Raw genomic sequence first — 114,575 nt, forward strand, 5'->3', positions numbered from 1 at the left:
GCACCGACCCGGACCGGAAACCGCACGACGTTCGGGACGACCAGGGTCGCAGTACCAGGTTCTGCCCTCGTGCACAGCGCCCTGCGGTTTCCGACCGGCGTCCAGCGCGGGGTTCATCTGGTACGCCACTGTCAGTACAGCTCGGGTCCGAGAGCGTCTCCGCGTTGCTACGGTCGATAACGTGGCGGTCGTGGCCCGGAGCCACGGTGTAGTTCGGGAGCACCTTGCCGGGCCCGACGATCTCCGTGGGCTTGATCTTCCTGCCCTGCTCGACCGTGAGTCCGACAGACTGGCGAAGACCTATGCCGTCCTCCACGTAGAACTAGCCCAAGGTGCCACTGGGCATCTGCATGTCTCCCGCGCCACGAACGTACCAGCCGTGGCCTGCGATGACGGCTTGACCGTCAGGGCGTCCGCCGGGGAGCCGCTCCGCAGCCGAGCCCACGCCCTTGCCGTGCGTGGGAATCTTGTGTCCGCGCAACTCGGGTGCCACAGCGACACGCCGCCACCCTGTCAGGCCGTCCCACGAGGACGATCTGCTGGGTCAGTTCGACGGCTGCTTCGGCGTAGAGGTCGGCGAGTGCGTCGCAGCCTTGCCGGCGGAGCATGTACTCCGCGCGGTAGAGGCGGTAGGCGGGGCGGACGGGGAGGTACTTGTCGACGAAGACGCCGGCGCCGCCGTTCTGGCCGGTGATGGCGTCGTAGGCGTCTCCGAGGAACTGGAAGGGCAGCTTCGGCCCTTGCGCGGAACCCTCGCCGAAGTCCCCCGGAATACGGCCGCACGGGGTCGACGAAGAACACAGGAGCACCCCCCTGACGGCGTACACGCGGCAGTCGTCGATTCATGCCGGGGACCGGTGCTCGGTTCCTTGCGGTGCGGGTTGCTGCCCGGCATCGCGGATGGCGCGGGCGGCGTTGATGAGTCCGATGTGGCTGAAGGCTTGAGGGAAGTTGCCGAGGGCCTCTCCCGTGGCGGGGTCGGTCTCCTCGGCGAGCAGGCCGACATCGTTGGCATGTGCGAGGGCGGTCTGGAACACCTGCCGTGCATGGACGACATGACCGGTCAGGGCGAGAGCGTGGGCGAGCCAGAAGGTGCACAGCAGGAAGGCTCCTTCCGCTTCCTCGATCTCGTCGCCGAGGTAGCGGCGGACCAGGCCGTTGCGGTCGGTGAGGTGGGTGGCGACGGCCAGCACGGTCGACAGGACGCGCGGGTCGTGCGGAGGCAGGAAGCCGACGATGGGCAGCATCAGCGCCGATGCGTCCAGCTCATCACTGCCGAACGCCTGGGCGAAGGCCCCCAATCCGGCGTTCCAGCCGCGCTCTTCGACTGCTTGGCGGATGTTGTCCCGCTCATGCCGCCAGTGGGGTACGCGTTCGTCGGCCTGTAGCGCCGGTGCCATGGCAATGGCACGATCCAGGGCGACCCAGCACATCAGTTTCGAGTGCAGGAAGTGTCTGCTCGGTCCGCGTCTCTCCCAGATGCCCTGGTCGGGCTCGGTCCAGCGACGGGCGGCCGTGTCGGCCGCCTCGACCAGGAAGGCGCGGGTGGGTGGGTCCAGGCGCTCTCCGGCTGGGAGGGTCTCGTGGGCGGCGTCGAGGAGTTCGCCGTAGATGTCGAGCTGGCGTTGGCGCCAGGCGTCGTTCCCGGTGCGCACGGGAGTGCTGTCGCGCCAACCGGCAAGGTGGGGCAGCAGCCGCTCGCTGAGGTCGTGTTCACCGCCGATGCCGTACATGATCTGCAGGTTCACGCCGCGGTGGAGCTGGGTCGCCGCGGCGCGGGCGAGGAAGCCGAAGAACTTGTCCTTCTCCTTCTCGCAGGCGGCGGTGGCAAGTGCTTGGAGGGTGAAGCTCGCGTCGCGGACCCAGGTGTAGCGGTAGTCCCAGTTACGTGTGCCGCCGGGGCGTTCGGGCAGTGAGGTGGTGGCCGCAGCCACGATTGCTCCCGTAGGGGCGAAGGTCAGTCCCCGCAGCACGCGTCCGCTGTGTGCCACCTCGTCCTGCCAGGGGCCGACGTAGCCCCGGTGCTGCCGGGACCACGAGCGCCAGCCCTCGACGGTGTCGTTCAGGCGCCGCCGGACGCGCCCCGCCCGCCAGCGCACCGGCTCGCTTCCCCACGCCGGCCCGACATGCAATGCGAAGCCGAGGCGGTCCGATGCCCGCAGGGTGAACCGGCCGTGCGCGGTGGAACCGCTTACCGTCAGCTCGACGGGGCTTGACAGCCGGAGCACGTGGGCGCCGCCGTACGCTGCGATCCCGCCCCGGACCGGTGTCAGGAGCGGATGGATCAGTCCGAACTCCGGGCGTGGCGCGTAGGCGATGTCGAGGGTCACCTGTCCTTCGGTGCAGGTGACCTGACGCAGCAGAATTCCGGGGGAGGCCTCGCCGAGTGCGTGTCCGCGCTCGCGCCGTCCCAGGGCGAGCGCGTCGCGTACAACTGCCGTGCCTCCAGTTGTCCGGAAGGTCGTCTCCAGGACGAGGGTCTCCTCGACGTAGCGGCGGCTGACGTCGGCGGGTCCGGCGGTACGGATGGACCAGTGGCCGGCGTCCTCGTCGAGGAGCCGGGCGAAGATCGCCGGGCTGTCGAAGCGGGGAAGGCACAGCCAGTCCACCGAGCCCTCCGAGGTGACCAGGGCGGCCGAGCGGCAGTCGGACAGCAGGGCATGGTCACCGATCGGTCGCGCGCTCACCGACCGCAGCCCGTCTGCCCCGGGCTCGGCCAGGACGGTTTGAGCCACCGCCATCGGGGCAGGCCCACATCAGGTGCTGGTCGGTGATCCATCACAGCCTCCCTGCGCAGCGAACTGACCTCACTCAAGCGGCACCATCGGCGGGCCGGACCTCCCGCCGCCGCTGTTGTCATGGCGGAGTGCCACGATCCGGCGAGGCCGCCTGTTCGTCAGTCACCGGAGCCCGACCGATGTCCTCGCAACCGGATCGTCGATCCCCCATCAGTTGGGACGCCCCCGGGCAGTGCACTGAGGGCTCAGTGCAAGGAAGCTCCGGTGATCGCCCTGCCACTCGTCGGTGACGCCGAGGCCGAGTTCTGGCGCGATGCGGCGGAGCGCCGGAGCGCCGAGACGTGCCCAGGGAAACGGCGGACCCCGATGGCCATGGGTGTCTTCCACCCATGCGGTACAGCGCTCTGCAACGTCGATCGGCTCGACCTCGACGAGCAGAACACCCATCGGCGCGATGAGCTGTGTACACCGTCGGAGCAGGGCCCGGGGGTCGCCGCCGATACCGATGTTCCCGTCGGCCAGCAGGAGGGTCTGCCAGGCTCCCTCACCAGGAAGGGCGGCGAACACTGACCGGCACAGTGCCGTCCCACCGAGAGCGATGGTGCGGGCGACCGCCCGCGGGGCAACGTCGATACCGACGGCGAAGATGCCCTGGTGCAGGAGTGCCCTGCACAGCCGGCCCGGTCCGCAGCCGACGTCCAGGACGGGGCCGTCGCAGCGCTCCAGCAGGGTTTCGTCGGCCCTGGTGGGTTGTGCGTACCAGCGGTGCACAGGCAACCAGGTCCACCGTCCGTCCGTCAGCCGTAGGTACACCGGCCCGCCACCGGTACGCAGGGCCAGTGCGTAGGGGTCCTGGCGTGCGGGTCGGTTCTCCTCGGTCGTCACGGAGGGCCGTCGGGGTCGGGCGGTGGGCGTTCCTCGTCGGCGCGGGCGGCCCGCCGGACGCGGCGAAGCCTGATCGCGAAGGCCACTGCGGAGGCGGCGAAGAGCACGCCGGTGATCGCCAGCCATCGGCCGAGGTAGACGTCGTAGGACAACCCGGTGTAACCGGGGTAGGGGACCGCCAGTCGGAAGATGAGGGGGAACCAGACCAGTAGGAGCAGACCGGCCAGGAAGGCGGGGACGCGCAGGTAGTTGATCCACGGCACCGTCGGTCCGGCGGTAGCGCGATGCCGTAGTACGGAGAGCGCCGACAAGTCGGCCAGCGAGTACAGGGGCAGCAGGATCAGGTCGTGGAGGATGGCGGCGCCAACGAACCAGATCGCCACCTCCAGCGGCCGGACGGCGAACAGGCGCACCATGGCGTAGCCGGTGAGCGTGAACGAGGCGATGAGGACGAGAAGGTGCAGGGGGCCGGAGCCGTACCAGCGGACGAATCGTGCCATGGTCACGCCCTGAAGGTGAGCCGGTGGACCCACTTGGTGTTGTTCACGCCGGGGTTGGCCGGGACGATGATGCGGGCCGGGTATCCGTGGTCGAGCGAGAGGTATGCGCCGTTGACGCGGAGGGCGAGCAGCGCTCGGAGGTCGTGGATCTGGTTGCCCCGCAGCACCACTCTGGTGAACGGGCCGGGCGGTTGGATGGATTCGACCAGGACGCTTCCGGCGCCAAACATGCCGGTCATGGCGGCGAGGTCGGCCAGCCGTAGGCCGCTCCAGTGCTGGTCGTCGGTGGACCATCCCTCCACACAGGCGATCGGCAGTGCGGCGGCATGCTGCGGCATGGCCAGGAGCTGCTCGCGGGTGAAGACCAGTGGCGCTCCGCGTCCGTGGACTTCCAGCCGCCAGTCCGGTCCGACGAGCGCGGGAGTGATACCGACGGCCGCCGCCGTCTTGTTGATCTGGAAGCCGGTCGGGCCCCTGCCCGGATCGCGGTTGTGCGGTGCGAGGAGCGCCGTGCCGCGCAGCCGGCCGCCGATGCTCTGTCCGGCGGTCACGGCGAGGAGGAGTAGCGATCCCGCTCCCACCATGCCCACCGCGCCGCGGCGGCTCATCGTCGGCAGGGCGGGTGCGGCTGCCACCAGGCCGTCGGGGTCGGGGGGTTCAGGCAGGGTGTGGGCGAGGTCGGTGCGCAGTTCGGCGCTCAGGCTGCGAGAGCGCAGGGCACGTGTCATCCGGGCGAGTTTGAGGCCCACGTGGACGACGAATGCGGCGATGAACACCCAGGCGCCGTAGAAGTGCAGGCGGTAGAACGAGCCCGGGAAGACGTAGTAGAGCTGGATGTTGAGGATGCCGGTGACGAACTCGAAGATGACCCCGCCGACCAGCATCAGCAAGGACAGCCGCTCCAGGCCATGGGCGACGGAACGCACCGGCAGCCATTCGAACAGCTTCGGGATCACCGACCACAACTTCGCCAGCAGCACCGGCACCAGGACCACACCCAGTGTCACGTGCACGCCCTGGAGCAGCCGGTACAGCCAGTACGGGTGCGTGGGCCAGCTGAACAGATAGAAGCCCAGCACGCCCTTGTCGGGAGTCTTGTCATTGAGGGGGCTCAGCCCGGGGTTGTAGGAGGCGTAGGAGAGCAGTCCGGTGACGAACAGCAGCGGGATGCCGATCAGCAGCACCAGGCCGAACACCGAGGTCAGCCAGGGCCCACGGATCGGACTACGCCAGAACCCGGGACGGAACGGGCCCGGTGGCGGGGGCATCTGGCCGATGCGTCGCGCTGTCGCCCGGGTACGCGCGGTGGCAGCCGCCAGAACAGCCGCCAGAGCAGCCTCCATGTGCTCACGCCACGCCCGCGTGCGCTCTCCGTCCGATCCCCGACGTTGCGGCCCGCCGGACGGTGCCGGCCCCGATGGCCGTCCGCCACTTTCCATCGGTCCTCTCCTCCAGTCGCTGAGCCGCCCGTACGACGGGGCGGTCCGATACCTCGCCCCGTGCCTGACAGACAAGACATTCACAAGCTGACACAGGCCAGGCCGGCTGACCAGGCCTGAGGTGCATGCGGGTGTCTGTCACCAGCCGAACGGTCGAACAACTGCTTCAGGCAGTCCCCCAGTCCCCGTGCCCCGGGTCATGATGGAAAGGTGCGACGCCGCAGCGCACGGCACAGCGCCTCCGACCGGCCCGGCCACGCCACCCTGGCCAGGCAGGCCGGCTGGTTCGCCGTGATCGGCGTCGCCTCCACAGCGGGTCAGGCCCTGCTGTGCTGGGTGCTGCGCCACTGGTCGCCTCCTCTCGTGGCCAATCTCGCCTCGCTCGGCTTCGTCACCGTCCTCAACACCGAGGCGAACCGGCGGCTGACCTTCTGCGGCTCTCCGGTCCGTGCCGTCCAGGCGCACCTTGCGGCAGGCGAATCCACCTCAGCCTCGCCGAAATCAGACGCCTGATCACCCGCCTCAACGACCGCGCTCCCAGCCCGATCGATCACATCCTGCACTGGTCACACTGGCACCGACGACGACAACACCAAGCCCGCGTCAGTCACTACAAACGACGCGGGCACAGCCCATAGAACCGGCCACCCATCAGCACAAACACCGTTGCAGTACCAGGTTCTGGTTCTTCTGGTCGACAGGGGGCGGGCGTTACGGCAGCAGCTTGGCGCCCGCCCAGTCGGCGTGGTCGCTGTTGATGCCGTCGCCCGCGTCGGTGACCTTCAGGACCAGGGACTTCACACCCTTGATGCTGACGTCGATGGACCGGGTCGGGCTCGCCGACGTCATCACCGCCGGGGTCTCGTACAACTTGGTGCCGTCGCCCCAGACTTCGAACCTGACGGTCGAGTTCGCGCTGACCTCGTCATCGACACCCACGTCCGACCGGAACCGCGAGTAGGCGCCATTCAAGGTGTACGTGACGGTGCTGTTGGCGTGCGTGCCGATGCCCTTGGCGTACGCCGTGCCGTTCAGCCTGATCGGGTTCCCGTCGACGCTCCGGTCCTTGCGCAGGGTGCCGAAGTCGCTCCTGGCGTCGCTCCAGGTGAGATCACTCAGATCGACCGTCTGTCCGTTCCCGCTCGCGGCGGTGGTGACGGAGACGGCGGTGCTGGCGCCGGAGGCGTTCTGGGCGGCGTCCACCGCCTTGACGGTGAACGAGTACGGCGTCGAGGCCGACAGCCCCGTGGCGGTGAAGCTCGTGCCCGCGGACGAGCCGACGAGCGTGGTGCCCCGGTAGATCTGGTAGCCGGTCACACCGACGTCGTCGGTCGAGGCCGTCCACTTCAGGTCCACGCTGTTCGAGGTCACGTTGCCCGCCGTCAGGCCGGTCGGCACGCTGGGGGCCGTGGTGTCTCCGACCGTGGTGCCGGCGCTCGCGGTCACGGACGCGCCGGCGGCCACCGGGACGGTCACGTAGGAGACCGTCTGGCCGTAGAGCGACTTGGTCCGCGGCGTCTGCGCAACACCGTTCACGGTGATCGTGGAGGGGGTTCCGTAGAACTGGGCCTCCCAGGTAACGGTGGAGCCGGAGTTGTTGGTCAGCGTGGAGGCTGTCGTACCGGTGTGCTTGAGCTTGAGGTCGTTGTCACCGACCTTGAGGTGGTCGATCTCCACCCACGGCGTCTCGGAGGTCAGCCGGGGGACGGTGGCCACCTTGTTGTGCGGGGCGTCCGGCTGAACGCCCATCATGCCGTCGATGACGCTGCTGACCGCGAGGAATGAGATCTCCGGGTAGCTGTCGCGGCCGGTCATGAGCTTCTTGAGCCAGGCCCAGCCCTCCGCGGACCGGTTGTACTGGTAGTACATCTCCGGCAGGTAGGAGGTCGCCTCGACGTTCAGGTTGTCGTCGTTGGCGGCGATGAAGTCCAGGTAGCTGTTGGTCCTGGCGCCGTGGTCGCCCAGCCCGGTCAGCATCATCAGGAAGCTGGCCTCGTGGCCCCAGCTGCTGTAGCCCGTACCGGCCGCGTCCTTGCCGCGGAAGTACCGGTTGTTCGACGCGTCCCACCACTTCGACTCGAAGTCGTCACGCACCCGCTGGGCCCGGTCGGCCCACTTCAAGCTGTTGGCAGTGTCGCCCTTCGTCTTCAGGATCTCCGAGTAGGCCAGCATCGACTGGTACTGGTAGCCGAGCGCGTCGGCCGCCGAGACCAGGTTCTCGTTCGGGAACTCGAAGTACGTCGCCGTGTACTCTCCGGGCTGCTTCTTCGAGACCGGCTGCTCACTGGACGGGTTCGCGTCGTTCCACACCACCTCGTGGTTGGTCAGGAACAGCCCCATCGTCGAGTCGTAGTACGCGGAGAGGGTCGGATCGTTGATCCAGTCCGAATTGCCCGTCCACTGGTACTGCTTGTACGCCTTGGCCATCACGTTGAACGGTGACGGCAACTCCCGGAACCCGGTGCCGTCGATGTAGTACATGGCGCCGTACGAGCTGTGTGCCCACAACGGCCAGCCGTTCTGGCCCGGATCGTCGGCGTCGTCGGCGAAGGTCCTCAGCATGTTGAAGGTCTCGGTATCCAGGCCGAGCGCGTGCGCGCCGTCGGACTGGTGGGAGATGTCCCGGTTGTAGAAGGACTCCCGGTTCGTGTACGCACCCCAGTAGCCGGGGGTCACCGAGGTGTGGGTGGAGTCCTTGAGGCGCCACCACTCCGGTTCGTGCCCCATCATCGGGTTGCCCGGGTAGAAGGTCATGCCAAGGGCCCGGTTCTTGCCCCAGTTGAAGCCGTCGTTCAGCGTCGTGTTCGGCGAGTTGATGGTCAGTGTGCTGGTCGGTGGACCGACGTGGGCCTGGATCGTGATCCTGTCGACGCGCGGCACCTCACCGGCGGAGGTGGCCGTCAGCTCGATGGCGTCACCGGCCTTGAGCGTGACCTTGCTCGACGTCCGGGTGTCGATATTCACCGGGTCGGTGTAGTCACGGCCGTAGCGCAGGGACGTCGACCAGGAATCCACCTGGGTGGAGTTCACGGAGAGCTTGTACGTCACTCCGTTCGCGGTCTTGCCGTTGTAGCGCGTGATGAGGTCGTACGTCCCGTCGGTGCCGTTGAAGGTCGTCCTGGCGGTGCTCGTCTGTCCCGACGCGCCTCGGGCGTAGGTGACGTTGTCGACCGGCCTGCCGTTCCAGGTGTGGTCCACGGTCTCCGTCGCGAAGTTGGTCAGCGACATGTTCTCGACTTCGAGCACGTAGGGCCCTGCCACGGACCCCGCCGCCGCGGGTGAAACGGGCAGGGCTGTCGCGGTGCCGACCGTTGCCAGTACGGCGGATAATGCACAAGCCAATCGACGCATGCGTGATCGGTCCTTTCGAGTGGGGGTGTTCCTCGTTCCGAGGACGGTCGACCTCAACCGCCCAGCCGTGGGGTGTGGAACGTGCCGGGCGGAGCGCTCCCGGCGGCCGCCAGCGGCTCCATCCGCTGCACGCCATGTTGGAAGAAGTTGACCTGTGTTGCATATTGAGTACTTCACGGCAAAGTGCTGTCAATAGCTGTGACCGGCTTGGCCGTTGCGCTTTCACTCCCGTGCAGACCTGGCCCCCATCCCGATCCCGATCGCGTCGGCCCGGATGATGTCGATTCTCTGCAGGTCAGCGACATGACGTGATCGGGCGGCACCGAGTGGCCGAGGCAGGACGACCCCACCGGGAACGCCTCGCACGCCCCGGGCTCGATCGTCAACTTGCGAAGGCCGCCTGAGGCCCGTTCAGAAAAGTTTCAATGTGATATTGCATGCCGCGACAAGCGTGAGTAGTGTCCTGGTCCGCAAGGCTCATCACCGCACAACCAGGCTGGCGCGTCAGGGCCGGGAGGAGCCAGGTTCCGGGCCGGCGCTGTGCCGAACTGGTCGGTGGGCCGCTGGACGGCCTGTTGCTCGACATCACCGGCTGGACGCAGGAAGAGATCGACAGCAGTGTCACCTCGTGGGTGACGGGCTTGTTGTATCCGCTGCTGCCGATGGGGCAGCTGCACTGACCGCCTATTTCGCGGTGCGGTCGGTCCGCCGAGGACGGAGACCGGCTGAGTCAAGCGCCGGGTCATGAGCGTGATGGCGGCCCAGGTGATCAGGGCCTCGGAGCACGGGACGAGCCGCTCGTAATCCCTCACCAGGCGGCCTGTCGGCTCGGCGGTCTCGGCGCCGTCACGCATCGTCCCGTTCTGGTCCAGGGCGGGATGCCAGAGGCGGTCGGGCATGGCACGGACAGCGCGGCGGACCGGCTCGGTGATCGCGTATCCGACCGAGAAGAAGGTACGGATTCGTCGTTTCGGCACGTCGCGGACGTGGGCGAGGAAGGCTTTCGATGTCGGCCTCGAACACCCACTCCCGCCGCTGGTTCGCCGCGACACGCACTGCCTCGCAGGCGTCGATCGCGGACCGCTTCGGCCGGAATCCGTAACTCGCCTCGGTGAACTGAGCACCGACGTTCAGACACGATCCGGGACTACCCAACGGCTTCGGGCGCTCAGACCAGCGCCCGAAGCACACGGCGCACAACGCGACGTGTTGGGATGAAACAGGAGCAGCAAGGCCAAGACCGGCGTCTGGCCAATGCGGCCCCAGGACCTCGCGCGTGGCCCGCCAGGCTGTCAGGAGCGGCTCGACCAACTCCCACCGGGCATCGGACAGATCCGGCACGGCACCGACATCCTCGTTCGCACCGACAGCGCCGGATCCGCCCGGACCGGGATCTCGTGGCGGTACCTGCCGCACGACTACCCGCACTGGAACACCGTCTACGACGCCCCGCCGCTCGTTCTAGCGCTCGTCGCCGCCCCACTCTTTCCGGCGCAGATATCGGCTGAAACAACCACCAGAAGGCACTAAACGCCCTCTCGGGCCATGTTCTGATCAGATATGTCCGCAGCGGACAAGCAGCGCGGGAAGTCTTGCACCACTGACCATCGGTACCTGATCAGGAATGCCCCTCGAGGGGAACTGCACCCAATGCCGATGACCTGAGCAACCCGGCCTTGTTGCGAGCGCGTGCGGATCTGCCGTGTTCACTGCGGCGGGCCAGGGAGTCGGCGCTGGTTCAACGCTCGGAGAAGCGCACGTGGCGGTTCTGGCCCGCTCCGTGTCCGGCAGCGGCCATGGCGAGGCTGAGGACGGCCAGAACTCCGAGGGGAAGCATCCAACTGCGCGTGGTGTCGCGCAGGATGCCCAGGAGGAGCGGGCCCGCAGCGGCCACGAGGTAGCCGACGGACTGTGCCATGCCTGCCAGCGCGGCGGCCTCGCCTGAGCTTCCCGCGCGTTCGCTCTGGAAGCTCAGCGCGAGGACGAGGCACACACCGCCGCCCAGTCCCAGCAGGGTGCAGGCCGCGACGGCGGGCACGGACGGGAACACCAGCAGGGCGAAGCCGCCTGCCACGACGGCCGAGGCCCCTGCCGCAGTCCAACGCTGGTCGTGGCGGCCACGCGTGAGCAGGGGCAGGACGCTGCCGGCCGCCAGGGCGATCACCTGGTAGGTGAAGAGCATCCAGCCGGCTGCCGTGCTGGTCGTGCCGCGGTTCAGCAGAATGCTGGGCAGCCATGCCACGACGGTGTAGAAGGCCAGGGACTGCAGGCCCATGAACATGCTGATCTGCCAGGCCAGCCGTGACCGCCAGGGAGCGGGGGCGCGGGACGTGCCGGTGGCGGCCTGGGGCTTGTCGTCGCGCAGTCGGGGCAGCCAGGCGAGGAGTGCTGCGATGGTGAGGGCGGTTCCCCAGGCCAGGGCGGTGTGCCAGGAACCCGGCACGGAGTGGGAGAGCGGTGCGGAGATGCCGGAGGAGACGGCTGCCGTGAGGCCCATGACCGTCACGTACAGCGCACTAATGCCCTGGATGCGGTGTGCGGGCACGCTCCGTCTGATCAGAGCGGGCAGCAGGACGTTGCCGAACGCGATGGCAGCGGAGAGAATCACGGTCCCTGCGAACAGGCAGCTCACCGAGGGGAGCGAGCGGATCAGGGTACCGACGGCCAGCGTGCCGAGGGCGGCCACCAGCAGACGGGCGCTGCCGAAACGGTGGGAGGCCCGCGCCACCAGGGGCGACGTCGCGGCGAACGTCAGCAGCGGCAGGGTGCTCAGCAGCCCGCCCCAGCTCGACGTCAGACCGCTCCCCCGCTCTATCGCCGGCAGCAGTGTGCCGACGCCGGTAAGACTGGTGCGCAGGTTCGCCGCTACGAGGCAGATCGCGATGACCAGTCCGAGCGATACGGCGGGCCCGGTACTGCCGAGGGCCGACGCTGCGGGAGAGGATGGAGGGGATAACGGTGTTGGCTTCGGGCTCACGCTCACTGTCCTCCCTCCGAACGCGGTGCCTGGGCCTCGTGGGTACCGGTGAGCCGGACGATCGCCGCCGCTGCGTCGCGGGCGCCGTGCTCGTCCCGGTCCTCGATCGCGTCGACGAGCCGCTTGTGCAGGTCGGCATGTTCGTCGGCGACGGCCGCATCCCAGGTCAGGCCGCCCGAGGGGGAGGTGAGTGCCGTACCGAGGTAGTCGTACACCTCGACCAGGAGGTCGTTCTTGCTCGCCCTCACGACGGCCCGGTGGAACAGCGCGTCGACGCTCCCGGCCAGTGACATGTCCTCACCTGCCGCAGCCGCATCGGCGTCGGCCAGCAATTCCCTCAGCTGGTGCAGCTGGTCGTCGTCACGACGCAGGGCCGCAGCTCCCGAGGCGTACTCCTCAAGGACGGTACGCAGCTCCAGGACGTTCTCCCGCTGCGCGGAATTCGCCCGGCGCACCAGGACCGACTGCAGCTCACTCGACGAGCGGACATAGGTACCGTCCCCGACCCTGGCTTCCAGCAGTCCCAGGTGCACGAGCGCCCCGAGCGCCTCCCGCAGGGTGCTGCGACCGACCCCGAGTTCCTCGATGAGTGCCTGCTCCGGCGGGATGCGCGTTCCTACCGGCCATCCGCCCGTCTCGATGTGCGAGCGGAGGCTGTCCACGAGCTGCGCGGAGAGGCTGGCCGTCCTGCGCGGTGTATTGATCCGTTTCATGGGAGCACCGTATACAAACATCAGACATTTGAATAGCAGAGGTTTTTGGGGGCTCGTCGAAGCCGTCCGCCACGCGGGGGCGCGGCCTCCGCCGCCGGAGACCGCGCCGCGATCACATCGAGGTCGAGATCAAGGTGCCCGCGCAGCAGGCCACCTGACCCACCCGGACAAGGCCAGCGGTGGGGCCCGTTCCAGAATTCTGGAACGGGCCCCACCGTGGTTGGTTCCGTGGTTGGTTCCCGCAGAAGTCCTGGAGTGGGCCCAGGGCACAGGGGGTTGAGGCGGATGTCTGCTGGGGTCTTGTGCGTGTCTCCCCTGGCCAGGGAGACGACGTTCTCCTACCTGCGCCGGGTTGCCGCCTCGTACGGGCTTGAGGAGAAGGCGTTGCTGTCCTGCTGGAAAGGGGTTGGACAACGGCCTCGGCATGAGGGCGGGGCGTTGCGTTGGAATGCGGAGGTGCTGCTGAACGCGGCGGGCCGACGCGTGCTGGTGAGGCTGGGCAGTGCTGAGGAGGGTGCGCTGGGGCAGGCGTTGCCGTCCTGAGGGTGGGAGGACCTCAAGCTCGGTGCGCAGGAGGACGCTGTGGAGCGGGCGTTGTGGCGGGTCGGGGGTGCGGTGATGGGGCCGGTGGCGTTCGGGTGCCGGCTGTGCACGGCACGGCGTACGGGCGAGCCGGTGCGGGGGGTGCGGTATGCGGCGCAGTGGGAGCGGGTGTGTGTGCGGCACGGGCGGTGGGCGTTGGACGCGGATGCTGACCAGCCGCTGGAGTACCTGGATGTGCGGGGGTCCGGAGGTGGGTGCGGCGCAGCGGCGATGGTGGGGCGTGGCGCGGCGTGCGGGCCGGGGCGGATCCGGGTGAGGTGTTCGGGCTGGCGTATGCGGTGGTGGCCCGGTGGTGGCAGGAGGTGTACGGGTGGGAGCGGGAGAAGATCTGGCCGCGGCGCCTGCACTTGGTCGCCGGAGGTGATGCGGGGGTGGACTGGAGCGGTGGCGGGTGGTGGGACGCGACGCGGTGATCTTCCCGGAGGCTGTGGCGGTGGCGGATGCGCTGCTGGACCCGGTCATGGCGGAGCTGGCGTGGGCGGACAGCGGGGGTGAACGGCCACGGCCTCACGGAGCGGACGGGGTGTTGTGTCGCCGCGATGAGAGGGCGCGGTCCCGCGTCAACTGTGGCCCGGGGTCCGGCCTGTCCGTTCGGGCCGCCGTCAGTCCGACAGCAGGTCCGACACGAGTCCCTGTACCCATGCGGGGCCGAGGGGGACGGTGGTGAAGACGGCCCGGTAGTAGAGGGGGGCAAGCAGGGCGTCCGTGGCGCTTTCGAGGGACGGGGGCTCATGGCCGCGAGCGCGGTCGCGTGCGAGGACGGCGTCGAGGGTCTGGCTGCGTTCTGCGCCGCACACGGCGGCGCCCCGTCCTCCGCCGGTGCCGATGGTGGCCCGTACCAGCGCGAGGGTGTCGGGGTCGCCAAGGTCCTTGGCGAGGTCGGACGCGTAGCGCTCCAGGTCGCCGCGGAGGCTTCCGGTGTCGGGCACGACGAGATCACCGGAGAAGCGGCTCGACGCGACGTCGGCGAGCAGATCCCCCACGGATCCCCAACGGCGGTAGACCGTCGTGGCGTGCACACCGGCGCGAGCGGCGATCACGGGGATGGTCAGCTGGTCACCGCCCTCGTCGGCCACCAGTTCCTCGACGGCCCGGTGAACGGCTGCGCGGATGCGGGCGGAGCGACCACCAGGGCGGCTGCCGGCGTGGGGTGAGGGCGATGTCGGATCGGACATGCCGCCACTATTTCATTGATCGATGCTTTTTGATGCAGCGATCACTGCGTTTATGCTACCTTCGACTCACTAACGCAGCGATCGCTGCGCAATGTGTGCGCCTCGTTCGGGGAGTGAGTGCAGCCGTGTCCAATCCAGAGTCGACGCCGCCTGTGATGCGCCCGCTGCGCTTGCGGGATGTCACGTTCGCCAACCGCGTGTGGATGTCCCCCATGGCCCAGTACGCCGCGGGAGCGGACGGGAAACCGACCGACTGGCATCTGGTGCACTACGGGTCTCGCGCGGTCGGCGGGGTGGGACTTGTCATGGTCGAGGCCACCGCCGTGGGGCCGTCGCACCGCACCACTGCGGCGGATCTCGGCCTCTGGAGCGAGGAACAGGCCGCAGCCCATCGGCGTCTGACCTCGTTTCTCTCCGAGCGCGGCACAGTCCCGCAGTCGAGTTGCAGGCCGCGGGCCGCAAGGGGTCCCACCGACTGCCCTGGGTGGGCGCGGGGCAGAACGGCTCGGTGAGCCCCGGCGGACGGCGGCTGGGAGACCATCGGCGCATCCGCGATCCCCTTCGGCGACCTGCGCGCTCCCCCGCGAGGCGACCCGCGCCGACATCGACGAGGTGGTCGCGTCCTTCGCCCGGGCGGCCCGATTCGCCGATCTGGCGGGGTACCAGGCGGTCGAGATCCAGGGCTCGCACGGGTACTTGGTGCACGAGTTTCTCTCTCCGCTGGTCAATCGGCGTACGGACAAGTACGGCGGAAGCGCGCATAACCGGATGCGCATGCCACTGCGCGTGGTCCGGGCCGTCAGGGCGGCGTTCCCGCAGGAGAAGCCCGTCTTCTTCCGGATCACCGCCACGGACTGGATCGCCGGCGGTCTCGCCCTCGACAAGTCCACGGCGTTTGCCAAGGAGCTGGCGGCGGTGGGCATCGACCTCCTCGACGTCTCCTCCGGCCTCGTGGTGCGGGACACGGCCGCCCGACCGCCGGTGCGTCAGGGCGTCCATGTCGCGTTCGCGGACGCCTTGAAGACGGCGTCGGGACTGGCGGTCGCCCCGGCCGGGCAGATCGAGGACCTGTCACTGGCGGGCGGCCTCGTGGCGAGCGGACGGGCTGACGCGGTGATGATCGGGCGCGCGCTCCTCCGCGACCCCTACCTCCCGCTGCGCGGCCTGATCGCCGGCCCGGCCGCCTGGCCGGCCCAGTACCGCCGCGCGCTGTGAGCCGCCGTCGCACTCCGACATTGACCACCCCCAGGGAACACCCGACAGTGACCACCGCGACAGAACCGAAGGAACGATCCGCAATGACGACTGCCTTCCGGACAACCGCCCACCGTGAGATCCGGCGCGGGGACCGTACGACGATCCGGTACACGGCCAGCGGCCCGACAGGAGGGCCCGTACTGGTCCTCCTGCACGGATGGGCCTGCCACCGGGGCGACTTCGACGAGCTGACCCGTCATCTGCCAGCGGAACTCAGGGTGTTGGCGGTGGACCTGGCCGAGCACGGTGAGTCGCGGTCCACACGGGCGGTGTGGACGATGGAAGAGTTCGCGCGCGATGTGCAGACCGTACTGGAGGCCGAGTCGGTCGGCTCGGCCGTGGTGGCCGGACACTCGATGGGCGCGGCAGTCGCCGTCGAAGTCGGGCGCGCGCTGCCGGAGAAGGTCTCGCACGTGGTCGCCCTGGACGGGCTGCACTACCTGTCCCTGTTCCCCGCGCAGGAGGAGACCCGCGCGGAGAAGACACTGAGGGCGTTCCGTGAGGACTTCCCGGCGGCGGTACGGGGCCTGGTGGAGGGAGGCACACCCCCGGGCACCGACCCGGCACTGACCGAGGCGTACACGGCGAAGATGTCGGGCGCACGTCAGCCGGCGGGCCTGCGGTCCATGGAGGGCCTGGTGCACTGGGACATGGACGCGGCGCTGCGCGAGACCCGGCAGCCGATCACCGTGTTCGCGATTCGGTCCCTGACCAGCCAGAAGGCCATCGACAGGTACAACGACCGCTTCGACTTCGACCTCGTCGAGCTCGGCAGCCACCACTTCCCCGTGGAGTCGCCCAAGCGCACCGCCGGACTCCTCGCGAAGATCGTGAACCGATAGCGAGCGGCTCGGATCGATGGTGAGCCACGGCTCACGCTGTGCGGCAAGACGCAGTCCAGCCGGGCCTGGAGATCGGCGAGAAGGCCCATTGCAACGTCGTCGTCCTCAAAGATCAGCAGCCGGTGTCTGCCGGGTCAGGGTTCGGCCGGATCGGGGACGGCTCGGTCGTACGGAAGTCCGCGTGGCCGCTGCACCGTAGGCGTACACCGCTCTTGAGGTCCGGCCGGGCGATCCGGTCCGCCACCGGACGGCGCGGCCCTGGATGCGGCGGGCTACGGCGAGCACGACCGGCGCCGCGAGCCAGCACAGGTACGCGTCGGAGCTCATGGTCAGGAACGAGATGGGGACGGACGCCCCGAACACCGCGGCCAGGCAGATGCTGCGCACCAGGCTCTCGGAGAGCACCCGGGGCGGGACGTCCGTGTGGTGCAGGTGTGCGCGTCGGATCTCCCGGATGATCAGCGCGAACGACGCGGACGCCAGGACCTGCACGATCGCGTACAGGCTGAACCGGGGCGGGAAGGCGCCGTCGGCGGTGATCACCCGGGTCGCGAACGGCATCAGGACCTGCATGAACAGCCATGCCAGGGTGAGCCTGGTCAGGCGGCTGTTCAGCGAGCGGACATGTCGGAAGATCTCGTGGTGGGCGCGCCAGTGGGCGGCGATCACCGCAAAGCTGAGTGCGAAGGCCAGGTACTCCTTGCCGTGGGCCGACACCGAACGCAGCATGGCGCCGGTGGTGTCGCCGGCGGGGACGGGGAGATCCAGCGCCAGCAGGGTGAGTGCGATCGGGATCGCTGCGTCGACGAGCGCGATGAGCCGCCCGGCGGCGAGCGTTCGCGTCTCGTCGGTCTCGTCGGTCTCGTTGTCGGGTTGGTGGCTGGTGCGAGTCGTCATGGTGAGGAACAGCTCCCTGCGGCTCAGGCGGCTCTACCTTCTTGATCGGGTTGATCGAGCCATTCGTAGGGTTGGGTCACCCAGGGGTGCTGGGTGTGGCTATCAGGCGGCTGCCGTCTCGTGGCTGAACTCGCTTCGCCGCCCGGCACCCCACGACGACTCGGCCGCCGATTAGGAAGTGCGAACAAGTCGCTGCGTAGAGCAATGCCGGCGAGGTCGTCCGTGGCACGAGCTGAACGAACACTGACGTCAGGAGCGCGATGAGCCGGATATGGGCGGGGATCGACAGCGGCAAGGGCCACCATCACGGCCTGGCCCTTGACGCCGACGGCAAGACCCTGCTGTCGCGGCGGGTGGCCAACGACGAGCCCGAGTTGCTGAAGCTGATCGGCGACGTCCTGGACCTGGCCGACGGCCGCGAGGTCACCTGGGCCATCGACATGACCGGCGGAGAACCCGCGCTGCTGCTGGCCCTGCTGGTCAGCCACGGCCAGGAGGTCCTCTACATGCCCGGCCGCCTGGTCAACCGGGCCTCCGACGGCTACCGCGGCGAAGGCAAAACCGACGCCCGCGACGCCTACGTCATCGCTGACCAGGCCAGGATGCGCCGCGACCTGCGGCTCATCCGCCCCGGCGACGAAGCCGCCATCGAACTCAAACTGCTGACCGGACGCCGGGCCGATCTGGTCGAGGACCGCACCCGCTCGGTCAACCGCCTGCGCGGCACCCTGCTGAGCATGTTCCCGGCCCTGGAACGGGCTCTGGACGTGACCAACACCGGCCCGCTCAAGCTGCTGACGGGGTACCAGACCCCGGCTGCCATCCGACGGACCGGCGTCACACGGCTGACGAAGTGGCTGGCCAACCGCAAGGTCCGCAACGCGAGAACCCTCGCCGAAACAGCCGTTGAGGTCGCCGAGCGCCAGCACACCGCCATCCCGGGGGAGAAGACCATCGCCAAGCTGGTCCACACCCTGGCCGAGGAGGTGATGGACCTCAACGAGCAGATCGCCGAGATGGACAAGCTCATCGAGGGCCGGTTTCGCGAGCACGAGCTCGCCGACATAGTCCAGAGTGTCCCAGGCATCGGCGCGACCCTCGGTGCCGAGTTTCTCGCCGCCGTCGGTGGCAGCCTGGACGAGTTCGACTCCCCGGACGCTCTGGCAGCCTTCGCCGGCGTCGCTCCCGCACCGCGCGACTCGGGCAAGGTCAGCGGCAACCTCCACCGGCCGGTCGTCTATCACCGAAGGCTCCAACGGGTCTTCTACACCTCCGCGCTCGTGAGCGTTCGTTGCGACCCGAACTCCCGGAAGTTCTACGACCGCAAACGCGCCGAGGGGAAGAAGCACGTCCAAGCCGTGCTCGCCCTCGCCCGTCGGCGCGTCAACGTCATCTGGGCCCTGATCCGTGACCGACGGTGCTACGAGGTCGCACCCCCGGTGACTACAGCCGCTTGACAACAGCATTAGGAAGCGATGTCCGTGGCCGGTCGGGGTGTGGCCGCCAGGCGCCGGGACCGCACGGCCAGGATGATCATGACTGCCGGGATCAGGAGGTCGTTGACGAGGACTCCGCCGGTGTTGCCGGGGGCGTGGTCACCGTTGGCGAACCACTGGTAGAGGTGACCGGCCAGGGCTCCCCAGAGGAACATCCCGCCGCCGAGCCCGATGGTGATGCGCTCCCGCGCGGATGCCGAGGCGGCCCGGAAGCCCATGACGGCCAGCCCGAGGTTGGCGAAGGCGATCTCGAACATGAAGGGCGTCCGGTCGAAGCCGATCGCGTTGGCCATGACGTCCGGGAAGGCGAGGAACGCGACCGTCATCCACAGGCTGCCGCAGCCGAAGGCGCCGATGGCCCACCAGCGCTGCCAGGTTTCCAGCGCCTGCTGGGGCGACTGGGCGTGGCGGGTCCGCACGAAGGCCCCGACGGCCGGCACCAGGATCCAGACCAGCGGGAACGCGGACTGGGCGAGGCAGGAGAGGGTGTCCATGAATTCATTCTTAACCGGTTAATATTAACCTGTCAATGGTCGGGTGCAGTGGTAGCCGTGGATGACGGACTCGCAGACCTGCTGCACCGCGTGGTCATGCTGCTGGGCGAGGCGGCCCGGCGGCGCACCGATGACCCCGACGGCTAGACCCAACGCCGTTCAGTTAGGCGTGGAAGTCGTTCGTCAAGGCTGGTGAACGAGGCAGCGGAGCTGCTGTAGAAGAGGGATGTCACTCCAAGACATCCTCACCACAGGAGCTCCGCTGTTGGAACAGGCTGCCATAACAAGGACCGTCGGGGTAGCGGCCGGGGTGTTCGCACCGGGGCATATCGGTGAGCTGACCCGGATCGTTCCGTTCGAGATGGTCGATGAGGTGCTGGAACAGACCGGTGCGGTGCAGCGCAGGGTCCGGCTGGTGCCGGCGCGGGTCACGGTCTACCTGCTGCTGGCCGCGGCACTCTTCAACGGGCTGGGCTATCAGCAGGTTTTCGACCGGTTATGCGCCGGGCTGGCGAGCCTGGCACCAGTCCGGCCCAGTGGCAGCGCTCTTCGCCAGGCCCGCCAGCGGCTGGGGCCGGCACCGATGAAAGCCCTGTTCGACCTGGTGAGTGGGCCTGCGGCCACGACCGCTGCCGCCGGGCGATGGCGGGGTCTGAGGGTCGTGGCAGTCGACGGCACCCTTCTGCCGGTCCCGGACTGCCCGGCCAACCTTGCGGTGTTCACCCGGCAGCGGCTCGGCAACGGGATCTCGGGCTACCCGCAACTGCGTCTGGCCGCGCTGGTGGCCTGCGGGACCCGGTCGGTGATCGGGGCCGTGTTCGGTCCGGCCACGACCGGCGAACTGGAGTACGCCCGCCGCCTGGCGGTGGACCTGCGGGCTGGGATGCTGCTGCTGGGCGACCGGAACTTCGCCTCCGCCGCATTGCTGAACCAGCTGGCCGCCACCGGCGCCGATCTGCTCGTGCGCTGCAAGACGAACCGGAAGCTGCCACCGTTGGTCCGCTGCCGTGACGGCTCGACACTGACCCGGATCGGTCCACTGACCGTGCGTGTCATCGAGGCCGAGATCAGTATCCGCACCGCCCAGGGCACACGCACGGGCCATTACCGGCTGCTGACCACCCTCACCGACCCTGACACCCACCCGGCCGGTGAACTCGTCCGGCTCTACCACGAACGCTGGGAGATCGAGACCGCCTACGCGGAGCTGAAGTCCACGATGCTGGGCGGACGCGTCCTGCGGGCCCGCACCCCGGACGGCATTGAGCAGGAGGTCTGGTCCCTGCTGACCGCCTACCAGGCACTGCGGACCGCGATGACCGACGCCACCGACAGCATCCCGGGCACCGACCCCGACAGGGCCGGCTTCTTCACCGCCCTCGCCGCCGCCCGGGACCAGCTCGTCCTGGCCGCCGGCATCATCACCGGCACCGACATCGATCTCGTCGGCACCATAGGCCGTCACGTCCTGGCCCACCTCCTGCCCACCCGGCGGGTCCGCACCAAAGACCGCATCGTCAAACGAGCAATCTCCAAATACAACGCACGCGGACCCGCCATTGACCGGACCACCTACAAAGCCACCATCAGCATCAACATGCTCACGAGCAGCCCTTGACGCCCCAGGCCCCGCCCTAACTGAACGGCGTTGCTACTAGTACTCCAGCCGGACTTCTTCATTAGCGCTGGTCAACGGCTTGGGCGTGGAGAGTGTAGTGGGCTGGAAACGGGGGTGGGGCGGTCTTTGCCGGGTCGTCCCACGAACGTGTGGCCGCGCTGCTTGTAATGGCAACGTTCCGGGCAGCCCGCCCGCATGAGTGATACACCAACGGACTTGTGGGAAAACGGACTTGCTGAGCTACTCTTGCGGATCGGAGGATGTTTCGCCCGGGTGGAATCCCGGCGTCGGATGCGGGACTACGTCCGTGGGCTCCTTGGTCCGGTGGGCCGCAAGAACGGCTGGCAGCTCGCTGAATACGTCGGCCACGCCACCCCTGATGGGCTGCAGCACCTGCTCTCCCGGAGCCGCTGGGAGGCCGACGAGGTCCGCGACGACCTGCACGCCTACGTCGCCGAGTACCTCGGTGCGGACAACGGCGTGCTGATCACCGACGACACCGGCTTCGTGAAGAAGGGCACCACCTCCGCCGGGGTCCAGCGCCAGCATTCCGGCACCGCAGGCCGCACCGAGAATTGCCAGATCGGGGTCTTCGCCGCCTACGCCACCTTCCGCGGCCACACTCTGGTCGACCGCGAGCTCTACCTGCCCAAGTCCTGGACCGAGGACCGCGAACGCTGCCGGGCCGCCCGCGTCCCCGACGACCGCGTGTTCGCCACCAAGGGCGAACTGGCGCGGGCCATCATCCTGCGGGCTCTCACCTCGCCCCTGCCCGTCGGCTGGGTCACCGCGGACTCCGCCTACGGCCAGGACTCCCACTTCCGCCGCTTCCTCGAAAACCACCAGCTCTCCTACGTCGTGGCCGTACCCAAGTCCCAGCAGGTCCACGGTCCGCGCATCGACCACCTCATCGGCCAGGCCCCGCCCGAAGCCTGGCAGCGGCTGTCCGCAGGAAGCGGCGCGAAGGGCGAGCGTTTCTACGACTGGGCCGCAGCCCGCCTGCCCGCCGTGTGGGAATTCGACGGCGACGAGCCCACCCGGCAACGCTGGATGCTGGCCCGCCGCAGCATCGCCAAGCCCGACGAACTCGCCTACTACCTTGCCGGCGCACCCCTGGAAGCCACCGTCGCCGACCTCGTACGCATCGCCGGCTGCCTCTGGAAGGTCGAGGAATACTTCCAGAGCGCGAAGAACGAATGCGGCCTGGACCAGTACGAAGTCCGCCGCTACGTGGGCTGGTACCGGCACATCACACTCGCCATGCTCGCGCATGCCTTCCTCGCCGTCCTGGCCGCCCAGGAACGGGAAAAGGGGGCACCGAGCGGGACACACCCGACCTCGTGGGCCTCGCACCGGCCGAGATTCGACGTCTGCTGGCAGTTGGACCCCGCCGCCGTGCTCCGGACCGCGGCCACGCGATGACGTGGTCCCACTGGCGTCACCGCCACCAAGCACGCGCCCGCCGTCGCCATTACAAGCAGCGCGGCCACACGTTCGTGGGACGACCCGGCAAAGACCGCCCCACCCCCGTTCCAGCCCACTACACTCTCCACGCCCAAGCCGTTGACCAGCGCTAATGAAGAAGTCCGGCTGGAGTATTAGAAGGCCCTGTCGTGGCGCTCGCCCGGGATGCCAGGGCCTTCTACCTGCGCAGAACGGCGGTTAAAGATCGTGAGGCCTCTCGGCGGCAGCAGCCATGGAGCGTCACGGAGTCCACGTAAGCTTCCGAAGCTCGATCGCCGGTTACCGAAAGTCATATTCGGTGCGGTACGGCTCCGTCCTGCCCGCGGTAGAGGTCGCGCAGCAGGGAAATCTCGGCGCCGTGATGGACCAGCTCCCTGTTGACGTGCAGGACGATGCCCTCCATGGGAAACCGCTCGGGACCCACCGTGGGCGGATTCTCCAGGTCAGCGTCCGAGAGCTCGCGGACCCCCGCGTTCCATCTCCCATACATCTCATCGAGCTGTTTTAGCGCCTCGTCAGCGGTCCCCGCGTAGGCGAATGTCTGGGAGTCGACGTCCTGGCCGCCGAAGTGCCATCCGACCCGATAGCCCAGGCACGAGACGATGATGTGCGCCAGCCGCCAGGCAATCGTGGTCACCGGTGCCGGCACCGGGTCAGGGGACGCGGAGTCCATCGTCCACTTCCCCGAACCTGCCGACATCGATGCGGCCGACGTGCCACGTGGGCGGATGCTCCAGCAGCCGCGCACCGGCTCCCAGAAGTACTCCTCGTCGGTAAGACCGTCCAGCCGTGGCCGCAGGTTCTTGCGCCAGTACCAGTCCAACTGCTCCGCGAGCCGCTCGCTTCTTGTCATTGCCGCACACTACAGACCCGTCGAACAGAATCATCGTCGCCGTCTGCGGTCATCCTCCACTGTCACAAACCCGCAGGCAGTCATCTCTAACTGGCACAGAAGTCAATTGATCGGCCTTCGCTGGCAATCGATCAACACCCGCTGACACAGGTCATCAGGACCCAGCACGGGGCCTGACCTGCTTGATCTTCTCAGCACCAACTCAGCGGGTAGGAAGTGAAAGCCCGGTTCGCTTCTCAGATGATCACTTGCACGCCATCCGGCTTGGGGAACGGCATCATGTCCCAGCCGGAGGGCCAACCCCGTTCGCGGCGTTCTCCGGCTTCAGCCTCAAGCAGTCGAGGGATGCGCCACTTCCACCACTGGCTCTCTTCCTCCCCCCCCCCGGCCGGGCCACTGGATCGTTGCCGCGCGGAACCGCTCGTCGAGTTCATGCAGTGCTGATTGCTGGATGAACTGGACGCGCGGGGGCAACAGGGGCCAGACGCGCGCCAGCGCACTCCGACACCAGATGTCGTTGTCGAGCTCTGGCGCGCACTTTGAATAGCCCTCTTCCAGCTCTGCCACAACATCACTCCACCGCGTGAGCAATGAGTTGAGCGTGCATGGCTGTCCGCCAGCCCAGCGGCCAGCACCAGCAGATACCGCGGCATGCACTGCCTCGTACTCCTCCTGAGACAGGAGCATCCCGTCGCTGTGCTGGGGCGTTCGATCCATTCGTCGACTATCCCAGGGATGTCAATGTCGTTGAGGCGGGATAGAGGGAATGCCCAGGTCCACGGGGGGAGGCTGCTGCGAGCGGTGGACCTGGGACCGCCCATGAAACGAGGACATGCAGAGATCCTCTGCACCCACCAGACAGAGCACCAGCCGATCACCAACTTGGTGCAGTCAACAGACCAAACTTCGCTGGCATCAGACTGGCAGTCATCAGGCTTCGATGGCAGACGAGCAAGATTCGACGTCAGAGGACATCCGGACCCTGAGAAACGGATGTCCCGTCTTCTGCGATCTGGCTCCGATCTCAGTTGACCTGGTCCGATTCGCTCTTCGTCTCAGGCGGTCTGGTCCGTCGAAGCCGCTTTCGGTGCGGGATGGCGGGCTTCGCCCATGAGTTATGACCTTGCTGTCTGGGGAGGCGAGCGTCCCGCAGGTGACAGTGCTGCGGCCCAGTGCTTCACGGATCTGTACGACAAGTGCATCGATGCGGACGGGGCTGACGTTCCTCCAACCAAGCAAATCGCGGCCTATGTCGCCGCGCTCCTGGAGCGATGGCCCGATCTCACCGAAGTCGACCCACTACCGTCCCGGGCCGGGAACGGCAATGCGCCTTCAGAGGGCGCCAAACACGGCCGGAACAGGCAACCGTAGTAAACACCGCGCCCCTGATCTTGCCCGGAGCCGCGTATCCGCGGGTCGCAGCAGCCCACTCGGCAGGCCGCCCGTGACACGCATGTGACCGGAACTGTGGCCTACGCCATGGCTCGGCGCTCGCGCCGCTGATGAAGTGACCTGATGCGCAAAGTCACTTCACTTCTTCCGGCCCTCGCCGCACTCCTGCTGCTCACGGCGTGCGGATCCGAACAGGCGGGCACCCCCGGCGCAGCCGCCCCCGCGTCCGGGACCGCCGTCACCGCCCCGCCCGTGGACGGCGTCCGGATCACTTCGGTGACCATCCCCTCCGCCACGCCCACCCCCAACTCCGACGGGTTTTCCGTCCACGCCGACCCCCTCCACACTGGTGACTCCGGGATCTCGGCCGCCTACGAAGTCACCAACAACGGCACCGAGGCGCTGACGTACACGATCCTGTTCGACTTCACCACGGACACCGGCGAGGTCATGGGCAACAGCCATGAGACCGTGCGCTCGGTCGGTCCCGGCGCGACCGAGCGCGGCACGGTCCGGCTGGGGGTGCTGGCCCCCGGAGCGTCCCGGGTGACCCGCGTCAAGGTCTCCCGGGTGACCAAGGTGCCCGCCGCCGAGGCGCCGCCCGCGTCCGGCAAGTGTCCGCCCTCCGGCATCCGCCTCACCACCGATGACGGCGACGCCGCGATGGGGCTGCGCGTGGTGGGCTTGCACCTGGAGAACTGCGGGAAGCGCGACTACTCACTTGACGGCTACCCGCTCCTGGAACTGCTGGACAAGGACCTGTCACCCGTCCAAGGCATCCGGATCGTACATGGAAGCGGCGGCATCAGCACCGGTACCGGATTTGACGAGCCGGCCCGCCCGCTGGTCCTGAAGCCGGGCGAGAGCGCCCTTTCGGGCCTCATGTGGCGCAACACCACCGAGTTCGGCGCCGCCGTCAACGTCCCGTACGTCAGGGTGCGGGCCGAACAGGGCGCCGATCCGGTGACCGTGACGCCCCACCTCGATCTCGGCACCACCGGCAGGCTGGCCGTCCGTGCCTGGACGCGCCCGTCGAAGTAGGACCCCCGTCCGGTCTCAGCACCTCCGCTGCGGCCATCAGAGGGGGTTGGTGGGAGCGGCGCCTGATCGTGGACGGGGCCAAGGGGCAGGGGGCGGCCCGGCGTCGGCGAGGCCTTCCAAGTCCTTGATGGCGCGCAGGCGCGAGCCGAAGGCGGCCAGCGGATCGTCAGGATCGAGGCCGGGCTGACGCGCAGGCTTCGGGGCACGACGGCGACTCGACGAATCAGACACGGACGACTCTCCACACTTCAACAGGATCGGACCAACGTTCGTGCGGCGACTTCATGTCACAGCCCGGTTTGACGACAATCTTTCCGGCTTTGGTCTCCCGCAGATCGGCCTCGTTCATTTTTCCGAACGCGAAAAGGTACTTTTGGGCTTTGACCTGCGGGTTCACGTCGTGGACATGTGTGTGATGTGGATGCGAGGGGCAGTACGGAGCCGAAGCGCTCACGACCGAGGGGGCCTTGCGGAGAACGTGGCGGAAAACTCGTAGTGAGTTGGCCTGGTTGTAGCAGCGTGATCGTCGGGATCAGCGGGTCCCGGTGGGATCCGTATCGGGATCGGACTTCTTCTTCCGCTCCCACCGTTGCTGGAGCATGTCCTGGAGGCCCTGCTGGGCCCCGACGAAGTCCAGGGTGCACACGTCCCAGATCAGGAAGCCTCAGTCGGCCGCCATCCCGAACTGTCGGCCGGTCTGCTTGGGCACGGTCCCTTTTCCTGGTCTTCCGCATGTCATCCTCGTGCAGAGAAGACGCGATGCCGCCCCCGGCCGTATCGGGGCCGAAGGTCCCCCTCTTTTCGGGCACTCGCTGCGTCCCGGCTTACCGGGCTGTTTCACCGGACGCATCCGTGTCGGTGCGGTCTCCCGCCGGGAGCTAGGTTCGGGCGGCGAGTTCCTGGGTCAGTTCCATGCAGCGCAACCGGGCCGGGGAGTAGTCGTGGGGCAGCCGGGAGACCGCCTCGAACGCGCTCATGCCTCCGTCCTCGGCATCCGTCTTCGTCTCCGCCGTGTCTTCGGCGTCCTCGGCGTCGAATAGGGCTGATTCCTCCCCGGCGATCCCCGACTCGTCGATCGCCTGCATCAGGGTCTTCTCGAAGGCGTGGCGGCGGGCGGCCGTCTCAGCGACGCGTGGCTCGTCGACGCCGACGGTGTCGTCGAGGGCTTCCTCGGCGGCCTCCACGTGGTCGGATTCGGTGCGCAGAGCGGGGTGGGTGGCCAGTGCGATGAACCGGGATGCCTGCACGGCCGCACCGAACGGGCCGAAGATCCGCTCGGTGACGAGCAGGGTGTCCAGGTCCGCCTGGCGCAGCGAGCCCTCGGGAAGGTTCTTCAGGCGGCCGGTGACCGTCTCGGACAGCAGGCCTATCCGGCTGCCCTCGGTACGCATGCGTTGCACGCGGCCCCGCTGACGGGCCAGTTCCGCCTCCTTCGTGGCGAGAGCCTCCTCCAGCCGGGCCAGGGCCGCCGTGATGTCGCCGTCCGTGGGGCACTCACCGCCGCCGGTCTCGGCCTCGGGCGGGGTGGCGGTGAAGGCGTCGCGGATGTCGTCCAGGGCGATTCCGGCGTCGGCCATCCTGCGGATCCACAGGAGCCGGACCACGTCTTGGAGGCCGTAGCGGCGGCGTCCGTCGCCGCCCCGTTCGGGCTCGGGGATCAGGCCCATGTCGTGGTAGTGCCGGATCGCCCGTGGCGTTGTGCCCGCAAGGGCCGCCACATCACCGATCTTGACCTGACGTGACCCGAAGAAGGACATGGACATCGGCGGGGAACCTTTCACGAACGACACGGGCAACCCCACCGCACCACATCACGCTACGGAAGGTGCAAATCAACCCCACGCAGGGATGCGGGCCGGTTCCCGGGGAAGCGGTGCAGACTGCGTTGAGTCAAAGCTGTCACCGAACAACACATCCCGGAACTCGGCGCCTACTGCCTGGGACCGTTTCCGGCTTCGTCACCAGCGGATCTGCAGGGCGTCGAGAGCGGCGATCTGGTCGGTGGTCAGGCGTCCCGCTGTGCGGCGGGCACGCTGCACGCTGATCCAGGCGTCGAGGCGGCGGCCGTTGACGACGGTCGGTGCGGGTGGGTCGAGGTGGCCGTGGGCGGCATGGTACTGGCGGGCGTCGGCGAGCCGGTTCTGCCACGCGCGTTCGGTCCGTACGTCGGCCATGCCGCGGCCGGGGGTCCAGTCGATGCCGAGCTCGTCCAGGGCCAAGGCCCGTCCGGGGCGAGGGTGCCGCGCCGGTGGGCGGAGCGCTGTCGGGACAGCCATACAGTCAGGTCGATGCCGTCGATGACGGTGCCGGCCGGGGGTCGCAGGTGGCCGTGTTCTCCGTGGTAGCGGCGGGCGGCCTGGAGGGCTTGCTGCCACCGGGAGACGAGGGGATCCCACTCCATGCCGAGTTCGTCGAGTGCCGTGATCTGCTGGGCGGTCAGGTTGCCGTCGCGGCGGGCGCGGCGCTGTCTGGTGAGCCAGTTACTGAGGGCTTTTGCGTCTGTGCCGTCGGACGTCTCGGAGGGGCTCAGGTGGCTGTGGTGTTCGTGGTAGGTACGGGCGGCGGCAAGTCCCGAGGCGAAAGGCCCGGCGGGAGAAGGGTTCTCGCGAGCGCGTTTGATGCGTTGGCTCAGTGAGCTGATGGTGGTGCCCAGTGCGTGGGCCAGTGCCTTCTGCTCGACTCTCGCGTCGACCAGGGCGAGCAGAGCTCCGGCGGGCGGGTTGCCGCGTTGGTGGGGCAGGGCGTGCAGGGCGGCGAGCTCGGCGTCCGTGGGCGGGCGGCCGGTAGAGGCGACGGTCCAGAGCATGCCGAGCTCATCGAGAGCGGCCCGGCGTTCGGGCAGCAGCGTGCGGGTACGTCCGGCGCGGTCCCGGACGGTGCTGGAGTTGAGGGCTCGTTGGTAGGCGATGAAGTCGCCGAGGTTGTAGCCCTCGGGGTCGGTGTGGGTGACGGGGACGCGGAGGTCGCCGTGGCGTTCGCGGTAGCGGTGGCAGGCGGCAAGTCCGTCGGCGAAGCGGGCTTCGCGGAGGTCCCAGATCATGCCGAGTTCATCCAGGGCCTGGACCACGTCGGTGTGGACGTCTCCGTGTGCGTAGCGGCTGCGGCGGATCTTGAGGGTGTTGCCGAGCGGGTAGCCGTCCTCGGTCACGTGGTCGCGGGGAACACGGAGGTGCCCGTGGGCGGCGTGGTAGGCGCGGGCGTGGTGGATGAGCTGCTCGTTGGCCTGGTCGCATGTGTGCCAGACCATGCCGAGCTCGTCGAGTGCGTCGATCCGTTCCTGCGTGAGCCGGCCCTGGGCGTAGGTGCGGCGCAGCACGTTGATCCGGATGCCGAGCGGGTAGCCGTCGTCGGTCCGGTGGGCCTGGGGAACGGCGAGGTGGCCGTGGCGTTCGCGGTAGGTGCGGGCGTGGGTGAGGGCGGTTTCGAAGCGGTGCTGGTCGGTGTCTCAGATCATGCCGAGCCGGTCCAGGGCGGTGATGCGGTCGGCGGACATCCATCCCCTGCGGAGGTGGTGGCGGGCGTTGCGGATCCACTGGCCGAGCCGGTGGCCATTGTCGGTGACGTGGTCGGCGGGGATGTCGAGGTCGTCGTGCTGTTCGCGGTAGGTGGTGGCATGGCCGTATCCCTCCCACCAGGGGGAGGTGACCTGGCGGACCATCAGCAGCCGTACCTGCGCAAGCAGCCGGTCGGCGGTTCCGGCCGGGAGCTCCACGGTGATCTTCGCCGGGAGTGAGGGGTCGTCCGTCGAGTGCAGGTGGGCGCGGCTAGTGTCGAGAGCGATGCCGAGCGGTTCGTCGTGGGCGCGCAGGGCGCGGACGATCTGCCAGAGGGTGGTGTAGGCGCCGGCGTCCAGGTCGCCGATCTCGCCGTCTTCCTCGGGGACGGTGATCGGCACGGTCTCGGTGGATTCGCCGGGGGCGTCGAGGTGGGGGCGCAGGGCGCGGCCGACGGCCCGGACGATGTCGACGCCGCTGGTTTTGGGGTGGGCGAACAGGACGGCGTCGATCGCGGGGATGTCGGTGCCTTCGCCGAGGCAGCGGGCGTTGGAGATGGTCGACCAGGTGCCGGGGTGCGGGTTGCGCAGGCTGCCGAAGATCTTGTCGCGCAGGCCGTGGTCCATTCCCCCGTGGACGTGGGCGGTGTCCGGGACCGGCAGCCGGGGGGCGAGGCGGCGGACGGCTGCGGGCAGGGTACGGGCGAACTCGGCGGCGTCGGCGACCCTGTGGTGGAAGGTCACCGCGCGGCGGACACCGTGGTGCTGGGCGGCCCGGATGAGGGCGGCCTGGGCGACGAGGGTCTGGAGGCTGGGTGCGCCGGGGCCTTCCACGTACTCGCGGTCGGGGTCGGTGAACAGGGCGCGGGCCTCGCTCTCGCGGATCCCGACGACGTAGAGGCGGTAGTCCGTCAGATAGCCCTCGGCGATGCCACGGCCGAAGGGGTAGTCGTAGAGGACGGGTATCGCGCCTGCCTCGCGGGACCATCCCCGCGGGCGCGGGGAGCAGGTGATCACCGTGGACCGGCCGAGTGCCGGCCAGGGACCATCCCCGCGGGCGCGGGGAGCAGGCTGAATCCTCCGCCGGGTGAGTGCACTCAGTGGGACTGTTTCTAAGGACGTTTTTGGGCTCCGGTCGACGGAAGTTTTCTGGCTCCGTGGTTGGGCTGGAGGGGGCGTGAGGCGGTGTGATTCACGCCCCTGTAGCAAGGTGATTTGGCCCCACTTCGATCGAGTGGTTCCGCTGGCCCTGGGGGTGGGGTCTCGCGGTAGTTTGGAAGCCTCGGTCAGCCTGCCGTCAGCGTGCCCCCGACAGGTGCGTGGAGGCTGCCGACCCGGCTCGACTCAGACCGTGGACCGCCCAGTGTCCGCGGTGGCTGGACGAGAACGGGCGTTGGTTCGGCCGGCACTGGGACCGGGCGGCCGGACCCGGAACGGCTGCGGCCGGCCTCCCGTCAGGGAGGTCGGCCGCGGTTGTCGACGAGGGTTAGCTGCGGTGCCGTAACTAATCTTCAGCTTGGCGGGGCATGCGCAGGGACGCGTCCAGAATGGTCATGAGCTGTGCAGCACGGCTCTTGCCCGTCGGCGCCAGAGGGTATCTGCTCAGAACATCGATCAGGACGGGTGTGGCGCGTCGTCGAGCCTCCTCGATCAGCCGGAGCCCGACGGCGAAATCATCGTCCGCATTCAATTCTCCAACGCGCGCGGCGCTTGCAGCGGCTCTGAGGATATGACCCACTTGGGTGGCTTTCGCGATCGGATGGAGGTAGGCCGCAGAGGCGGCATCTCCGGCGGCGCGTGCAGCGAGCCGTGCGGCCTCCGTGGTCGCTTCCTTTGCCGCCCGATGGGCATCCAAGGAGGTGATGCGCTGAAGTTTGGTCCTTCTCGCGCCGTTCACGAACTGCTGTGCGGCGTTGATGGCTGCACGAGGCCGAGGATCGCCGGGGTTGGCGTCCTCGAACACAGGAAGAACTTCCTCAGCGCTCTCCAGAACGTAGTGGGCGACGACACGCAGTTCGTCCATGGTCAGTTCGAAGTCCCCAGATCCGATCGTCACGGACCCGATTCTCCCATCGAGCGATCACCTGCGGCCTCAAACGGAGACTGGTGGGACACAGCCTTGCCGAGGGTCGAGGTAAGAGTCAGCTGCGGCGCCGCCTGCGCTGGGTCTGGGTGAACCGGTAGGACTCGGTGCCGGTCTCGACGATGTGCGCGTTGAACGTGACGCGGTCGACGATCGCGGTGCAGAGCCGGGGGTCGGTGAAGGTCTGCTTTCACCCGGAGAACGGTGCGTTCGACGCGATCGCGATAGCGCGTCGTTCCTCCCGCTCGGTGAAGATCTGGAACAGGAGCTTCGCTCCGGCCTTGTCCAGGTCGAGATACCCGAACTCGTCCAGGCAGAGCAGATCGACGCGCCCGTAGCGGGCGATGGCCCGCGAGAGCTTCTTCTCATCCGCGGCCTCGGCCAGCTCGTTGACCAGGTTGACCGTAGCCGTGTAGCGGACCTTCAGCCCCGCCTCGGCCATGGCGGTGCCGATCCCGATCAGCAGGTGGGACTTCCCTGTGCCGGAGTCACCGATCAGACAGAGCGGCTGCCCTGCCCTGCCCCAGGCCGGGTCCGACAGGGTTCCGACGAGCTCCGGGGTGACGTTGGGGTTCTCCTCGAAGTCGAAGTCCTCCAGCCGCTTGGGACGGGGGAAGTTCGCTTCCCTGACCAGCCGCAACTTGCGCCTCTCCTCGCGCTCGGCGCACTCGGCCTCCAGCAGGTCGGCCAGGAAGTCCTTGTAGCTGGAGCGCTGGCGCATCGCCTCGCCGGCCATGTCCTGGACCCGGCTGCGGATCGTGGGCAGGTGGAGCGTGCGGCAAGCCTCGTCGATCGCAGTGTCGACCGCCTCCTCGGGCCCGGTGTCGCGCCGGGGCACGGGAATCTGGGTGGCGGTGTCGGTCGTGGTCATGCGGTGCCCTTCGGTTGGCATTTCAGCAGCTGGTCGTAGTGCGAGACCGTCGGCAACGGCCTTTTGTCCTCGGGCAGCTGGACCCTGCGGGCGGTCAGGGAGACCACCCCGCTGGGCTCCGCCCGGGGCGGCGGCTCGATCTCCTCGGCACTGTCATCGGCCGGTTCGGGGACCAGCGCGGCAGCCTTGCGGGCCTCGACGGCGACGACGTCCGCGGTGGTGGCGCCCGCCCGGATCGCGGCGGCCATGCCCTGCTGGACCGCGGCCGCGGGCATGCGCCGGTGCAACAGCAGAACCTCGATCAGCGCCCGGGTCCCCGCCGCGTCCCCGTGGGCTGACCGGGCCACCGCCCAGAACGCCTCGTGCACTTCGGTGAACGAGCCGTTCTCCCGCGCGGTGACCAGCGCGGTCGAACCGGCCATCGCCCCCGGTTTGGCCAGCAGGATCTCCAGGTAGTGGTCCAGCTCGTCGCGGAACTCTCCGCGCCTGGTCAGCCGGGGATGACGGGTGGCGATCTCCCGTTTCTCGAACACCAGCAGCTCGTTGCCCCGCAGCAGGACCCGCACGTTCTGGCCGATAAACCGGGCCGGGACCGAGTAGTGGCACTGGCGGACGGTGATCCGGCTGCTGCGGTCGACCTTCGGCGTCAGCGTGATGCCGCACTCGAACTCCTCGAACGGCAGCGGCAGCAGGAGATCGGTCTCGGAGACGAAGTTGAACCCGACGCTGGTCAGCCGCCCGGACAGCAGCCGTTCGTCCTCCTCCGCGTCGATCTCCCGCAGCCGTCCGTTGAGGGCCTCAAGCGAGACGACGTCGGGAACAGGGACCAGATGCGTGCGCCGGAACCGGCCGCCCTCCTGCTCGACCCCGCCCTTCTCGTGGGCGCCCTCCTGGCCCGGGATGCAGTAGAACGCGTCGAACCCGTAGTGCGACCGGAAGGACGTCCACCGCTCCGACTCCACCCGGCTGCGGCCGGTGCAGACCCGGTTGACCGCCGGCTTCAGGTTGTCGTAACGGATGTGCCGGGACGGGACACCGCCCAGGACGTTGAACGCCTCGACATGGCCTTCCATGAACGACTCCTGGGCCTGCGAGGCATAGACCCTTCTCTGTACTTCGCACCCCCAATGTCCGAGTGGAGCTTGGGCTTCAGCTGGCGGGACTGAGTGGTTGAGTCAGCGAGGGCCAGGGGTAGGTAGGATCCTCAGTGATCTTCACCTGTTGCGGGGCGTTTCGGGGAAAGGTCCAGATACGGCCCAGGGTGCTGGTGGCGGTCACCGTGCTTCCATCCAAGGCGACTTCGGCGAACGGATTGGACGAGCAGGAGACCGCGAGCCATTCCAAGGTGTGGTGGTCATCGTCCCGAGTCAGGGCGACCCAGCCGATACTGCCGTGGTCCGATGATTCACCGGCAAGGGCACGGCTTCCGGCGTAGGTGCATGAGGCAAACGTCGTATCGACGTCCATCCAGTCACTGGGGGTCCACGCGGTGGCCCGGAGGACCTCCCACCAAGACCAGTTCTCGGCCCGCATGTCATGGAGCTGATCTGCGGGGGAGAAGCGCATGAGCCTCATCACCGACAGAGATCCGTCGGGGAACATGATGAAGTCTCCGTGGGGCGCCTCCCGGGCACGCCAACGGGCATGGACTAGGTCGGCATTGGGTGTTGCGACGGAGGAATTCACACCCGCCATGATGACATCGAGCAACGGCGCAAGCTGAAGGCCCAGATCATCGCCGATGAGTGATCGCCTATCCGAGCGATGCGACTCCGGCTTCACCATGCCCGGCTTGGGCACGTAGGCGTTCGGCCTGCTGTTTCTTGTCTGCGATGTGCCTCAAGCTCTCCTGCAGGCCGGCGACCTCGCCGAGCCACTGTATCCGCTGGGCCTCGCCGAGACGCTGGCGGGTGTTGGTCTTGATCTCCAGCAGCCGGGGCTCCTGGGTCAGGTCCAGCCGGAGCATGGGGCACCTGACGCCCCGTTGACTGAACGAACTACGGGGATTGTGCAGTTCAGGGGGCAGATGGGGTCTTCGGTCGCTACGGTCACCGGTCGTGATGAACGATGCTCCCGGACGGGACCTGGCGGCACTGGTGGTTCCTCGGTGGGGCCGGCTGATGGAAACCGGCAACCGGTACGAGCCCTATCGGCTCCTCGATCCCGACGGTGTGACCGTGGAGGCGGTCGCCGTCTACTTCCAGGAGTTGTTGGCCGCAGGGAAAGCTCCGTCGACGGTCCGCTCCTATGGGATGGATCTGCTTCGGTGGTGGCGTTTCCTGCAGGCACTGGACATTCCCTGGGACGGTGCGACCCGAGCGGAGGCCAGGGATTTCAGTCGCTGGATTCAGCTGGTGGTCAAGCCGAGACGGGGCAAGACGGCGGCTCGACGTTCGGCCCAGGTCAGTGGCTCCCCGAACCCGGTGACTGGGAAGCCGTCGGCCGGGCCTGGCTACGCGCCGACTACCGTCGCGCACAGCGAGACGGTGTTGCGACGGTTCTACGACATCCACCGCGACGCGGGGTCCGGCCCGCTGCTCAACCCGTTCCCACTCGATCTGTCACGTCGCTCCGGCCGGGCGCACGCGCACCACAACCCGATGGACGGCTGGAAGCCCGAGCGGGTGGGGCGCTACCGGCCCAGCCTTCCGCAGCGGATCCCGCGCTCGATTCCCGACGAGTGGTTCAACGAGCTGTTCGCTGCGCTGCCCTCCCACCGCGACCGGGCCCTGGTCGCGATCTGGATCTCCACCGGAGTACGCGCATCGGAGCTGATCGGCATCCGCCAGCGCGACATCGACCCCGGCCAGCAGTTGATCAGTGTGGTGCGAAAGGGCTCGCGGGCGGTGCAGCAGGTGCCGGCGTCGGCGGACGCGTTCGTGTGGCTGCGCCTCTATCAGCAGGAGGTACACGGCGAGGTGCCACGCGGTCGCACCCAGCCGGTGTGGTGGACACGGCGGCGCCCGTTTCGGCCGCTGACCTATCACGGTGCACACCGAATGTTCGAGCGGGTCAACGCCTCGCTCGGCGCCGATTGGACCCTTCACGATCTACGACACAGTGCGGCCGTCCGCATGGTGCGCGACCCGAAGTTGACGTTGGCTGATGTGCAATGGGTGCTCGGACATGCGCATTTGTCCGCCACGGAGGTGTATCTGACGCCGCGCAAGGACGAAGTCGTGGCGGGGGTGCTGGCCCATCACGAGCGTCAGGCCCGTGAGCGCAGCCAGCCGGTGCCGCCGCCTCCGGCGCCGGGCTACAACCCAGCGTCGCTGGACGTCTTGTTCGGCCGGATGTCATGACCGCGGTTGTCAAACACGTGACGCGCAAGCCGTTGGAGGCCACGAATGCGACGGCGGAGCAGGCGCAGGCGAGGAACAGCTATCTGCGGGCGCGTTTTCCGGCCCGGGCGGAAGAGCTGTGGTGGCCGTACACGGCACAGCCTTTGGAGGAGACGCTGCGGCGGCTGACCGCGCCGCCATTCGACTCGGCGGCCAATGGGACCCGAGCCGGTCGTCGACGCGGGGTGGCCAAGCTGCTGCGCTGGCTGTCGAGCTTGCCGGGAGATACCTGGCAGCAACGGTGGAGGGCCAGCGGCGCGGAGGATCTCCCCGGTGCTGCCTGGGTGGATCTTCCGCTGCGGTGGCTGCGCGAGCGCGGTCACTCGCCGTCACATGACCGCGATGACTTGTCCTCGGGGCTGCTCATGCTGATCTGCGGGGACGTCATCCGACCTGGTCTGCCCTGGATGCTTACCCGCACCCATCGGTATCTCGCCTCCGTCATGGCCAAGGTCCGGGACCCCGACGGGTTCGCGCGCCTGCACCATCTGGCCGAGTCCGGGCCGGCGAGCTCGCGCAAGGACGCCCAGATCGCCGCGACACGCATCGCCACCCTGCTGGCCTGCAAGGGCGGACAGATCCGCGACATCGCGGTCGGCGACTGCGTGGAACTGGTCGACGCCCAGCGCCGGGTGCATGCCCGTGGCGGGCAGAAGAAGGTCGACTTCTATCTGCGGCTGCGCGCCCTGGGCATCTTCCCCGAGGACTCCCCGGCAACGATCCGGGCATTCGGTCTTGCCCTCGGCCAGTTGAGCATCGAAGAGCTGGTGGATCGCTACCGGATCCAGTGCCGGCCGGTTCGCGATCTGATCGTGGACTACCTGAGGGAGCGGCAGCCTGCGCTGGACTTCGCCAGCCTCGACGCGGTCTCGCGCACGCTCGCGGGACTGTTCTGGGCCCGGGTAGAAGCCCTGGCGCCGGGGATTGACTCGCTGCGGCTGCCACCAACCGTGGCCCGCGCCTGGAAGGAGGACTTGAAGGTCAAGAAGCGCACCGTCACCGGCCCCGACGGTAGCAGCATCGAGGTCTCCAGTCCGCGGCTCAATGCCAAGGACGAGCTCATGCGAGTGCGGGCCTTCTACCTCGACATCGCGCAGTGGGCGGCCGAGGAACCAGGCCGCTGGGCGCCATGGGCCGTGCCCTGTCCCATCAGCGACGACGAGATCCGCAAGGCGAAGGAACGCAGACGACGCAAAGCCCGGATGGACCAGCGCACGCGCGAGCGACTACCCGTCCTGCCCGTTCTGACCAGCACCGCCGACCGTCGGCGACGCGCGGCCGCCGACCTGCTCCAGGTGGCGAGGAACACCGAGCCCGGGGCGCTGATCCCCGGCACCGACGGGTCGCTGCGCAGAGCCATCGCCCCCACGGCGGCGGGCCACCTCACCTGGGCCGAAGAGACGGCATCCGGCGGACGGCGACGGAACCTGACCTACGAAGAAGAGGAGGCATTCTGGGCATTCGCCACGATCGAGGTCCTCCGTCTGACCGGCATCCGCAACGAGGAACTCCTGGAGCTGACGCACCACAGCGTCACCCAGTACCGGCTCCCGTCCACCGGCGAAGTCGTACCGCTGCTGCAGATCGCCCCGTCCAAGACCGACACCGAACGACTCCTCTTGGTCAGCCCGGAACTCGCAGACGTCCTCAGCGCCATCATCAGCCGCTTGCGCGGCCCCGACGGGGCGATACCGCTGGTGGCCTCCTACGACGTCCGCGAGAAGGTCTGGAACCCGCCGATGCCGCTGCTGTTCCAGCGCGATGTCGGCTCCGAACACCGCGCATTCACGCCAACCGCGATCCGAAAACTGCTGATCAACGCCCTGTCCACCACCGGCCTGACCAGCGCCGACGGCGAGGCGCTTACCTTCTCGCCCCATGACTTCCGGAGGATCTTCGTCACCGACGCCATCATGAACGGCCTGCCGCCGCACATCGCCCAGGTGATCTGCGGGCACAGAAGCATCGAGACCACGATGGGGTACAAAGCGGTCTACCCTGCCGAGACGATCGAGGCCCACCGAGCGTTCATCGCCTGCCGCCGAGCCTCTCGCCCAGGCGAAGAATACCGAACCCCAACCGCGGAGGAGTGGGACTCCTTCCTGGCCCACTTCGAGAAACGGAAGGTGTCCATCGGCACCTGCGCACGCGCCTTCGGGTCTCCTTGTGTCCATGAACACGCCTGTGTCAGATGCTCACTCCTTCGACCCGACACGGCCCAACGGGCACGGCTCGCCGACATCCGTGACAACCTGATCGCCCGCATCGCCGAGGCCGAGCTCGAAGGCTGGCTCGGCGAGGTGGAGGGCCTGCAGGTCAGCCTCGCCGGCGCCCAGGACAAGCTCGCGCAGCTCGACGCCGAGGTGACCCGCCGATCCAATACGGTCAGCCTCGGCATGCCGGCCCTCGGCCAGATCGCCCTCGGCAGGCGGGAGACGAAAGAGTCCTCTCCAACTGCTGATTAGGCCGCGGCCGGTAGTTCAGAGATCGGTCCCTGGCCTCACTCGGCGCGGCGTCCGACCCGCAGGACGCTCAGATAACGGCGTGATGCTCGATCGCCCATCCGCGTGCGGATGCGCTCGGCGATGGCGTCGAGAAGGGGCTCACGGACGTCGCGGTCGAGCCTCCGGTACAGCGACAACGAGCGAAGGTGATCGGCAAAGCCGTCCCCGTTGAACCACTGAACGGTTGGATACCAGCGCACGATCGTTGGGCCGAACAATCCCCCGGGATCGTCGACCAGGCCCCAACCCTCGTCGGTGGTGCGCACGTCGTCCTCCAGCGGCGGATGACCCCAGCCGGGGTTGCCGGGACAGAACCGCTCGTGCAGATCGGCGGTCTCGGCATACACCTCCGGTTCTCCCGGCCGACGGACAACGACGTGGCCGAGCAGCGCCATCCAACCCCCGGGAGAGAGCACGGCGTGCGCCCGCTGCCAGCCAATCGACGGGTCGACCCAGTGCCAAGACGATGCAGCCACGAGAACATCGAAGCGTCGACCGCGGTCGTCCCAGACTCTGCTGCGCAATTCCGTGCGGGGGTGAAGGTGGGCACGGGATGATCGTCTGTACGGTCGTTGTCCTGTCGTGCGGCCGTGGGGGTGGTGTGGATGTCGATGCGGCCGGAGGGGCTGCCGGAAGTCCCGGAGCAGACCGTGATGGTGGCGCGGGCGGCGTTCCCGCAGGGGAGCCTGGCGATACGGGTGCGAGACCGGCTCGCGGAGGTTTTCGCGGACGAGCCGTTCGCGTCGGCGTTCGGGGTGCGTGGGGCTCCGGGTTTGTCTCCGGGGGTGTTGTGCCTGGTCACGGTGTTGCAGTTCGCCGAGGATCTGACCGATCGGCAGGCCGCGGCGATGGCGGTGCGGGCGATCGACTGGAAGTACGCGCTCGGGGCGGAGCTGACGGACACCGGCTTCGATGCCAGTGTGCTGAGCCGGTTCCGTTCCCGCCTGTCCGACAACGGCATGGAACGGGTGGTCTTCGACCGTCTCCTTGAGTACTGCGTGGAGGAGGGGCTGGTCGCGGCCGGGGGCAGGCAGCGGACCGATTCCACCCATGTGATCAGTGCGGTGCGGGACTTGAACCGCCTCGAGCTGGCCGGGGAGAGTGTGCGGGCGGCGCTGGAGGCCCTGGCTGTCGCGGCGCCGTCGTGGCTGGCCGGGCAGGTCGATGTCGCCGAGTTCGCTCACCGGTACGGGCCGCGGGTGGACGGCTGGCGCATGCCCGCCTCGCAGACGAAACGCGACCGGCTCGCGCAGGTCTTCGGCCAGGACGCGCTGGCGTTGTGCCGGGCGGCCTGGTCACCCGGCACACCCCCATGGATCCGTGAGATCGAGTCCGTACAGATCCTGCGGCAGATCCTCGTCCAGACGTACTACCTGAGCACCGACACCAGGGGACGGGAGGTGATCAAGAAGCGGGCCGCCGACGACGAGGGTGTCCCGCCCGGTCATCGCCGCCTCGCCTCCCCTACGACGCGGACGCACGCTGGGCGGCCAAGGGCGAGGGCCTGTTCTGGATGGGCTACAAGGTCCATCTCACCGAGACCCGCGACACTCCCACCGAAGCCGAAGCCGAAGCCGAAGCCGGTGTCCGGGCGGCACCGAATCTGATCACGGACGTGTGCACCACCGATGCCACCGTGCCCGATGTGAAAGCGACCGCCCCGGTCCAACAGCGCCTGGCCGAGCACGGCATCAGGCCCGCCGAGCACTACCTCGACTCCGGCTATCCATCCGCCGACCTCATCGCCGCCGCGCTGAAACAGGGCACCCGTATGGTCACCCCGGTTCTGCTGGATCATTCCGCCCAGGCCAAGGCCCACGCCGGCTTCGACAAGAGCGCCTTCATCATCGACTGGAGGGCCCGCCAGGTCCGCTGCCCCGCCGGCAAGACCAGCGCGCACTGGAACCCCGTGAAACAGCACGGAACGGACACGATCGTCATCACCTTCGGCGTCCGCACCTGCCGCCCCTGCCCCTTCCGCGACCAATGCACCAGCTCCGCGAAAGGCCGCCGCATGCTCACCCTGCGCCCCAGAGAGCCAGAAGAAGCCCTCACCCAGGCCCGCGCCGAGCAGAAGACCGAGACGTGGAAGGCCAAGTACGCCCTGCGAGCGGGTGTGGAAGGCACTATCAATCAAGCCCTCGACATCACCGGCATACGCCGGGCCCGCTACCGCGGGCTACCGAAAGTCCGCCTCCAACACGCCTTCTCCGCCACCGCACTCAACGTGATCAGACTCGACGCCCACTGGACCGGACACGACCAGCATCACACCCGCAGCAGCCGGCTCGAACGCCTCGCCTACCGACTCACAGCCTGACCCAGGAATTGCGCAGCAGAGTCGTCCCACTCCTCAAAGGTCGACGTCTCGACTTCGACGTTGTGAAAGGAGGCGATCCGCTGGCGAGCGAGTGCGGCCATGTCCGTGCCCGGCTCAACGGCGGTCACTGAGCATCCGAGCGCTGCCAGCGTGCGCGTCGCCTGACCGGTACCGCAGCCCACCTCCAGCACCGACGACCTTTCGTCCATGCCGGTGATGGCGCCAAGGTCCGCGAACAGTTCGTCGGGGTATCCCGGCCGGACCCGGTCGTAGAGTTCCGGCACCTCGTTGAATACTCGGCCGAGATCGTGTCGGTTCGGGCGCATCTGCGGATCATCAGTCACGAACGCACAAGCTACGAGGCTCGTCCACGCAGAGCCACTGGTTTACCGGCGGCCGCTGACCCGCTGCCGCCGGTAGTTCAGAGAAGCAGGCGTTTTCATGCTGGCAGGGTGTCCCATAGGGCCGGTCGCAGGTGCCGAGGGCAACCTTGCGGAGGCTGAAGTGGTCCCGGAAATCCTGCCACTCTGTGTCGCTGGGCTCGCGGTACTCCTCGCTGGGACGGTGGGTCCGGCGCTGGTCGACGAACTGCCGGTAGTGGCGGATGACCTCCTCGGGATAGACCGCGACGTAAGCCTGAGTGGTGTTGAGATCGAGGTGGCCAAGGACCTTTGCGGCAATGTGGATCGGCAGGCTTCCGTTGACCGTCTCCGTCGAGAAGATTCTGCGGAAGTCGTGCGGCGTGAACCTCAGCGGTGTCCCGTCGACGTCGACGATGCCGGACCGCAGCGCATGCTCGGTGAGGAGCTCACGGATCCGGTTGGGGGAGATGACCTGCAGCCGGTGCTGGGAGGGGCACTGGAACAGGTGGGGCATCGGTGGGCCGAAGACCCGCTCGTAGCCGTCGTACCGGGTCAGCAGCGGCACTCGTTCGCCGGTGCCCTTGATGCGGCGAATGATCCGGGCCAGGACCGCGACCAGGTCCGGGTCGGCGGGGGTGACGCGCTCGCGGTCGGTCTTGGACGGGCTGATCTGCAGCAATGGCACCGTCTCGCCGGTCGGTGCCTGGTACTGACGCAGACTCAGGTGGGTGAGCTCCAGCAGTTCCTCGATCCTGGCCCCGGTGCGTCGCAGAACCTCGATGCTCGCCCAGGTCCAGAACGCGTTGTTCTCCTCGCATTCGGCATCGAACCGCGACCCCGGCTCGTCGACCGGGGCGAGGAACAGTGCGGTGGGACGCCAGTGGCTGCCGTCCCGGCCGGTGCGTCGATATTGCGAGCCCTCGACGGTGAACTCCTCACCAGGCTTCGCGGAGCGGGTGGCCTGCAGCAGCAGCGTGGCACGTTGCAGCCGGGCCTCGGCAGCGCGGACGAGCTGCGGCAGGACGGGGACCAGGGTGCGGGTGCGCTGCTGCATTCGCGCCTGCCGGTGCCGAGTTTCCTTGATGTAGCCGCGGATGTCGGCCTCGCTGATCGGGCAGGGCGCCGCCCAGGCCGCCCAGCGGGCCGGGTCCTCCATCGACCACTGCGAGAGGTCCAGGTAGAAAGAGCGGACGGCCAGGAACACAGCGTGGGCGGTGCGGCGCGGTCGCCCGTCGGGCAGGACCCGGACGCGTTGCTTCCATGCCTGGGCCACCTCGTCAGGCAGATTGAGCGAGGAGATCGCGGGGTGGTGGCGTTGCGGGTCGCCCCAGAACAGATCGGCCAGCATCTGGGCGTGGTTGACCAGGGAGCCGTAGTCCAGGACGGCGGATCGCTCGACGATGTAGTGGACGAGCATGTCGCGGACCGCGCGGTGGGCGATCGGATGGCGGTCGATCAGCTCGGCGGGGGTGAGCCGACCGCGGGCCTGGGCCTCGCGCAGGGTCGGTGGCGAGTCCTTCAGACCACCGACGGCGTGAAGGATGTCGTATGCGAGGGGCAGGGCCGTCACTGTGCGGCCGTTGTCCCGACGGGCCCGCGCGTAGTCGGTGAGGTCCTCCAGGTCAAAGGCCAGCAGGTCCTTGCCGGTGACGATGCTCATGCGGGTGAGCACATTCAGGGCTTCGGTCGCGTGCTCGTCGCAGCGCTGGCCGCCGACACGCCACTTGAGTTTGGCGAACAGCGCCGACTGGTTGTGCCGACGGTAGGCGTCGTAGACGCCAGAAGGCGGCTGCCGAAGAGCCAACCGTAGGAGGGCTGGATCACCTGGAGGACGATCAAGGTGCCGAGACCGGCGGTGAACCGCGACCGGGTGCCCGCGCTGAGCCCCTTGTCGGCGTACATGTGAACGCGCATAGCCGCGTACGGATGAACGTACAGAGTTCTTGATGCGCTGAGAGTCGGCCCCCAACATTCTGCTGCCTGTTGTCCAAGGTTGCAGAGAGGGGTGGGCCATGGTCTTGGACCCGCAGCGCTGGCTGGAGCTCCGGCGCTTCCGCGGCCTGGTGGAGTCCGGGGCGATGAGCCTGTCGGAGGTCGCCAAGGAGACCGGGCTGAACTGGCGAACGGTCAGCAAGTACCTGTCTGCTGACTCGTCTGCGCCGCCGCGCCGGACGGCGAGTGGTCAGCCGCGCAGGCGGGTGGTCGACGAGGTTGCTCCGCTGATCGACGCGATGCTGCGGGCCGAGGTCCTGATGAAGGCCACGGTGATTCATGAGCGGTTGGCCACGGAGTACGGGTTCACCGGGAACTACCAGCGGGTCAAGCTCTACGTGCAGGAGGCCCGCCCGCGGATCGCGGAGGAACTGGGGATCACCCACGGGAGTTGGCGGGGATGCACCGCAGGTTCGAGGTGATCCCGGGTGCTCAGGCTCAGGTGGACTGGGGCGATGAGGGAAAGGTCCTCGCTCATCTGGGCATTCCGAAGGTCTACTCCTTCCACATGGTGCTGTCGTACTCGCGTGATCCGTTCTGCTGCTTCACCACCAGCCTGGACCTGCAGACGTTCTTCGACTGCCACCGGCGGGCATTTGCGCACTTCAACGGGGTGCCGATGACGATCGTCTACGACCGGACCAAGACGGTCGTGCGCCGTCACGTCGCCCCGGGTGAGGCGGTTCCGCTGCATCCGGAGGCGGTCGGCTTTGCCGGCCACTACGACTTCGACATCGATGTGCTGGCCGCCTCCCGGACCCAGGGCAAGGGCCGCGTCGAACGCCAGGTGCTGATCGTCCGCGACCACGTTCTCTCCGGCCGGGCCTTCTCCTGCGTCGAGGAGATGGATGCCGCGTTCGCCGCCTGGGTGCCGCAGCGGCGGGCTCAGATCCACAAGACGCACCGCGAGGTGATCGGGCATCGTGCCGCCCGGGACCACGCAGCTCTCAAGCCGCTGCCGCCAACGCCGTTTTTGGTGGCCGAGCGTCATCTGCGGCCGGTCGGCAAGGACTGCCTGGTCGCTTTCGGCGGGAACCTCTACTCGGTCCCGGCCCGTAAGGTCCGACCGCGTCAGCTGGTGGAGATCAGGGCCACGAAGTCACAGGTCATGCTGCACTCCACCGTTGCCGACTCCAGCGGCGAGACGCTGTTGGCCACGCACCCACGGGCCGTCGGACGCGGGGTCCGTGTCGTCGAGGAACAGCACTGGGACGGCTTGCCCACCGGCAAAGGGCGCCGGACCACCACCGGCGACGTCTTGCCCCGGCCGCGTCACGAACGCCCGCTGGGCGAGGAGACCGGACCGCTGCAAGCCCTCCTCAACCGGGCTGCGGCGACCCGCATCGAGGTCGGCCGCCGACCGTTGTCGGTCTATGACGAGCTGACCGGGACCCGTCCATTCACCACCAACCGAGCGACGAAGGAATCGTCTTGAGCGAGCTGACCGGCAACCGCATCCGCACCACGGCGGCCAAGCTCGGCCTGCCCCACCTGGCGGAAACCATCAACGAGTACACGCGGCGGGCGGACGAGGGAAAGATGGGCTACCTCGACTTCCTCGACCTGGTGCTCTCCGAGGAACTCGCCGTCCGTGACGACCGCCGCTTCCGCCAGGGCCTACGGCTCTCTCGGCTGCCGCACCACAAGACGCTGGATGAGTATGACTTCTCGTTCCAGCCCGAGCTCGACCCCCGCAAGGTCAAAGACCTGGCCGCTGTCCTTCGTCGAAGCAAAGGCCAATGCCGCCCTGCTGGGGCCGCCCGGCGTCGGCAAGACCCACATCGCGATCTCATTGGCGGTCGCGGCCTGCCGGGCCGGATACTCGATCTACTTCACCAGCCTCGACGACATGGTCCGCAACCTCAAGGCAGCCGAGGCGGCAGGGCGCCTGACCAGCAAACTGGGCTTCTACCTGCGGCCGAGCGTTCTCGTGGTCGATGAAGTCGGCTACCAGCCCCTCGAACGCGCCGAGGCAAACCTGGTCTTCCAGGTCATCTCCAAGCGCTACGAAAAGGGCTCCATCATCCTGACCTCGAACAAGACCTTCAGCGAATGGGGCCAGGTCTTCGGCGACGAAGTCCTCGCCACCGCGGTCCTCGACCGCCTCCTGCACCACTGCGAAGTCGTCGCCATCAACGGTCCCAGCTACCGGCTGAAGAACCGCCTCAAGGCCATCGAACGCGAGACGGAAGTCGCCTGATCCGGAGCCTCAGACCTGCCCCAGTTCCTCACCCGGCGGGATGAAGGCGTCGGCGCTGTCGGCAGCGTCAACATGCCCGTGAACATCCATCGTGATGGCCGTTGCCCGGCCCTGCGAGGTGATCGGCTCTTGAGCCCGGCGAACAGCAGCTGGTCGACGGTTCCCGCGACGAAGGAGGACAGCATGGCCTTCTTGCGGCCACGCAGCCAGGCGTGCGCGACGAGCTCGGCGGGTGCGGACCGCATCTTGTCCGAGGGGCGCCACCGTCGTTGCTCGGGCGCGTCCACGTCGACGGCAACGATCCGGTGGCCGCTCTCGCGCATCAGCTCGGCGAAGTCCTCGTTCAATGCGGCCTTCGAGTGGGCGAGCAGGACCGAGTACCGGGCGTCCTCGGCTCCGGGCAGCCGCTTGAGCCAGTCCAGGAGGCGGGGGAACATCGCGTTGCCCGTGGCCATGGTCGGCAACGCGAAGAGGACACCGCCCGCACCCGAGCGGGCGGCGAAGATCTCGGCGACCGCGAGAGCGGCCTCGGTCTTCCCCTCCCCCATCGGCGCCTCGATCACCATCAGCCCCGGCTCGTCCATCGTCCGCGCAAGCTCGACGGCGGCTTCCTGCACCGGCCGGACCTTCGCGTCCGGCGGCAGCCCGAAGCGGGAGGCGAACAGTTCCTGAGCGTCGCCCTCGGGGTCGTCCGGGCACCAGGGCGCCGGAAGGTCCAGTCCGTGCCAGGCCGCAGCCACGCGCTCCTCGCTGCTGCGGGCGACGTCCTGCGGGAAGTACGGGAAGGTCGGCGTTGCTGGCGACCCAGTCGGCGACGATCACCAGGGCCGTGAGCAACACCTGCACCGGCTGCGGCAGTTTCACCGACCGCCACTCGTCCAGCCGATCCCGTACTCCGTACTCGTCGGCACACGCGTCGAGCAGCTCGTCCTGCACCCGCCGCCACTCGGCCCGGCTCGGCCCCGGGGTACGCAGCAGCCGGCCGTGCTTGTGCAGCGCAGCGATCTCCCCGGGCTCCGGAGGCACCCCGTGATGCCCTCCCACGACGACCGTGAACTGCCCGGTCTGCTTCACCGCCCAGCCGTGCCGCTCCTGCAGCCACTCCCCCAGCAACGCCTGCCCGGCCAGCCCGTGCGGCGCGATCCTGCGATCCGGTCCCATGGACTGCCGCGAGCGCATCTTCAGCCCCTGCGCATCCATACGGTTCGCGAGCGGTTCGGCCTGGCAGGCGAACGCGGGCGTCGCCTTCCCGATGTCGTGCACCCCCGCCAACCACACGGCAAGCCGCCGCGCATCCAGCTCGCCGCCGGGCAGCGCCGAGGCGATCAGCCCCCGTACGCTCGCGGGCAGCCACCTGTCCCACAACAGGCCGGCAACAGCGGCGCTGTCCTCCATGTGCCGCCACAGCGGCAGCCACCCGTCGGAATCCCTGTCGTACTTCGCCCACACCGTCAGAACCGGCCCGTCGAGCCTGCCACGCAGGCCCGAGCCGGACTTCCCCTCACCCGTCATGCCAGATGAATACAGGCAAATACTGCTGCAGGATGCCTATATGACGAAGATTCAAGAAATCGACTTCCGATCCGTGCACAGCTCCGCGAGAACAGACGGGCAGGCTCTAAGATGGCCGCTTTGAGTTGCCGTGGCCTGACGCTTGCACGAGAGAATCGACAATGTATGCCCGCTTTGCGGGAATCAACGAAAGTGTGGGAAAACCACGTTCCCCGGCAATAAAGCCGCAGGTCGCGGAGCCTGCTCCCTGCACCCGCGGGGATGGTCCCTCACCGGGTTCGCCAAGCGCCTGGTCCGGCTTCTGCTCCCCGCACCCGCGGGGATGGTCCCAGTCGTGGGACCGGGCTGTCAACGGACAGCGGGCCGTGGCTCTGTCGCGATTTCCGTGAGACTCGAGATGTTGATCTTCTCTGCTCGTGATCATTCCGGGTGTCTGTTGACGATCTGTTCGCCGTTCTCTTCCCGCACTTCGCCCACCTCCAGGTCGAGTTGGTCCGGGCGACGGGCCGTATGGTCCGGATTCAGGCACGAGGGCGGCAGCCCTCGGCGGCCTGTCCCGGCTGCGGCACGGTGTCGAAGCGAGTGCACAGCGGCTACGAGCGGAAGATGTCCGACACGGCGATATCGAACCAGCAGACCATCCTTCACCTGCGGGTTCGCCGGTTCTTCTGCGGCAGCTCGGACTGCCCGAAGAAGACGTTCGCCGAGCAGATCCCGGGGCTGACCTTTCGGCACGGCCGGTGCACCACGCTGTTACGTACCATCCGGGAGGTCATCGCACTGGCCCTCGGCGGCCGGGCCGGCGCCCGCCTCGCCGAGCTCCGGGCGATCGGACTCGGCAAGGACGCGATGCTGCGGCTCATCCGGGCACTGCCCGACCCCGAAGTCGGCCCGGTGCGGGTCCTGGGTGTCGACGACTTCGCGCTCAAGAAAGGCCACCACTACGGCACCGTGCTGATCGACATGGAAAACCGCAGGCCAGTGGGCTTGCTTCCCGAACGGTCCGCCGACGCGCTGGCCAGCTGGCTCACCCGCCACCCCGGCGTCGAGGTCATCTGCCGCGACCGGGCCCGCTACTACGCCGAAGGCGCCGACCAGGGCGCCGCCGACGCCGTCCAGGTCGCTGACCGCTTTCACTTGTGGCAGAACCTGGGCGACGCCGCCGCGCGGCTTGTCACCCGGCTCCGCCCGCAATGGACCCCGCCCCCGCCGGAGAAACCCGAGGTCACCGTGCCGGAGAAACCGGAGGGCCTGCGTGCCCAGCGTATCCGCGCGCGTCACGCCGCAGTCCACGCGCTGATGAACAGAGGGATGAGCATCGGCGGCATCGTCGCTGAACTCCGTCTCGACCCCAAGACCGTCCGGAAGAACATGCGCGCGACTACCGCCGACGAGCTGATCGGCTCGAGCCCCACCGGCCGGCAGAGCAGCCTCGACGGCCATGCCGCTTACCTCGCCGCCCGATGGGCTGAAGGCTGCACCAGCACCAGCCGCCTCCACCGCGAACTCGCAGACCGGGGACTCAGCGTCAGCGAACGGACCGTCCGCCGCTTCCTCCTGCGGCTTCAAGAGAACGCCAAACCCACCACTCGCCCGCCCGTCCCGAAGGTCCGGGAGGTGACCGGACTGATCCTCACCCACCCCGACAACCGGCTCGAACCCGACCGCGTCGTCCTCAAAGAACTCCGAGACCGCAGCAGCGACCTGGACGCCGCCTGCTATCTCGTCGCGCGTTTCGCCGAGATCCTCGTCCACCGCCAGGGCCAGGAGAAACTCGAGCGATGGACTCACGATGCCGAGCAGAGTCAGCACCCTGAGCTGCGAGGATTCGCATCCGGGCTCCGCAAGGACTGGGACGCCGTCATGGCCGGCCTCACCCTCCACTGGAACTCCGGTGCTGTCGAGGGCCACGTCAACCGGATCAAGATGCTGAAGCGGCAGATGTTCGGCCGCGCGAAGCACGACCTCCTCCGCAAACGCGTACTCCTCACCCACTGAAGATCAACAAGACGAGATCATGGAAGTCACGACAGAGCCGGCCGTCCGGGTGAGCGGACATCTCAGATCCTTGTGCGCGGACAGTTGACCTCCCTGCCCTGTACGACTATTCGTCCCTCGGATGGAGGTGTGTGAGCGTTGGGGGATATAGCGTCGCGATCATGGGACCGCTGACTGACATCACCACCGACCAGGCGCCGGCTGATCCGGCCGCCACCGACGACATGCTGGCCACCCAGCCCATTGGCTACTGGAGTGGCCTCGCCCACGTAGCCGTCACCCGGCATCTGCGTGACGCTATGGCCAGGATCGACGTCACGCAGCCGCAGTACTGGGTGCTCAACCGGGTAAACGGCGGCCCCGCGGCGCCGAGTCGCGAGGAGGTCGTCATCCAGCTGACGCCCCTCGCGGACGGGCCGCATGAGATCGCTCGTGTCATCGACCAGCTGTTCCACCGCGGCTGGCTCCGGATCGACGCCGGGCAGCGCCTGCAGCTTACCGATGCCGGGGAGGCTGCCAGGGTGCGGCTGCGCGAGCTGGTGACCGAGCTGCGCGCCGTGGTCCACGAGGGCATCAGTGATGAAGAGTACGTGGCCGCGCTCAAGGTGCTGCGCAGGATGGTCGCCAACGTCGAGGAGGCCGGGGAATCCTAGGTTCTGTCTCTTTGGTCAGCCGACGAACCCATCAAGGAGACGCGCTCTGGCCTGGCTGGTTCAGCGGGACGACGCCCTGGCCGGTTGTGGCCTGGGTCAGCCGCAGGCTGGAGCCTTCGGTGAGGACGATGTGGGCGTGGTGCAGGAGCCGGTCGACGGCGGCGGTGGCCAGGGTCTTGGGCATGATCGAGTCGAAGCCTGAGGGGTGCAGGTTCGAGGTGACGATCACGGACCGGCGTTCGTAGGCGGCGTCGATGACGCGGTAGAACGCTTCGGCGGCGGCCTGTCCGGAGGGCAGCATGCCGATGTCGTCGATGATGATGAGGTCGCATCGGGTGATCTTCGCGACGGCCTTGGAGACGGTGTTGTCGACGGTCGCCCGGCCCAGGTGGGCGGTGAGCGATTCGAGGGTGAACCAGGAGACCTTCAGCCCCTCGTCGATGGCCTTGTTCGCCAGGGCCTCGGCGAGATGGCTTTTGCCCGTGCCGGAGGGCCCGGCGACAGCCAGATTTTCCGCGCGGCCGATCCATTCCAGCGTCATCAGGGCCTGCTGGGTCGGGGCCGGGATGGAGGAGTCGGCCTCGCGCCAGGAGTCGAAGGTCTTGCCCGACGGGAGCTGGGCCTGCTGGCGGTGGTTGCGGCGGGTCGCCTCGTCCCGGCCCTTGATCTCTTCCTCCAGCAGGATTCGGACCACTTCGGCAGGGTCCCAGCGTTGAGATCGGGCGGTGGCGAGGACTTCGGGGACCGCCCGGCGCAAGTACGGAAACCGCATCCGCTTCAGGACGGCCTCCAGCTCGATGGGGATCGGCGGCGGTGCCGGCGACGGCGGGACCGGGGACGGGGCCGGAACCACTTCGGGTGGATCAGCAACAGCGGTGGTGTTCATCATCGACTGCCTTTCTGCGGCGGACTGTTCGGGCTTGCCGGTCCCGGGCCGCTTCGCGGCCCGGGACCGGTGGATCAGGAAGGCCGACGGCCGAAGTCGGCCCAGGCGGAAGTGCCTGGCTGGACGGAGTGGGACTCGTCGGCGACGACGAGGTCGGCGGTGCGGGTGCCGTTCCGGCGGTGCTGGACGATGGACATCAGGTCGTCCTCGGCGAACCGTCCCGCGGTCGCCGCGAGACCGAGGCCGAGGTCGACTTCGGCGGCACCGATGAGGGCAGCGAGCTCAACGGCGGCGGCCATCTTCACCCGGATCCGGGTGGTGCCCGCGGCGCCGGCCTCGATCAGCCAGGACTTCGCCCCGGGTCCGAGCGCGAGGAAGGCTGCCTCGGCGTCGTTGGCGGGCTTGGGTTTGGGCTGGCGCGGGGAGCCGTCCATCTCCTGCGGATGGTTGGGATAGTGCGCCAGGTCGATGACGGGCCGTCCGGGCAGGGACAGGGGATGCCGGGCGACTTCCGTCAGCCCGGCCGGGCCCTGCATCCATTCCGGTCGGTGCGCGAGCCGGGACAGGTCCACCACGATGACGAGTTCCTCGCCATCGGCGCGGACCCAGGCTTCCTGGCCGACCAGGCCTGGCGGGGTCGAGTAGCGGACCGAGCCGAAGCGGACGGTCTGGTCCCGCAGCACCTGGCGGGACCCGCCGAGCGCGAGGGTGTGAGGTGCTGCGGGTAGTGGGTGCAGCAGAACCAGGCGCAGCTGGTCGAGCGTGGCGTCGGGGGGCGCAGCAGGGGTGGTGAGCGGTCGGGGAAGGGGTTGGTGCCGGCGGCGTTGCGGGTTCTCAGCTCGGTGAAGGTGCTGGGTGAGGGTGTCGATACGGCGAATTGTGATTCCGTCGCATTCTGCGACGCTCGGGGGTCGGTGATCGATATCGTGCAAATGGTCGGACGCGCCCTGAGAATCAAGCCCGGTCAAGGGAAGATCGCTTCTCTGGTCGTTCCTGTATTCCTCGCACCGGGTGAAACACCGGACGAAATGCTGACCTCGGACGCCTACGGCACCCTCGCGAAGGTCCTCTCAGCGCTGCGGGCACACGACACCGACACCATCGAACACCTCGCGGACCCCCGTATCCGCAGCGGGAGTTGGTACCCGGAGGGTGCCGAGGAAGGCAAGACGGTAGCTGAGCGGGAAGTGTCGGAGGTGAGCGGGGGCCGAGTGTGCCCGCGCGGGAGCTGCTGAAGTTCAGCACACCCCGGGATCCCGCGCTGCTGGCGCAATTCGTGAAGCTGCGGGTCATCGAGCCGGAGAACACGTTCTGGCGACGCGGTATCCAGGCCTGCGTGCGGTACGTGAAGGACACCGGGGCAGGGCAGTTGCGGGTGCCGTACGGCTACATCACCCCGGACGACTGGGTCCCGGCCGGGTTCCCGCTGGGGACGTGGCTCGCCGACCAGCGGAAAAACCACAAGGCCGGGCGTCTGGATGCGGGGCGGGTGGAACAGCTCGACGGGCTGGGCATGGTGTGGTCTCACCAGGACATCGCGTTCGAGGAAGGCCTCACAGCCGCCCGCGCCTGGGCAGCCGCCCACGGTCATCTGCTGCCGCCCACCACCGCGGTATGGGACGGATACCCGATCGGGACCTGGACCAAGAACCAACGCTTCGCCGCCCGGGCAGGGGAACAGAACGCGCAGCGGCGACAGGCCGGCCTCCCCGTTGCTTCCAGCGCGGGCGCGCTGACCGAGGCACGGCGCGCAGCGCTGGACAAGATCGACCCGGGATGGTGCCCTGCATGGGACACCGGGTGGCAGCGGTGCTTCCGCCTCGTTCAGAACCTGCTCCAGAACGGCGGAGCCCTGCCGGTGGCGACCGGGAAGGTGATCGTGCAGGGCGAAGACCTCGGACGCTGGGTGTCGGCGCAGCGGCACGGGTGGGAACAGCTCCTGCCCGCACAGCAATGGCTCCTGGACAACGTCCTCGGAATCGAACCCGCCCAGGAAGCAGAACGGCCGGTGAAGCGGACGCAGGACGACATGTGGGCGGTCAATCTGGCAGCGGCACGGCAGTTCCATGCCCGGGAGGGACATCTACGCGTACCCCGCAAGCACACCGAGCACCTGGAAGGAGCAGCGGAGGGTATTGCGGGGCCGGGAAGCCGTCAGGCAGGTGCTGGAGAGCCCGTGGGGGTCAAGTTCGGCGCCTGGCTCGACAACGTCCGCAAAAGGGCGGCCAAGCTCAGTACGGAACGCCGAGCCGACCTCGACCACCTCGGCATGCGCTGGTAGATCGAGCGCGGCAGTGAACGTGCGAGCTCATTTTCCGTGAAGGGCGTGCTGAGTGTCGGCTGACTCCGGACTGTGCAGGGCATGAGTGCCCGGCCCAAATGCGTTGCCGAGGGAACAAATCTGCTGTCAAGATCGCATGGTGAACATGCCGCAGCACCAGAACGACCTTTCCATACGTTCCATCACCGACGCCGATGTCCCCACCGTGGTCGACACCCTTGCCCGGGCCTTCGCCGACTATCCCTTCACCCGGCACGTGATCGCCGCGGACGGTCACGAGGACCGGATCCGGCGTTACCAGGAGCTGTGCCTGACCCGCATCGGAATGGTGTACGGCCGGGTATGGGTCGCCGACGGGGGCCGCGCTGTGGCTGTCTGGGCCATCCCCGGCCAGAACCCCTCGCCCGCATTCGCCGAGCTCGGCCCGATACTCGGCGAACTCAGCGGTGATCGGGCGGCTGCCTCTGCCTCTGCTGAGCAGGCTGTTGCGCCCTATCGGCCGCAGGAGCCGGGATGGTTCCTGGAGACGGTGGGAACTGCCCCCGAGGCCCAGGGCCAGGGCCTTGGCAGCGCGGTGCTGCTTCCCGGCCTCGAAGAGGCCGAACACGCCGGATACCCGGCGTTCCTGGAAACCTCTGGCGAACGGAACGTGGCTTTCTACGAGCGACTCGGATTCAAGGTCACAGCCGATGTCCAGCTCCCTGACAACGGCCCCCGCACCTGGTGCATGCGCAAGGACCCGCGCTGAAAGTCTGTGGCTATGTTCACGACTCGCGTCAGCAGTTGTTCACCGCTGCGGGAGGCTCCTGCACGGCGGTGATGTCGATGTTCACGGCTTTGAGCAGCAACATGGACCACGCGCCTGGCACTCGGCAACGGTGCCGTCGCTACGGACCACCTGCCCCCCGTAGCCAGCGCTTTTGCCCTGCCCCTTCGGAAGCGGCAGACGGCCGATCTCGCCTACGGCCCCTGAGCTGCTACTCAAAGCCGTGAACATCTGACACGGGTCAGCCACCGCAGCGCCTCCCGAACTGCTGCCAAACGCTGCTCACTGTCGGCTCTGGTCCACTTCTTGTGGTCGCGTACGCAGCGTGAGTGCCGATCTTCGTGTGATGGCGGTTGAGGTCGCCCGAAAATCGCCCGGCCGGAAGGCGGTGTGGTCGACAGTGCTGCACTGTGAACGAAGTACAGCCGCAGCTGGATGAGCTGTTCAAACAGACTCTCGGCTGGGCGACTCTGCTGCCCAATTCGTTCAGGCGGAGAGTCGGTAGTTGAGTCGTTCGAGCTGGCTGTGGCGGGTGCGGTCGAGGGGGCCGGTGGTCCAGTGGGCGTCGAGTCGGATCACGTTGAGCGCGGTGGCGGAGAAGGCGTGTTGGAGGCGGACTTTCGGCAGGCCGCGGTAGCGGGCCCGGCGGATGCCGGTGACGTCGAGGGCCTGGTTGATGGTGCCCTCGACGCCGGCCCGGAGGGCGTATTTGTTCTTCCAGGTGTCGGTCTTCTGCTCGGCGCGGGCTCTGGCGAGGTTTTCGTGGAGTTCCTTGGGCCTCAGGGTGAGCATGCGGCGCCCGATCTGCGAGGTGGTGCACTGCTTCTGGAAGGGGCATTCCCGGCAGGTCAGGACGCTGAAGGTGATCACGATGGCGTCGGTGCCGTGCTGTTTCACCGGGTTCCAGTGGGAGCTCGTCTTGCCGGCGGGGCAGCGGACCTGGCGGGTCTTCCAGTTGACGGTGAAGGCGTTCTTGTCGAAGCCCTCGGCGGCTTTGGCCTGCGCGGAGCGGTCCAGGAGGATCGGAGTGACCATGCGGATGCCCTGCTTCAGGGCCTTGGTGACCAGGTCCGCGGAGGGGTAGCCGGAGTCGAGGTAGTGCTCGGTCGGCTTCACCCCGTGCGCGACGAGCTTGCGCTGGATCGGGGTGGTCGCCTTCACATCGGGCACGGTCGCGTCGGTGGTATGCACATCGGTGATCAGATTCGGCATCACCCCTGCCGCTGCCTCTGCCCCAGCTACGGCGTCGGCGTCGGCGTCGGCGTCGGCGTCGGCGTCGGCGTCGGGGAGAGTGGAGCAGGTTTCCGTGAGGTGGATCTTGTAGCCCATCCAGAACGGGTCATCGCCCTTGGCCGCCCAGCGTGCGTCTGCGTCGTAGGGGGAGGTCAGGCGGAGTTGACCGGGCGGGACGCCGTCGTCGGCGTCCCGCTTCTTGATCACCTGCCGTCCCCGGCTGTCGCTGCGGATGATGCAGGTCTGCACGAGTACCTGCCGCAACAGGTGCACGGCCTCGATCTGACGGATCCATACCGGGGCGTCATCGGCCCAGGCGGCCCGGCACAGGGCGAGGGCGTCCTGGCCGAAGACCTGGGCGAGGCGGTCGCGTTTCGTTTGCGAGGGCGGCATGCGCCGGCCGTCGACCCGCGGCCAGTACCGCTGGGCGAACTCCGTCACGTCGATCTGCCCGGCCAGCCAGAGGGGGGCCGCAACCGCGAGGGCCTCCAGAGCAGCGCGCACGCTCTCGCCGGCCAGCTCCAGGCGGTTCAAGTCCCGCACCGCGCTGATCACATGGGTGGAGTCGGTGCGCTGCTTGCCCCCGGCCGCCACCAGACCGGCGTCCTTGCAGTGCTCAAGGAGCCGGTCGAAGACCACCCGCTCCATGCCGTTGTCCGCGAGCCGGGCCCTGAACTTGCTGAGCACACTGGCATCGAAGCCGGTGTCGGTGAGCTCCGCCCCGAGCGCGTACTTCCAGTCGATGGCCCGCACCGCCATCGCCGCGGCCTGCCGATCGGTGAGGTCCTCGGCGAACTGCAACACCGTCACCAGCGACAACACCCCGGGCGGCAGGCCCGGCGCCCCGCGCACCCCGAACGCCTCGGCGAACGGCTCACCGACGAAGACCTCCGCGAGGTGGTCCCGCACCCGTATCGCCAGGCTCCCCCTGGGGAACGCCGCCCGCGCCACCACCACGGTCTGCTCCGGGATCTCCGGCAGTCCCACCGGCCGCATCGACATCCGTACCGCCTCCACGGCCGCACGACGGAAAAGCGACCTCGCGAACGATCATCGCGGACCCGCCCTCACCCCCGCAGTGAATGGGCAGCAGAGTCCTGGGCGACTCTGCTGCGCAATTCCTGGGTCAGGCTGTGAGTCGGTAGGCGAGGCGTTCGAGCCGGCTGCTGCGGGTGTGATGCTGGTCGTGTCCGGTCCAGTGGGCGTCGAGTCTGATCACGTTGAGTGCGGTGGCGGAGAAGGCGTGTTGGAGGCGGACTTTCGGTAGCCCGCGGTAGCGGGCCCGGCGTATGCCGGTGATGTCGAGGGCTTGATTGATAGTGCCTTCCACACCCGCTCGCAGGGCGTACTTGGCCTTCCACGTCTCGGTCTTCTGCTCGGCGCGGGCCTGGGTGAGGGCTTCTTCTGGCTCTCTGGGGCGCAGGGTGAGCATGCGGCGGCCTTTCGCGGAGCTGGTGCATTGGTCGCGGAAGGGGCAGGGGCGGCAGGTGCGGACGCCGAAGGTGATGACGATCGCGTCCGTTCCGTGCTGTTTCACGGGGTTCCAGTGCGCGCTGGTCTTGCCGGCGGGGCAGCGGACCTGGCGGGCCCTCCAGTCGATGATGAAGGCGCTCTTGTCGAAGCCGGCGTGGGCCTTGGCCTGGGCGGAATGATCCAGCAGAACCGGGGTGACCATACGGGTGCCCTGTTTCAGCGCGGCGGCGATGAGGTCGGCGGATGGATAGCCGGAGTCGAGGTAGTGCTCGGCGGGCCTGATGCCGTGCTCGGCCAGGCGCTGTTGGACCGGGGCGGTCGCTTTCACATCGGGCACGGTGGCATCGGTGGTGCACACGTCCGTGATCAGATTCGGTGCCGCCCGGACACCGGCTTCGGCTTCGGCTTCGGCTTCGGCTTCGGCTTCGGTGGGAGTGTCGCAGGTCTCGGTGAGATGGACCTTGCAGCCCATCCAGAACAGGCCCTCGCCCTTGGCCGCCCAGCGTGCGTCCGCGTCGTAGGGGGAGGCGAGGCGGCGATGACCGGGCGGGACACCCTCGTCGTCGGCGGCCCGCTTCTTGATCACCTCCCGTCCCCTGGTGTCGGTGCTCAGGTAGTACGTCTGGACGAGGATCTGCCGCAGGATCTGTACGGACTCGATCTCACGGATCCATGGGGGTGTGCCGGGTGACCAGGCCGCCCGGCACAACGCCAGCGCGTCCTGGCCGAAGACCTGCGCGAGCCGGTCGCGTTTCGTCTGCGAGGCGGGCATGCGCCAGCCGTCCACCCGCGGCCCGTACCGGTGAGCGAACTCGGCGACATCGACCTGCCCGGCCAGCCACGACGGCGCCGCGACAGCCAGGGCCTCCAGCGCCGCCCGCACACTCTCCCCGGCCAGCTCGAGGCGGTTCAAGTCCCGCACCGCACTGATCACATGGGTGGAATCGGTCCGCTGCCTGCCCCCGGCCGCGACCAGCCCCTCCTCCACGCAGTACTCAAGGAGACGGTCGAAGACCACCCGTTCCATGCCGTTGTCGGACAGGCGGGAACGGAACCGGCTCAGCACACTGGCATCGAAGCCGGTGTCCGTCAGCTCCGCCCCGAGCGCGTACTTCCAGTCGATCGCCCGCACCGCCATCGCCGCGGCCTGCCGATCGGTCAGATCCTCGGCGAACTGCAACACCGTGACCAGGCACAACACCCCCGGAGACAAACCCGGAGCCCCACGCACCCCGAACGCCGACGCGAACGGCTCGTCCGCGAAAACCTCCGCGAGCCGGTCTCGCACCCGTATCGCCAGGCTCCCCTGCGGGAACGCCGCCCGCGCCACCATCACGGTCTGCTCCGGGACTTCCGGCAGCCCCTCCGGCCGCATCGACATCCACACCACCCCCACGGCCGCACGACAGGACAACGACCGTACAGACGATCACCCGTGCCCACCTTCACCCCCGCACGGAATTGCGCAGCAGAGTCCTGGGCCTGCCCAAAGATCCGCGCCCCGGAAGCGGCCGACCGGTGGACCTGGCTCATCCTCGCCGCCTACACCCAACTCCGTCTCGCCCGCCCGTTGGCGGCCGATCTCCGAAGGCCATGGGAGAAACCGAGCGTGAGGCCGGCGCGGGAGCACGCGCCAGGGTGCGCTCGGCGCCGGCCGTGTGTCATCTGAGGAAGTGGGGCGGTTTGCGCGCCCGAGCCCTGTTCAGGGCTGGTTGCGGAGTTTCTTCTTGTCGATCTTGCCAAGGGCGGTGAGGGGCAGCGAATCGGCGAGATGGAGCAGTTTCGGGGCCCAGAGTGCGCCCTTGCGGGCGCGGACGTGGTCCGTCAGATCGGCTGGGGTGGCCTGCTGTCCGGGGCGCAGGACCACGGTGGCGGTGACGGCTTCGCCCCAGTGCGGGTCGGGGGTGCCGTAGACGGCGCTGGCGGCGACGGCCGGGTGTGTGGCGAGGGCGTCCTCGACCTCGCGCGGGTAGACGTTGAATCCGCCGGTGATGATGGTGTCCTTGATCCGGTCGATGATTGTGATCAGGCCGGTGTCGTCCTGGCGGGCGACATCGCCGGTGTGCAGCCAGCCTCCGTCGAGCGCGATTGCGGTCTGTTCGGGCTTGTTCCAGTAGCCGTCCATCACGAGCGGTCCTCGGACGCACAGCTCGCCGGGCTCGCCTGCCGGTACGTGCCGGCCGTGCAGGTCGAGCAGGGCGATCTCCACGCCGGGCATCGGCCGGCCGCAGCTGCCCAGGACGTGCGGGTCGTCGCGGTGCTGGGCCGGGTCCAAGACGGTCAGGGCATTGGGGGCCTCGGCCTGGCCGTAGTGCTGGCTGAGCACGGGGCCGAGGAGCCGGTGTGCCTGGGCGAGCCGGGTGGGGTCGGCGGGTGCGGCGCCGTAGAGGACCCAGTTCAGCCCCGACATGTCGGCTGCGAGGAGGCGGGGGTGGTCGAGCAGGGCGTACAGCATCGTGGGAACGACGAACGTGGCGCTCACGCCGTCGCGTTCGATCGCGTCGATGACGTGGTCCGGGTCGAAGGAGGGGTGGAGCTCGAAGCCGGCGCCGTGGAGCAGGCCGGGGGCGACGAGGAGCCCGGCGGCGTGCGACATGGGGGTGGTGATCAGGAAGTGGGTGTCCGGTGGCCAGGCCCAGGTGGAGCAGGCCCAGGCGTTGGCGAGCAGTGAGCGGTCGTGCAGCATCACGCCCTTGGGTTCACCGGTCGTGCCGCCGGTGTAGAAGAGGTAGAGCGCGGGGCCGCGCGGGTCATTCGGACCAGGGGGTGTGTCTGCGGCGATGCGGTCGAGTTCGGCGAGGGAGATCGCCTTGGTGCCGTCGGGGCGGGAGCGGGCGGCGAAGCGGGTGTCGTCCACGACCAGGCAGTCGGACACACTGTCGCGCAGGACGGTCCGGTCCGTGTCCGCGGTGGCCAGCGGATGCAGGGCGGTGTAGCGCAGTCCGGCCAGGCAGGCAGCGGCCATGACGGTGAACGCCTGCGGGTTCGGGCCGCACAGCAGGGCGAGCCCGTTGCCGGGCATGAGGCCCAGTCGTCCGAACGCGGCCGCGGTGCGTTCGATCCGTTCCGCGGTCTCACTGTAGGTCCAGGTGTGCTTTGTCCCGTCGTCGCCGGTGAAGCGGAAGGCGGTGCGCTCGGGCCGCCGGCGCAGCGCCGACAGGATCAGGTCCGCGTAGCCGGGCGTCATCGGGTCCTCCCCAGGATGGTCACGGCGGCCACCGCCTCCTCGATTCCGTAGAGGCCGCCGCCGTTCTCGGCGATGGCGATGCGCGCGTCGGGGACCTGGCGCTCGCCCGCCCGGCCGCGCAGCTGCGTGACCAGTTCGAAGACCTGCGCCAGTCCGGTGGCGGAAACCGGGTGGCCGCGCGATTCGAGTCCTCCGGACGGGTTCACCGGAACGGTGCCACCGAGCGCGCCGGCGCCCGATGCCGACCACGGGCCGCCGTCGCCGATCGGACAGAATCCCAGGTTCTCCACCTGCTGAATCTCGCCGAAGGCAGTGGCGTCATGGACCTCCGCCACATCGACGTCCTGCGGACCGATGCCGGCCTTCTCGTAGGCAGCGAGCGCGGCCCGGCGGCCGATGTGCCGCCCGGCGTCGTCCGCCGCCCGGTCGGTACCCGACAACAGGACACTACTCAGTACCGCCACGGCCGACTCGTCACGGGTGAAGTCGGCGCGCGTCACGACGACGGCGGCGGCCCCGTCGCTGACCGGTGAGCACATCGGCACCGTCAGCGGCCACGCCACCCGCCGCGCCGCCAGGATCTCCTGCGCGGTGAACGCTCGACGGAAGTGGGCCCGGGGGTTGTGGACGGAGTGGGCGTGGTTCTTCGCCGAGACCGCGGCCAGGTGGGCTTCGGTGGTTCCGAAGCGCTGCATGTGGGCGCGGGCCAGGGAGGCATAGATCTCCGTGAACACCGACCGGTCGCCATCCACGGACAATTCGGGCGGCAGAGGTTCGGTCAGGGCGGCGAGCGCGGCCAGGGTCTCCTCGCGGTGGGCGATGTCCATGGCCCCGTCGAACACCGCCAGCCCCTGGGCGGGATCGGCGCAGACGAGTTTGTCCACGCCGACGGCCAGGGCGACGTCCGACAGGCCCGCCCGTACGTGGGCGATCGCCAGCCACAGGGCCGTGGCGCCGCCCGCGCAGGCGTTCTCCACATTCACTACGGGTACCCCGGCGAACCCGTGCGGGCGCAGGGCGACCTGGCCGGGGATCATGTGCTGGCCGTCGATCGCCTTCTGGCTGACCGTGGCGTGGAAGACTGCGCCGACGTCGGCCGGGGTGAGTCCGGCGTCGCGCAGTGCCTCGTGTGCGGCCTGGCCGACGAGGTCGCCGGCACTGCGGTCGAGGTGGCGGCCGAAGGGGGTGGCGCCGACGCCGAGGATGAGTGCTTCGCGGTTCATGACACCACCCGGTTGCGCAGCACGCCCAGGTCGGAGACTTCGAGTTCCACGGTGTCGCCCGGTTCCAGGTAGCGGCCGTGCTCCAGCCCGCAGCCGGTGGGCACGGTGCCCGAGCACAGGACCTCTCCGGCATGCAGCCGGGTCGACTGGGAGGCGAAGGCGATCATGTCGGCGAAGGTGTGGTGCATGTCGGCGGACGTGCCCCGGCTGACCTCCTCGCCGTTGATGCGGGCGGTCATCGTGAGCCGGTACGGGTCGCCGAGCTCATCGGCGGTGACGATCCACGGGCCCAGGACGTTCGAGTCGGTGAAGTCCTTGCTCTTGCTCAGGCCCAGCCCGGTGGCGATCTCCTCCAGCTGGGTGTCGCGGGCGCTGAAGTCGTTGAAGATCGTGTAGCCGAAGATGTACGACGGAGCGTCCGCTGCGGGGATGTCCGTGCCGTCGCGGCCCAGCACGCAGGCGAATTCCAGCTCGTAGTCCCGCACGGAGGAGTACGCGGGCCAGTGGATGTCGCTGTCGTGGCCGGTCACGGAGAGCCGGTTGGTCACGTAGTACAGAGGGCGTTCGAGCATGATGGCGGGCAGTTCGACCTGGTCGGCCGGGATGCCCTGGATCCGGGAGCGGGCGTTGCGGAAGTGATCCATGAAACTGCCGAAGTCCCGGATCTGTACGGGCCTGGGCAGCGGGGAGAGCCAGCGCAACTCGGATGCGGCGACGACCGCCTCGGGCGGGGCCTGTGCGGCGAGCCGCTCCAGGGTCTGCCGCACGGGTTCGCCGCCGTCGATGATCGTCTGCATGGTGGTCAGCGCTGGGGCGTGCTCGCCGGTCACCAGGCGGTGGGCGCGGTCGAGCAGCAGCAGGCGCTCGCCCTGGTCGAGTACGAGCGCGGTCCGCTCGGCGCGGTCGTGCTCCACGGTTGCGAGTTTCATGGTCGGTTCCTCTCCTCAGCAGGGTGCAGGGGTCGGTCTGCGGGGATCGGGGGTCAGACGAAGGCCACGACGCGGGCGGGGGCGGCGCTCGCGCGGGCGATCTTGATCGGGAAGAATGCCACCCGGAACCCCGACGGGGGCAGTGCGGCGAGGTTCGTCAGCTGCTGGACGATGAAGACCTCCCGCTCGCGGCCGGCCCGGTGGCCATCCCACAGCACGGAGTTGTCGCCGCTGTCGCGGAACTTGCGCGCCATCACGGGGAAGCTCAGGTCCCAGCCCGCGGCGTCGGTGCCCAGGACCTTGGCCCCGAGGTCGGCCAGGAGCAGCGTCGACTCGCGGCTCATGCCCGGGTAGCGGAAGAACTCAGGGTCGGACAGCCCGTAGCGCTCCTGGCCGGTGCGCAGCAGGACCGCTCCGCCGGCCGGGACCGGGGCGCCGTTGTCGGCGAGGGCGGACTCCAGCGCCTCGACTGTGATCGGGGCGTCCGGTTCGCACCGGTCGCGCAGGTCCAGCACGAGCGCCTCGCACCACAGCTCGTCCAGGGCGATGTCGGTGATGGTGCGGGCGGGCCTGCCTTCGCAGGTCGAGCCGTAGTGCAGCGGGGCGTCGACGTGGGTGCCGAGGTGGGAGTTGAAGTCGGTGAGCAGTTCCGCGCCCCAGCCCTCGCCGTCGGGCAGGTCCTCGACGCTGCAGTGCATGGCGGCGGCGAACTGCTCTCGGCCCTCGCCGGTCGGGTGCGCGTAGGCCACGGCCGGCGCGATCACCGGGGCGAGCGGGCGCAGCTGCTCGGGGAGCCGCTCGCGGTCGGCGGGGTCCAGCGTCCTGGTGAGGTCGATCAGTTCCATGACGAAACCTTCCTTAGTTATTGGACGCTCAGCATAGAACTGGACAGATAACATAGGCAAGAGCTCGCCGGCCCCGGCGCCGCCCGGCCGGCGTGACAGAATCGGCCGTGTCAGGCCGCCGCAACGTTGGGAAGGACACCGCGTGGGTGCGACCCGCAAGCAGGAGATCTCCGCCGAGACCCAGCGCCGGCTGGTGGCCGCCGCGTGGGAACTCGCCGCCGAGGGCGGGTCCGCCGCGGCGTCCGTCCAGGCCGTGGCGGAGCGCTCCGGCATCAGCCGGGGCTCCGTGGCCTGGCACTTCGGCTCGAAGGACGGGCTGCTGAAGGCGGTGATCGAGGAAGCGTTCCGATGGGGCACGGACTTCATGCGCGAACGCCTGGCCGTCGCCGGGCCGGACGCCGGAATCGAGGCCCTGATCGAGGCGAACTTCGCCCTGATGTCCCGGCCCGAGGCGCACATCTTCTCGACACTCCTGATCGAGGCGGTGAGCCGCGAGTCGGCCCTGCGCACGACGTACGCCGAGGAGTACGCCAAGATCCGCGGCCTGTACGCCGACCACCTGCGCTCGACCGGTGCGCACGTCACCGACCCGGAGGCCGTCGCGGCGGCGCTGCTCGGCGGCACCCTGGGAATCAACATCCAGCACCGCCTGGACCCGGCCCTGGACCGCCGACGGGCTGTGACCGCGATGACGGGCATCTACACCGACGCGCTGTCCGGAACCAGACCTGACACCCCGTCCGGCACCTGACCCACACCTGCCTCCGGGACGCGCCGGGCGAGGTCGGGGACCAGGCCCGCGCGGCGAGCGCCCGAGGCTCCAGGCGCAACCGCGCGGCGGCATGGGCGTCTCGCCCCCGGATACCGGTACGGCCGGGGCCTCGACCGCCGCCGTGTCAGCCCGGCCCGGCTTCGGCCGGCCCCAGCGGCGACGCCGCCGTAGTGCACACCCCTGGTCGGCCAGGACCTTGCCCGCGGAGCATGGCCGGTGACCACCTGCCAGGGCTGGCAGCACTTCGCCACCACGCCTTCCCCGGTACCCCCGCACGCGCGCGAACGTCCCGAGCATGTTCACGCCCCCTTGTCCACCGAACTTTGGTGGCGCCTGCAGCGGCGACGAAGCTGCAAACAGGGCCGCAAGAGGCAGCTTGACGCGTTCGCGGTGCGCACTTCCAGATCCCAGGCCGCGCGCGGCCGGTGAAACGGACGCAGGACGATAGGTGGGCCCTCAACCTGGCAGCCGCACGGCAGTTCCACGCTCGTGAGGGGCATCTTCGGATGCCCCGGAAGCACGTTGAGGAGCTGGAGGCGGTGGAGGTCCCGACAGGCCGTCAGGACGGTGCTGGCGGGCCCGTGGTGGTCAAGCTCGGCACATGGCTGGACAACGTGCGTAAACGGGCGGACAGGCTCAGTGTGGAACGGCGGGCCGAACTCGGCGCCCTCGGCATGCGCTGGTAGCCGTTGTGCCTCACTGTCTGCCAAGGGCCGACCGCCTCGCGGGGCAGATCTCTCCATGGGAGCCCGGTGCGGTACCGGTAGATGATCCCGTCGATGGTGCGACGGTGGTCGGCGAACGGGCGCCCTGACTTCCCGGCGTTGCGGGGAAGACAGGGCGCCAGGCGTGCTCACTGCTCGTCGGTCAGCAGGCGCAGGCGCCCACTCGTGGTCGCCGGGGCTGGTAGGCGGTGGCCAGCACAGAGACAGTGACCTGGTCGGGCAGGAGGCCGTCATCGCTCAGGTCTGCACGGTTCACGTGGCGTGCGCTCGGTGTCATCCCCACCAAGTCCAGGGCCTCCAGTCCGACCAGGGCCATGGGGTACTCCACCTGTTCGGTGACAGTGACTGTGAAGTAGGGGTCCAGCGCCCGGTGCAGGCGCTGTTCCTTGGCAGGGTCGATGGTGACCATTGCAGGCACTCGGCCGCGCAGCTCGACCAGGTGTCGATCGGTAGGACGGACCACGATCAGCCGGCCGGCCGGGCGGAGTACCCGGTGAAACTCGGCTGGATTGCGCGGGGCGAACACGTCCAACACCACGTCGGCCACCTCGTCGGCGAGAGGAAATGGGCGAAAGACATCCCAGGTCGCCGCAGCGGCTCGTTCATGGGCTCGGGCTGCCGAGCGCAGCGCGCGCGCCGACGTGTCCATGCCCAGACCTCGGGCGCCGGGCAGATGGTCGAGAACGCCGGCCAGGTAGTAGCCCGTGCCGCACCCGATGTCCACCACGGTGCCCCGCTCAGGCACGGCGTCGGCCGCCAGGCGGGTCACGGCCTGGAGGATGGGCGCGTACCCGCCGGTGGCCAGAAAGCGGTCCCGAGCCTGGACCATAGCCACGTCGTCGCCGCTGGTAGCGCGGGTACCCGTCAAGAGGCTGGCGTAGCCGTGGCGGGCGATATCGAAGGTGTGGCCCGTCAGACAGCGCAGTGCGCCACGGTCGGAATACAGGCGGCGCGTGTGGCACGTCGGGCAGCGCAGCAGGTCTAGGAACAGTCCGAGGGCGGGGGGAAGCAACATGGGCACGAGGCACTCCTGACAAGGCTGAAGGGAAGAGACCGTGCCTGGACGCGCGCACAGAACGTCACTGCCTCAGGAAGGAACGGGCAGTGCCAGGAAGGTGGTTCGCGTAGCAGGCACGCCTAGGAGGGCGATGCCGTCCGACATCGCCCTCAGCGCCTTCCGATCACAGGAAGCAGCAGTGCGGGGTGCTCATGAATGCCACGCCATGAGTTTACGAGCCTCGACGAAGCCCTTCATGCCCGCCGGAGTCAAGGCCCTTGGATTGTTCCGGACGGGCTGTGGGAAATCGCGAAGCCGTTGATCCCGCCGTCGAGGGTGTTTCCACAGGACGGCGGGACGCAGGACACGCCTGATGAGACCCTGTTCGCGGCGATCGTCTACGTGCTGGTGAGCGGGTGTGCCTGGCGGGCTCTGCCATCCTGTTTCGGGGTGTCGAAGTCCAGCGCCCACCGGCGCTTCGTCATCTGGTCCCGAGCCGGTGTCTGGGGCCGACTGCACGAGGCGGTACTCGACCGCATCGACGAGTGCGGCCTGCTCGACCTGACCCGCGTGGTCCTCGACTCCGCCCACGTACGGGCCAAAAAAGGGACGAACTCACAGGCCCCAGCCCCGTGGACCGGGGTAAACCGCTAATGCTCTACGGTCTGGTAGCCCCGTAGCCCGTGCCGGGCGCCGGCGGCCGGCAGGTTCAGTGGCCGAAGCCGGAGCCAAAGCTGTCCCCCGGCGCTGGCTTCAGTCCCAGATCCGCGGGACCGATGAGCATCGGCCTGGATGTGCTGATGCCGGAAGGGCCGCCTCGCAGAATCCGGACCTTGTTGTCGGCCCCGCTCGTGTGCGACGTGCTGACCGCCAGTTCGGCCGCGCCGTCGCCATTCAGATCCTGGATCGCCAGCCGGGGCCACACCGGGAGGCCGGAAATGCTCTTCGCGTTCCTGCCCGTCAGGCCCTTCGGTCCGCCGCGCAGCACCAGGGTCACCGTCTTGTCGCCCTTGAGCGGGGCGCTGAACGCGACGTCGGCGTAACCGTCGCCGTTCACGTCACCCGTCGTCGGCGCGTATCCGAAGTTGCAGTAGGAGGAGACCGGCTTGCCGGGCAGTCCCGGTGTCTTCTCGTTGATCTTCGTGGGTTTCAGGCTGGTGCTCCGCCCGCTCTTTCCGCCGTACGCGACCATCAGCCGACTGCCGCCCTCGGGCGTGGCTTCGTCGCCGATGATCTCGCAGGTGAGGCTGACGATCACATCGGCGAAGCCGTCCTTGTTCACGTCGGACGTGAGGGTGGTCGAGCCGTACATGTCCTTGCCTCGCTCGTCCTTGAGGCGCGGGCCCTTCTTCAGTACGCCGTTGGCCGCTCCGCGGTACACGAGGGTGGCGCGGGGGGTCGGGATCTCGTCCGCGAACACGTGCGACCAGGTGACCACCAGATCGTCCTTGCCGTCGCCGTTCACGTCGCCGACGCCGGTGGGCCGGGGGGTGTAGTACGACGGCTTGTCGGGGGTGAGGTCGAGCGTCTTCGTGCGGGCGGGCTTGCCCGTCCGGGTGAACGGGCCGAACCGGACCGTCGCCTTGGGGTCCGCACTTCGGCTCGTCACGAGGTCGGCGTGGCCATCGCCGTCGAAGTCACCGGCGACCGGCGTGGCGCCGCTGAGCTTTGCTGCTCCGGAGAGCTTCTTCTTTCCACCCCAGACCACGAAGACCGTGCTGCCGCCGGTCTGCGTGATGAGGTCGCTGCGGCCGTCGCCGTCGAGGTCGGCCGAGATGGCACCGCTGCCGAGGCGGCCGCCGGCGCCCGCTTTGCCGAGGCCGAGGCTGTCCTGGGTGATCACCTGGTGGCGCCGGGTGTCGGGTCCGGCAGTCGAGCCGTGCACCACTGCCGCGTAGCCGGCGGCGTACTTGCCATTGACCGTGGCCGAGGTGTCGGTGATGACGAGATCTTCCTTCCCGTCGCCGTCGAAGTCGGCATGAGCTCCGGCGGTGTCGGGGTCGGCCGCGGGCCGCTTCGTGGCTGCGGCGGTCTGCGTCATGCTCGGGGGGACGGTGGAATCGGGGACGGCCGCGGGGGCCCCGCAGGCGGCTACCGCGGTCAGGGCCAGGGTGGAGACAAGTCGTTTCCGCATGAGGAGTTGGACCGGGGCTGACCCCGAATGGTTGTGCGGGCGGCCAGGCGGGGGCCGTACGACGGTACCCACGCCGGTACGGGGCAAGGCCAGCCTGCCGTCGGGCCGTTCGAGGACCGGCGCGGGCCACAGACCCTCGGCTCCCGGTTCCGCCGCCACCCCCTCTTCCGCAGCCGGCGGTCCCGCCGCCACTGCCTGGCACGACACACCGACGACCAGGACCAGGAGCACGACGGCGAGGACGTCCTGGAGGACGGAGACGGGGCGGTGGTGCTGAGCAGGGCGGCAGCCGGGGTTCTGCTGTTCCGTGAGGAACGCGCCCCGGCCGTGCCCGCCCAGTTCGTGCGGCTGCGGGTCATCGACCCGGAAGGTGAGGTTCCCCCGAGATGCGGGGATGGGTGACAGAGGGTCAGATGGGTCTCATGAGAGGAGCCCAGACGATGCCTGCCCCGAGAAAATACCCGCTGGAGTTGCGTGAGCGTGCGGTGCAGATGTACCGGACTGCCGAGCCGAAGCCTGTGATCCGTCGTATGGCCGAGGAGCTCGGCGTGCACCACGAGGCCCTGCGTAACTGGATCCGCCAGGCCGAGGCCGACGCCGGCGAGCGGGGCGACCTGCTCACCACCGCCGAGCGTGAGGAACTTGCCGCCCTGCGCAAGGAGAACGCCCAGCTCAAGCGGGCGAACGAGGTCCTGCGGACGGCCTCGGCTTTTTTCGCGGCCCAGCTCGACCCGACCCGGCCCAGGTGACCGCGCTCCTCGACGCGCACCCGCATCTGGGGGTCGAGCCCGTACTCCGGGAACTTTCCATCCCCTCCTCCACCTACTACCGGTGGCGCCAGGCCGAGACCGAGCCGTGCGAACGAAGCCGCCGGGACGCCGAGCTGACCAGCAGGATCCGCCAGGTCCACGCCGAGTCCGGCGGGATCTACGGCTCACCCCGCGTGCACGCCGTCCTCAGGCGTGAGGGCGTCCACGTCGGCAGAAAGCGCGTCGAGCGGCTCATGCGCCAGGCCGGCCTGGCCGGGATTAGCCCCCGCCGGGGCAAGGGCTTCACCCGGCGCGACCCGGACGCCGATCTCGCCCCTGACCTGGTCGGGCGCGACTTCACCGCGAACGGGCCGAACCGGCTGTGGGTCACCGACCTGACCATGATCCCCACCGGGGAGGGGCCGCTGTGGCTGTCCGCGATCCGCGACGCGTTCTCCCGCCGGGTGGTCGCCTGGGAGACCTCCGCCCGCGCGGACGCCGACCTGGTCCTCACCTCGCTGGAATACGCCCTGGCCAACCGCGAAGTCGCCCCCGGCGAGCTCATCCACCACGCCGACCACGGCTGTCAATACACGTCCGTGAAGCTCACGACACGCCTGGTCAGGGCCGGTATCCAGGCGTCCATGGGCTCGGTCGGCGACTCGTTCGACAATGCCCTGGCGGAGAACCTGTGGATGGTCATCAAGACCGAGTGCATCCGCGGCCGCGTCTTCGCCACCAGGGCCGAAGCGAACCTCGCGCTCTTCGAGTACATCGACGGCTTCTACAACCCCCGCCGCATCCAGAAACGGCTGGGCTACCTCAGCCCGATCGAGTACGAGGAGAAGCACTACGCCAACCAGGCAGCAGCCGAACAAGTGAACCTGAAACCACGTCAACCCGCCCTGACCAGCTAGTCAGCCACTCCCGCACAGCGGGGGAACCTCAAGGGGCGTACTGGCGGCGCGGGATCGAGGCGGCCGGACGGTGGCTGCGCGAGACCGAGAACACCGTGCTGCGGGTGCCGTACACGGCCGTCACACCGGAGGGCTGGGGCGGGGTCGGCGGTATCCGCTCGGGCAGTGGATCGCCGACCAGCGCCGCGCCTACACGGCCGGAACACTGGAGGCCGGGCGGGTCGCCGAGCTCGAAAAGCTCGGGATGGTGTGGTCGGAGCAGGACGCGGCCTGGGCGGACGGAGTCGCCGTCGCCCGCGAGTATGCCGCCGCTCACGGGCACTTCCTCCCGCCGACCACCGCGGTGTGGGACGGGCATCCGATCGGGGTGTGGGCGAAGAACGCCCGGGCGTCGGCCCGGAGGGCGCGGGAGAACGAGGAGCTCCGCGCGGCCGGCCGCCCAGTGCCTACTGCGGCCGGGGCGATGACCGAGGCGCGGCGGGATGAGCTGGACGCGATCGATCCGGGGTGGTGCCCGGTCTGGGACACCGGGTGGCAGCGGTGCTTGCGCCTGGTCCAGAACCACGTCCAGGCCGGCGGAACCCTCCCGGAGGTTGCGGGCGGCGTCGTGGTCCAGGGCGAAGACCTCGGACGCTGGGTCTCGGCGCAGCGGTTCGGGTGGGAACAGCTCCTGCCCGTACAGCAATGGATCCTGGAAAACACCCTCAACATCACACCGGCCGAGAAAGGCGAGCGGCCGGTGAAGCGGACGCAGGACACCATGTGGGCCCTCAACCTCACGGCGGCACGGCAGTACCACGCCCGTGAAGGACATCTGCGGGTGCCCCGGAAGCATGCTGAGCAGGTAGAGGTGAAGGACGGCCTGGAAGGCGGTCGGGACGGCGCTGATGGGGCCGTGGTGGTCAAGCTCGGCACCTGGCTCGACAACGTCCGCAAACGCGCCGCGAAACTCCCCGAACAACGCCGCGCGGACCTCGATGCGCTCGGGATGCGCTGGTAGGCCAGCAGTCGGAACCGCATCGGATCCGAAAGGTCGTACGCGAACGGCCTGCCAGGAATACGGCACAGGCCCGGCCCTCCGGCAGACCGAAGGACCGGGCCATACTCAGCACAATCAACTGCCCAGCGCGAAGGTGCCAGCGCCAGGCGCGCCCTCGTTGTCCCCAGCCGGTGCGAAGACCCCGCTACCGGGCCCGCCCTCGTTGTCCCCAGCCGGTGCGACACCCCCGCTACCAGGCCCGCCGTTGTCGTCTCCGGCCGGTGCGAAGCCCCCGCTACCAGGCGCGCCCGCGTCGTCCCCAGCCGGTACGAAGGTCCCGCTACCAGGCGAACCGCACCGCGGTCCGCAAGGGCAAGCACGGCGGCCGGCCCCCAGTAATCACCGACGACATGCTGCACACCGTTCTGCGCCGCCGCGCGGGCGGCGAGACGGTAGAGCAGATCCAGCCCGACCTGATCATCCCCACCGGCCGCCGCAAGGGCCAGAGTCCCAGCCTCTCCAGCATCTACCGAGCCCTTGCTGAGCACGAGAAACGGAAGGCGTATCCGGATGCCGTCACAGCAGCACACGCCGACTTCGCCGCTCTCCAGCAGCACGACCGCAGCCCCACATAATCACTCAGCGCTACACGCCACCTGACGGTAGCTATACGAGAAAAGGGCAGACTATAGGAGAACAGGGCCCCCATCGCCCGCGGCCGGACCCGGGGCACGAAAAGTACGCCGGTACGCCGACGGGGCGACCCCCGCCTCCGCCGCCAGGTGCCGCCGCAGCGAGGTGGCGGTGGCGAAGCCGACCTTGTGGGCGACCCGTTCCACCGGCAGGTCGCTGGACTCCAGCAGGTGCCGCGCCCGCCGCAGCCGCTGCTGGGTCAGCCAGCGGCCGGGACTCAGACCGGTCTCCTCCTGGAAGCGCCGGGCGAAGGTACGGGTGCTCATCGCCGCGTGCGCGGCCAGCTCGTCCAGCGACAACGGCAGTTCCAGCCGCTGCAGCGCCCAGTCGCGAGTCGGCCCGGTGCCGGTTCCGCTCGCTGGCGGCAGCGGCCGCTCGATGTACTGCGCCTGCCCGCCGTCTCGGTACGGCGGCACGACGCAGTATCGGGCGACCTGGTTGGCCACCTCGCTGCCGTGGTCCTGGCGCACCAGGTGCAGGCAGACGTCGACACCGCTCGCCGCCCCCGCTGAGGTCAGCACGTCACCGTGGTCGACGAAGAGCACGCCGGAGTCAAGCTCGACCCGGGGGAACAGTTCCCGGAAATGGTCGGTGAGTGCCCAGTGGGTGGTAGCCCGGCGCCCATCCAGGAGACCGGCGGCGGCTAGCAGGAAGGCGCCGGTGCAGATGGACACCAGACGGGTACCGGGGCGGACGCGGGACAGGGCGTCGAGGGCCTGTGAGTCCGCGGCGGCGGCCGAGGCCTGGGTGATCGCGTACGGAGGGATAATCACGGTGTCCGCCTCGACCAGCACTTCGGGACCGTGTCCGGGGGTGACGGTCAGGTCCGAGTCGGTACGCACGGGCTGCCCGTCCACGCTCGCGGACAACACCTCGTAGCGGCCATTGGCGGAGCCCAGGACCCGGTGAGGTATGCCAAGTTCGAAGGGATAGACCCCGTCGAGAACAAGGACGACCACCTTGTGGGCGCCGGGCCGCGGTTCCGGGCGCATCAGGCGATTCAATTCGGCCGCACGACAGGCGAGGTCACTGGCCCGGGAGGGCGCGGCGGAGGCGGGGCGGACACTGGGAGTACTGCAGCCGCCGGGAGCACGGCGGGCGGCAGGGTAGATGGGCATGGCAAGAATGTATCGAAGGCTGACCTTCTTGCCATCGCCCCGGGCCGGACCGTAGGGCCAGGATCGAGGCATGACTTCGACGGAGACACTTGAGAACCTCAACTCCCCGGACCCGGCGGCCGCCACAAACTCCTCTAATCCTGCTGCCCCGGATGGCGCCCCCTTGATGCTCGCCCTGCACCAGACGGCCCTCGGCGGCCCCGAGGTCCTGCAGCTGACCGAGGTTCCGCGCCCGGCGCCCGGGCCCGGGCAGATCCTCGTCGCCGTGCACGCGGCCGGACTCAACCCCACGGACTTCAAGCACCGCGCTCTGAGTATTTTCCTGCCGCCCCCGCCGCTGACCCTGGGTTGGGACGTCTCCGGCACCGTGGTGGAGACCGGCTTCGGCGTCACCCTCTTCCGGCCCGGTGACGAGGTGTTCGGCATGCTGCCCTACCCGCACGGGGCCGGCTCCCACGCCGAGTACGTGACCGGCCCCGCCCGCGCCTTCGCCGCCAAGCCCGTCGGTATAGACCACGTCCAGGCTGCCGCTCTGCCGCTGGCCGCGCTCACCGCCTGGCAGGCCCTCGTTGAGACCGCGGGCCTCCGGGCTGGGCAGCGGGTCCTGATCCACGCTGCGGCCGGCGGTGTCGGTCATCTCGCCATACAGATCGCCAAGGAGCGCGGCGCGCACGTCACCGGGACGGCGAGCGCCCCCAAGCATGACTTTCTGCGCGAGCTCGGCGCGGATGTCTGCATCGACCACCGCTCTGAGGACTTCACCAACACCGAAGAGCGCTACGACGTCGTCCTTGACGCCCTGGGCGGCGAGGCCGCCACCCGTTCCGTGAGCGTGCTCCGCCCCGGCGGTGTCCTGGTCTCCCTCCTGCCAGGCGACAAGGACACCCAGGCAGCAGCGGAGAAGGCACAGGTCCGCGCCGTCACCCTGCTCGTTGAGCACGACCAGGCCGGAATGCGCGCCATAGCCGAGCTCGTCGACCGGGGAAGTCTCCGCGCCTACGTCTCCGGCACCTTCCCCCTCGCCGAAGGTGCCCAGGCCCACGTTCTGGGAGAGACGGGCCGCACCACAGGCAAGCTGGTTATCACCGTGCGCTGAGGCGGGATAGCTCGGGGGTCGTCCCGGGCCGCGGCACAGGACGGGGGTCGTCCCGAGTCGACCGTGGGCCTTCGGCCGATCGCGGCTTCACACCCGGTGGGAAACACCGCTGCTCCACGTGGGGCGCGCCTGCCACCTCGCCCACATTCAAGGGGACCCGCCACCGGCCACTGGCGTGCATGCACCGGTGCCGGTCGCCTACGTCCTGGTCCCGCCCACAGCGACCGCGAAAGCCCTCGCCACGGAGTTCGCCAGGTATCTCGGCATTCCCGTCACCAGCCGGATGACGCAGGCCCAGATCACCGATGCCGTCTGCCACACCTACAACCAGGCCGGGGTGCGGCTGGTCCTCATCGACGAGATCCACCGGCTCAACCCCCGCACCACGACCGGCACGGAGACCGCTGACCTGTTGAAAGACCTCACCGAACGCATCAGGGCGACGTTCGTGTACGCAGGAATTGACATCACCAGCACAGCGTTGTTCAGCGGGGTACGCGGGGCGCAACTCGCCGGGCGGGCCTCCCTCGTGGAATGCGGGGCGTTCCCGGCACGGCTCGGGAAACACGAACCGTTCCGTGAACTGATCGCGGGGGTCGAGGCAGCACTCGATCTGCGTGCGCACCGGGCAGGGACACTTGCCCGCCACGCCTCATACCTCCGCCAGCGGACCGCAGGCCGGATCGGGAGCCTCACCCGGCTGATCCGCCAAGCCGCGATCACCAGCATTCTCGACGGCACTGAACGCATCACCAAAACATCTCTGGAAGCCATCCGTCTGGACCACCTCGCCGAAACCAACGACACCACCCGAGGCCACTAACCCAACCCCTCTGACCAGGCAGAACGCCCCTGACCAGCAAAAACACGGACGTGCCATTAGACGCGGACACCCATCTGTGACAACGCCAGGCATTCTCACCGAAGTTGACACCACACCAGGCCAGACCACCTGATCCATCATCTGAAAACACCCCGGACGGTTCTCACCCAACCTTCAGCACCCCAGCCCAGCCCCGCACCCACACCCCAACCCACACCAGGGCTCAATAGCGGTGGACCGCGGAGGCGTTGCCGTGCCAGTACGCCAGCAGCGCCCGGAGTTCAGGGGTGATCTCGAACCGGCCGGAACGGCGCGTTCCTGGGGTGATGGTGGCCTCGGGGGGCGGTGGTGGCATCGGCCAGCCACCGCCATACGGTGCGGTCGGAGACGTTCAGGCACTGCGCCGTGGTGCGGACGTGCGCACGGGTGAGACGGCGCTCGGCGCGCAGCGCGAGCAGATGCCGTACGGCTGGGGCGCGCAGGGCGGTCAACGACACCGCGTCCAGGGCGGGCCCGGCCTCGTCGGGCGCGGACGCCGGGGTGGGGGTGGTGTGGGAGGGCGTGGTGTCCATCGTGGTCCTTCCCGCGCGTGCGGAGCTGCCCGGCGTGGAGGCGGGCAGAGGTATGGGTCAGGGGCAGGGGCGCGGGCCAAGGCGGGCACAGGCCTGGGCCAAAAGGGCGGCATCGACCGTGTGCTCGGGGTGACGGTCCAGGGCGGCATACGCGTGCGAGGTGATCTTCGCCCAGGTACGGAAGTTGCCGTGTGCGCGTGTCTCGTCCGTATGCAGCAGCTCGGTGTGGGTCGCGGTGTCCCACAAGGGGTGGAACAGACGCAGCACGCCGGGGACCTGCGTGGGATCCAGGCGTGGAACGTGCTGCCAGGTCAGCACGCGTGAGGCCAGCGCGGGAGCCCGGGCGAGGGTGCGCTCGGCGCCCGCTCCGCACAGCACGAGCGAAGTCTGGGTCGTAGGCGCGTCCAGCAGCAGGTGGAGATAGTCCAGCTCAGGCGCGGCGATGCGCTGGACATCGTCGATGACCAGCACGCTCGGGGCTTGGAACGCTTCGAACAGCGCGCGGTCCGCCGCGTCCGTGCGGTTCGTCAAAGCGGTGGCGGGCAAACCGAACGCGGTGAGCAGCGCGGCCCGTAGCTGCGGCAGCGCCGGTTTCACCGCCACCAGCGCGCGGTGCACCGGGATACGGTGCGGCAACAGGCGCAGCGCCTGATGGACCGCGACCGTCTTGCCATGTCCGGTATCCCCGTACACGCACACGGCCCCGTGCGCGGCGATGGTGTGCGCGAGCGCTTCGGTGACCGCGCCGAGTTGCTTGGGCGACACGACGTGCGCGCCCGGTACGTACAAGCGCACGCCGTCGGTGAACGGCGAGGTGCCTGCCGCATCGGAGCTGTCGGTGTCGTCCTGCAGTGCGGGTTCGACGGTCGCCTGGCCGGCCTCGTCGATGGTGCCCGGCAACGCCAACTCGGCCAACGCCCGGTCATACCCCCGCGGGTCCAGGCGTGCGTACGAGGGCCGGGAAACCTCCAGCACCCGGCCCGCACGGTACTCACGGCGCACCGCATCATGCAGTGTCGTCAACGACGGGAGCCTGTCCCGTCCCAGGACAGCAAGCACCTCATCGGCGTGCTCGCCCATCCACCGGTGCAGGGCCTTCACGTTCCCGGCCAGCTCCCCGAGCCGGGCCCACAACGCATCATCAAGAGCGAACCCTGCACGCCGCGGAGCGGGTTCTGCCCGGCCCGACTCCTTCGCGGCCGCGAGCCAGCGCCACACCGTACGGACATGCACTCCCGTCGTCTGGGCAGCGATACGGACGTGCACCGTCTGCAGCGTCCCGGTCTCGTCCAGCGAGAGCAGAGCCGCACGATCGCCTGCCGGGCCAGCGCCCGGTCCCGGGAAGGCGAGGACAGCGACATCGCCCGGGAAGCGGCAGACGACAACCCCGCCCCCTCCCCCGGGTCCGGGGTGGCGGTAGCGGGTGACGAGGGTTGAGCAGTCATACCCACCAGCACATCCCCGCGCCCGGACGCCGTGCACAGGAACAGGCATCCCCACGTCAACCACCCACCTGGTGTGCTATAAGCAACTCTCAACACATGAAAGCCAGTTCCTCACCCGATGACAGCCACGAACCCCAGTCATCAGTCCCCAAAGAAACAGCTCAGACCGCTCGACCACCGGAACTCAACGGCTGACACCCAACCCACTGACACCACCCCACCCACCCACACTGATACCCAGCTGTCTTATGGACTCAGCGCGCACCATCTGAAGCCGGATAATACCTTCGGAAACGGTGCATAAATTACGCGACAGGGTGGGCTATTGAAGCACTCCGTGCTTCCACTATCTGGGCCACTCCGTGGCCCAGATAGTTCAGCCTCGGTAGCCATGCACAATTTCTTGGGGCTACCGCAGAGGGTTAGTTAATACCGTGTGTATCTGGCAGGTAGCACCATTCGGGGATTGGAATCGAGGAGCACATCGACGGGACCGAACCATGCGGCCAGTTCGCGGATTTCGGGATCTTCGAGAAGGCGGAGGCGGCCGTCTTCAATAAAGGGTGTGCCGTCAATGGTGATGGTCGGCTTGTCGAACTGGCAGTCGCAGTGGGCGTGTCCTGGCCCGCTACGGTCAGGCTCCCCCTCCTCGGTCAGGGCGTCCAGGCCAAGGTAGAACGCACCGGCGTGCTTCTCCCGTTCGAACTGGGTGCCACCGCTTGAGCGCACTTTCGGGTTGAGTCCGATCAGGGCGTGCCGCAGGTAGTAGCCCCTTGGTGAATAGTGACGTAGCTCGGTGGCGGCAGTCGCGCCCTCGATCGCTGTTACCACGTTGTTGGTGAGTTCGATCGTGGTGGGCTCGGCCGGTGTGCCGGTGACCGTGGACTCCTCGATGACCAGCAGCCCGTCGGTGCGGTTGGGGTAGAAGTTGACGCCACCGTAAGGGAAGGGCCGCCACATTCCAGCGATGAGAGGAGCGTGATGGCCACTGGTGGCGAAGTCACGGAAGGTCACATCGGTGCCTGCAGCGGTGGTTACCCGGATCTCGCTGGCTGCGGCGAGTTGTGCGGTCGCCTTAGCTTCCAAGGCGAAATACAGCTCCAGCGGGAAGCGGGCACCGGTGGCCAGAGCCGATGCGGTCGCGGTCTGGTGCAGTGAGAGGAACCGGGCCTTGCGCTTGGCAACCTCGTCGAAGAACAAGCGGTCGCTGTGCACCTCACCCCACCATGTGCAGGAGAGCACCACATCAGCCTCGGCGTGGATGGCCGACAGCATTGGTGATGGCCGCTCGGAGTCCCAGCCACCCGCGCTGAACGGGGGAACGGCCAGAACGTGCACCTCGGCGTTGCGATAGGCGGCTGCTGCCGCCAGTGCCTGCACCACCACAGGGTCCACCGAGTTCTCCGTCAGGATCAGCACCTGTTCGCCGGCGGCAACGGCGGTGTACTCCATGACGTTATAGGCGCCGGGCATGAGTTCGGTGATGGACAGCGGTGCTGCCATGGGAGTGTCCAAGTAACTGAAGCAGGTCGTTCCGTTCATGCGGATCGAATCCTTTCCGGTGCCAGCTGGGCGGTCGTTGATTGCGGGAGGCGGACTGCGCGACCAGCTCCAAGGCCGAAGAGGCCCTGAACGAGGGTCAGCGCAACAAGAAGGCCGAGCGGGACAGTCCACCCACCGGCGAGGTCGTGGGCTGAGCCGAACAGCAGGGGCCCAACGGCGGCTAGGAGGTAGCCGACGCTTTGGGCCATGCCGGACAGCGCGGCGGCCTGGGACGCGTCGGCCGCACGCTGGCCTTGGAACGTCAGCGCCAACACCAGGCAGGCGCCGCCGCCAAGGCCGATCAGTGCACTCCACGCGGTCGCCATCCCGGGGGCCAGGAGCAGCCCCAGGTATCCGGTGGCGCACATCAATGAACCGCTGACGGCCAGCAGCCGTTGGTCAGTGAGTTGTCGGGCGAGTATCGGCACAGTACTGCTGGAGACCAGACCGGTCACCTGGAGCAGGAACAGCTGCCAGCCGGCGGCGCCTTCGGAGGCGCCGTGGTCGTGCACGATGCTGGGCAACCACGCGATCGTGGTGTAAAAACCGAGGGACTGCAGTCCCATGAACGCACTGACCTGCCAGGCCAGTGGGTAACGCCACAGGGTACGCGCCTGCCCCGCTCCGGGGGCGGTGGATGTTACGGGCCGGCGACGGGCCAGTTGCGGTGCCCAGGCCAGGACCCCGAGTAGCGCCAGCACCGCCCAGCAGCCCAACGCGGTATGCCATCCTCCGGGAAGATGGTCAGCCAGGGGCACGGACACCCCGGAGGAGACCGCGGCTATCAACCCCATGACAGTGACGTAGAGCCCGGTGACTGCGGCGATCCGCCGTTCGGGAACAGTGCTCTTGACCAGCGAGGGCAGCAGCACGTTTCCGTAGGCGATCGCTGCTGCCATGACCACGGTGCCGGCGAACAAGGTCACCACGCCTGGTAGCGAGCGCAGCACAATGCCGACCGTCAGCACCAGCAAAGCGATCCACAAGACACGCTCGGTTCCGTGCCGCTGCGCACTCCTGCCCACCAGCGGTGACGTGGCCGCGAAAGCCAGTAGTGGCAAAGCGTTGAGCAGTCCTGCCGCGGTGCTGGACAAGCCGGTGTCGTGTTCGATCATCGGCAGCACCGAGCCGACACCTGTCAGCGGCGCCCGCAGATTCGCCGCAACAAGCAAGATCCCAACCAGGAGCAACCCCACGCGAGGCGCTCCGCCCTGGTGACCGTCGGATTCGACCCCGGGAGCGTCAGCGCCTTTCGGAACAGTCACGCTCATGCACCCCCTCTTGCCCCAGCGCGGCGCGACGGCTGATCCGCACGAGCGTGGAGGCGGCGGAGCGGGCAGTCACCGCATCTCCCGCCGCAATGGCCTCTACGAGGGTGGTGTGCCAGTGGTCGTGTTCGGCGGCGATATCCCTGCCCCAGGTCAGCCCGGCGACCGCTGCGGCCAGCGCGCTCCCCAAGTGCTTGTAGACCTCGGCAAGCAACCCGTTCCCGCCCGCTTCCACCACCGCCAGGTGGAATGAGCCATCGACGTCAGCCAACGCGGTCATCTCACCGGCACAGTTGGTCTCCTGCGACTTGTGCAGCAGCTCCCGCAATCGCTTCACGTCTGCGCTCGTCCGACGCTGCGCGGCCAGCCCCGCAGCATGCTCCTCCAATACCGCGCGCAGCTCGAAGACATCGGACAGATGTGCCGTTGCCGCCCTGCGCACCAGCACTGCCTCCAACTCGCTGGCGACCCGGACGTAGGTGCCGTCTCCGGCACGGGCTTCCAGCAGGCCCAGATGCACCAAAGCACGCAAGGCCTCTCGCACGGTGTTGCGACTGATTCCGAGAATCGCGACCAACTCGTGTTCGGAAGGTACGCGACTACCGACCGGCCAGCGGCCGGAGGCGATCTGCTCCCGTAGTTGATCAGCGGCCTGGGCGGACAGGGTCGCGGCACGGCGCGGCTCTCTCAACCCCTCCATAGAAACCTCCAAATGTTGGACAGCTGCAGATAAACACATGACGCCTCCAATGTGGCAAGGTGACCTATGTCACATCACGCGATGTGTGGTCGACGTACGCCTCTCGGCGCCCAGCCAGGCACACGGGAACGTGCACACGCGGCCGGGGCGGCGGCATCGCCGGCCCCTCGCAGGGGTTGCAGCTGCTTGGCCAGCAGCTCGTCGAGAGCGGCGAGGATGTCGGCCGGACCGGCCTTGAGGGAGCCGCGGATCTGGGTGACGAGATCGTTCGGGAAGCTTCACAGCAGACCGTGCCCCCGTCGCCGGGACGTGAGCCCTGTGACGACCGACGTAGCGGCGGATATCGACCCCCACCATCGTGACGGACTGTGAGTAAAATGATACTTTTGGTTAGCATCCGGCCCTGCTAACCGATGCCGAGGACGATGCCGCGATTGACGTGGCCACAGTGATCGAATTCCGGATGCTGGAGCCTTTCGAGGTGTTGTCGGATGGGCAGCCGGTGCAGTTGGGGCCGCTCAAGCAGCGGGCCGTTCTCGCATACCTCCTGCTGCACGCCGACGAGGTGGTGCCCATCAGTCGGCTCATCGATGCGCCGTGGGAGGACGATCCGCCGATTTCGGCACGGCAGTCGATGCAGAACGCGGTCAGCGGGCTACGGAAGGTCCTGTTCGGGGCAACCGGCGCCGACGGCGCTTCCCTCACTACCAGGCCGCCCGGATACCCCCCTTGCCGTACTGACCTGCATCCTTTCCAGGACCTCCGGACGCGCGGTGACCGGGCGCTGGGCGGCGGCAGGCCGGGCGGGGCGTCCGGCCTGCTGCACAGGGCGCTCGCATTGTGGCGCGGGCCGGCCCTCGCCGATCTACGGGAGGCCGGGCTGCAGTGGCCCGAGCTGCAGCTTCTGGAAGAGTGGCGGCTCGCGACGCTGGAGACATTTTCTCCGCTTACGGCACGCTAGCACATGCGGAGAGAAGTCCTCCGCTTCATTGATGGAAGGTGGATCTCATGCGGGGGCGGACGCCGAACGCAGCAGACGACGGATCCTGGATGCCGCCCGCGATGTGTTCCTGGAGCGGGGCCTGGACGCCCCGCTGGACCTGATCGTGCGCCGGGCGGGTGTGGGGCCCGGCCACGCTCTACCGTCGCTACGCCGACCGCGAGACACTCGTGCGTGATCTCACCGGTGACCTGCTCTCACGCCTTGAGGCCGCGGCCCACCAGGCGGCGCGGGAGGAGGGTGACGCGGTGCGGCGCTTCGTCCACGCGGCAGCCGGCCTCCGGATGGGCGCGGTAATCCCGGTGCTGCTCGAACGGCTCGTTGTCGACCAGGAGTTAATCAAAAGCCGGACCCACACATCGAGGGCGCTCGACCACCTGATCCGCGCGGCGCACGAATCCGGCCGGCTGCGCCCCGAGGTGGGGGCGGGGGACCTGATCCTCCTGTCGATCCGGCTGTCCCACCCCCTGCCCAGTGGTCTCTCCCGGCTCGACGCGGACGGCACGCTGCTGCACCGCCATCTCGACCTTGCCCTCGACGGCCTGACCACGCAGGCCGCACCGGCGCCCGCCCCTGCCCCGGGCGAACCGCTCACCTTCGCCGACCTCGTCGCCGCCGCCGACCGCCCGAACACGACCGACTGAGCCCGTCGGCACGGCCCGGAGCACGAGTGCCTCCCTCACCAGGCGGCCCCTTTCGTTGCGGTGCACCGGGACAGTGCCGAGTGCGCCGACGGGCGGGCGCACCCGGCCACCGCCCGAGGCGCGGCGGGACGAGCTGAGCGCGATCGATCCGGGATGGTGGCCTGCCTGGGACACCGAGTGGCAGCGCTGCTACCGCCTCGTCCAGAACCACGTCAAGGCCAGCGGCACGCTCCCGGAGGCTGCGGGCGACGTCGTCGTCCAGGGCGAGGACCTTGGACGGTGGGTGAACGCGCAGCGGTTCGGGTGGGAGCAGCTTCTGCCTGTACAGCAGTGGATCCTGGAGAACATCCACAAGATCACACCGGCCGAGGAAGACGAGCGGCCGGCGAAGCGGACGCAGGACACCATGTGGGCCCTCAACCTCGCAGCGGCACGGCAGCTCCACACCCGCGAGGGGCACCTACGAGTGCCCCGGAAGCACGTCGAGCGGCTGGATGCAAAGGCCTTCCCGACAAGCCGTCAGGCGGACGCTGGCGACGGTGTGGTGGTCAAGCTCGGCACCTGGCTCCCGATGCTCGCCTCACTGAAAGCTGCTGGGGCTGTCGGGCTCGCCGTCGGACTCCTGGGGTTCCGGGTCATCGGCATCGCCGCCGCGATCGGCCTCGTTCTGTTCTTCGTCGGCGCCATGGCCGCCCACTTCCGTGCCCGTGTTTTCACAATATTGCCTTTCCCGGTGCCTACCTCGCGATGGCCATCGCTTCACTCGGACTCGCCATCACTCAGTGATGACCTTCCTCGTGGCCGGCAGGCCGGCTCTTGCCGCCGTCCGCTGATCGAGCCGGCCTGCGGCCCGTTCGAGCCATGTGCGCGACGAGCGGCATGCACGGTTCCCAGGGAGCCGGAGCCTCACAGTGGGCTCCGGCTGCCCGACCGTGATCGTGGACGCCGAAGGCCGCAAGCCGCTCAGCGTTCAGCACGATCCCAATTCCCGTCACTCTCGCGGCTCGACTTCGGCATGGGGCAGCGTGTCGTACGTCCTGCCACCCCACGGGCACACTCTCGACGGCAGGATCGGTGGTTCCGCGATCCCCAACACCTCGCCCGGAACAATCCAACACAACGCACCCCGCCCCCATGGCCAACCCAACGCGGCATCACCACACAGGGCACAGCTTTAATCAATTTTTTTCGTAGTTTTCAATCGATACGATCGGTCCAGCAGCGGGCGAAGCCTGAACAGACTGGCTGTGGCTGAGGCGATCCCCCACGAGACGCGAGCGCCCTCACCCGCTCTCCTTCAGCCCACCGCCGCAGCAGTCCTGGAATGGGTGCTGTCGGCGCCGAGAAAGGATCCCCCGTGAGTGGGACCGCACATTCCAGCCCCGAACTCCGCGCACTGCGCGATCGAGTGACCGCTCCGTCGTCGATCGCGCTGCCCACGGCCGGTGACGGGCTCACCTGGAGATCTGCCACCGCCGCCGACATCGACCTGATCCTCGACCTGGCGCATGCCGCCGGAAAGATCGACCATCCGCGCTCGCTGGTGACGCGGGATGAGCTGGAAGAGGAGTTCAGGAGCGAGGTCTTCGACCCCGAGCGCGACGCGGTGATCGCCATCGACACCGCCGGGCGGGCCGTCGCCTACGGCTCGGCCACGGCCCGGGCGAGCCAGGAGACGATCGTCTGGGTAGAGCTCGACGGAACGGTGGTTCCGGACCGCCGCCGCGAAGGCATCGGCACAGCGCTGCTGGCATGGCAGGAGGCCCGCGGACTTCAGCATCTCGCGGCGAGCGACGCCGCCCTGCCCGGGTGGCTCGCCTCAAGCGCGCAGGACCACGCCACCCTTGCGATCCGGCTCCTGGAAGCACACGGCTACGAGCGCGCCCGGTGGTGGCTGGAACTGGAACGCGACCTCGCCTCGCCGGTCGCCGAGCAGCCGACCGTCCCAGGAGTGCGGCTTGTGGCCTACAGCGCGGAGTGGGACGAGCGTGCCAGGACCGCGATGAACGACGCCTTCCGCGACCACTGGGGCAGCCAGCCGACCACCGCCGCCGAATGGGCCGCCGGTGACCGCCTGGAAGCATTCCGCCCGGACCTGTCCGTACTCGCCGTCGCCCCCGACACACACGGTGGAGAACGCGTCGTCGGGTTCGTCTTCGTCGACGTGGCGCCGGACGAGTGGCCGCTGCGCGGCGGCCCGTTCGGCTACGTCACAGCCGTCGGCGTACGGCGGGAGGCACGGGGGCAGGGGCTGGCTCGCACACTGCTGGCCCACGTACTGCGGGCGCTGCGGGCCGAGGGGCTCGACCACGCCGTACTCGATGTCGACGCCGAAAGCCCCACCGGCGCCCTCGGTCTGTACCAGAGCCTCGGCTTCACCGTCACCGACCGCGCGGTCAGTCTCGTCAAACCCTTCTGACCTCCCCCGACCACGACAAGCAGAAAGCACCCACCATGTTTCCTTCCGCCATCACCGACTTCTGGCTGACCCCCTCCCCGACGAGTCGGCTCCTCCACGAGGACGATGTCTTCAGTGTCACTGTCGACGCCGCACTCGACGAGGACGAACGACTCACCATTCTCACGACGACCGATGGGAAGACGCGCGTTCTGCTCACCCCGGCGGTCGCCGAGGCAGTGGGCCTGGAAAGCGGGCAGCCGGTCGACAAAGCGGGCTTCCGGCAGCAGCTGGAAAAGTCCGGCATCCCGCTCCACGGGGCCGACAACCTCTTCTACTTCACCGACGAGGCCCGGGAGACGTTGCTCGGCGAACCGGACGCCCCCTCAATCCGCCCGCTCACCGAGGCCGACGCAGACGTGTTCGGACAGTTCGAGGAAGCGGCGTCGGAACAGGATCTCGACGACGCATCCGTCGAGCTGGACCACTGGGCGGTCTACGGGGCGTTCGAAGACGGGCAGTTGGTGTGCGTGGCGAGCATGTACCCGTGGGACGACGCGCCGCTGGCCGACCTCGGCGTGCTGACACTCCCGCCGTACCGGGGCAAGGGCCACGCCCGGCGCCTCGTGCGTGCGATCTCCCGGCACGCCCTCGCACGGAAACACGAACCGCAGTACCGCTGCCAGCTCGACAACCACGCCTCGGTGGCGGCGGCCGCATCAGCCGGCCTGACCCGATTCGGAACCTGGGACATCGTCTCGCCCGACTCCGACGCGTAGACACCGCCCGCCCGTTCCAGGAGTGGACCGGCGCCCGTGAAAGCGAGATCACCAGCAGAACCCGAAAAACTACGGAAGGACCCACACAGAAAGCCTGGCAACAGCACATCTGTGAAATGGAGTGCGGCCCGGTCGGCGGGCCGCACCCCAATGGGACTGCGTTGCAACATCACACCAGCCGAGGAAGACGAGCGGCCGGTGAAACGGACGCAGGGCACCATGTGGGCCCTCAACCTCACGGCGGCACGGCAGCTCCACGTGGGGGTGTCGCAGGATCCAAGGCGAGCTCGCGCGGCTCGGGCATCGGGTCGGAGCCTCCACGGTCTGGGAGATCTTGACTGTTGCCGGAGTAGGCCCTGCTCCCCGTAGAGGTGGGCCGACGTGGCGAGAGTTCCTGACGGCGCAGGCCGACGGCGTCATCGCCTGCGACTTCCTGCACATCGACCTGGTCGATCTTCGCCGGGTCTACGCGCTGGTCTTCCTCGAGCACGGCACGCGCCGCCTGCACATCGCTGGTGTGACCGCGCATCCGACCGCGCAGTGGACGGTCCAGCAAGCCAGCAACCTCGCCGTCGACCTGGGCCTGCGCTTGGAGTCGCTGCACTTCTTGGTCCGCGACCGGGACCGCAAGTACACCGAGTCCTTCGACGCGGTCTTCGCGTCCGAGGGCATCGAAACCCCGAAGACGGCGCCGCGGGCCCCACGGATGAACGCGCACTGCGAAAGGGTCATCGGGACACTCCGGCGCGAGGCCCTCGACCACCTGCTGATCCTGAACGAAGCCCACGCTCGACGCGTGCTCGACGTCTACGCCTTCCGCTACAACGGCCATCGCCCCCCAGGCCTGGGGGGCGACTTCCTCCCCTCGCCCAGGAGCACCGGGCGCCCTCGACCGACCTCACCGACTCCTCCGCACCCGAGTACTGGGCGGCGTCATCAACGAGTACAGATACGCGGCTTGACCAACCCGGCCCCTGCGGCCGGTCCCCGTCCGCAGCGTGCCCCTCCGCCTCTCCCTGAACCGGAGAGTTGCGGCGACCGCTGGAACGGATGGATCTGTGAGACGGGTCTTTCGCACGACGCGATCAGAGCCGGAAGGTCCGTACGACGAAGGTCTGTCCGGCGACCGAGGGCCAGCTCGCCCAGCTCTGGTCCGCGGCCAGGGTGGGCGCACCGACTCCGTCCGGCAGGCCGACGGCGGTGGACACTACGCGCAGTGGCAGGGGGCCCTTGCCGCGGGTGCGGATGACGACGTCGATGCCCTCGGCGGGCGGGGCGGCGTAGCTGAAACTCCAGCCCCAGTTGCCCTCCGGGCGCTTGGGCCCGCCGGTGAGCTTCGCGCCCTCGACCGTGGCGTCGAGGATCTGGTGGGCGCCGGTGCCGGCGTGGACAGCGATGGTATGGGCGTCGGCGGGGGCCTGGATACGGACCCGGACCGTACGTACACCGTCAGCCTCGGTGCTTGAGACGTTCGCGGTACGCGGTGCGTCCAAAGGGGCAGCCTTGGCCACCCCGTTCGCGAGCACGGCATCGTCCAGCGCGGGAACGCGGTCTTCGAAGCGAGCCGGATCACCCGTGAGGAGCTTGCCGACGGCGGGCAGGGAAGTGTCGCCGTCGCTGACCCAGGTGGCCTTGCCCGTGTCGGACTCCAGAACGTAGCCGAGGCTGACCGGCCGGGGTTCATCGGCGCTGTAGCCGTCGAGGGCCGTACCCACGACCAGCGTGCCCGCACCTGCCACAGCCGTCGCGAGCATCCCGACGGTAAGCGCACGACGTGAGGGAAGAGGCTCCAGGAGGCTCAGCAGCACCGCTGCGAGCAGTGCCGCGAGGACCAGCGGCGCGGCGATGAGCGACAGCCCCAGAGCGGGCAGCAGCAGGAGTACGACCGGTAGGACGAGCGCCACAACCGGCAGGGCCGTCACCGCTCCGGCCACCACCCGCCAAGGGGAGTCCGACCGTGTGAACCGCAGCGTCACAGCGAGAACCGCCAGTCCGATCAGCGCCGGCCAGGTGAAGAGGTAGGCGCCCCCGGGCAGCAGCACCGCGCAGACCACGGCGAGCATCGCGAACCAACCGAGCGCACCCGCCACGATGTCCAGCGGCGACGCCTTGCGACGGGCCCAGCGGTACCAGGCGACAAGCAGCACCAGGAGCAGCAACCCTCCGCCCCACGCGTACCGGCCGAGGTGATGGACGCTGCCCTCACTGAGCGCGAAGTCCGGCCGGGCCACGCTCAGCGCCGACCACCCGGCCAGCCCGATGACCGCCGCACCGATCAGCGTGAGGGGGAAGGTCAGGGCGGCCCGTCCGGCACCGCGGGGAGACAGACCTCGGCTCCGGCCGAACCACAGCAGCAGCGGCACGCCCAGGAGGGCCGTCAAGGCGAGCGGCAGGGCCAGCCATGCCGGGTAGGACACGACCGTGCCGAACAGGGAGAAGTACGTGGCGTCCGGACCGCTCTGCGAGAGGTCCGTACCGCCGAGCTGGCGGACCGCTCCGAGGGCCGCGTCCCCCATGTCCTGCACGCTCGCGGCATCGAGCCGGGAGATGCTGTCGTGGCCGGTGTGGTAATGCGCGGAGCCGTCCATGAAGGCGAAATTGAGACCGCGCATCCCGGCCTCGTCGAAGACCGTCAGGTCGGTGTCGTTGGGCAGCCGGTCGTAGATCGCGGCGGAGAACGACGTGGTGACCGCACCGGAAGCCTTCACGGCGGAGGTCAGACCGGTGCCCGCCATCTGGAACATCATGACGGGCCCGGACGTGCCCCGGCCCTCCATGTTCACCACGACGGTCTGCCGGGGAGCAGCGGCCCGGTACGTACTGGCCTCCGCGTCGACGAAACCTCGCGAGCCGAGCAGTCCGTGCTCCTCGCCGTCGGTGAAAAGGATCTCGACGTCGTTGCGGAGCTGCACTCCGGCCTTGAGGACGCGGGCGATTTCGAGAATCGCGGCGACGTTGGAGCCGTCGTCGCCGGCGCCCGGGGCGATCGGCACGGAGTCGTAGTGGGCGACGAGGAGGACCCGGCCGGTGGGCTTCTTGCCGGGGATCGTGGCGTGGACGTTGGAGACGGAACCGACGATGGCCGGGCTGTCTGCGTCGGAGGGGGCGACCCGGGTCTGGACCTCGGGCCTCAGACCCAGCTTCCGCAGCTCACCGACGAGATACTCCTGTACGTCCGCCTGCGCGGCCGAACCCGCCGGGTGTGGGACGTTCGCGATGTGGTCGAGCTGGGCGACCGCACGGGCCGCCGAGAAGTCACCAGTGGGGGCGGAGGCCGGCCGGGGCTCAGATATGCGCAGCGGCAGCAAGGCCGCGATGCCGGTGAGGAGCAGCAACAGGAAGGCGGCCAGGGCCGGCACTCGTCTGCGCATCGTGGTCGGAACCTGCACGGATATACCTCATAGCGGGAGTGGGTGGGACAGCGGGCCGGTACGTGCCGGGGCCGCCGCCGCATTCGATTGCGACGATCGGCAGCTCGGCGGTGTAGCGCTCCTCAGCGCTGTCGCGCGGCCCGAGCGGGTTGGTGTCCGGGATCAACTCGGAGTCGGTGAAGCAGTTCGAACCGGTCTCGGTGGTCCTGCGGATCGAAATAAACGGAATCGTCATCGAGTTGCTGCATGCCATTCGCATTCGGGCCGCCCGTGGCTACGGACTGCTCGTACGCCTTCTCAACATGGTCGCGACATTCAGCGGTCCGACGGACAGGCGCCTCTGGGTGACGAACCCGAAGTGCTGGTAGAGCGCCACATTTCCGGGGTCCGCGGTGGTGAGGTAGACCCCGGCCGCGGCTGATGTGTCGGCCAGCAGACGGTCGAGGAGACACCTCCCCGCCCCGCGGCCCGCAGCGCCGGGAACCACCCCGATGAACTCCAGCGTCCAGGCACTCTCGGGCGCACCGGCTTCGGTGAGGTCGAGATAGCGCAGGGTCCGCTGCACGGACCGGGGTCCGCAACGCGCGAGCGTACGGGCCGCCCACTGCGCCTGAGCGGCAGGTGAGAGCCGAGCTCCGGGCGGGGTGAGGACGGCGGCCGCGATGGGGCGGCCGCCGTCCCCGGTCAGGGCGTAGCGGCGCGATCCGGGAATGGTGGCATCGGCGCGCAGGGTGGCGTCGAACCAGTTCTCCCTGGTGGCGGACGAACTGCCGCAGATCCAGGAGGTCGCCGACTCACGGGCAAAGGCATCGGCCAGCACACCTACGCAGGCATCCACGGGCGGGCAGTCGTCGATCTCCGACCCGTGCGGAGCTGTGTCCGGGAACTGTGGGTCGTTCATGGTCCTCCTTCATCAGCGCTTGCTCGATTCAAAACCGATCGTATAGCTTTCGATCGTAACGGACTAGAGAGGAAGAGCGAATGAAGATCCTGGCACTAGGCGGACCCGGTGCGATGGGGGCGGTGGCGGTGCGGGTGGCGGCCGGGCTGCCCGAGGTGACCGAGATCGTGGTGGCCGACAAACGCCTTGAAGCGGCCCAGAGGCTGGTACGCCACCTCGCCGGTGCCGGTGGTGCGCCCATGCGGGCCCTACAGGTGGACGTGACCGATGGCTCCGCCCTCCGCGCCGCAATGGCCGACGCCGACGTCGTGCTCAACACCGTCGGCCCGTACTACCGCTTCGGCCTGACCGTGCTGCGTGCCGCGATCGCGACCGGTACGCACTACCTGGACATCTGCGACGACTGGGAGCCGACCCTGCGGATGCTCGATCTGGACGAGGAAGCACGGTCCGCCGGGGTCTGCGCGGTGGTGGGCATGGGCGCCAGCCCCGGGGTCAGCAACCTGCTGGCCGCACGCGCCGTCCAGCAGCTGGACCACGTCCAGGACCTGTACACCGCATGGCCCGTCGATGTGTCCGGCAACGACCAGGACGACGAGCAGCTGCTCGACCCCGACGGGCGGCCCAGTGCCGCCGCCGTGCACTGGATGGAGCAGATCAGCGGGAAGGTGGCCGTCGTCAGCGACGGACGGCTCGTACACCGACGGCCGCTTCGTCCGGTCACGCTGACCCTCTCCCCCGAGCACTCCGGAACGGCGTACACCGTCGGCCATCCCGAGCCGGTCACCCTCCACCGCAGCTTCCGCCCGACCGGCGAGGCCGCCAACCTCATGGTCATCACCCCGGGCACACTGGCCTACCTGGACGTTCTGCGCCGGGACATCGACGCCGGCAAACTCACCAACGAAACCGCCGCCGTCGACCTGGCCAAACCCTCGGTTTCCCGCGGCCTGCGGGCCGTGGCAGGCGCCATGGGCCTCAAAGGCCCCCGGTCGCTGCCGCCGTTCTTCGCCGCAGCCACGGGTACCCGCAACGGCAGGCCGGTCACCGTCCTGTCCCGCCTCGCCGAGACGTCCGGCATGACCACGCTGATCGACGACATGGCAGAGGCGACCGGAATCCCGCTGGCCCTGGGGCTCGCCCAGCTTCTCGACGGCACCGGCGGCCGACCCGGCGTACACCCTCCCGAGGCCGTCATCGAACCCGAGCGGTTCTTCCTCGACCTGTCCCACCACCTGCCCCACACCTCCAACAACGACCACCCCGGCGACTGCGTGATCACCACCGTCACCCCGAGCCGCTGAAACGAGGAGATACCGGTGAAATCACTGGAACCAGGAGTCGGCGTGCATACAGCGGAATTCGTCGAGGTCGGGGGGCTTCGCGTCCGTTACGCGGCGACGGGCACCGGCCCGCCCGTGATCCTGCTGCACGGACTGGGCCGCAGCCTGGAGGACTGGGAGCCGCTGCGGGCCGCTCTGAGCGGGTACCGGCTGATCGCCATCGACCTCGCGGGCTTCGGGCAGTCCCAGGCCCTGCCCGACTGCCGCCTCGCGGCACTGGCCCGGCACGTCGAAGGGGCCTTGGACGTGCTCGGGGTTCCCTCGGGCGCCCATGTGGTGGGCAATTCGCTTGGCGGAGCCGTCGCGATGCGGCTCGCCGCTGATGCCCCCGCGCGGGTGGCGTCACTGGCACTGCTCAACAGCGCAGGGTTCGGCCGCGACGTCGCCTGGACCCTGCGCATCCTCGACCTTCCGCTGCTCTGGCGGCTGCTTCTGCGTCCCCATGCGGACAGCGCGCTGCTGTCGGAGCGCTCCATCTTCTACGACCCGGCCTTCGCCACACCCGAACGGGTCGCCCTGGCACTCGCGCTCTCCCGTCGCGAAGGGGCGGCACGGACGTTCCGGCGCCAGTCCCATGCCCTCGGTTCGTGGCGCGGCGTACGCCGCGGCTGGCGCGAGGAGCTGCTCACCGAGGTCTCGGCGCTCGACATCCCCACGCTCGTCGTCTGGGGCACCCACGACAGGATCCTGCCGGCCACCCACCTCGTGAACGCCGCGACCGCTCTCCCCCGGGCACGCACCCACCTGTTCTCCCGGACCGGCCACATGCCGCAGATCGAGCGCGTCGACGAGGTCGCCGCCGTGCTCGGCTCGTTCTGGGACAGGCCATAGGTCCCGAACCACCCCCGGTTCAAGCGAGGAGGGAGCTTCCACGGCACCGCGGGGCGTGACCCGCCCCGACCTCGGTACCCGGGTGCTTGTACCCGTCTCCGACAGGTGCGACGGCATGAAGAGGTGGCGCTCCCCGCGACACTCGGATCGCCCTCGTGATGGAGCACTGCTGCCGGGACGGCGGACTGGACGTCGGCGTGGAATCCCCGCGCCAGGACACTGTACGAGCGGCCCGGATACCGTCCCGTGTGTACCGAGCGCACTTCTTGGCCGCGCGGCCTGCAGAGGTGCGGCTCGGCACCACGATGCGCCGCACCCTTGGACGTACCAGAAAGGCCCGCCACTTCATGACCGACTCGCTCCACACGCCGACAACGCCCGTCCGGGTCCCCACCCGCATGCTGGTCGAGGCTCTGATCCGTACCGACCACACGGTCGACGCCGGCGAGCTCTACGCCACTGCCGACCTGCTCGGCATGACCGACCAGCAGGTACGTCTGTGCATCAAGCGGCTCGTAGCAGAGGGGCGCTTCGTCCAGGAAGGCAGGGGGCGCAAAGCACTGCTCCGGGCGACCGGCGCTACTGTGCAGGCCCTGGGGCCGGACGTCGAGTTCGTCGCGCACGCTTTCCGGCAGGACGCGGGCCTCGCCCCTTGGGACGGCATCTGGCACCTGGTCGCCTTCGCTGTACCCGAAGACACCCGCACGGCGCGCGACACACTGCGCACCGTTCTCACCCGGCTCGGTGGCGCCCCCGTCCAGGGCGGCCTCTACGTCAGCGCCAACGCATGGGAACCCTACGTCGAGGACGAGGCTCGCCGGCTCGGCATCCACGACCGCCTCACCCTCCTCACCACCGACGACCTGCGTCAGGGCGATGTACGTGATCCGGCCGCGCTTGCCCGCAGCCTGTGGCCGCAGGACGAGATCGCCGATGGCTATCGGCAACTCGCTTCCGTGGCCGAGCCGCGGCTGCGCCGACTCCAGGACGAGACCGACCCCTCCTCGCTCCAGCAGCTGACCATCGCGGTCGAACTGGCCGCCGAATTCAGCCGTGCGATGGAGCCCGACCCTCTTCTGCCGCCCGAACTGCTCCCCCGGCCCTGGCCGGGAACCGAGGCACGTCGGCTCGTCGCACAGTGCTGGCAGCTCCTGGACCGGCTGGGGCAGTCCGGCACAGCGGCGGAGCAGCACGTCCGCCTGTTTCGCCTTTACGACGACGCTGTCAGGGGGACCAAGTCCGCAGAGCAGCGCCGCGACGGATGAGCACGGAGCCGGGTACCGGATGCGTGATGCGGGACGTGAGAGCCGTGTACCGGCCGGGCCATTCCTCGTCGTAGGGAATGACTTTGAGCTGCTCGACCGCAGGGGCGCGGTGTACCCAGAGGTTGCCCTCGTCTGCGGGCACACCGGCTGTTGGCCGTTGTTCGCCATCCGATCCATCCTGCTTGTAGGCATCCTGACGAAGCAGCGAACGCCGCCCACCGCAGCGGGCTGCTGGTGGGCGGCGCCGGCCACTCGCGTGGGCGGGTGGCCGTCACGGTCAAACGCTTGGGCGAGTGGCCCGCATGGGCCGTACGCAGGCCCCGGCAGGCAGGCCATGACGCTGCCGTGAACAAGGTGCTGCTCTGCCGTGCATCTGTCCACTGGTACGCGGGTTCACGGACACTGCCACAAGGGCTGTCCCGTAGTCCCTGGCGGGACAGCCGCTAGAAGCTGCGGCAGGAGCGGGCTGTGTGGACAGTGGTGGCCGTGAGGTAGAAGACGTCAGGACGGCCGAGGATGCCGGTGCATGTGTCGCTGTCCGTCAGACACTCAAGGGTCGTGCGGTCCTCCGGCTCCAGCCGGTCACCGATCTGATCGTGCAGCCGGCTCAGGTGCATCTGCAGATGCTCGCGCGCCGACATTCCAAGGGGTGACGGGAGGTCGGTGAAGAAGCTGCGTGTCCCGCTGGGGATGAGCCCGGCCCGGGCGAGCATGGCCGGCCAGTCCTCCACCGTCCGGACCGATCCGGGCAGTTGGTCGCGCATGTCGCCGAAGGCTTCCTCGGCGGCGGCGTCCAGGCGGGCTTGCAGGCCTGGACGCCCCATACCGATGTCACGGGGCAGAAATCGCGGGGGCAGCCCGCTTCCCGCGACGGCAACGAGCCCGCCGGGCCGCAGGCAGCCGGCCACGGAGCGCAATGCCGCTTCCTGGTCCCCGATGCGGTGGAAGCCGTTTCGGATCCAGATCAGATCCGCGGAATCCGGCGATCCGAACTCACCCGGGGATCTCCTCAGTCGAGTGACGACCCGGCTTCCTATTCCTTGCGCCACCGCGCGCGAGCGGACCCTCTCCAGGACGCCGGGCGACTGGTCGACAGCGACAACCTCGGCGTCCGGAAAAGTGTGTGCCAACAGACACGTGACCACCCCCGGCCCGCTGCCGATGTCCAGCACCCGGTGGACGGGCGTGCATCCGCCACCGTTGGTCCGCAGCAGATCCCGCAACCAGTCCATCGTCTGTGCGAGGGCGGGAGCGTGCAGGCCTGCCTCACGTTCCCGGTGCACACCCAGCACGTCCCACTCGATGTCCTGATCGTGATGTGCGTTCATGAGTCCTCCAGTTCCAGCAGCACGGACGGCGTCCACTACCTGCTCGGCCTGGGCGCCGCCGCGCCGAGCAGGTAGTGCACGCCGGGACTCAGCGAAGGAAGGGGGCGAGGCTCCGTTCCAGGAAGGGCTTCGGGGAGGCACCCGTCCACGCCTTCACAGGAGTGCCGTCGGCGTAGACGGCGAAAGCGGGGATCGATGAGACCCCGTGCCGGCCCGCCAGTCCGGGCTCCTCATCGACATTGACCTTGACGACGTCCAGGACACCCGCGTGCTCGGCGGCGACCTGCTCGACGAGGGGAGTGACCCTGATGCACGGCCCGCACCACTCGGCCCAGAACTGGACCAGGACGGGTCGCTTCGCCTGCAGCACGCGGGCGGGAAACGTCTGCTCGGTGACACTGTCCACGGAGCCTGCGGACTTTGCCGCCATGGTGAACTCTCCCTTGTTGGTGTGTTCGTGTATGTGTACGGTTCCCGGCCGGCCGGGAACCGCATCCGCCCGGAGCCGGCCGGCGAAACGACCGGGGGTCAGCCGGACGAGGCGGTTCGTGGGACCGGCCGCGGCAAGTGCTGCGGCTCCCGGGACGAAGAGCTGCCGTCCTTCACGGCACGATCGACGTCCTCCGCGACCAGGTCATGGTTGAGGACGAACGCGGCCGCCGCCCCCTGCCCCGCAGCGGTGATCACGAGCGCCTTCGCATCGGACACGTTGCCGACCGCCCACACCCCGAACACGCTGGTCCGGCCCGCATTGTCGGTGGTCACCCAGCCGTTGGGGTCCCGCTCGCACCCCAGACCGGTGAGCAGGGTGTCGTGGGGCACCATGTGCGGGAAGACGAACACTGCGGAGCGGGGGACGACATGCCCCTCGACCAGCTCGACACCGCGCAACCGGTCGCCGTCCGTCACCAGACGCTTGACGGTCCCCTCGGCGACGACGATGCCGCGGGCGGCCAACTGCTCGCGCTCCTCCGCACCGAGGTCCAGGGTGTGCGCGAAGAAAACGACGTCGTGCGACCACTGTCGCAAGAGCAGCGCGTGCCGCACCGCGCCGGGGTGGGTACCCAGCACCCCGATCGGCTGGTCGCGCACCTCGTACGCGTGGCAGTAGGGGCAGAACAGCAGGTCCTTGCCCCACCGTTCCCGCACGCCGGGGATCGCGGGGAGCTCGTCCCGCAGTCCGGTGGCCACCACGACCCGGCGGGCGCCGAGCACCGCACCACCGTCCAGACGGACGGAGAAGCCGGGGTCGATCTGATCCACACGGCTCTCGAACAGGTCCACCCCGTAACCGGCGACCTCGGCCCGGCCCACCGCCAGCAGGTCGGCCGGGGACATCCCGTCCCGGGACAGGAAACCGTGCATATGCGTGGCGGGAGCGTTGCGCGGCCCGCCCGCATCCACCACCGCGACCCGGCGACGGGCCCTGGCCAGGACCAGAGCCGCACTCAGACCAGCCGCACCCGCGCCCACAACCACCACGTCGTACGCACCATCGTCAAAAGTGCCGCTCTTCACATTGTTCTTCGCATTGTTCGTCGTACCGCTCATGGCGATCACCTCCACCCCGAGCGTGTACCACCGATCAGCGGGCCGACAAAAAGCCTTGCCATTTTCGCAAACTCCGCCGTCCGGCGCGTACACCACCGGGATGTCCCGCACCCCTGGCCGCCGGAGTCGATCATGTACGCCCGCGACGGCCGGGCGTGCGCAGCAGCAGGCCGAGCGAGATCAGCCCGGCTACGGCCGCCAGCAGCGTGGACCAGAACCAGAAGTTCACCCAGGTATCGGGGACTGGCAGCAGCAGCACCAGCACGGCTGGATAGAGGATCAGCAGCCGGCGCAACCGGCGCTCCGCACCGAGCTGTTCACGCAGACGCCCGCAGGCTCCCCCGGCCGCCGGGCCCGTTCGCCCGGCGGGTATCAGCTCGTCGGCGATGGTCCGCCGCCACGTGTGCACGGTGGCGCCGATCATCGTGAGCAGGAGGCCGAGCCCCAGTAACTGGAACCATTCGGGCACTCTGGGGTGACTGGGCGTGGTGAACAGCAGCATGGGCACCGAGAACAGGACTGTGCTCAGCGCTTCGGCAGCGAAGAGGCGGGTGGCCGGAGTACGGCTCAGCGCGGTGGGCACGATCAACTCCCTGAGCGGGACCCTCCGGCTGCTGCGGGCACGAGGACGCGTCACGATCCTGGACTCACCCTTCAGAGTTCCGTGCGGCCCGGCCTGACAGCTGCGGACGCGACGGGGCGGCGCCCTCCGCCGTCAGCACGTACTGCCGCGGGTCGAAGGCTCGCGTGCGACGACGGAATCGCCATGTCGGTTCGGGCCAGATGGACGTGATACGACCGGTGCGGTCCTGGTACCAGCCGACGCAGCCGCCGGCGGCCCAGACGGTGGGCTCCATCCGGCTCTGCAGCTCCGCGTTGAAGGCGTACTGGGCCTCGGCACGCACTTCCACGGCGGTCAGGCCCCGGCTGCGCATCAGCCGCAGGCAGCTGAGCAGGTAGTCGATCTGCGACTCGATCATGTAGATGAGGCTGGTGTGCCCCACGCCGGTGTTGGGACCTGCCATCAGGAAAAGATTGGGGAATCCTGCGACCGTGGTGCCGAGGTGGGCCTGCGGGCTGCCTTCCCAGACCTCGCTCAGGGACCGTCCGTCGGCGCCGATGACCTGCTGCGCGTACGTCGCGTCAGTGACGCGGAATCCGGTTCCGTAGATCAGCACGTCCACCGGGTGCTCGGCGATGGCATCTCCGTCCCGCGCCGCGGCGGTGGGCGCGGTGAGCACCGCGTCGGGCCCGATGCTCGTGATCGGATCAGTGACCACGTCGACGTTGGGCTGGCCCAAAGCCGGGTAGTAGTCGTCGGACAGCAGGACCCGCTTGCAGCCCAGTTCGTAGTCCGGGGTCAGCTTGGCCCTCATTCCCGGGTCCGCGACCTGACGGTGCAGATGGCCAAGCGCCTCGCGTTGGCCGAGTGCGGACATGGTGCGGTTGCCGAGCAGAGCGGGCAGCGTCGCCTCCCGGGCCAGATACTCCCAGCCGCGAGCCAGTCGCTGCACCGGCGGTGCCAGCCGGAACAGACGTTGCTGCCACTGCGGGATGACCCGGTCGCGCCTCGGCGCGATCCAGGGCGGAGTGCGCTGAAAGACCGTCACCTGCCGGGCCGTGCGCTGCAGGTGAGGGACGAACTGGATGGCGCTCGCGCCGGTCCCGATCACTCCCACCCTCTTGGTGCTCAGATCCAGGTCATGCTTCCACCTGGCGGAATGGAACGCCTCGCCGATGAAGCTGTCGAGCCCGGGCAGCGAAGGAACGGCCGGTTCCGACAGCGGGCCTTGGGCCAGTACCAGCAGCCCGGCGGTGAGTGGACCCGTGCTGGTCCGCAGGTCCCAGCGTTGCCGCTCGGAATCCCAGGTAGCGCGTTGCAGTTCGCAGCCAAGCCGCAGATTCGGTGTCAGGTCGTATTCGTCGACGCAGCGCCTGAGGTACTGCCCGATCTCCTCGCGCGGAGCGAAGCGCCGACTCCACGCGGGATTGGGCGCGAAGGAGAACGAGTACAGACGCGAGGGAACGTCGCAGGCGCACCCGGGATAGGTGTTGTCCCGCCATGCGCCGCCGACCTCGTCGGCCCGCTCCAGTATCAGCACATCCCGGTGGCCCTCCTGCAGCAGCCGAATGGCCGTACCGAGCCCTGAGAATCCCGCGCCGACGATGACCACGGATACGTGGCGTCCGCTCATGGCATCCCCCTGCACGGGGCCGTGAGCCTGCGGCACGGCCCCCGGTCCGCGCGGAGCCGTGTCCGGGCGCTGTGGGTTGGTCATGATCCTCCTCCATCAACATTCTGCTCGATCTCAAACCGATCGTATAGCATTCGATCGCATCTGATTAGAGAGGGAAGTGAATGGGGAACCCGCCATCCGCCAGACCCGGCGGGATCGGCGGTGGGGGCGCGAGTGGCGGCCGGGCTGCCCGAAGCGACCGAGACCGTGGTGGGCATGGGCTCCGGCCCCGGGCTCGGCTCAGGGGCAGCTCCGGTGCGGGAGCCGGGCAGGACACGCGACATCGGCCCAGGCCAAAGCGGTCCAAGGGGCTTTCCGGTTGGCCGGGAAGCTACGCCTCGACGTACGCGACGATCGTGGTCGTCCATGGGGCCGTCACGATGCAGTTGCCCCGCACACCGTCGAATCGGTCCGCGCGTACGCCACAGCCGAGCGGGCGAAGACCGAAGTCCTTACCTCCGTGCCGGACCGGCCGGGACGAACCCCTTCACCAGCCGCCCGTCAGCCATCGGCCGTCACTGATCCGCCGCTATCGCAGGCCGGTTCGCAAGGGCCGCTCCAGGGTCGGCCGTTCAAGAAACCAACCGCTCGCGCACGGCCCTCAGGTGACCGAAAAGAAGGGAACCGCCTCGTGCCCAACCACGACGAGCCTGCCCACAACAGCTTCGCCCGCTGGCTGTTGCATCGCTGCCGACGGGCCGGACACGACACCGAGTCCGCCGACACCCGGAGCTCGATCCACATCATCGCCGCTTTCGCCGTGTCCGACGGCCTGGACGCCGCGCTTACGGCCAACCTCGCCCAGGCTCTCGCGGTGACTCCCGAGGAGCTCACGGCGGCCATTCCCGTACGTCGGCCGGACGCGGGACCGGTCCGGGCGGATGACGTTCACGATGCGGGCCCCACCCCGAACGTACGGAACGAGGGTTGCACGGGCTGATGTACTGGCCGGTTTCCGGCGCTCAGGGGAGGCCGGCCCCGTTCCGTACGTGTACGCGCAGCAGGTTCCAACGGACTCAGCCAGCCGTAGCCCCGGGGTCTGCTGCCCATGGATCGGGCGGGATCACCTCGACACACCGGCCGCTCTCGAAGGCGTGCGCGGTGCCCCGGACGAGCCGCCCGGGACACCGCGCGTCGAGTTTCACTTTCTCGCCCCCGGCGTGACCGACACCGCTGGGCTGGGCAAACTGTGGATCTCGGTCGCCCTGGTGCTCTTCGGTCTCGGTTCCTTCGCCGGGGTCACCGCCGCTGGACGCTCGTCCGACCAGCACCCGGAGGGCCCAGTGCGGGTGACGGATACGGCCGAACGCCTCGCTGTCTCTCACTCCACTGCGTACCGGCTGCTCGCGATGCTGGTCTACCGGGACTTCGCAGAGCAGACGCCGGACCGCAGATACCGCGCCGACAAGGTGCTGCGACCTGCGAAGATGTCCGAGGCGCCGGTGGTGCTGCTCCTCAGGGTCGCCCTGCCTCATCCGCAGCGCCTGGTGGGCGAGACTCAGGAGCCGGCCAACGCGATGGTGCTCGCGGGGACGGAGGTCCGGTTCATCGCCACCGTCGAGTCCAATCAGATCCTCCGTGTCGGCGACCGCGTAGGACGGTCGCTGCCGGCCCATATAGCATCAAGGGGGAAGACGATCGTCGCCGCGCTGTCACCGGACCAGCTGACCGCCTTGTACGACAACGTGGACGGCATCGAGCTTCCCCGGCTCAAGCGCGAACTCACTCTCGCCCGTAGGCGCGGCTTCGCCATCAACGACCAGCGCACCGAGACCGGCCTGACCGCCGTGGGCATGCTGATCCGGAACCCGTTCGGCGAGCCCGAGGCAGCCCTGTCGCTCGCCATGCCGACGGGCTCTCACCCCTGATCTTGGACACTCGAGATAGTGGATCTTGAGGATCTGAGAGATGGACGTGTCGTGGTCATGAAGCACTACTCCGCCGAGTTCAAGGCGGATGCGGTCGCGTTGTACGAGTCGCGGCCGGAAGCGACGATCAAGCAGGTTGCCGCGGACCTGGGGATCAACGCGGAGACGCTGCGGAACTGGATCCGGGCGGCCGGCTCCGGCCGCCCGCGGGCCGCCGTTCGACCGCCCCGTCTTCAGCCCCAGTAGTGCCGTCGGCGCTGGAAGCCGAGGCCGCCGCCCTGCGACGGGAAGACGCCGAGCTGAAGAAGGAATCTGACCGGCGCCATTTTCCACAGCGATCACGGGGCCCAGGGCGGATTCAAATGGTCGTCGCAACCCCCGTGAGCTGGAGGTTTGCGCGTGGGTGTGGGTAATCGGCAGCGGGCGGTCCGGCAGTACCGCGGGCAGATGCCCTCGCCGGGTCGGCCGGGTGTCACGTGGCGTGAGGATCTGGCCCGGTTCTGGCAGGGGGTTGAGCGTGGGCTGAGCTCGGTGGATGCTGCGGCCTCGATCGGGGTATCCCCAGCCGTGGGTTCACGGTGGTTTCGTCATGCTGGCGGGGTGAATCCGTGCCTTGCCCCGACTGTGTCGGGCCGCTACCTGTCGTTCGCCGAGCGAGAAGAGATCGCCCTGTTGCGTGCCCAGGACTTCGGCGTGCGTGCGATCGCGCGGAGTCTGGGGCGTTCGCCCTCGACAATCTCGAGGGAACTGCGGCGCAACGCCTCGACCCGAACGTATCACCTGGACTACCGTGCCTCGCTGGCCCAGTGGCATGCCGAGCGGCGGGCGAAGCGGCCGAAGACCGCGAAACTGGTGGTCAACCAGCGTCTGCAGGAGTACGTGCAGGACCGGCTGGCCGGGACCGTCGTCCACGCGGCAGACGGCCGGGCCGTCCAGGGACCGCGGGTCCCGCCGTGGCAGGGCCGGAACAAACCCGGGCGGCAGGACCGTCGCTGGGCGACGGCGTGGAGCCCGGAGCAGATATCGCAGCGGCTCAAGGTGGACTTCCCCGAGGACGAGTCCATGCGCATCTCGCACGAGGCGATCTACCAGGCCCTCTATGTCCAGGGGCGCGGGGCACTCAAGCGCGAACTGGTCGCTTGTCTGCGCACCGGGCGATCACTGCGCGTCCCGCGGGAGCGCACCAGGCAGAGTGCCCGTGGGCACGTCACCGCCGACGTGCTGATCAGTGAGCGGCCCGCCGAGGCTGACGACCGCGCGGTCCCCGGCCACTGGGAAGGCGACCTCATCATCGGCACCGGCCGGTCCGCGATCGGCACACTGGTGGAGCGCACCACACGGTTCACGATGCTGCTGCACTTGCCCCGGATGGATGGTTTTGCCACCGAACCGCGCACCGAGAACGGGCCCGCGCTGGCCGGCCGCGGCGCCGAGGCGGTGAAGGACGCAATCACAGCCACCATCACCACGCTGACCCCGCAAGACCCTCGGCTGGAAGACGCCCGCCGAAGCCCTCAACAAGCACCCGCTACCTCTCCAGGAAGCTGGTGTTGCGACGACCAGTTGAGTACAAGCAGTACTGCAGCCGGGCTTTCGCCGACGCCTGCCGCAAGGCCGGCGTCACCCAGTCCATGAGCGCGGTCGGCTCCAGCGCGGACAACGCACTCGCCGAGTCGTTCAACGCGACCTGCAAACGGGAGACCCTCCAAGGCCGCCGGGGCCTGGGACACCGAGCACGAGGCCCACCTGGTCCTCTTCCGCCGACTGCACCGCTACAACACCGTCCGACGTCACTCCCGCCTCGGACCATCGCAGCCCCATCGCCTACGAGCGAGCACTCCGAACAACATCAACTACGCTGGCCGAAGCCGCATAACCCGTGTTCAAGATCAGGGGTCAAGGCCCCTTTGTAGCAACGCCGAAACGGTCGTCATCGTGATCACGATGACGACCGTTTCGCTGTTGTCTGCTCAGGTCGCGGGCTCCGCGGCCCCCGTTCGTCAGGGGGCGGTGACAGGCAGGCGGGCGCAGTGGCGGCACGCCCGTGCGGAGGCGGCGATGCGCGCGTGGAAGACGATGGTGATCAGGCAGGCGGCCGCGGTCAGTGGCCAGTTGGTAGCGAGTACCGCGGCGGTGATGAGGGTCAGCGCGCTCAGTCCGAGGGCGACTGCTGCGGTGGTTCCCGTCCAGGCGACCACGAGCGGCAGTTGTTGTGGGAGGGGCAGTCGGCGGGCCAGGGTGCCGGTGACGGAGAGGGACACGGCCGCCAGCAGCGCAGTGAGCGCTGCGAGGCCGCCGAGGTGGGCGACGACCACCTGGAGCGGGTCTGGCAGCTGGTGGCCCGCCGCGCGGGTGGAGAGCTCGACCAGGTACCAGCACACCAGCAGGCACGGGATGATCAGCATGACGGTGCGCGCGGTGTGACGGGCCTGGGTGATGGTCAGTTCGCGCTGGAAGCTGGGCGCGAGTTCGGCCACGGGGCCGAACTCGCGGATGGCCTGACGGGCGGCGTCGCGGTCGGGTTCGGCATCGGGAGACAGTTCCCGCACGGTGTCCAGGAGGCCTTCGCGCAGTTCGTCCACCATCTGGGTCTTGAGTCGGGCCGGGCCGTGCAAGGTGGCCGTCAGGTCCGCGAGGTGGGCTTCGATGGGGTCGTCAGCAGGGATCTCGGGCGCTTTCACGTGGCGTGTCCGGGGGCCGGCGCGGGTTCCAGCACCGAGCCGATCGCTGCGGTGAACGCCCGCCAGTGGGTCCGCTCGGTGGCCAGGCTGCGCCGTCCGGCGTCGGTGAGTTCGTAGCAGCGCCGACGGCGTTCGCCCACCGACTCCCAGGCGCTGCTCAGCAGTCCGATCCGCTCGAGCCGGTTGAGGGCGGGGTAGATGGTGCCCTTGCGCAGCTCGAGTACGCCGCCGCTGCGCTCCTGGACCGCGGCGATGATCGCGTAGCCGTGCAGGGGGCCGGATTCCAGCACGGACAGCAGCAGTCCGTCCAGGTGGCCGCGTACCGCATCCGTCTTCATAGTCAGGCAGCCTACCCAAGAGGCGTCGCTCCGTGCTACTTATAGATCGGTAGCCAATCTATTGGCAGGTTATCCATGAAGGGACTCCTGTGACCAAGCTACTGCTCTCGCTGCACGTCCTGGCCGCGATCCTGGCGATCGGGCCGATCGCTGTCGCAGCCTCATTGTTCCCCCGCTACGCCAGGCTGTCGGCCAGCGGCGACGTGCAGGAGCCCAACGGCCAGACCACAGCATTCCTGCACAAGATCTGCCGTGGGTACACGGTCGTCGGCATCGCCGTCCCGGTCCTCGGTGTCGCCACCGGCGCCCGGATGGGCGTCCTGACCGACGCCTGGCTGCTGACGTCGATCGTGCTGACGGCTGCCGCCGCGGCCCTGCTGCTCACGGCGGTCCTGCCCGGACAGGCCCGGCTGCTCGCCCAACCCGCAGATGCGTCCGGCCCAGGGGGGACAAGCACCGACGTGGCCACGGACGCCATTACGCAGCTGCGGTCGGCGGCGGCACGCCTCTCCGTGACCACGGGGATGTTCAACCTGCTGTGGGCAGCCGTTGTCGTCCTCATGATCGTCCGCCCCGGCTCCACGACGGGAGCCTGATCAGTATGCGAACTCTCCGCATCGCCGCCGCGGTTGAAGCTGCATCCCTCACGCTCTTGCTGCTCAACCTGTTCACCGTGCACACCGGGACGATCTCGTCGCTGGGCGGCCTGGTCCACGGCACGGCCTACCTGACCGTCATCGTCGCCGTCTTCCTCACTCCCGCCCTCGCGCGGCCGGGAACCAAGGGGCGTGCCTTCATTCCCGGCATCGGAGGGCTGCTCGCCCTGCGCGTGCTGGGGCAGCAGCCACCCGCCTCCTCAGCCGACAGACTGACCGGCGCCGACAGCTGACTGGGAAACAATCACCGACAGCGCGGGAAACCATCTCCCAGCGCGCTACTCAGACGCAGGCTGACGACTTCCGTCGGTGCCCCGCTGCCCTTGGGAGCAGTCAGATCTGCGTGCGGGACGCGATGTAGTCGAACCAATCGCGTCTGGCGTATCCGGTCCATCGGGTGGCGTTGCTGATGCTGGTCCCGGTGAAATCGGCGAGGACCGATGCCGACAGGTGGGCGGCCAGGGCGAGGCGGGCGCTGTGGCGGCTGGCACGGGGTGTGATTCCGTGCTGCCGGAGTTTCAGGCTGAGGTAGCTGGCGCCGAGGGGGCGCGCGGGCCAATGCCCGAGCGGCACCGGGCCGGGAACCGCCTGTACGGCCGGTAGGTCGGCCTCCCCGCCGGCCGCTCGGTTCACCAGCGTCAGTGGGGCGATCCTGGTCAGGTTGGCCAGGCACGCGAAGCCGAGCCCGTCCTCCGGCACATACAGCAACTGCGACCGGTAGCCATCCACGCTCCCGGCGTGGCCGTAGGCCGCTTTGCCGCCGACGGTGAAGTGGTAGACGCCCAGCGCATACGGATGCACGGTACCGTCGGCCAGCACCGCCCGTTCCAGCAGTGCCGCCCGGATGTCGGCGCCCAGCACCCGCCCGTCTGCCAGGAACCCCAACCAGTGAGCCAGGTCGGCGACGGGCTGGTCGCCAGCCCGCCGTCGCCGACCACGCACTCCTCGGTGCCGGCCCGTCGAATCACGCCGTCATCGTTGCCGTACCCGTAGGCGAACCTCGGCAGCACCTCCGACGAGTCGTCCCGCCGCATCGTGTCGGCCATCCCCAGCGGTCCGAAGATCCTCTCCGCGCTGAACTCCCGCAGTGACATGCCCATGACTCGCCTGATGATCGCGGCAGCCAGGACATACCCGGTGTTGGAGTAGGAGAATTCGACGCCGGGAGCGAAGTTGGTCCGCCGGATCCCGGCCAGGATCGACAGGAGGTGGCCCTCGGTGTGCCTGGTCACCGGAACACTGGCGATGCCCACCAGGGAAAACCACTCCGGCAGGCCGGCGGTATGACGCAAGCACTTCTCGATGGTGATCTTCTGATCCACGATTCAGGCAGGTGGTCGCGAATGTCGTCGGACAGAGCCAGCACGCCGTCCCTGGCGAGCAGCAACACGCTGATGGCGGTGAACTGCTTGCTCGCCGAAGCGATGTCGAAACGGGTACGGGCATCGATCGGCACGCCGAACTCAACCGACGCCAGTCCGGCACACCCCACGTCGACCAGTGCACCATCAGGGTAGGTCGCGAGCGCCATCCCGGGATCGTCCGGCCCGATAAGCCCTTCGAAGAAGGTAGAGAGATCCATCTGCCAAGCTTGGCCTGCACGCTCCAGGATGCCGTTGGCCGCGCCCGCAACATCCGCGCCCCCAGGTTTGGCCGCTGCCACAAAGCCCATCCGGATGCCGGCCCGGTGGCCACTTGGCGGGGCCGCTTCCGGCAACTCCAGCAGGGGCCGCTGGAACGCGCCGAGAGAGTGGAGATGCTGCGCTTCGCCGAACACGGCACGTCGTACGGATGTTCTTCGTCGCGAACGACGGAATAGCAGTTGACACACCAGAGGATCTCACGCAGGCCGGCATCCTTCTGGCCCTGCACGCAGGAGCACGACCTCCCTACACGCCCACGACACCACCCTGGAACGGCACGTAGTCGAGGCGCGCCGTCCGGGCCTGGCTCGACCCCTGGACCAGCCTCCAACGATGCTGGCGAGCCTGGACGAATGCACCCCCACCACCGGAACTCCAAGCCCTGATCAACGCCGTCGGCGCAGGCCACCCGCTTGACCTCTACTCCCCGGCTTAACAAACCACCGAGGACGGGGACTGCTGCACGGATAGGTGACAGTGGGGTTTCATGCCGCGAGGGCTGCGGCGGGTTTCATAGTGGTCTCGAACTCGATGGGGGTCAATCGGCCCAGCCGTAGTTGCCGACGGCGCCGGTGGTAGGTCCGTTCGACCCACGTCACGATCGCGGTACGGAGGGCTTCACGGTGGCCCAGGTGCGGCGGTCGAGGACGTTGTTCTGCAGGAGTGCGAAGAAGGATTCCATGGCCGCGTTGTCGCCGGCGGCGCCGACTCTTCCCATGGACCCGACGAGGCAGTGGCGGTTCAGGGCGTGGATGAACTTCCGCGCCCTGAACCGCGACCCGCGATCCGAGTGGACAACGCAGCCGGCCACGTCTCCCCTCCGTGCGACCGCGTTGTTCAGCGCGTTCACCGCGAGCTGTGCCTGCATCCGGCTGCTGATGGAGTAGCCGACGATCCAGCCGGAGAAGGCGTCCTTGACCGCGCACAGGTACACCTTGCCCTCATCGGTGGCGTGTTCGGTGATGTCGGTCAGCCACAGCTCGTTCACCGCGCTCGCGGTGAAGTCACGCCGGACAAGGCCGTCGTGCACCGGCGGCCCGGGCCGCTTGCCGTTCCTCGACCGCTTTTTCCCGAACACTGACCACCAGGCGTTGTCCCGGCAGATCCGCCACGCGGTCCGTTCACTCATCCGCTCGCCGGCCGTTCCGGCTTCGCCCATGAGAAACCGGTAGCCGAACTCGAGGTCGTCGCAGTGGGCGTCGAACAGCGTGTTCGCACGGTATGCCTCGGTGATCTCCGCCTCGGTCACCGGCCGACGAATCCACCGGTAGTAGTGCTGGCGGGCAAGCCCCAGGACCCGGCACGCAACCGCGACAGGGATCTTGTCGGCGGCGAGCTCTCTCACGAGCGGGTAGAGCCTTTCCCCGGCAGGTTCGCCTGCGCCAGGTAGGCCGCCGCGCGGCGCAGGACCTCGTTCTCCTGCTCCAGCAGCCGGATCCGCTTCTTCAGCTCCCGGTTCTCCGCCGACTCGGACCTGGCGACGCCGCGCTTCTCGCCGTCGTCCACAGCGGCCTGGCGCAGCCACTTCGACAGCGTCATCTCATGAACGCCGAAATCCTTCGCGATCTGCGCAAGGGTGACGCCCTTCTCCCGGTTGCGCGCCACGCGCACGACATCGTCACGGAACTCTTCGGGATAGGGAACAGGCACAGCAACATCCTTCCAGGCCGCCCCACGGGCAAGCCAGGCCAGGTGTCACCTCGACGTGCAGCAGTCCCACGTGTTTCAGAAGTGCATCTAGAACAAGGGTCGACGGCGGTGTTCGTAGACTGGCCGTATGGCCTCACTTGCTAGCCACGCCAACGTGTGGGAGACGTGCCTTCAGCTGTTGCACCGTCAGGGCTATCACCTGAAGGTGGAGCTTTCCGACGAGGAAGACGAGTACGCACTGGACGCCTGGCTCGCCGAGAAGGACGGATTCACCTTCTGGGGAGACAACCCGATCGAGTTGCTGGGCCTGGTTGCCGTGTACGAAGACGTGCAGCCCGAGGAGGACCAGGCCTACTGGTGCTCCAGGAAGACCCTCCGGGAGAGGCCATGGTTGCGCGAGCAGCTCATGGACGAAGCGCTCGCTGCCCAGGACGCCCGCGTGGCAGAACTCGCCATGCAGCGAGAGCGCAGCCCGGAAGTCTGGGAGGCGGGGATCCGCGCGGCATTCGAGACGCTCGGCGACGAGGTCAGCGTGGCAAGTGACCTGCGGGTCCCTCGCAAGGACCTGCGGCGGATTCTCGAAGATCCACGCCTCGCCGACCTGCGGGATTAGGGTGCATCCCGAAAGTCGACCAAGCTCTGTAATGATCACTGTGTGGGACGTGGGGATCTGACGAGCGCACAGTGGGCCAGGCTGGAGCGGTTGTTGCCGGTGGGGAAGAAGCCGGGACGGCCGCCAGTCTGGTCAAAGAGGCGGCTTATAGACGGCGATGTCCGAAGGTGGAGGCGGCGGCTGCCCCGGGTGATCCGGGCGGCGACGTGCAGGAGCCGGTAGCGGAGTTTCTTGGGTTCGGCAGCCGCGAGTTCGCCGTCCAGTAGGAGGAAGCGGGTCCAGGCCAGGAGGTCGATCGCCGCGAGGCTGAGTTCGAGCCAGGCGGCGTCGACCGGGAAGCGGCGGGAGGGAAAACGGCCGGAGCCGGTGGCCTTGCCGCACCGGATGTGGTCTTCGACAGTGGCGTGTCCGCGGTGGCGGACCTCCAGGAACTGGGCCGGGCCGGAGGTGGTCGGGGTGTCGGTGAGGAACACTTGGTGCCGCATGCCCTCGTCCCGGTCAAAGAGCAAGAGCTGGGCTCCGGGGTGGGGACGTTCACGGCGGACGATGATGCGGGTGTCGGCCGGGTGGCCGGCAAAGTCGGCCATGCCGGTCGGCTCGGCGGCCTCAGCGGATTCGCGGAGGATGCCGTCCTGGTCCGGGGCAGGATGCCGGACCTGCTCGGGCAAGGCCCGGATCGCGCGGCGGACCGGTCCGGTGACTGCGTATCCAACCGGGAAGAAGGTGCGGATTCCGTGTGTTCGCAGGTCTCGGACGTGGGTGAGGAAGACCTTCGCGGATCCGGCGCTGTCGGTGCGGACAAGGATGTCGGTGCCGTGCCGGTGGGCGTCGGGGATCTGGGCGAGGGCGTCGTCCAGTACCGCGATGTGGTCCGCGGCGGTGTTGGCTCCGGTGTTCCCCGGCCGCAGCCGCCCGGACATGCCCTCGCCGGTGTTGGCCAGGAAACAGACCAGAGGATGGAAGCCGAGGCCGCTGTCGGGACGGCGAGGTCATCTTCGCCCAGTACTGCAGTCTCCCCCTGCGACAGGAAGCTGGTGAGCACAGCCGCACTCGGCCTGCGCAGCGAGACCGACATCCAAATGTCCCTCCAGGACACCAACTTTCAGGTACAGCAGATCTACGGAGGCTGGAACCGAGAGCCCCTCGGCTCCGAAGAAGGCGAGTTCCTGGTCGTCGCCCACACCTGCTGAGGCATCAGAGGAACTCTCCGTCTTCCCAGCTGAAAACCAAGGCGCGGCGCCAGCTCGGCTGCACGACCCCCAACAGCAACTCGCGCAACTACTACCGCAGCGCCGCCCGGGAGCGGGAAAGCAGTATTGACTGCTCCCCCAGGCTCGCCGTGGACGCCCCAGACCCAGCTCGCCGCCCTGCCCGCCCTCTCCCTCCATGCTCGCTCGAAGAGATGTACTTCCGCCTCGACCCCAACCGCACCGCTGATCCATAAGCAGCCCGCTCCCCCAACGCGGGGAGCGTTTCTTGAGTCTCCCTGAAGCAACCGCCGAGCGCTAACTTAATCTTTAACCTCGGGTGTCGAATGGCTTCTCGTACTTGATCACCTGGTCCGGTAACTGCCCTGCGTGCAGGCGGCCTTCGGCTGAGCATGTGATCCGACCAAGGAACACACACGTCCAGTGCGAAGGCCGTTAGGATGAGTCTGCTGCATCGTGATGCCCGGAGAGAACCGTTGGCGGAACTGTCATGTTTCCGGGGTGAGTTCTACTCCTGTCTCACTTCTCGTTCGGGCGGGTTGTTCGAGCTGGCTGACGCTGTTCCGTGCGGCGACGGCCGGTGAGGTCGCTGGCCGAGCTGTCGCTGGTGGGCGAACACCGCCGCGGGCATGGCGGGCTCTACACGGCCATGGCTCATGGGCGGATCGATCCCGGCCGACGGCGACGGGCATTGGCCGGGGTGCCACTGCCGCGGGCTGCTGACGGCCGGGCTGTTCCTGGCCGTCTACGTCACCTGCCGGCTCCGGCCCGACGCCCACACCTCACCGGAACGGATCCAGTGTCACACCTACGGCTGGGGCAAGGACCAGCACATCCCCGTCCCAGGCCGGCCGTACTCGATCGTCTGCGCGCTCGAGCCAGGCCGCAGTTCATGGACGGCACCATTGGACGTGCTTCGTCTGGCGCCCGGGGACGACACCGCCACCATCACCGCCCGGCAGCTGCACGATCTGGTCGAGCGATTGATCACGGCAGGGCAGTGGCAGACGGGAGACCCGGACATCCTGATCGTCGCGGACGCGGGATACGACGCACCCCGCCTCGCGTTCCTGCTCAAGGACCTACCGATCCAGGTACTGGCCCGGATGAGAGGAAACTTCGCCCGACGGGCCCAAACGCGTCAGCTGATCCCGCTCGAGATCACTCAGTGGGCGGTTCGTGACTCTATGAGTGGTTCTGCTGTCGCCCGATGGTGTGGGCGAAGCCGGAACGTTCCGGTCCGGTGCCGGTGGCCTGCTGGGATCGGTGGGATGAGTGAACGCAAGCCGTACCAGAGTGACTTGTCCGACGAGCAGTGGGCGTTGATCGAGCCGGTGCTCACGGCCTGGAAGAACCGGCACCGTTCCGTGAGCGGCCACCAGGGCCGCTATCCGATGCGGGAGATCGTGAACTCGATCCTCTACCAGTCCCGGACCGGCTGTCAGTGGGCCCTGTTGCCGAACGACCTGCCGCCGAAGAGCGCGACGTACTACTACTTCGCCGCCTGGCGGGACGACGGCACCGACCAGCAGATCCATGAACTCCTGTGCTGCCAGGTGCGGGAGAGAAACCGGCGATTAGAGGACCCGACCCTGGTGATCCTGGACACCCAGAGTGTCCGGGCGGCCACCGGGGTCCCCGCGGTCACGACAGGCAAAGACGCCGCGAAACGGGTGCCTGGCCGCAAACGGGGACTGGCCGTGGACGTCCTCGGCCTGGTCATCGCCGTCACCGTGGTGGCCGCCAGTGTCCACGACAACGCCGCCGGCATCGCTCTGCTCGACCAGGTCGCCGTCGCGGCCGGCGGCTCGGTCAGCAAGGCCCTGGTCGACCAGGGCTTCAAGAACCAGGTCGTCATGCATGGGACCGCCCTCGGCATCGACGTCGAGATCGTCCGGCGCAACCCTGAGGAGCGGGGATTCGTTCCGCAGCCGAAACGGTGGCGGGTGGAGCAGACGTTCGGGACCCTGATACTGCACCGGCGCCTGGTCCGCGACTACGAACACCGCCCAGCCTCCTCCACCTCACGCGTCTACTGGGCCATGACCCACGTCATGGCCCGTCGGCTCACCGACGCGAGCACGCCCACCTGGCGCGATCCGCAGGTGATCGGCGCGTGAACCTCAACCCCCTCCTCCAGGCGCTCGACCTTCAGGAAGACGCAGTCCGGGCCCTGACCAACGATCTCCGCACCCAGATCGACACCCTTCAGACCCAGCTCTGCGAGGCCGAACTGCGTCTGGAACACCTCGCCATCACCCGCACGACCATCACCGGCCTCGCCGACCGAATCCCGGTCCAGAGTGCCGACCCATCAGGGAGTCTGGAGCTGCCCGAGCACCCGGACTACCCGCGCATCCTCACCGTCTTCAACGACACCACCGGCCCACTGAGGGCCCGCGACATCTGCCAGGCCCTCGACTTCGAACTCCTGCCGAAACACATAGAACGCACCCGCGCCAAAATGAAACGCCTGGTCACACTAGGAATCCTCACCGAGGTCGAGCCAGGAACCTTCAGCAAGAAGCAGTAACCAAGTCCGGAACGGACATCAACTCACGAACCGCCCACTCAAAGCCAGGATGGTCTTCGGCCGTCCCGGCCGGTCGGTGTCCGCCAAGCCCTCCAACCGCGACTCCATGAACGGCTTACGCCACTTGCTGACCGTCATCGCCGACACACCCAACTCATCGGCAGCCCGCGCATACACAACGTCCGGCCAGCGAGACGACTCCCGGAGGCTTGCCTCAACGGCGGGCGCGCCGCGCCGTCATCACAGAGGCCAACGGTGCGAGCATGAACAGGCCGAACATCCAGCGTGCCGTGCTGTGCAGGTCGGTGACGTCCGCGCCGTCGGAGAATCCGTTCACGTTGGCGACCATCCCGGCGAACGCCGATCCGAAGGCGGTCGCGGTGAGCTGGATCGTCGTGACCGAAGAACCGGCGAGGTCCTGGTCCGCCTTCGGCGTCAACTGCAGTACCCGGGTCAGCAGATGGGGCCATGCCATGCCGATGCCCCAGCCCAGCAGGAGCAGCCCGGCGCCCACTGTCGCGACGGTCGTGACCGCGCCCGAGTGCGCCGGGCCGGTGAAGAAGAGTACGACGAGCCCGATCAGGGAGAAGACCGGACCGGTGCCGATGATCAACCCTATGCGGTGCTGCATGCCGCTGCACGCGATCGAGCCGAGCGTCCAGCCCGCCGCCAGGACGGCGCCCAAATACCCGGCCGCCAGAGGCCCGAGCCCTTGGAGACGCTGCCCGAAGTAGGGCACGTAGACCTCGACGGTACTGGAGAGCACCAGCAGGGCCATGGTGACGTAGACGAGCCGCAGCCGCGCGTCCGGGCCGAATGCGGTGGCCGGGATGAGCCGGAGCGTCGCACGCCGCTCACGTCGCAGCCAGGCGACCAGGAGCAACGTGGCTGCCAGGAGACCGGCGGCGTTGACGGCGAGCCGGGACGAGATGCTGGCTGCGGAGATGAGCAGCACGGCCAGGCCGAGCAGGCTCACGCTCGCCCAGGGAATGCGCGGGGCCGACTCCCCCGCCGTCCCCTTGGGCAGTCGCATCGCGCCCCAGAAGGCGAAGAAGAGCAGGAACGGCAGAAGCCCCCAGAACGCGCCGCGCCAGACGTCGAGTTGGGCGAAGAAGCCGCCGAGGGCGGGGCCGACGAGCGTCGCGACGCCCCACATGGCGGAGACGAGTGCCATGGCGCGTGGCCACAGTGCCTCGTTCAGCGTGATGCGGACCATGGCGTAGGAGAGAGCGAAGAGCAGGCCGCCTCCGATGCCCTGGATGAGGCGTCCGGCCAGCAGGACGGGCATCGTCGGGGCGAGCGCGCAGACCACCGTTCCGGCCGCGAGCAGCAGTGTCGCGAAGCGGTAGCTGGAGCGCGGGCCGCGGGCTCCGAGGACGGCGGAGGCGGCCGTCGACCCGAGCACGGACGCGAACACGAAGATCGTGGTGGCCCACGCGTACAGGTTCGATCCGCCGATGTCGGCGATGACCGACGGCAGGATGGTGGCCGCAAGGTAGACATTCACAGCATGCAGCGCGACTCCGGCCGCGAGCGTCGCCGCGACCGCCCCGTGTTCGCGGCCGAGCAACGCTCCCCATCCGGCTGGTGACGGTGACGCAGTCGGCTCTTCACTTCTGGTGGTCACACGCTTCCCCTCCGAGAGATTCATTACGTGCCGGAACGTAATATAACACTAGACTGGTGGGATGGTTGAAGCGAAACATGCACCCAACAGTCGGGCCCCGGGCGGTCGCCCGCGCGACGCATCCATCGACCAGGCGATCCTCGACGCGGTGCTCGATCTCCTCGACGAGGTCGGGTACGCCCGGCTCACCGTGGAGGCCGTAGCACGGCGCGCCGGCACCACGAAGCCGGCCGTCTACCGGCGCTGGAGCACCCTGCCCAGCTTGGTGTTCGACGCCCTGACCGCTCGCCTGGGCCATCTCAAGCCCCCCGCCACCGACTGCACGATCTGCGACCTCAGTGACGCGATCAAGCTGTACGTCGCCGCATTCCAGCGCATGCCACCGGACGCACTCGCCTCACTGCTCGCCGACTACGGCGACGATCCACAACGCCGCGAGACGTTCATGGCCGCCCTCTTCGATCCGCCCCGGATCGCCGTCGGGCAGGCCCTCGACGCCGCCATCGCGCGGGGCGACCTGCGCGACGACGTCGACCGGGACCTGCTGCTCGACCTGCTCGCCTCACTGGTCCACTACCGCGCCTTGTTCGGCCACGCCGTCACCAGCGACGACGAAGTGGAGCAGGCTGTGCACACCTTGCTGCGGGGCGTCGCGGTCGACTATCCGAAGCTGGTGGAGATCAGCCGCAAGAAGGACGGAGATCCGCAGATCCACCACCGCCACAGGGAGTGACGCGGGCCACCCCGAGCTCCGCCGTGTCCCAGTCGGCGGACAGCGGCCGAAGATCAGGCCGCCCGTCTCCTCTCCCTTGATCCATGTCTGATCCACGCCGCCTCACGGTGAACGCCCCTCGAGTGCAAGGCCGAGACGTCACAGCAGCACGGCCGAGCCGTCCTCGCGTGACCCGACAAGTCATCGCCGACGCGGTCAATGAGCGAGGCGGATCGGTCCCGAGTGCTTCCAGCACACCCCTCCCGCGGCATTCTTTGGTCGCTTGACCTATATTTGTTGTCATGAATGACGAACTCATCTTTGACGCCGGCGGACCTGTGCTCCTGGTCGGCGGATACGGCACGGTCGGCGCGGAGCTCGCACGGATGGCGGCCCCCTCGTGGCCGCTGATACTGACGGGACGGACCGTGCAGCGCGGACAGCGACTGGCGGACGAGACGGGCGCGGAACTGCGCACCTGGGACTTGGCGGATCCGGCACCGTTCCGGGCGGAGATCAGCGCGGTCGTCACCGTGGTCAACGATCCGGACGACCGGGTGCTGCGCGCCGCGATCAGCGGCGGGGTGCCGTTGGTGGACGTCACCCGCTGGACCACGCGGTTGCAGCGTGCGGCCACCGTCGCGGCGCTGGCGGGCCCCACCGCACCGGTACTCCTGTCCTCCGCGTGGATGGGAGGTGTGACCAGCCTCGTCGCCGCCTGTCTCGGCGACCGGCTGGGCGGCGCGGACACGGTCGACGTGGCCATTCGCTGGGACCTCGCCGACCGGGCGGGCGCGGACTCGGTGGAGTTCATGGACCGTCTCGGACTGGACTACGAGGTGATGCGGGACGGGCAGCGGCACACGGTCATGCCGCTGAGCGATGCCGGCCGCGTCCGTATCGGGGAGACACTCACCCGGGTCGCCAGGATCGACACCCCCGAGCAGTTCACCCTCCCCCTCACCCTCTCGGCGCAGACCGCAACCACCCGGATCGGCTTCAGCTCGCCCGCGTCCACGGCGGCCCTGCTGGCCGCAAAGCGGCTCGGGTTCTTCCGCTGGGGCCGCGGCGAGTGCTTCACCGGTGCACGCCGCGGATTGCTGTACGCACCCGGCGAGGGAGGCACGGCTCAGCTCCGCATCGATGTCACACGTGGGGGCGACACCCTCTCCGCGACCGTGACCGATCCGGCCGGGCAGGCCCACCTGACCGCCCTGGGCGCCCTGATGGGGCTGCGTCGGGTACGGGGCGAAGACGGCGCCCCTGCACCGAGCGGCGTGGTTTTCCCCGAACAGCTCCCGAATCCGCAGAACGTGCCGTCGGACCTCGCCGCGCAGGGCGTCGGCCTGAATGTGCTCAGGGCTGTGCGCGACGAACACGCAGAGGGCCGGGCGGCATGAGCGACCGGTCCCCGGAGCAGGAGAAGCGCACGGCAATCACGACCAAGGGTGCCCAGCGGCGCGCTCTGATCCTGGACGCCGCCGAGCAGATTCTCTTCGAGTCCGGGTACGGCGAGCTGACCATGCGGGCGGTGGCGGCCACGGCACAGACGCGCCTGGGGCACGTCCAGTACTACTTCCACTCCCGCACCGAGTTGATCGCCGCCGTCCTGCGCCGCACCCTGGACCGTTCGCTCGACAGGCTGGCCCCGTTGTTCACCGACGCGACCGAGCACACTCCGCCGGACGCGGAGGGGCTGGTCCGTCAGCTTCTGGCCGAGCACGATGATCCGCGACTCGTACGGGTCTACGCCGAGTTGTGGGCACTGGCGGGCCGTGACGAAGCCGTCGCGACGGTCCTACACACCTTCTACGGCGATTACCAGGACCATGTGGCCGGGTTCCTCCGCGCCCGCGACCCCGCTCTCCCCGACACTGTCTGCCAGGCACGGGCAAGGGTTTTCACCGCGCTGATCGAAGGAGCGGCGCTCTTCCGGTCCGGCATCGCCGCCCAACGCACCGAGGCCGCCGACGCGGAACTCATCAACACGGCCACCGCCTTGCTCGGCTGACGGCGCCCGTGGAAGAGCGCGGTGGCACCGGCGTGTGGCTTCGTTCACTTCCAGCGGTTCTGGCTCAACTTCCGGGCTCTGTCGCCATTTTGGGGGTAGCAGCTGGTTGATCACGGTGAGAGCAGGATGCGCCGTCGTAGGAGATCGAAGTTGGCTCGGCCGTACATCTGTCTCTTCAGCAGCTTGATCCTGGTGACGTTGCCTTCGACTGCTCCCGAAGTGTAGGTGGTGGTGAGGGCAGCCTGGATAGCTGCGTGGTCGCGTCGCATGCCGTTGGCCAGGGTGCGGAGTTCGCGTTGGCCGTCGAGGCGGACGTCGGCGATCCAGACATCGAGGGCCAGGTGTTCGCTGCGTCGTTCGCGCACCATGAGTGCAAGACGGCGAGCGTATGTGGTGGTCGTGGCCAGCGCAGGACTCCGCTCGCACAGTTCGGTGAGGCATTTGCGCTCGGTGTCTGTGAGGCGCTCGGGGCGTCTCATGATCCAGTCGGTGACCCGACGGACGGTCATGTGGGGCAAGGGAGCGGTTTGCGGGATCGTGCCGTTTCGGTAAGGCTTCAGGTGCCGGCGGACGGTGTTGACGTCGCCGCGATAGCCGAGCTGCTGGATCTCCCGGGTAAGAGCGGAGGCATTGGTGCAGCCCTCCATCCAGCGGTGGTGCAAGTAGAGGCGGTAGTCGTCGATCAGCGTAGGGCGGTGGGTAGCGGCGAAGAGGAGTTCCGTGACGTCGGCGGCCCGTGCGAAGCGGTTGACCGTGCTGCGGCTGAGGTGGAGATCGCGTGCGATGGCACGGAGGCTGTCGCCACGTTCGATGCGTTCGTGGACCTGTAGGTGGCGTTCACGAGTGCGGGCGACCAGAGGCCGCGGCCGCCCATGGATGTCCAGCTCCGCGCGGCCTGGGTTCTCCTGAGTCTGGCCGTCTTCGGTCCGGTCGTCGTAGCACGTGAGGCGTTCTCGCAGGACGGCGCAGT

General features: G+C 68.6%; 101 protein-coding genes and 17 pseudogenes (1 of these 118 only partly in view). 58 read left to right on the forward strand and 60 right to left on the reverse strand.

The features are described 5' to 3' along the window. Window positions 1-404 precede the first annotated feature (404 nt). The 5 genes from OG520_RS00290 to OG520_RS00310 all read right to left on the reverse strand — a co-directional run bounded on the left by OG520_RS00290 (window position 405) and on the right by OG520_RS00310 (window position 5,391). Window positions 405-827 (reverse strand): hypothetical protein, encoded by a 423-nt coding sequence (locus OG520_RS00290; RefSeq protein WP_406011704.1) that lies wholly within the window; start codon window positions 825-827, stop codon window positions 405-407. Between the two features lie 15 nt (window positions 828-842). Beyond that, window positions 843-2,687 (reverse strand): glycoside hydrolase family 15 protein, encoded by a 1,845-nt coding sequence (locus tag OG520_RS00295; RefSeq protein ID WP_406011705.1) that lies wholly within the window; start codon window positions 2,685-2,687, stop codon window positions 843-845. A 261-nt stretch (window positions 2,688-2,948) separates the two neighbouring features. After that, window positions 2,949-3,623 (reverse strand): methyltransferase domain-containing protein, encoded by a 675-nt coding sequence (locus OG520_RS00300; RefSeq protein ID WP_406011706.1) that lies wholly within the window; start codon window positions 3,621-3,623, stop codon window positions 2,949-2,951. Continuing rightward, entirely contained in the window at window positions 3,620-4,123 is a 504-nt protein-coding gene (locus OG520_RS00305; RefSeq protein WP_399337775.1) for a hypothetical protein, read from the reverse strand. Before OG520_RS00305 ends, OG520_RS00300 begins: the two co-directional genes overlap by 4 nt. Window positions 4,124-4,125: 2 nt before the next feature. After that, a complete protein-coding gene (locus OG520_RS00310; protein ID WP_406016378.1) occupies window positions 4,126-5,391 on the reverse strand; it encodes a molybdopterin-dependent oxidoreductase in 1,266 nt (421 codons plus the stop codon). Between the two features lie 381 nt (window positions 5,392-5,772). On the opposite strand from OG520_RS00310, the gene OG520_RS00315 reads away from it, so the two are divergent. Beyond that, window positions 5,773-6,075 carry a hypothetical protein gene (locus OG520_RS00315; RefSeq protein WP_399337771.1) on the forward strand — a complete coding sequence of 101 codons (303 nt, stop codon included), beginning with the start codon at window positions 5,773-5,775 and terminating at the stop codon, window positions 6,073-6,075. 198 nt (window positions 6,076-6,273) lie between these two features. Here OG520_RS00315 and OG520_RS00320 read toward each other — a convergent pair whose 3' ends face one another. Then, entirely contained in the window at window positions 6,274-8,823 is a 2,550-nt protein-coding gene (locus OG520_RS00320; protein WP_406011707.1) for an NPCBM/NEW2 domain-containing protein, read from the reverse strand. A gap of 569 nt (window positions 8,824-9,392) precedes the next feature. On the opposite strand from OG520_RS00320, the gene OG520_RS00325 reads away from it, so the two are divergent. Next, entirely contained in the window at window positions 9,393-9,593 is a 201-nt protein-coding gene (locus OG520_RS00325) for a hypothetical protein (RefSeq protein WP_406016379.1), read from the forward strand. Between the two features lie 1,058 nt (window positions 9,594-10,651). On the opposite strand, the gene OG520_RS00330 is transcribed toward OG520_RS00325, so the two are convergent. Both OG520_RS00330 and OG520_RS00335 read right to left on the reverse strand, forming a co-directional pair. Further along, on the reverse strand, window positions 10,652-11,890 hold the full coding sequence (locus OG520_RS00330) for a CynX/NimT family MFS transporter (RefSeq protein ID WP_406011708.1): 1,239 nt from the start codon (window positions 11,888-11,890) through the stop codon (window positions 10,652-10,654). 2 nt (window positions 11,891-11,892) lie between these two features. Next, complete coding sequence (locus tag OG520_RS00335; RefSeq protein WP_406011709.1) at window positions 11,893-12,603, reverse strand: FadR/GntR family transcriptional regulator; 711 nt, start codon at window positions 12,601-12,603, stop codon at window positions 11,893-11,895. Window positions 12,604-13,400: 797 nt separating this feature from the next. On the opposite strand from OG520_RS00335, the gene OG520_RS00340 reads away from it, so the two are divergent. Continuing rightward, a complete protein-coding gene (locus OG520_RS00340; RefSeq protein ID WP_406011710.1) occupies window positions 13,401-13,619 on the forward strand; it encodes a hypothetical protein in 219 nt (72 codons plus the stop codon). 189 nt (window positions 13,620-13,808) lie between these two features. On the opposite strand, the gene OG520_RS00345 is transcribed toward OG520_RS00340, so the two are convergent. Continuing rightward, window positions 13,809-14,381: a TetR/AcrR family transcriptional regulator C-terminal ligand-binding domain-containing protein gene (locus OG520_RS00345; protein ID WP_406011711.1), complete on the reverse strand. Its 573-nt coding sequence runs from the start codon at window positions 14,379-14,381 to the stop codon at window positions 13,809-13,811. 212 nt (window positions 14,382-14,593) lie between these two features. Here OG520_RS00345 and OG520_RS00350 point away from each other — a divergent pair, with 212 nt between their 5' ends. From OG520_RS00350 to OG520_RS00360, 3 genes are all read left to right on the forward strand, one after another. Beyond that, window positions 14,594-14,893 carry a hypothetical protein gene (locus OG520_RS00350; protein WP_406016380.1) on the forward strand — a complete coding sequence of 100 codons (300 nt, stop codon included), beginning with the start codon at window positions 14,594-14,596 and terminating at the stop codon, window positions 14,891-14,893. Continuing rightward, window positions 14,862-15,596, forward strand: a complete 735-nt coding sequence (locus OG520_RS00355; RefSeq protein ID WP_406016381.1) for a hypothetical protein — start codon at window positions 14,862-14,864, stop codon at window positions 15,594-15,596. The genes OG520_RS00350 and OG520_RS00355 overlap by 32 nt, the downstream gene beginning before the upstream one ends. 83 nt (window positions 15,597-15,679) lie before the next feature. Then, window positions 15,680-16,480, forward strand: coding sequence for an alpha/beta fold hydrolase (locus OG520_RS00360; RefSeq protein ID WP_406011712.1), 801 nt, complete (start codon window positions 15,680-15,682; stop codon window positions 16,478-16,480). A 105-nt stretch (window positions 16,481-16,585) separates the two neighbouring features. Here the strand turns inward: OG520_RS00360 and OG520_RS00365 are convergent, their stop codons facing one another. Then, on the reverse strand, window positions 16,586-17,377 hold the full coding sequence (locus OG520_RS00365) for a TMEM175 family protein (protein WP_406011713.1): 792 nt from the start codon (window positions 17,375-17,377) through the stop codon (window positions 16,586-16,588). Between the two features lie 260 nt (window positions 17,378-17,637). Between OG520_RS00365 and OG520_RS00370 the strand changes: the two genes are divergently transcribed. After that, entirely contained in the window at window positions 17,638-18,834 is a 1,197-nt protein-coding gene (locus OG520_RS00370) for an IS110 family transposase (RefSeq protein WP_406011714.1), read from the forward strand. Window positions 18,835-18,842: 8 nt separating this feature from the next. On the opposite strand, the gene OG520_RS00375 is transcribed toward OG520_RS00370, so the two are convergent. Next, the gene (locus OG520_RS00375; RefSeq protein ID WP_406011715.1) at window positions 18,843-19,367 is read right to left on the reverse strand and encodes a DUF6790 family protein; all 525 of its coding nucleotides are present in this window, start codon (window positions 19,365-19,367) and stop codon (window positions 18,843-18,845) included. 265 nt (window positions 19,368-19,632) lie between these two features. On the opposite strand from OG520_RS00375, the gene OG520_RS00380 reads away from it, so the two are divergent. Both OG520_RS00380 and OG520_RS00385 read left to right on the forward strand, forming a co-directional pair. Next, the gene (locus tag OG520_RS00380) at window positions 19,633-20,985 is read left to right on the forward strand and encodes an IS4 family transposase (RefSeq protein WP_406011716.1); all 1,353 of its coding nucleotides are present in this window, start codon (window positions 19,633-19,635) and stop codon (window positions 20,983-20,985) included. Window positions 20,986-21,180: 195 nt separating this feature from the next. Then, a complete protein-coding gene (locus tag OG520_RS00385) occupies window positions 21,181-22,407 on the forward strand; it encodes an IS701 family transposase (protein ID WP_406011717.1) in 1,227 nt (408 codons plus the stop codon). A gap of 331 nt (window positions 22,408-22,738) precedes the next feature. On the opposite strand, the gene OG520_RS00390 is transcribed toward OG520_RS00385, so the two are convergent. Beyond that, a complete protein-coding gene (locus OG520_RS00390; RefSeq protein ID WP_406011718.1) occupies window positions 22,739-23,302 on the reverse strand; it encodes a DinB family protein in 564 nt (187 codons plus the stop codon). A 1,515-nt stretch (window positions 23,303-24,817) separates the two neighbouring features. Between OG520_RS00390 and OG520_RS00395 the strand changes: the two genes are divergently transcribed. Beyond that, window positions 24,818-25,735: a DUF4232 domain-containing protein gene (locus OG520_RS00395; protein ID WP_406011719.1), complete on the forward strand. Its 918-nt coding sequence runs from the start codon at window positions 24,818-24,820 to the stop codon at window positions 25,733-25,735. Between the two features lie 223 nt (window positions 25,736-25,958). On the opposite strand, the gene OG520_RS00400 is transcribed toward OG520_RS00395, so the two are convergent. The 10 genes and pseudogenes from OG520_RS00400 to OG520_RS00445 all read right to left on the reverse strand — a co-directional run bounded on the left by OG520_RS00400 (window position 25,959) and on the right by OG520_RS00445 (window position 34,148). Further along, window positions 25,959-26,132, reverse strand: coding sequence for a hypothetical protein (locus OG520_RS00400; RefSeq protein ID WP_406016676.1), 174 nt, complete (start codon window positions 26,130-26,132; stop codon window positions 25,959-25,961). Between the two features lie 481 nt (window positions 26,133-26,613). Beyond that, window positions 26,614-27,498 (reverse strand): MerR family transcriptional regulator, encoded by an 885-nt coding sequence (locus OG520_RS00405; RefSeq protein ID WP_406011720.1) that lies wholly within the window; start codon window positions 27,496-27,498, stop codon window positions 26,614-26,616. A 195-nt stretch (window positions 27,499-27,693) separates the two neighbouring features. Next, window positions 27,694-28,011, reverse strand: coding sequence for a helicase associated domain-containing protein (locus OG520_RS00410; RefSeq protein ID WP_406011721.1), 318 nt, complete (start codon window positions 28,009-28,011; stop codon window positions 27,694-27,696). After that, window positions 27,972-29,159, reverse strand: a pseudogene (locus tag OG520_RS00415) (helicase associated domain-containing protein); the annotation flags it as partial. The pseudogene OG520_RS00415 and the gene OG520_RS00410, both read right to left, overlap by 40 nt. A 21-nt stretch (window positions 29,160-29,180) precedes the next feature. Beyond that, on the reverse strand, window positions 29,181-30,245 hold the full coding sequence (locus OG520_RS00420; protein WP_406011722.1) for a Helicase associated domain protein: 1,065 nt from the start codon (window positions 30,243-30,245) through the stop codon (window positions 29,181-29,183). 487 nt (window positions 30,246-30,732) lie between these two features. Continuing rightward, complete coding sequence (locus OG520_RS00425) at window positions 30,733-31,284, reverse strand: putative immunity protein (RefSeq protein ID WP_406011723.1); 552 nt, start codon at window positions 31,282-31,284, stop codon at window positions 30,733-30,735. Window positions 31,285-31,369: 85 nt separating this feature from the next. Next, a pseudogene (istB, locus tag OG520_RS00430) lies at window positions 31,370-32,203 on the reverse strand (IS21-like element helper ATPase IstB). Next, complete coding sequence (locus OG520_RS00435) at window positions 32,179-33,255, reverse strand: Mu transposase domain-containing protein (protein WP_406011724.1); 1,077 nt, start codon at window positions 33,253-33,255, stop codon at window positions 32,179-32,181. Before OG520_RS00435 ends, istB (OG520_RS00430) begins: the two are co-directional and overlap by 25 nt. 76 nt (window positions 33,256-33,331) lie before the next feature. Then, window positions 33,332-33,967 carry a hypothetical protein gene (locus tag OG520_RS00440; RefSeq protein ID WP_406011725.1) on the reverse strand — a complete coding sequence of 212 codons (636 nt, stop codon included), beginning with the start codon at window positions 33,965-33,967 and terminating at the stop codon, window positions 33,332-33,334. Then, the gene (locus tag OG520_RS00445) at window positions 33,936-34,148 is read right to left on the reverse strand and encodes a hypothetical protein (RefSeq protein ID WP_406011726.1); all 213 of its coding nucleotides are present in this window, start codon (window positions 34,146-34,148) and stop codon (window positions 33,936-33,938) included. Before OG520_RS00445 ends, OG520_RS00440 begins: the two co-directional genes overlap by 32 nt. A gap of 154 nt (window positions 34,149-34,302) precedes the next feature. Here OG520_RS00445 and OG520_RS00450 point away from each other — a divergent pair, with 154 nt between their 5' ends. Then, a complete protein-coding gene (locus tag OG520_RS00450) occupies window positions 34,303-35,484 on the forward strand; it encodes a tyrosine-type recombinase/integrase (RefSeq protein WP_406011727.1) in 1,182 nt (393 codons plus the stop codon). Then, entirely contained in the window at window positions 35,481-37,988 is a 2,508-nt protein-coding gene (locus OG520_RS00455; RefSeq protein WP_406011728.1) for a tyrosine-type recombinase/integrase, read from the forward strand. Before OG520_RS00450 ends, OG520_RS00455 begins: the two co-directional genes overlap by 4 nt. 35 nt (window positions 37,989-38,023) lie before the next feature. Here OG520_RS00455 and OG520_RS00460 read toward each other — a convergent pair whose 3' ends face one another. Continuing rightward, window positions 38,024-38,422 (reverse strand): hypothetical protein, encoded by a 399-nt coding sequence (locus OG520_RS00460; protein ID WP_406011729.1) that lies wholly within the window; start codon window positions 38,420-38,422, stop codon window positions 38,024-38,026. Window positions 38,423-38,632: 210 nt separating this feature from the next. Here OG520_RS00460 and OG520_RS00465 point away from each other — a divergent pair, with 210 nt between their 5' ends. Together OG520_RS00465 and OG520_RS00470 are read left to right on the forward strand one after the other, a co-directional pair. Beyond that, window positions 38,633-39,634 (forward strand): transposase, encoded by a 1,002-nt coding sequence (locus tag OG520_RS00465; RefSeq protein ID WP_331737214.1) that lies wholly within the window; start codon window positions 38,633-38,635, stop codon window positions 39,632-39,634. After that, window positions 39,541-40,347, forward strand: coding sequence for a transposase (locus OG520_RS00470; RefSeq protein WP_331737218.1), 807 nt, complete (start codon window positions 39,541-39,543; stop codon window positions 40,345-40,347). Before OG520_RS00465 ends, OG520_RS00470 begins: the two co-directional genes overlap by 94 nt. On the opposite strand, the gene OG520_RS00475 is transcribed toward OG520_RS00470, so the two are convergent. Beyond that, entirely contained in the window at window positions 40,329-40,691 is a 363-nt protein-coding gene (locus OG520_RS00475; protein ID WP_406011730.1) for a class I SAM-dependent methyltransferase, read from the reverse strand. The genes OG520_RS00470 and OG520_RS00475 overlap by 19 nt on opposite strands. Then, window positions 40,684-42,513, reverse strand: coding sequence for a tyrosine-type recombinase/integrase (locus tag OG520_RS00480; RefSeq protein ID WP_406011731.1), 1,830 nt, complete (start codon window positions 42,511-42,513; stop codon window positions 40,684-40,686). Before OG520_RS00480 ends, OG520_RS00475 begins: the two co-directional genes overlap by 8 nt. 208 nt (window positions 42,514-42,721) lie before the next feature. Between OG520_RS00480 and istA the strand changes: the two are divergent. Together istA and istB (OG520_RS00490) are read left to right on the forward strand one after the other, a co-directional pair. After that, window positions 42,722-44,136: pseudogene (gene istA / locus OG520_RS00485) on the forward strand (IS21 family transposase). Next, window positions 44,133-44,901 (forward strand): annotated as a pseudogene (gene istB, locus OG520_RS00490) (IS21-like element helper ATPase IstB). Before istA ends, istB (OG520_RS00490) begins: the two co-directional pseudogenes overlap by 4 nt. Window positions 44,902-45,023: 122 nt before the next feature. Here the strand turns inward: istB (OG520_RS00490) and OG520_RS00495 are convergent. After that, window positions 45,024-46,413 (reverse strand): annotated as a pseudogene (locus OG520_RS00495) (CRISPR-associated endonuclease Cas3''); the annotation flags it as partial. Window positions 46,414-46,842: 429 nt separating this feature from the next. Here OG520_RS00495 and OG520_RS00500 point away from each other — a divergent pair. Together OG520_RS00500 and OG520_RS00505 are read left to right on the forward strand one after the other, a co-directional pair. Then, window positions 46,843-48,411, forward strand: a complete 1,569-nt coding sequence (locus tag OG520_RS00500) for an ISL3 family transposase (RefSeq protein WP_406011732.1) — start codon at window positions 46,843-46,845, stop codon at window positions 48,409-48,411. 161 nt (window positions 48,412-48,572) lie between these two features. Further along, window positions 48,573-49,064, forward strand: a complete 492-nt coding sequence (locus OG520_RS00505; RefSeq protein ID WP_145766610.1) for a MarR family winged helix-turn-helix transcriptional regulator — start codon at window positions 48,573-48,575, stop codon at window positions 49,062-49,064. Window positions 49,065-49,095: 31 nt separating this feature from the next. On the opposite strand, the gene istB (OG520_RS00510) is transcribed toward OG520_RS00505, so the two are convergent. After that, window positions 49,096-49,953: an IS21-like element helper ATPase IstB gene (gene istB / locus OG520_RS00510; RefSeq protein WP_406011733.1), complete on the reverse strand. Its 858-nt coding sequence runs from the start codon at window positions 49,951-49,953 to the stop codon at window positions 49,096-49,098. Window positions 49,954-50,024: 71 nt separating this feature from the next. After that, a complete protein-coding gene (locus tag OG520_RS00515; protein ID WP_406016382.1) occupies window positions 50,025-50,702 on the reverse strand; it encodes a Mu transposase domain-containing protein in 678 nt (225 codons plus the stop codon). On the opposite strand from OG520_RS00515, the gene OG520_RS00520 reads away from it, so the two are divergent. From OG520_RS00520 to OG520_RS00530, 3 genes are all read left to right on the forward strand, one after another. Beyond that, window positions 50,682-51,185, forward strand: a complete 504-nt coding sequence (locus OG520_RS00520; RefSeq protein WP_406011734.1) for a helicase-related protein — start codon at window positions 50,682-50,684, stop codon at window positions 51,183-51,185. The genes OG520_RS00515 and OG520_RS00520 overlap by 21 nt on opposite strands. Beyond that, window positions 51,164-52,231, forward strand: a complete 1,068-nt coding sequence (locus tag OG520_RS00525) for a helicase associated domain-containing protein (protein ID WP_406011735.1) — start codon at window positions 51,164-51,166, stop codon at window positions 52,229-52,231. Before OG520_RS00520 ends, OG520_RS00525 begins: the two co-directional genes overlap by 22 nt. A gap of 145 nt (window positions 52,232-52,376) precedes the next feature. Next, window positions 52,377-52,979, forward strand: a complete 603-nt coding sequence (locus tag OG520_RS00530) for a GNAT family N-acetyltransferase (protein ID WP_406011736.1) — start codon at window positions 52,377-52,379, stop codon at window positions 52,977-52,979. Window positions 52,980-53,483: 504 nt separating this feature from the next. On the opposite strand, the gene OG520_RS00535 is transcribed toward OG520_RS00530, so the two are convergent. Together OG520_RS00535 and OG520_RS00540 are read right to left on the reverse strand one after the other, a co-directional pair. Then, window positions 53,484-55,232, reverse strand: coding sequence for an IS1182 family transposase (locus OG520_RS00535; RefSeq protein ID WP_406011737.1), 1,749 nt, complete (start codon window positions 55,230-55,232; stop codon window positions 53,484-53,486). Between the two features lie 124 nt (window positions 55,233-55,356). After that, on the reverse strand, window positions 55,357-57,084 hold the full coding sequence (locus OG520_RS00540) for an IS1182 family transposase (RefSeq protein ID WP_406011738.1): 1,728 nt from the start codon (window positions 57,082-57,084) through the stop codon (window positions 55,357-55,359). A 96-nt stretch (window positions 57,085-57,180) separates the two neighbouring features. Between OG520_RS00540 and OG520_RS00545 the strand changes: the two are divergent. Continuing rightward, window positions 57,181-57,354: pseudogene (locus OG520_RS00545) on the forward strand (transposase); the annotation flags it as partial. 51 nt (window positions 57,355-57,405) lie between these two features. On the opposite strand, the gene OG520_RS00550 reads toward OG520_RS00545, so the two are convergent. From OG520_RS00550 to OG520_RS00565, 4 genes are read right to left on the reverse strand one after another with little or no spacing between them, the layout of a single operon-like run. After that, window positions 57,406-58,890 (reverse strand): AMP-binding protein, encoded by a 1,485-nt coding sequence (locus OG520_RS00550; RefSeq protein WP_406011739.1) that lies wholly within the window; start codon window positions 58,888-58,890, stop codon window positions 57,406-57,408. Continuing rightward, window positions 58,887-60,113, reverse strand: coding sequence for a thiolase family protein (locus OG520_RS00555; RefSeq protein WP_331748742.1), 1,227 nt, complete (start codon window positions 60,111-60,113; stop codon window positions 58,887-58,889). The genes OG520_RS00550 and OG520_RS00555 overlap by 4 nt, the downstream gene beginning before the upstream one ends. After that, the gene (locus OG520_RS00560) at window positions 60,110-61,042 is read right to left on the reverse strand and encodes a fumarylacetoacetate hydrolase family protein (protein WP_266694251.1); all 933 of its coding nucleotides are present in this window, start codon (window positions 61,040-61,042) and stop codon (window positions 60,110-60,112) included. The genes OG520_RS00555 and OG520_RS00560 overlap by 4 nt, the downstream gene beginning before the upstream one ends. Before the next feature lie 53 nt (window positions 61,043-61,095). Then, the gene (locus tag OG520_RS00565) at window positions 61,096-61,887 is read right to left on the reverse strand and encodes a cyclase family protein (RefSeq protein ID WP_329865608.1); all 792 of its coding nucleotides are present in this window, start codon (window positions 61,885-61,887) and stop codon (window positions 61,096-61,098) included. Between the two features lie 142 nt (window positions 61,888-62,029). On the opposite strand from OG520_RS00565, the gene OG520_RS00570 reads away from it, so the two are divergent. Both OG520_RS00570 and OG520_RS00575 read left to right on the forward strand, forming a co-directional pair. Beyond that, window positions 62,030-62,638, forward strand: a complete 609-nt coding sequence (locus tag OG520_RS00570; protein ID WP_406011740.1) for a TetR/AcrR family transcriptional regulator — start codon at window positions 62,030-62,032, stop codon at window positions 62,636-62,638. A gap of 446 nt (window positions 62,639-63,084) precedes the next feature. Continuing rightward, window positions 63,085-63,345 carry a helicase associated domain-containing protein gene (locus OG520_RS00575; protein WP_406011741.1) on the forward strand — a complete coding sequence of 87 codons (261 nt, stop codon included), beginning with the start codon at window positions 63,085-63,087 and terminating at the stop codon, window positions 63,343-63,345. 2 nt (window positions 63,346-63,347) lie between these two features. Here OG520_RS00575 and OG520_RS00580 read toward each other — a convergent pair. Continuing rightward, a pseudogene (locus OG520_RS00580) lies at window positions 63,348-63,506 on the reverse strand (transposase); the annotation flags it as partial. 20 nt (window positions 63,507-63,526) lie between these two features. Continuing rightward, on the reverse strand, window positions 63,527-64,405 hold the full coding sequence (locus OG520_RS00585) for a putative RNA methyltransferase (RefSeq protein ID WP_406011742.1): 879 nt from the start codon (window positions 64,403-64,405) through the stop codon (window positions 63,527-63,529). 192 nt (window positions 64,406-64,597) lie between these two features. Here OG520_RS00585 and OG520_RS00590 point away from each other — a divergent pair. Continuing rightward, a pseudogene (locus OG520_RS00590) lies at window positions 64,598-65,031 on the forward strand (transposase); the annotation flags it as partial. Window positions 65,032-65,090: 59 nt separating this feature from the next. Here the strand turns inward: OG520_RS00590 and OG520_RS00595 are convergent. Continuing rightward, window positions 65,091-66,422: an FG-GAP repeat domain-containing protein gene (locus OG520_RS00595; RefSeq protein ID WP_406011743.1), complete on the reverse strand. Its 1,332-nt coding sequence runs from the start codon at window positions 66,420-66,422 to the stop codon at window positions 65,091-65,093. Between the two features lie 120 nt (window positions 66,423-66,542). On the opposite strand from OG520_RS00595, the gene OG520_RS00600 reads away from it, so the two are divergent. The 5 genes from OG520_RS00600 to OG520_RS00620 all read left to right on the forward strand — a co-directional run bounded on the left by OG520_RS00600 (window position 66,543) and on the right by OG520_RS00620 (window position 69,795). Then, entirely contained in the window at window positions 66,543-66,917 is a 375-nt protein-coding gene (locus OG520_RS00600) for a hypothetical protein (RefSeq protein ID WP_406011744.1), read from the forward strand. 38 nt (window positions 66,918-66,955) lie between these two features. Beyond that, window positions 66,956-67,264 carry a transposase gene (locus tag OG520_RS00605; RefSeq protein WP_329196993.1) on the forward strand — a complete coding sequence of 103 codons (309 nt, stop codon included), beginning with the start codon at window positions 66,956-66,958 and terminating at the stop codon, window positions 67,262-67,264. Next, entirely contained in the window at window positions 67,261-68,181 is a 921-nt protein-coding gene (locus OG520_RS00610) for an IS3 family transposase (RefSeq protein WP_331747561.1), read from the forward strand. Before OG520_RS00605 ends, OG520_RS00610 begins: the two co-directional genes overlap by 4 nt. A 70-nt stretch (window positions 68,182-68,251) precedes the next feature. Continuing rightward, window positions 68,252-69,181: a helicase associated domain-containing protein gene (locus OG520_RS00615; RefSeq protein WP_406011745.1), complete on the forward strand. Its 930-nt coding sequence runs from the start codon at window positions 68,252-68,254 to the stop codon at window positions 69,179-69,181. Between the two features lie 260 nt (window positions 69,182-69,441). After that, a complete protein-coding gene (locus OG520_RS00620; protein WP_406011746.1) occupies window positions 69,442-69,795 on the forward strand; it encodes a hypothetical protein in 354 nt (117 codons plus the stop codon). Between the two features lie 51 nt (window positions 69,796-69,846). On the opposite strand, the gene OG520_RS00625 is transcribed toward OG520_RS00620, so the two are convergent. Beyond that, complete coding sequence (locus OG520_RS00625) at window positions 69,847-70,845, reverse strand: GlxA family transcriptional regulator (RefSeq protein ID WP_406011747.1); 999 nt, start codon at window positions 70,843-70,845, stop codon at window positions 69,847-69,849. A 196-nt stretch (window positions 70,846-71,041) separates the two neighbouring features. Here OG520_RS00625 and OG520_RS00630 point away from each other — a divergent pair, with 196 nt between their 5' ends. Next, window positions 71,042-72,067 (forward strand): NADP-dependent oxidoreductase, encoded by a 1,026-nt coding sequence (locus OG520_RS00630; protein WP_406011748.1) that lies wholly within the window; start codon window positions 71,042-71,044, stop codon window positions 72,065-72,067. Window positions 72,068-72,170: 103 nt separating this feature from the next. Further along, window positions 72,171-72,890 (forward strand): annotated as a pseudogene (locus OG520_RS00635) (TniB family NTP-binding protein); the annotation flags it as partial. 281 nt (window positions 72,891-73,171) lie between these two features. Here the strand turns inward: OG520_RS00635 and OG520_RS00640 are convergent. Both OG520_RS00640 and OG520_RS00645 read right to left on the reverse strand, forming a co-directional pair. Next, a complete protein-coding gene (locus OG520_RS00640; RefSeq protein WP_406011749.1) occupies window positions 73,172-73,462 on the reverse strand; it encodes a hypothetical protein in 291 nt (96 codons plus the stop codon). Between the two features lie 57 nt (window positions 73,463-73,519). Then, window positions 73,520-74,485: an AAA family ATPase gene (locus OG520_RS00645; RefSeq protein WP_406011750.1), complete on the reverse strand. Its 966-nt coding sequence runs from the start codon at window positions 74,483-74,485 to the stop codon at window positions 73,520-73,522. Between the two features lie 204 nt (window positions 74,486-74,689). Here OG520_RS00645 and OG520_RS00650 point away from each other — a divergent pair, with 204 nt between their 5' ends. Then, the gene (locus tag OG520_RS00650) at window positions 74,690-74,899 is read left to right on the forward strand and encodes a hypothetical protein (protein ID WP_406011751.1); all 210 of its coding nucleotides are present in this window, start codon (window positions 74,690-74,692) and stop codon (window positions 74,897-74,899) included. Between the two features lie 434 nt (window positions 74,900-75,333). Here OG520_RS00650 and OG520_RS00655 read toward each other — a convergent pair whose 3' ends face one another. The 3 genes from OG520_RS00655 to OG520_RS00665 are packed head-to-tail and all read right to left on the reverse strand — an operon-like array spanning window position 75,334 to window position 78,417. Next, window positions 75,334-76,449, reverse strand: a complete 1,116-nt coding sequence (locus OG520_RS00655; RefSeq protein WP_406011752.1) for a hypothetical protein — start codon at window positions 76,447-76,449, stop codon at window positions 75,334-75,336. Then, window positions 76,446-77,645: a CynX/NimT family MFS transporter gene (locus tag OG520_RS00660; protein WP_406011753.1), complete on the reverse strand. Its 1,200-nt coding sequence runs from the start codon at window positions 77,643-77,645 to the stop codon at window positions 76,446-76,448. The genes OG520_RS00655 and OG520_RS00660 overlap by 4 nt, the downstream gene beginning before the upstream one ends. A 46-nt stretch (window positions 77,646-77,691) precedes the next feature. Next, window positions 77,692-78,417 (reverse strand): FadR/GntR family transcriptional regulator, encoded by a 726-nt coding sequence (locus tag OG520_RS00665; protein WP_406011754.1) that lies wholly within the window; start codon window positions 78,415-78,417, stop codon window positions 77,692-77,694. A gap of 439 nt (window positions 78,418-78,856) precedes the next feature. Here OG520_RS00665 and OG520_RS00670 point away from each other — a divergent pair, with 439 nt between their 5' ends. The 6 genes and pseudogenes from OG520_RS00670 to OG520_RS00695 all read left to right on the forward strand — a co-directional run. After that, entirely contained in the window at window positions 78,857-79,378 is a 522-nt protein-coding gene (locus OG520_RS00670) for a BTAD domain-containing putative transcriptional regulator (RefSeq protein WP_406011755.1), read from the forward strand. Between the two features lie 209 nt (window positions 79,379-79,587). After that, a complete protein-coding gene (locus tag OG520_RS00675) occupies window positions 79,588-80,061 on the forward strand; it encodes a hypothetical protein (RefSeq protein ID WP_406011756.1) in 474 nt (157 codons plus the stop codon). A 571-nt stretch (window positions 80,062-80,632) separates the two neighbouring features. Continuing rightward, entirely contained in the window at window positions 80,633-81,316 is a 684-nt protein-coding gene (locus OG520_RS00680; RefSeq protein ID WP_406016383.1) for a DoxX family protein, read from the forward strand. A gap of 102 nt (window positions 81,317-81,418) precedes the next feature. Continuing rightward, entirely contained in the window at window positions 81,419-82,480 is a 1,062-nt protein-coding gene (locus OG520_RS00685; RefSeq protein ID WP_406011757.1) for a GNAT family N-acetyltransferase, read from the forward strand. A gap of 35 nt (window positions 82,481-82,515) precedes the next feature. Beyond that, window positions 82,516-83,238 (forward strand): GNAT family N-acetyltransferase, encoded by a 723-nt coding sequence (locus OG520_RS00690; RefSeq protein WP_406011758.1) that lies wholly within the window; start codon window positions 82,516-82,518, stop codon window positions 83,236-83,238. 706 nt (window positions 83,239-83,944) lie between these two features. Then, window positions 83,945-84,016, forward strand: a pseudogene (locus OG520_RS00695) (integrase); the annotation flags it as partial. Window positions 84,017-84,323: 307 nt separating this feature from the next. Here OG520_RS00695 and OG520_RS00700 read toward each other — a convergent pair. Further along, on the reverse strand, window positions 84,324-86,627 hold the full coding sequence (locus OG520_RS00700) for a M28 family peptidase (protein WP_406011759.1): 2,304 nt from the start codon (window positions 86,625-86,627) through the stop codon (window positions 84,324-84,326). A 256-nt stretch (window positions 86,628-86,883) separates the two neighbouring features. Further along, window positions 86,884-87,510, reverse strand: a complete 627-nt coding sequence (locus OG520_RS00705) for a GNAT family N-acetyltransferase (protein WP_406011760.1) — start codon at window positions 87,508-87,510, stop codon at window positions 86,884-86,886. A gap of 80 nt (window positions 87,511-87,590) precedes the next feature. Between OG520_RS00705 and OG520_RS00710 the strand changes: the two genes are divergently transcribed. The 3 genes from OG520_RS00710 to OG520_RS00720 all read left to right on the forward strand — a co-directional run bounded on the left by OG520_RS00710 (window position 87,591) and on the right by OG520_RS00720 (window position 90,949). Beyond that, window positions 87,591-88,814 (forward strand): saccharopine dehydrogenase family protein, encoded by a 1,224-nt coding sequence (locus tag OG520_RS00710; RefSeq protein ID WP_406011761.1) that lies wholly within the window; start codon window positions 87,591-87,593, stop codon window positions 88,812-88,814. Window positions 88,815-88,856: 42 nt separating this feature from the next. After that, a complete protein-coding gene (locus OG520_RS00715; RefSeq protein WP_406011762.1) occupies window positions 88,857-89,684 on the forward strand; it encodes an alpha/beta fold hydrolase in 828 nt (275 codons plus the stop codon). Window positions 89,685-90,031: 347 nt separating this feature from the next. Next, entirely contained in the window at window positions 90,032-90,949 is a 918-nt protein-coding gene (locus OG520_RS00720) for a PaaX family transcriptional regulator C-terminal domain-containing protein (protein WP_406011763.1), read from the forward strand. A 443-nt stretch (window positions 90,950-91,392) separates the two neighbouring features. On the opposite strand, the gene OG520_RS00725 is transcribed toward OG520_RS00720, so the two are convergent. From OG520_RS00725 to OG520_RS00745, 5 genes are all read right to left on the reverse strand, one after another. Further along, a complete protein-coding gene (locus tag OG520_RS00725; protein ID WP_406011764.1) occupies window positions 91,393-92,277 on the reverse strand; it encodes a class I SAM-dependent methyltransferase in 885 nt (294 codons plus the stop codon). An 88-nt stretch (window positions 92,278-92,365) separates the two neighbouring features. Beyond that, window positions 92,366-92,707, reverse strand: a complete 342-nt coding sequence (locus OG520_RS00730; protein WP_406011765.1) for a thioredoxin family protein — start codon at window positions 92,705-92,707, stop codon at window positions 92,366-92,368. A gap of 98 nt (window positions 92,708-92,805) precedes the next feature. Continuing rightward, the gene (locus OG520_RS00735) at window positions 92,806-93,828 is read right to left on the reverse strand and encodes an NAD(P)/FAD-dependent oxidoreductase (protein ID WP_406011766.1); all 1,023 of its coding nucleotides are present in this window, start codon (window positions 93,826-93,828) and stop codon (window positions 92,806-92,808) included. A gap of 130 nt (window positions 93,829-93,958) precedes the next feature. After that, a complete protein-coding gene (locus tag OG520_RS00740; protein WP_406011767.1) occupies window positions 93,959-94,411 on the reverse strand; it encodes a hypothetical protein in 453 nt (150 codons plus the stop codon). 64 nt (window positions 94,412-94,475) lie between these two features. Further along, a complete protein-coding gene (locus OG520_RS00745) occupies window positions 94,476-96,023 on the reverse strand; it encodes a flavin-containing monooxygenase (RefSeq protein ID WP_406016384.1) in 1,548 nt (515 codons plus the stop codon). Between the two features lie 673 nt (window positions 96,024-96,696). On the opposite strand from OG520_RS00745, the gene OG520_RS00750 reads away from it, so the two are divergent. The 6 genes and pseudogenes from OG520_RS00750 to OG520_RS00775 form a co-directional block, all read left to right on the forward strand. Further along, entirely contained in the window at window positions 96,697-97,005 is a 309-nt protein-coding gene (locus OG520_RS00750; RefSeq protein ID WP_399336002.1) for a hypothetical protein, read from the forward strand. A 199-nt stretch (window positions 97,006-97,204) separates the two neighbouring features. Continuing rightward, window positions 97,205-97,339, forward strand: a pseudogene (locus OG520_RS00755) (chloramphenicol efflux MFS transporter); the annotation flags it as partial. A 15-nt stretch (window positions 97,340-97,354) separates the two neighbouring features. After that, window positions 97,355-97,933 (forward strand): IclR family transcriptional regulator, encoded by a 579-nt coding sequence (locus tag OG520_RS00760; protein ID WP_406016385.1) that lies wholly within the window; start codon window positions 97,355-97,357, stop codon window positions 97,931-97,933. A gap of 51 nt (window positions 97,934-97,984) precedes the next feature. Then, the gene (locus OG520_RS00765; protein WP_406016386.1) at window positions 97,985-98,179 is read left to right on the forward strand and encodes a transposase; all 195 of its coding nucleotides are present in this window, start codon (window positions 97,985-97,987) and stop codon (window positions 98,177-98,179) included. 201 nt (window positions 98,180-98,380) lie between these two features. Next, window positions 98,381-99,415 (forward strand): annotated as a pseudogene (locus OG520_RS00770) (IS30 family transposase); the annotation flags it as partial. 95 nt (window positions 99,416-99,510) lie between these two features. Further along, window positions 99,511-99,772 (forward strand): annotated as a pseudogene (locus OG520_RS00775) (integrase core domain-containing protein); the annotation flags it as partial. A 161-nt stretch (window positions 99,773-99,933) separates the two neighbouring features. Here the strand turns inward: OG520_RS00775 and OG520_RS00780 are convergent. Then, window positions 99,934-100,614, reverse strand: coding sequence for a permease prefix domain 1-containing protein (locus OG520_RS00780; RefSeq protein WP_406011768.1), 681 nt, complete (start codon window positions 100,612-100,614; stop codon window positions 99,934-99,936). Then, window positions 100,611-100,952: a PadR family transcriptional regulator gene (locus OG520_RS00785; RefSeq protein ID WP_406011769.1), complete on the reverse strand. Its 342-nt coding sequence runs from the start codon at window positions 100,950-100,952 to the stop codon at window positions 100,611-100,613. The genes OG520_RS00780 and OG520_RS00785 overlap by 4 nt, the downstream gene beginning before the upstream one ends. An 89-nt stretch (window positions 100,953-101,041) precedes the next feature. Between OG520_RS00785 and OG520_RS00790 the strand changes: the two genes are divergently transcribed. Continuing rightward, window positions 101,042-101,548: a hypothetical protein gene (locus tag OG520_RS00790; protein WP_399335992.1), complete on the forward strand. Its 507-nt coding sequence runs from the start codon at window positions 101,042-101,044 to the stop codon at window positions 101,546-101,548. 5 nt (window positions 101,549-101,553) lie between these two features. Beyond that, on the forward strand, window positions 101,554-101,841 hold the full coding sequence (locus OG520_RS00795; RefSeq protein ID WP_406011770.1) for a hypothetical protein: 288 nt from the start codon (window positions 101,554-101,556) through the stop codon (window positions 101,839-101,841). A gap of 100 nt (window positions 101,842-101,941) precedes the next feature. On the opposite strand, the gene OG520_RS00800 is transcribed toward OG520_RS00795, so the two are convergent. From OG520_RS00800 to OG520_RS00815, 4 genes and pseudogenes are all read right to left on the reverse strand, one after another. Continuing rightward, the gene (locus OG520_RS00800; RefSeq protein WP_406011771.1) at window positions 101,942-102,550 is read right to left on the reverse strand and encodes a serine hydrolase; all 609 of its coding nucleotides are present in this window, start codon (window positions 102,548-102,550) and stop codon (window positions 101,942-101,944) included. Window positions 102,551-102,579: 29 nt separating this feature from the next. Further along, window positions 102,580-102,930: pseudogene (locus OG520_RS00805) on the reverse strand (serine hydrolase domain-containing protein); the annotation flags it as partial. Further along, the gene (locus tag OG520_RS00810; protein WP_406011772.1) at window positions 102,837-103,385 is read right to left on the reverse strand and encodes a serine hydrolase; all 549 of its coding nucleotides are present in this window, start codon (window positions 103,383-103,385) and stop codon (window positions 102,837-102,839) included. The gene OG520_RS00810 and the pseudogene OG520_RS00805, both read right to left, overlap by 94 nt. Before the next feature lie 351 nt (window positions 103,386-103,736). After that, window positions 103,737-104,901, reverse strand: a pseudogene (locus OG520_RS00815) (IS3 family transposase). Window positions 104,902-105,028: 127 nt separating this feature from the next. Here OG520_RS00815 and OG520_RS00820 point away from each other — a divergent pair. Beyond that, window positions 105,029-105,514, forward strand: coding sequence for a hypothetical protein (locus OG520_RS00820; RefSeq protein ID WP_406011773.1), 486 nt, complete (start codon window positions 105,029-105,031; stop codon window positions 105,512-105,514). Between the two features lie 149 nt (window positions 105,515-105,663). On the opposite strand, the pseudogene OG520_RS00825 reads toward OG520_RS00820, so the two are convergent. Next, window positions 105,664-106,479, reverse strand: a pseudogene (locus tag OG520_RS00825) (transposase); the annotation flags it as partial. Between the two features lie 69 nt (window positions 106,480-106,548). Between OG520_RS00825 and OG520_RS00830 the strand changes: the two are divergent. From OG520_RS00830 to OG520_RS00845, 4 genes and pseudogenes are all read left to right on the forward strand, one after another. After that, complete coding sequence (locus tag OG520_RS00830; RefSeq protein ID WP_399335978.1) at window positions 106,549-106,704, forward strand: hypothetical protein; 156 nt, start codon at window positions 106,549-106,551, stop codon at window positions 106,702-106,704. A 458-nt stretch (window positions 106,705-107,162) separates the two neighbouring features. Beyond that, window positions 107,163-107,876, forward strand: a pseudogene (locus tag OG520_RS00835) (transposase); the annotation flags it as partial. 117 nt (window positions 107,877-107,993) lie between these two features. Then, the gene (locus tag OG520_RS00840) at window positions 107,994-108,842 is read left to right on the forward strand and encodes an IS5 family transposase (protein WP_331748887.1); all 849 of its coding nucleotides are present in this window, start codon (window positions 107,994-107,996) and stop codon (window positions 108,840-108,842) included. After that, a complete protein-coding gene (locus tag OG520_RS00845) occupies window positions 108,839-109,255 on the forward strand; it encodes a hypothetical protein (protein ID WP_331737104.1) in 417 nt (138 codons plus the stop codon). The genes OG520_RS00840 and OG520_RS00845 overlap by 4 nt, the downstream gene beginning before the upstream one ends. An 18-nt stretch (window positions 109,256-109,273) precedes the next feature. Here the strand turns inward: OG520_RS00845 and OG520_RS00850 are convergent, their stop codons facing one another. Together OG520_RS00850 and OG520_RS00855 are read right to left on the reverse strand one after the other, a co-directional pair. Continuing rightward, window positions 109,274-109,432 carry a helix-turn-helix domain-containing protein gene (locus tag OG520_RS00850; protein WP_406011774.1) on the reverse strand — a complete coding sequence of 53 codons (159 nt, stop codon included), beginning with the start codon at window positions 109,430-109,432 and terminating at the stop codon, window positions 109,274-109,276. 37 nt (window positions 109,433-109,469) lie between these two features. After that, window positions 109,470-110,882 carry an MFS transporter gene (locus tag OG520_RS00855; RefSeq protein WP_406011775.1) on the reverse strand — a complete coding sequence of 471 codons (1,413 nt, stop codon included), beginning with the start codon at window positions 110,880-110,882 and terminating at the stop codon, window positions 109,470-109,472. A gap of 61 nt (window positions 110,883-110,943) precedes the next feature. On the opposite strand from OG520_RS00855, the gene OG520_RS00860 reads away from it, so the two are divergent. The 3 genes from OG520_RS00860 to OG520_RS00870 all read left to right on the forward strand — a co-directional run bounded on the left by OG520_RS00860 (window position 110,944) and on the right by OG520_RS00870 (window position 113,605). Then, window positions 110,944-111,615: a TetR/AcrR family transcriptional regulator gene (locus OG520_RS00860; RefSeq protein ID WP_406011776.1), complete on the forward strand. Its 672-nt coding sequence runs from the start codon at window positions 110,944-110,946 to the stop codon at window positions 111,613-111,615. A gap of 281 nt (window positions 111,616-111,896) precedes the next feature. Beyond that, on the forward strand, window positions 111,897-112,994 hold the full coding sequence (locus OG520_RS00865; protein WP_406011777.1) for a saccharopine dehydrogenase: 1,098 nt from the start codon (window positions 111,897-111,899) through the stop codon (window positions 112,992-112,994). Further along, the gene (locus OG520_RS00870) at window positions 112,991-113,605 is read left to right on the forward strand and encodes a TetR/AcrR family transcriptional regulator (RefSeq protein ID WP_406011778.1); all 615 of its coding nucleotides are present in this window, start codon (window positions 112,991-112,993) and stop codon (window positions 113,603-113,605) included. The genes OG520_RS00865 and OG520_RS00870 overlap by 4 nt, the downstream gene beginning before the upstream one ends. Window positions 113,606-113,715: 110 nt before the next feature. On the opposite strand, the gene OG520_RS00875 is transcribed toward OG520_RS00870, so the two are convergent. Next, window positions 113,716-114,575, reverse strand: the 3' portion of a protein-coding gene (locus OG520_RS00875) for an ISL3 family transposase (protein ID WP_406011779.1). It continues 451 nt past the right edge of the window; the window shows 860 of its 1,311 coding nt (coding positions 452-1,311); its start codon lies beyond the right edge, outside the window — the gene reads right to left on this strand; its stop codon occupies window positions 113,716-113,718.

The sequence above is a fragment of the Streptomyces sp. NBC_00984 genome, from assembly GCF_045162475.1.
Lineage (GTDB): Bacteria > Actinomycetota > Actinomycetes > Streptomycetales > Streptomycetaceae > Streptomyces.

Coding starts and splice junctions, on each gene's coding strand:
- OG520_RS00310 (WP_406016378.1), bottom strand. CDS start 5,391: ATGCCCCCGCCACCGGGCCCGTTCCGTCCCGGGTTCTGGCGTAGTCCG.
- OG520_RS00735 (WP_406011766.1), bottom strand. CDS start 93,828: ATGAGCGGTACGACGAACAATGCGAAGAACAATGTGAAGAGCGGCACT.
- OG520_RS00385 (WP_406011717.1), top strand. CDS start 21,181: ATGAGTGATACACCAACGGACTTGTGGGAAAACGGACTTGCTGAGCTA.
- OG520_RS00680 (WP_406016383.1), top strand. CDS start 80,633: ATGCTCGCCTCACTGAAAGCTGCTGGGGCTGTCGGGCTCGCCGTCGGA.
- OG520_RS00360 (WP_406011712.1), top strand. CDS start 15,680: ATGACGACTGCCTTCCGGACAACCGCCCACCGTGAGATCCGGCGCGGG.
- OG520_RS00705 (WP_406011760.1), bottom strand. CDS start 87,510: ATGAACGACCCACAGTTCCCGGACACAGCTCCGCACGGGTCGGAGATC.
- OG520_RS00305 (WP_399337775.1), bottom strand. CDS start 4,123: ATGGCACGATTCGTCCGCTGGTACGGCTCCGGCCCCCTGCACCTTCTC.
- OG520_RS00530 (WP_406011736.1), top strand. CDS start 52,377: ATGCCGCAGCACCAGAACGACCTTTCCATACGTTCCATCACCGACGCC.
- OG520_RS00820 (WP_406011773.1), top strand. CDS start 105,029: ATGGCCTCACTTGCTAGCCACGCCAACGTGTGGGAGACGTGCCTTCAG.
- OG520_RS00440 (WP_406011725.1), bottom strand. CDS start 33,967: ATGGTGAAGCCGGAGTCGCATCGCTCGGATAGGCGATCACTCATCGGC.
- OG520_RS00375 (WP_406011715.1), bottom strand. CDS start 19,367: ATGGACACCCTCTCCTGCCTCGCCCAGTCCGCGTTCCCGCTGGTCTGG.
- OG520_RS00560 (WP_266694251.1), bottom strand. CDS start 61,042: ATGAAACTCGCAACCGTGGAGCACGACCGCGCCGAGCGGACCGCGCTC.
- OG520_RS00460 (WP_406011729.1), bottom strand. CDS start 38,422: ATGGCGCTGCTCGGCCACGTCGTTGTCCGTCGGCCGGGAGAACCGGAG.
- OG520_RS00710 (WP_406011761.1), top strand. CDS start 87,591: ATGAAGATCCTGGCACTAGGCGGACCCGGTGCGATGGGGGCGGTGGCG.
- OG520_RS00465 (WP_331737214.1), top strand. CDS start 38,633: ATGTCGATGCGGCCGGAGGGGCTGCCGGAAGTCCCGGAGCAGACCGTG.
- OG520_RS00565 (WP_329865608.1), bottom strand. CDS start 61,887: ATGGAACTGATCGACCTCACCAGGACGCTGGACCCCGCCGACCGCGAG.
- OG520_RS00595 (WP_406011743.1), bottom strand. CDS start 66,422: ATGACGCAGACCGCCGCAGCCACGAAGCGGCCCGCGGCCGACCCCGAC.
- OG520_RS00745 (WP_406016384.1), bottom strand. CDS start 96,023: ATGAGCGGACGCCACGTATCCGTGGTCATCGTCGGCGCGGGATTCTCA.
- OG520_RS00865 (WP_406011777.1), top strand. CDS start 111,897: ATGAATGACGAACTCATCTTTGACGCCGGCGGACCTGTGCTCCTGGTC.
- OG520_RS00405 (WP_406011720.1), bottom strand. CDS start 27,498: ATGTCCATGTCCTTCTTCGGGTCACGTCAGGTCAAGATCGGTGATGTG.
- OG520_RS00535 (WP_406011737.1), bottom strand. CDS start 55,232: ATGTCGATGCGGCCGGTGGGACTGCCGGAGATCCCGGAGCAGACCGTG.
- OG520_RS00640 (WP_406011749.1), bottom strand. CDS start 73,462: ATGGACACCACGCCCTCCCACACCACCCCCACCCCGGCGTCCGCGCCC.
- OG520_RS00840 (WP_331748887.1), top strand. CDS start 107,994: ATGAGTGAACGCAAGCCGTACCAGAGTGACTTGTCCGACGAGCAGTGG.
- OG520_RS00860 (WP_406011776.1), top strand. CDS start 110,944: ATGGTTGAAGCGAAACATGCACCCAACAGTCGGGCCCCGGGCGGTCGC.
- OG520_RS00370 (WP_406011714.1), top strand. CDS start 17,638: ATGAGCCGGATATGGGCGGGGATCGACAGCGGCAAGGGCCACCATCAC.
- OG520_RS00720 (WP_406011763.1), top strand. CDS start 90,032: ATGACCGACTCGCTCCACACGCCGACAACGCCCGTCCGGGTCCCCACC.
- OG520_RS00665 (WP_406011754.1), bottom strand. CDS start 78,417: ATGGAGGGGTTGAGAGAGCCGCGCCGTGCCGCGACCCTGTCCGCCCAG.
- OG520_RS00435 (WP_406011724.1), bottom strand. CDS start 33,255: ATGGAAGGCCATGTCGAGGCGTTCAACGTCCTGGGCGGTGTCCCGTCC.
- OG520_RS00690 (WP_406011758.1), top strand. CDS start 82,516: ATGTTTCCTTCCGCCATCACCGACTTCTGGCTGACCCCCTCCCCGACG.
- OG520_RS00555 (WP_331748742.1), bottom strand. CDS start 60,113: ATGAACCGCGAAGCACTCATCCTCGGCGTCGGCGCCACCCCCTTCGGC.
- OG520_RS00455 (WP_406011728.1), top strand. CDS start 35,481: ATGACCGCGGTTGTCAAACACGTGACGCGCAAGCCGTTGGAGGCCACG.
- OG520_RS00600 (WP_406011744.1), top strand. CDS start 66,543: ATGGTTGTGCGGGCGGCCAGGCGGGGGCCGTACGACGGTACCCACGCC.
- OG520_RS00350 (WP_406016380.1), top strand. CDS start 14,594: ATGGCCCAGTACGCCGCGGGAGCGGACGGGAAACCGACCGACTGGCAT.
- OG520_RS00650 (WP_406011751.1), top strand. CDS start 74,690: ATGCACTCCCGTCGTCTGGGCAGCGATACGGACGTGCACCGTCTGCAG.
- istB (WP_406011733.1), bottom strand. CDS start 49,953: ATGATGAACACCACCGCTGTTGCTGATCCACCCGAAGTGGTTCCGGCC.
- OG520_RS00505 (WP_145766610.1), top strand. CDS start 48,573: ATGGGACCGCTGACTGACATCACCACCGACCAGGCGCCGGCTGATCCG.
- OG520_RS00345 (WP_406011711.1), bottom strand. CDS start 14,381: ATGTCCGATCCGACATCGCCCTCACCCCACGCCGGCAGCCGCCCTGGT.
- OG520_RS00730 (WP_406011765.1), bottom strand. CDS start 92,707: ATGGCGGCAAAGTCCGCAGGCTCCGTGGACAGTGTCACCGAGCAGACG.
- OG520_RS00395 (WP_406011719.1), top strand. CDS start 24,818: ATGCGCAAAGTCACTTCACTTCTTCCGGCCCTCGCCGCACTCCTGCTG.
- OG520_RS00605 (WP_329196993.1), top strand. CDS start 66,956: ATGCCTGCCCCGAGAAAATACCCGCTGGAGTTGCGTGAGCGTGCGGTG.
- OG520_RS00550 (WP_406011739.1), bottom strand. CDS start 58,890: ATGACGCCCGGCTACGCGGACCTGATCCTGTCGGCGCTGCGCCGGCGG.
- OG520_RS00540 (WP_406011738.1), bottom strand. CDS start 57,084: ATGTCGATGCGGCCGGAGGGGCTGCCGGAAGTCCCGGAGCAGACCGTG.
- OG520_RS00630 (WP_406011748.1), top strand. CDS start 71,042: ATGACTTCGACGGAGACACTTGAGAACCTCAACTCCCCGGACCCGGCG.
- OG520_RS00445 (WP_406011726.1), bottom strand. CDS start 34,148: ATGCTCCGGCTGGACCTGACCCAGGAGCCCCGGCTGCTGGAGATCAAG.
- OG520_RS00785 (WP_406011769.1), bottom strand. CDS start 100,952: ATGAAGACGGATGCGGTACGCGGCCACCTGGACGGACTGCTGCTGTCC.
- OG520_RS00870 (WP_406011778.1), top strand. CDS start 112,991: ATGAGCGACCGGTCCCCGGAGCAGGAGAAGCGCACGGCAATCACGACC.
- OG520_RS00655 (WP_406011752.1), bottom strand. CDS start 76,449: ATGAACGGAACGACCTGCTTCAGTTACTTGGACACTCCCATGGCAGCA.
- OG520_RS00450 (WP_406011727.1), top strand. CDS start 34,303: ATGGAAACCGGCAACCGGTACGAGCCCTATCGGCTCCTCGATCCCGAC.
- OG520_RS00725 (WP_406011764.1), bottom strand. CDS start 92,277: ATGAACGCACATCACGATCAGGACATCGAGTGGGACGTGCTGGGTGTG.
- OG520_RS00335 (WP_406011709.1), bottom strand. CDS start 12,603: ATGAAACGGATCAATACACCGCGCAGGACGGCCAGCCTCTCCGCGCAG.
- OG520_RS00625 (WP_406011747.1), bottom strand. CDS start 70,845: ATGCGCCCGGAACCGCGGCCCGGCGCCCACAAGGTGGTCGTCCTTGTT.
- OG520_RS00410 (WP_406011721.1), bottom strand. CDS start 28,011: ATGGCTGTCCCGACAGCGCTCCGCCCACCGGCGCGGCACCCTCGCCCC.
- OG520_RS00795 (WP_406011770.1), top strand. CDS start 101,554: ATGCGAACTCTCCGCATCGCCGCCGCGGTTGAAGCTGCATCCCTCACG.
- OG520_RS00470 (WP_331737218.1), top strand. CDS start 39,541: ATGGGCTACAAGGTCCATCTCACCGAGACCCGCGACACTCCCACCGAA.
- OG520_RS00365 (WP_406011713.1), bottom strand. CDS start 17,377: ATGACGACTCGCACCAGCCACCAACCCGACAACGAGACCGACGAGACC.
- OG520_RS00390 (WP_406011718.1), bottom strand. CDS start 23,302: ATGACAAGAAGCGAGCGGCTCGCGGAGCAGTTGGACTGGTACTGGCGC.